Raw genomic sequence first — 99,271 nt, forward strand, 5'->3', positions numbered from 1 at the left:
TTCGACAACCCGCAGCATGAACGCACCAAGCTGTTCCTGAGCCAGATCCTGCACTAATCATTTGGTTGGTCGAAATATAAAACACCCGCCAGAGCGATCCGGCGGGTGCTTTTCTTTGCAGCGGTTTCAGTGAAGACTGAATCGTTGGAATCGCTGTAACTGTTTGGTTTTACGCCTTATTCGACACATCGCAGCAGGAAAAGAAATCAGTCTGGCGACTGATTTTCCTACGGAGGCACTTCGCAGGCTTGCTGGAAATGCTATTCGTCATTCGGCCCCTGGCAGAACTGAATGCGATTGCCGAATGGATCAATCACCGCCATGACGCGGCCCCATGGTGCGTCCTCGATGCCGGGCCGCATATAGCGATAGCCACGCGCATTAACTTCCCTGTGGAATTCTTCGACACCCTGCATACGGACGAAAATATTTGCGCCCGGACTGCCATCACCGTGATGTTCGCTCAGATGCAAGGTCAGACCAGCACGGGAAACCTGCATATAAAGCGGCATTCCGTCGGCAAAGCGATGTTCCCAATCAAGTGTGAAACCCAGAAAACCGATATAAAAATCTTTGGCTTTCTCTATATCGAAAATTCGGAAGATTGGGCAGGTCTGTTCAAACTGGATTGTCATTCTGGCTTGCCTTTGCGACTGGTGTATTGTTCACCATTAGAGCGCATTCCGAAAAGTGTGAAACGGTTTTCGGACCAAGATTCGCGTCAAAACAAATATTTTGGGCGCCGATCCAATTCAATCAAATCCAAACGCGCTCTAAAACCATTCCGAATCCTGCGATCGGCGACTTTGATCAGTCTTCGACGAAACGACGCAAGCGCTGCAGTGCATCATCCCATTGTGCAGAGACAGTGCTGAGATAGGCCCTCGCATCAACAAGCGGGGTCGGGCAAAGCCTGAAACGGCTTTCACGCCCAACCTTATCGCGCTCAACCAATCCCGCTTGCTCAAGCACAGAAAGATGCTTGGTCATTCCCTGCCTGCTAATGCTGCCATTTTGTGAAAGCGTGACAATTGAGCGGCTTTCACCGTCGCTCAATGTTTCGATCAGGGCCAGCCGGGTTGGGTCGGCCAGTGCTGCAAAAATGGCAGACATGTTTGCTGATTGCGTGAGCGAGGCTTCGGTCATTTGCTTTCGAGGTATTCCTTGATATTTCGCATCTGCTCTTCCCAACCACCCGTGTTCATTCGAAGGGCGATTGGTTGACGCTCCGCAGGCAGGGCATCAAAGCCTGTTTCGATAACCGTGAGTTTTGTGCCCGACTCGATTTCTTCAAGTTTGAATTCTACCAGTGTCTGCGGCTCTTTCGCATAATCTCTTTCAGCTTCAACAGCATAAGGATGCCAGGTGAAGGAAAAATAGTGCGGCGCTTTCATATCCTTGATGAAGGACGTCCATTTGGTGTCGCCACATCCATCAAATGTAAAGCGGCCAGTCGATGCGCTGCCGACAATAAATGGTCCATCAATTTTGACCCGGAACCATTCGCCGAATTCCTCATGATCCGTGAGTGCGCGCCATACCCGATCAATGCCAGCGCGAAGGTTCACGGTTTTCTCAATGCGATCAGTCGATGATGTCGTTGTCATGATATGCATTCTCCTTGATTGGCAACTGTATGGTTGCCAATCTACACGAGTTTTACATATGCGCAACCATATGGTTGCTTAATTCATTTTTTTAGTGGTGCTTTTGCAGGAAGTGGAAACAGTGTGATGAATTTTTCTGCCAGAGCCTGGTCCCCATTCATTGTGAGCAGGTTTGCCTCTTCAAGGGCGATTAAGGGCTGTCCTCCATAGATTGTTGCAGCCATCATGCGGGGAGAACTTTCAAAAGCGATATCATATTGCTCCGCTTTACCGCGCCTTATTTCCAATCCGCCGTTGTGCAGGTGCGCGGTGAAATCTTCATCATCGAGTTTAAGCCCAATCACAGCATTTATGTCTTGCGAGCGTTCCGGACTGATCATCGTTCGTAGTGATAGCAGGAACGACGTGGTCGAAATCGGCAAATTGGGGGCATGGCTCGGCGAACGTGCAGCCCAGCGACCAAGTGTTTGCAGGATCGGTTCTGCTTCATAGCCCCATTCAGTCAATTCATAGACCTGCACGGATGCGGGGGGCGGCAATTTCGACTTCCGTAAAATGCCCGCTTCTTCCAGTCCTTCAAGCCGCTGTGTGAGAACATTGGCGCTTATTCCTGGCAAGTCTGATCGTAAATCGCTGAAACGCTTCGGTCCGAACATCAGTTCGCGAATGACAAGCAAGGCCCAGCGTTCCCCAATCAAATCAAGGGCATGTGCCGCCGCGCAAGCATCGTCATAGCTGCGTCTTGCTGTTGGCGTTTCGCGATTGGTTATTTTTTCTAACTTCATAGTTGCTAATTATAACTTATCTGTCATTATGTTCAAGCAATCTTATGATAGTCGGTTTCAAACAACACATAAAATGCCGACTTTATCGCCCGGGGGATCGGGCAGGCGATAGAAAAGCTGCCGTAAAGACAAGCCAAATGAAAATGGGCAGTTCATGCCCGCAATTGGAGGAATTGCCATGCCTAAAATGATTTTCGTAAACCTTCCTGTAAAAGACGTCGCTCGCTCAACCAGTTTCTATGAAGCAATCGGAGCAACGAAGAACCCGATGTTTTCGGACGAAACGGCGTCCTGCATGGTCTTTTCCGACACGATCCATGCGATGATTCTCAGCCATGAGAAATTCAGCCAGTTCACGCCTAAAAAGATTTCCGACGCCAATGCCACAAGTGAAGTTTTGATCTGTCTTTCGGCGGACAGCAAAGCGGATGTGGATGCAACGGTTGAAAATGCAGCTAAGGCTGGTGGTCGCGCTGATCCTGCTCCCAAGCAGGATTACGGTTTCATGTATGGTCGCAGCTTTGAAGATCTCGACGGTCACATCTGGGAGTTGATGTGGATGGATATGGAAGCAGCCGCAAAAGCGATGGGCTAAATCCAAGCATATCCCGAAAAATATGAAACGGTTTTCGGGCGAGAAACGTTTGAAACTAATAGATCGAGCATTTCCAGCCATACAACCAAACTGGAAATGCTCAACAAGTCGGGGGCTGAGACATATGGGAGGAACAATCCATGTCTGGCTTAACAGTATGCCTCTGGTTCGATAACAAGGCTGAAGAGGCGGCCAATTATTACGTATCGCTCTTCAAAGAATTGGGAAAACCAGCCTCTCTGGATGGCTTCATTCGCTTCCAGCACGGTCATCAATCCGGCGGCACCGATGTCGTCACTGCAAACTTTACACTGGACGGACAGGCGATGACTGCCTTGAACGGTGGTCCACAATTCAAGTTCAACCCGGCAACATCGCTTATTCTGAAATGCAAGGATCAGGCAGAGCTTGATGCGTTCTGGAACCGGTTGCTGGAAGGCGGTTCTGCGATGGAATGCAGCTGGCTGACCGACAAATATGGGTTTGCTTGGCAGATCGTGCCGGAGTTCCTGCTCGATATTCTACAGAACGGCGAGCCAGAGGTCAGGCAGCGCGTGGCAAATGCCATGATGACGATGGTCAAGATTGATATTGCCGCTCTGGAAGCTGCGCGCGACGCGCGTTAAATTTGTACCGTCGCAACGGCATCATAGCCATAAAGCCAGTCCAGATCTTTCAGGAAAGTATCTGGGCTGCGCATGGCAAAGAGCATGTTGCGTCCAAGCGCAAACACACCTGTCGCGTGATAGGCAAAGCGGTTCAGCTGGCCGCGTTTGGCAACTGCTGCAATCCGTTCTTTGCGAACAGAATCAAATCGCTTCAGCGCTGATTGTGGCTCTTGGTTATCCAATGCTTCGGCAAGTGCTGCCGCATCTTCAATTGCCATGGCGGCACCCTGCGCTGCAAAGGGTGTGACCGCGTGAGAGGCGTCACCGAGAAATACCGTTCTGTCCGGGCCAACAAACTGAGCATCAGCCATTTCAAAAAGCGGCCAGTAGGTCCACTCGCTCGCTAGGGTCAGCACTTCACGTACCGGGTCGCTCCAACCAGCATAGATTGATTGCAGCCGCGCATTGTCACCCGTCTTAGACCAGACCTCACCGGGGTTGTCGCCCGTCGTAATGGCGACGAAATTGAAGAAGTCGCCACCCTTTACCGGATAGGCGATAAAATGCGCCTTCTTGCCAAGCCATGCAGAAACGGATTTCTGTTCTGGGATTGCTGCCTTGAAGCTTGCGGGCAGGGCATCCGCTGCAAGTGTCGTACGCCACGCGATATGGCCGCTGAAACGCGCCTTTTCATATCCCGCCTTGGTGCGTTGTGCAGACCAGACGCCATCGCAGGCAATGAGATAGCTGGCAGCAATATCTTGATCTGCTCCGCCACGTCTAACCGTTGCGGTGATGCCGTTTTGATCTGCCTTATGGCCAATAATCTCAGCACTGAGATTAATCTCGATATTTGGATTGTCGTGGCAGGCATCTAACAGTGCTGTTTGCAAATCAGCGCGATGGCAAACGACATAGGGATCGTGCCAACGTTTGAATGCCTTGTCGCCAAGTTGCATGGCGAGCAGGGGGCGAGCCTTGCGCCCATCCATGAGATAAAGCGCTTCTGGCGTAACGGCTTGTGAGGAAAGGCGGTCGGCCACGCCAAGGCGCTGGAGATGGCGCATCGCATTGGGAGCCAGCTGCAAGCCCGCGCCGACTTCCGACAGGGCTTGCGCTTTTTCAAACAGCTGGACAGTCCATCCGCGTGCCGCACATTCAAGTGCTGCACTGAGACCGGCAACACCGGCCCCTGCAATCAATATGCGTCCCTTGACCAAGCTGCTCATAATATCAGCGGCACGAATACCGCCATTTATGTTCAGGCAGCTTTGTCAGCAGGTGCTTCGTAAACGCAGCCTGCCGGAACAGTCTCGTCAGCGTGAAGCTGTGGATTGTAACGATAGAGCGTCGAGCAATATGGGCAAACCACTTCGCTTTCGTCACCCATGTCGAGGAAGACATGTGGATGATCGAAAGGCGGGTTTGCGCCGACGCACATGAATTCCTTCACGCCGATTTCAATGGAATTGTGTCCAGCGTCATTCTGGAAGTGTGGGATGATGTGATCGGACATAATAGGCTCCGGAGCTTTTGGATCGCGGCATTCAAATTGGGATGGCTATTTTTCAAGCGTTTACCGCGAACGGCTTGTTTCTGGAAGCGTTTTCATCAATTCTGGGGACATTTCAAGCGGTTTGCTATCAAACTGTCATATGACAGCCATAGGCTTATCGTCGCGCCGGGATTTGCCGGTAGTAACCGGGACAGGAAAAATGAACGAAAACAGCGTTGTGGCAACCCAGGCCGCCGATTTGACCGCACATGTGGCAGATCAGGCGGCAAATGACCATTCTGCAACCCAGAATGCCAGCAAAGTTCAAAACGCTCACGAAGCTTTGAACACTGACAAGACAGCAGAGCTGATGCAAAGCCCTGAACGCTTCGTCAATCGCGAGTTTTCCTGGCTTCAGTTTAACCGTCGTGTTCTCGAAGAAGCAGGCAATACGCGTCAGCCACTGCTGGAGCGTCTGCGCTTCCTGTCGATTTCGGCAGCCAACCTCGATGAATTTTTCATGGTGCGTATTGCAGGGCTTGCTGCACAGGTGCGTGCAGGTGTTGCCATGCGCAGCGCCGATGGTCGCACGCCGCAGGAGCAGCTTGATTTCGTTCTGGAAGAAGTGGGCCGCCTGCAGGAAGGCCAGCAGGAACGTCTGCGTACGCTGCGTGAAGAGCTTGAAAAAGAGAACATCGAGATCGTGCGCGCATCGGCCTTGTCGAAGACCGAAAAAGATTGGCTGGAAGGTCACTTCCTGGAAACAATTTTCCCGGTTCTGACGCCGCTTTCCATCGATCCTGCGCACCCGTTCCCGTTCATTCCAAATCTGGGCTTCTCGATTGCATTGCAGCTTGCGCGTCGTCTTGATGGCCATCCGATGACGGCGCTGTTGCGCATTCCGGTTGCCCTGAAGCGCTTCATCCAGTTGCCGACCGAGCAGCAGAACGCGTTCCGTTTTATCACCATTGAAGATGCAGTCAGCCTGTTTATCGGTCGTCTGTTCCCGGGCTATGAGGTGCGCGGTGCCGGTACATTCCGCATCATTCGCGACAGCGATATCGAAGTCGAAGAAGAAGCGGAAGATCTGGTCCGCCTTTTTGAAACAGCTCTGAAGCGACGTCGCCGCGGTCAGGTGATCCGCATCGAATTCGATGCTGAAATCCCGGAAGCGCTGCGTGTATTCGTTGCCACCGAACTGGGTGTCTCGGAAAACCGCATAAGCGTTCTGGAAGGTCTTCTGGCGCTAAACATGATTTCGGAAGTCGTTTCGATCCCGCGCGATGACCTGAAATTTGTGTCTTACAATCCGCGTTTCCCTGAGCGCATTCGCGAGCACGGCGGCGATTGTTTCGCCGCGATTCGTGAAAAGGACATTGTGGTTCACCATCCATATGAATCATTTGACGTGGTGGTGCAGTTTCTGCGTCAGGCCGCAGCTGATCCTGATGTGTTGGCAATCAAGCAGACGCTTTACCGTACCTCCAATGACAGCCCGATCGTGCGTGCGCTGGTCGATGCGGCAGAAGCTGGCAAGTCGGTCACAGCCCTTGTTGAGCTGAAGGCTCGCTTCGATGAAGAAGCCAATATTCGCTGGGCCCGCGATCTGGAGCGCGCAGGCGTTCAGGTGGTCTTCGGCTTTATCGAATTGAAGACGCACGCAAAGATGTCGCTGGTTGTTCGCCGTGAAGACCAGAAGCTGCGTTCCTATGTTCACCTTGGAACGGGCAACTACCACCCGATCACCGCGCGTATTTACACCGACCTTTCATTCTTCACTTCCGATGCCGATATCGCACGCGATGTGGCGCACATCTTCAACTTCATCACCGGCTATGCGCAGCCTGCCGAAGAAATGAAGATCGGGATTTCACCACTTACCTTGCGCACGCGAATCTTGAAGCATATCGATGACGAGATCACCAATGCGAAGGCTCATAAGCCTGCAGCCATCTGGATGAAGATGAACTCGCTCGTTGATCCACAGATTATTGACGCGCTCTACAAGGCCAGTCAGGCGGGCGTGCATGTGGACCTCGTCGTGCGTGGCATCTGCTGTCTGAGACCGGGTGTTCCTGGCCTCTCAGACAACATTCGCGCAAAGTCTATTGTCGGGCGTTTTCTCGAGCATAGCCGCATTTTCTGCTTCGGAAACGGGCATGATCTGCCTTCAGACAAGGCAATCGTCTATATCGGTTCAGCCGATATGATGCCGCGCAATCTCGACCGTCGCGTAGAGACACTGGTGCCCATTACCAATGCCACCGTGCATCAGCAAATCCTGTCGCAAATCATGTTTGCCAACATAATTGATAACCAGCAGAGCTATCAGCTACTTGCGGACGGCACCTCTCGCCGGATAGAAAAAGAAGATGGAGAGGAAGCTTTCAACGCGCAGGAATATTTCATGACAAATCCAAGCTTGTCGGGTCGCGGAAAGTCGCTGAAGTCATCTGCCCCCCGTCTGATTGCGCATCGTAAACGTGCGCAGGCGGAAAGAAATACGACTTCATGAGTCCAGCAGTAGCACAAGGCCGGTTGAAAGGCCTCAAGCCCGTCGCGGTAATCGATATTGGTTCCAACTCGATCCGTGTCGTTGTTTACGAAGGCATTGTCCGGTCTCCGACAGTGCTTTTCAATGAAAAGCTTCTCTGCGGTCTTGGCAAAGGATTGGCCAAGACCGGAAAGCTCAATGAGAAATCCGTCGATATCGCCCTGCGCGCATTGAAGCGTTTTCGCGTTCTGGCCGAACAGGCGGGTGCGATTTCCATTCATGCGCTGGCAACAGCCGCAGCTCGCGAGGCGAAAAACGGTCCTGATTTCATTTCTCAGGCCGAGGCTATTCTTGGACGGCACATTGAAGTGTTGTCGGGCAAGGAAGAAGCCTATTACTCCGCTTTGGGTATCATTTCCGGTTTCTACAAACCGCAGGGCGTAACTGGCGACCTTGGCGGCGGCAGTTTGGAGCTGGTTGGCGTCAATGACCATGAGGTCGGTGAGGGGATTACCCTCCCGCTCGGTGGCCTGCGTTTGCAGGACATGTCGAACGAACAACTGCCTGAAGCCGCCAAAATCACCCGCACCGAGCTTGCACGCGCGACTCTTCTTGAAGAGCATCAGGGAGAAGTCTTCTACGCTGTGGGCGGTACGTGGCGAAATCTCGCCAAGCTGCATATGACGGCCAAGCATTATCCGCTGCACGTCATGCATGGCTATGAGATGGACCCGGTGGAAGCAAAAAGCTTCCTCACGCGGGTTGCCAGAGGCAATATCGACACGATGCGCGGCATCGAAGCAGTATCCAAAAATCGTCGCCAGCTTCTTGCTTATGGCGCGACAGTTCTGCTCGAAACCATTCGGCGCATGAAACCCTCCAAGATCGTATTCTCGGCGCTGGGAGTTCGTGAAGGTTACTTGTATTCGCTGCTGCCCAAGAACGAACAGCGGCTTGATCCGCTTTTGTCTTCGGCAGAAGAGCTGGCAATTCTGCGTTCGCGTTCGCCGCGTCATGCACGCGAACTCGCAACATGGACGACGCTTTCACTTCCCGTTCTCGGTTTCGATGAAACTGAAGATGAGAGCCGCTATCGTCAGGCGGCGTGTCTGGTGGCTGATATCAGCTGGCGCGCGCATCCCGACTATCGGGGCTCGCAGGCGTTGAACATCATTGCGCATGGTTCGTTCGGCGGCATCGATCATCCTGGCCGTTCTTTCATGGCTCTTGCGAATTACTACCGCCATGAAGGATTGGTCGAAGACGAGATTGCGCCGGAAATCCTGCAGCTTGCCTCACCGCGCCTGCGTGAGCGGGCAAAGCTTCTGGGTGCGCTGCTTCGCGTCATCTATCTGCTATCGGCATCTATGCCGGGCGTAATCCCGCGTCTTTACTGGCGTGAGGAAGACAACGGCATTGCACTGGTCGTACCGGGAGATATCGCCGATCTGATTTCTGACCGCCCTGAAGGGCGTTTACAGCAGCTTTCAAAGCTGACGGGAAAGAACCTCTTCTTTGCCATCGGCGACAGTGCGATTGACGCGAACGAGCATCATTGAAAAGAGTATGACTGATAAATCGAAAGGCCGGCGAGAGTTTTCTCCGCCGGCCTTTTTACTTAGTTTACAGCGGTTCCAGTTAAGAATGAATCGTTGGAACCGCTGTAACTGTTTGTTTTTACGCATTATCCGACGCAAAACTGCTTCGCACTTTTGCTGGAAATGCTATAATTCGACAGCTTGAATACGCCGGTTCTCAAATTTAATGCCGATTTTGCCTTCAATGAGATCGAGTGCTTTCTGGCCGAACACTTCGCGACGCCAGCCCTGAAGTGCGGGCACATTGGCATTCTCGCCTTCGGCTGCAATCTTGTCGATATCATCGGAGCTTGCGACGATCTTGGCTGCAACGCCGTGTTCTTCGGTCACAAGCTTGAGCAGCACTTTAAGAATATCTGCAGCTGCAGCACTGCCTTCTGGCGAATGAGACTGCTTTGGCAACTTTGGCAGATCTTCTTTTGGAATAGCCAGTGCCGCCTGAATGGCATTCACCAAGCCTGCCGCCTGAGCCGAACGTTCCCAGCCCTTCGGGATCGAACGAAGACGTCCGAGCGCTTCCGCATCTTTTGGCTGCTGCTGGGCGATTTCAGCGATCGTGTCATCCTTGATGACGCGGCCACGCGGAACATTACGTTCGCGCGCTTCACGTTCGCGCCATGCCGCAACGGACTGAACGATAGCAAGCTCGATTGGCTTGCGCATACGCGTCTTCACACGCTTCCAGGCATCATCTGGATGAAGGTCATAGGTCTCACGCGCGCTGAGAACAGCCATTTCCTCGTTGACCCACTCGCTACGGCCTTCTTTCTGAAGCTCATCTTTCAGATAAAGGTAGATGTCGCGCAGATAGGTGACATCGGCCAGCGCATAATCGAGCTGCTTTTCAGACAGCGGGCGGCGGCGCCAGTCGGTGAAGCGCGATGACTTGTCGATATGTTTTCCAGTGACCTTCTGAACCAGAGCGTCATAGGAAATGGCATCGCCAAAACCGCAGACCATGGCAGCAACCTGGCTGTCAAAAATCGGGGCAGGGATCAGGTTGCCCAAGTGGAAAACGATTTCAATGTCTTGACGTGCGGCGTGGAACACCTTGACCACTTTTTCATCGGCCATCAGGCGGAAGAAAGGCGCAAGATCGAGACCGGGCGCCAGTGCATCGACCAGAGCGGTATGATCGGGCGAAGCCATCTGAATAAGACAGAGTTCCGGCCAGAAGGTCGTTTCCCGAATGAATTCGGTATCGACCGTTACGAAGTCGGATTTAGCTAGGGCGGATACGGCCTCTTCAAGGGCCTCTGTGGTCGTGATGAGCTGCATATTTTTCTTTTAGAGCGCATCCCGAAAACTGTGAAGCGATTTTCGGACAAGATGCACGTTTAACAGAGGATTAGCTCGCGCTTCGATATGATTCAGTCAGATTGAAACGAGCACTGGACAATGGTGGGCTGCTTTGGGCTGCGTGCCGCGCCACAAGAAGCATATAGCGATGGAATAACACGTAAATAGTGATTTTTGTCGACATAATCCGTCAAGCTGGTTTAACAAGGCCGGATACGTGCCCGGATACAGGCAGTATCGGCTTGACAAAGCGTGATCAAAATGCGCTTTTCCGCCGGAATTGCAGCGCTTTGCCTGCACAAGATTTATAAAGTTCCAAAAGGCAGAAATCATGCACCGTTATCGCAGCCATACCTGCGCAGCCCTTCGCAAATCGGATGTTGGTTCAAAAGTTCGTCTGTCTGGCTGGGTTCATCGCGTCCGTGACCATGGTGGCATCCTCTTCATCGACATTCGCGATCATTATGGCCTCACTCAGGTTGTTGCAGATCCTGATTCGCCAGCGTTCAAGATTGCCGAAACCGTTCGTGGCGAATGGGTCATCCGTGTTGACGGTGAAGTGAAGGCCCGCGCAGATGAAGCTGTGAATGCCAATTTGCCGACCGGCGATGTTGAAATCTTCGCAACCGAGATCGAAGTTCTGGCTGCCGCCAAGGAACTGCCGCTGCCAGTGTTTGGCGAGCCGGACTATCCGGAAGACATTCGCCTTAAGTACCGCTTCCTCGATCTGCGCCGCGAAACGCTGCACAAGAACATCATGAGCCGCACGAAGATCATTGCAGCGATGCGTCGCCGCATGACCGAAATCGGCTTCAATGAGTTTTCGACGCCAATCCTGACAGCTTCCTCGCCGGAAGGCGCGCGCGACTTCCTCGTTCCAAGCCGTATTCATGAAGGCAAGTTCTACGCGCTGCCGCAGGCTCCGCAGCAGTATAAGCAGCTTCTGATGGTTGCCGGTTTCGACCGCTACTTCCAGATTGCACCTTGCTTCCGCGATGAAGATCCGCGTGCAGACCGTCTGCCGGGCGAATTCTATCAGCTCGATCTCGAAATGAGCTTCGTAACCCAGGAAGAAATCTGGGAAACGATGGAACCAGTCATGCGCGGCATCTTTGAAGAGTTTGCCGAAGGCAAGCCTGTAACGCAGCAGTTCCGCCGCATCGCTTATGACGACGCGATCCGCACCTATGGTTCGGACAAGCCAGATCTGCGCAACCCGATTGAAATGCAGGCTGTGACTGAGCATTTCGCAGGTTCCGGTTTCAAGGTCTTCGCGAACATGATCGCCAACGATCCAAAGGTCGAAGTCTGGGCAATCCCGGCAAAGACCGGCGGTAGCCGCGCATTCTGTGATCGCATGAACTCGTGGGCACAGGGCGAAGGCCAGCCGGGTCTCGGCTACATCTTCTGGCGCAAGGAAGGCGATAAGCTTGAAGGCGCTGGCCCGATTGCCAAGAACATTGGTGAAGAACGCACAGAAGCGCTCCGCAACCAGCTGGGCCTCGGCGACGGCGATGCCTGCTTCTTCGTAGCCGGTCAGCCATCGAAGTTCTACAAATTCGCAGGCGATGCCCGTACGCGCGCTGGTGAAGAACTGAACCTCGTTGACCGTGATCGCTTTGAACTGGCCTGGATCATCGACTTCCCGTTCTATGAATGGGACGAAGACAACAAGAAGCTCGACTTCGCGCACAACCCGTTCTCGATGCCGCAGGGTGGCATGGAAGCACTGGAAACGCAGGACCCGCTGACGCTCAAGGCTTACCAGTACGATCTGGTCTGCAACGGCTTTGAAATCGCTTCCGGTTCGATCCGTAACCAGCTGCCGGATGTCATGGTCAAGGCGTTTGAAAAGGTCGGTCTCAGCCAGCAGGACGTGGAAGAGCGCTTCGGCGGCCTTTATCGTGCATTCCAGTATGGCGCGCCTCCACATGGCGGCATGGCGGCCGGTGTTGATCGCGTTATCATGCTGCTCGTTGGTGCAAAGAACCTGCGCGAAATCTCGCTGTTCCCGATGAACCAGCAGGCGCTCGATCTTCTGATGAATGCACCTTCGGAAGTGTCGCCAGCGCAGCTGCGCGATCTTCATATTCGCTTAGCGCCAACCCAGAAGAGCTGATCTTCTCCGGTTTGAAAATCAAAAGCCCGGTCTCGCGACCGGGCTTTTTCTTTGACCTTATCAGTACGGCAAAACAAAACCCGGTGAGCAGAACTCACCGGGTTTTGTTTGATGAACCTAAGTTCGATCAGTTGTTGGCTTCAACGCCAACTTTCAGAAGCTGGATCAGCTTTGTCGGGTCGAGCGAAGCGGTCGCAACGATGGATGCGAAGCTTACCGACTGGTCAGGCGAAGCCGAAACGGTCAGCGACTTTGGATCGTCGAAGTACTTTTCAGCTGCGGCCTTGAGCTGCTGGGCAAATTCAGGGTTCTTGAGCTGTGTTGCCATCAGCGGAACCATCATCTTCAGCTGTTCGCCGAGCTGCTTGCCATCGGCACCCTGCTGCTTGCCATAATATTCGAGCAGCTTCTGTGTGAGTTCTTCGTTGTCAAAGCGGATAGACAGGTTCTTGAGGCTCAGCTGTTCAGCAAGACCGAGAAGAGCGAGGCCAGCTGCATCTTTTTCGGCATCAGCCTTGGCCATGTTTTCCTGTGTCTTCTGCAGAGCTTCTACGAAAGACAGATCATAGCCGTCGATAGCAGCGGTCAGATTGATCTTGCCGAGTTCTTCAGCATTGATTTCAAACTGATCCAGCGTCGCATTGCCCGAAGTCGGCAGCCATGTACCCTTCGAGTTGATCGAACCCTTAAGAGCGCTCATATCGAGTGGAGCGAGCGGGTTCTTGCCGTTCTTGTCGAAAGTCGCATCAATATCGGCAATGGTGAGATTGTAGTCGATTTTTTCGGCTTTGTTGGCCGAATTCAGAGTCACTTCCATGCCCTTGATCAGAGCGCCATCTTTGCCTGGAGTGCCAACCGAGAATTCGTCGATCTTCATCTTGTCGTAGAAGACCATCTTGGCGAGCGGGCCTTCGGCTTTCTCGGATGGGAGAATAACGTTCTCCATCGAGATGCCTTTGATTGTGGCTTTATCGTTCTTGTCCGCACCTTCAGGAGCGAAGTCCAAATCTGCAACCGAAACTTTTTCGATGCTATAACCGCCTTCTGGCGTGTCCTGCACGTTTTCGAGCGTTATATCACCGACAGGCGTCGCGCGGTCAGAAATGGTAGGCAGCTTGATTGTTGTGCCTTTGAGCAAAATGTTGTCGCCGTCAGCCTTAACTTCGGCGAAGTTCAGTTCTCCGCCCTGCTTTGTATAGAGGGCTTTAACGCGCTCTGCGACTGCATTTGCATCTGCAGCCATTGCCGCACTGCCAAGAACAAGCGAGAGCGCGGTGCTTGCTGCGAAGACGCGCACGGCCTGCTTGCTAACAACGAAAACCTTCATTTATTGGCTCCTGATCATTTGGTAAATTTTAGATAGCCTTCATAAGCCTTTACGCAAGGAAAAACAGCCTGTTTCATTCGTTACGTATAAGTTGTGGAGAAAACCTCTACAATTCCCGTATAGAAGCTAAATGACGGCAACATTGCGACGAATGTACTGGATTGGTTCTCATCCCCACTTGCTGACGAATCGCGCAATTGGTACTGAGAACTATGGGTAAAAGTCTGATTCCGCCGGACGACGGCGACGAACACATCGAACGGGTTGATCTTAAATCGGCCCTCGAGGAACGCTACCTCGCTTATGCGCTGTCCACGATCATGCATCGTGCGCTGCCGGATGTGCGCGACGGTTTGAAGCCGGTTCATCGCCGCATCATGCATGCAATGCGCCTGTTGCGACTCAATCCCGATCAGGCCTATGCAAAATGCGCGCGTATCGTCGGTGACGTTATGGGTAAATTCCACCCACACGGCGACGCCTCGATTTACGACGCGCTTGTGCGTCTGGCGCAGGATTTTGCCGTGCGTTATCCGCTCGTGGACGGGCAGGGCAACTTCGGCAACATCGACGGCGATAATGCGGCTGCGATGCGTTATACCGAAGCGCGTATGACCGAGGTCGCGACGCTGCTTCTTGAAGGCATTACCGAAAACGCCATCGACTTCCGCCCGACCTATAATGAAGAGGACGAGGAACCCATCGTCCTTCCGGGTGCATTCCCGAATCTGCTTGCCAATGGCTCGGCTGGCATCGCGGTCGGCATGGCCACCAATATTCCGCCGCATAATGTGGCGGAGCTGTGCTCGTCGGCGCTCTATCTCATCAATCATCCCGAAGCGACTGTTGAAGAACTCGTCACTTCGCCGGAAAAATGGGAAGAGCTGAAGAAGGAAGCGGAAACCGATCCGGCAGCACTATTGAAGTGCAAGGTGCGTGGTCCCGATTTCCCGACCGGCGGCATTCTGGTGGAAGAGCATGCCAACATTCTCGAAGCCTATCGCACCGGGCGTGGTTCTTTCCGCGCACGCGCGCGCTGGGAAAAGGAAGAGGGCAATCGCGGAACCTGGGTGATTGTTGTCACCGAGATCCCATATCAGGTTCAGAAGTCGCGCCTGATCGAGAAGATTGCAGAGCTGCTTCTGGCCAAGAAGCTGCCACTGCTCGACGATATTCGCGACGAGTCTGCTGAAGACATCCGCATCGTTCTGGAGCCGAAGAACCGCACGGTCGATCCTGAACTGCTGATGGAATCGCTTTTCAAGCTGACCGAGCTTGAGAACCGCGTTTCGCTCAACATGAACGTGCTCTCGCACGGTAAAGTGCCGAATGTTCTGTCACTGGGCGGCGTGCTCAAAGAATGGCTTGAACATCGCAAGGAAGTGCTCGTTCGCCGTTCCGAATACCGTCTGGCAGAAATCGAAAAGCGGCTGGAAATCCTTGGCGGTTTCCTCAAGGCATATCTCAATCTTGATGAAGTCATCCGCATTATTCGTGAAGAGGATGAACCGAAACAGGAGCTGATGCGGTTCTTTGATCTGACGGATAATCAGGCCGAAGCAATCCTCAACATGCGCTTGCGTTCCTTGCGCAAGCTTGAAGAATTTGAAATTCGCAAAGAATTCGATGGTCTGACTGCTGAAAAGACCGATCTGGAAGGCTTGCTTGCTTCGGGCACGCGCCAGTGGAAGAAGATCAGCACGGAAATCAAAGCTGTCCGTGAGAAGTTTGGCCCTGAAACCAAACTTGGCAAGCGCCGCAGCACCTTTGCCGATGCGCCAAGCCATGATCTCGAAGACATTCATCAGGCGATGATCGAGCGTGAACCGGTTACGATTGTTGTGTCTGAAAAGGGCTGGCTGCGCGCGATGAAGGGCCATATGGCTGACTTCTCGACGCTGGCATTCAAGGAAGGCGATAAGCTCAAGCTGGCTTTCCATGCTGAGACGACTGACAAGCTGCTGTTCTTCACGACGGGTGGCAAGTTCTTCACCATTGGTGCGAACACGCTTCCGGGCGGGCGCGGCCATGGCGAACCGATCCGTATCCTCGTTGATATGGAGAATGATCAGGATATCCTGACGGCCTTCGTTCACGATCCACAGGCCAAGCTTCTGCTTGTATCGCATGAAGGCAATGGCTTCATAGTGTCCGAGAATGAAGCGGTCGCCAATACCCGCAAGGGTAAGCAGGTGATGAATGTGAAGGCGCCAGATGAGGCCAAGCTTTGCCAGCGCATTTCGGGCGATCACATTGCGGTCGTGGGCGAGAACCGGAAGATGGTCGTCTTCCCGCTTTCGGACATTCCTGAAATGACACGCGGCAAGGGCGTTCGCTTGCAGAAGTATAAGGACGGCGGCGTGTCCGATGTTCGTACTTTCGCGATCAGCGACGGCCTGTCGTGGCAGGATTCAGCAGATCGTACCTTCAATCGCAGCAAAGAAGAACTTGTCGAGTGGATTGCGGCCCGTGCCTCTGCTGGGCGTCTGGTACCCAAGGGGTTTCCGCGTTCGGGTAAATTCTAAATAGCTATATTCTGTAATCGATTTCCGCTGATATGGAGCTTGGCCTAAGGCAAGAAGAGCAATTTACTTTCTTCATGCCTTAGGAGATTACATTGAAAATCAGGCAAGCCACACCAAAAGACTCTTTCGCGGTTTGTGAGGTTTTGCGTCGCTCGATAACAGAGCTTTGCGTGGGTGATCACGGTGGGCGCAATGATATTCTCTCACCTTGGCTGGCCAATAAGACTCCCGAAAACGTTCTTCAATGGATTACTGCACCGAGCCAGCTGACGGTTATTGCAGAGGCCGATCATGATATTGCGGGTGTCGGTCAGGCTTCGTTAGAGGGCAAGATATTGCTGAACTATGTCTCGCCTGAATTCAGGTTTCGTGGCGTAAGCAAGTCTATAATGCTCGCTCTCGAAGAGGGCATACGGAGCAATGGATGTGCAGTTGTCGAGCTGGTCAGCACGGGCACGGCACTCAGCTTCTATGAGGCGCTCGGATATATTGCTATAGGCTCACCGCAGGTGGCGTGTAGCGGGCGTTTATCGTACCCGATGGAAAAGCGCCTCGGAGCTTGATCCTAGCCCTCAAATTTCTGCCAGCCGCGTGGGCCGAGATGCTCCTGCGGCCTGAAGCGCGTCTTATATTGCATCTTGCGCGACCCCTCGACCCAATAGCCGAGATAGACATGGGGAAGGCCGGCAGCGCGCGCGCGCTGGATATGATCGAGGATCATGAAAGTTCCGAGCGAACGCTCGTGCATATGCGGCGTGAAGAATGAATAGACCATAGACAGGCCGTCTGCCATCACGTCGGTAAGGGCTACTGCGATTAGCTCTCCATCGCCTTTCGCGCTGATAAAACTGTCCGGGCCGCGTCTGCGATATTCGATAATCTGCGTGTTGACGTGGGTATCTTCGACCATCATCGCATAATCGAGCACTGTCATATCGGACATGCCACCCGAATGGTGACGGGCATCCAGATAATCGCGGAAAAGGGCATATTGTTCGGTGCTTGGCTGTGCTTTGTGCTGGCGGCCGATCAGATCGCGATTATGGTTCCATACCCGGCGCATACTCCGGTTCATCTCAAATTCGCCGGTCAGGATACGCACAGAAACGCAGGCGCGACAAAGCTCGCAAGCCGGACGATAAGCAATATTCTGAGAACGACGAAAACCGCCCTGCGTAAGCAGGTCATTGATTTCGCTGGCCTTGTCACCCACAAGATGAGTGAAGACCTTCCGTTCCATCTGCCCGTCAAGATACGGGCAGGGCGACGGAGCCGTTAAGAAAAACTGCGGAGACTGTTGCGGTTGATGGGTCATTCAATATCCACGAAACGGCAATACCGAACCATCTCTTTATGCCCTAAAGATTGAGCCGGCTGCACAAAACGTCAATAGACATTTTGTGCAGCCGGCCCTGAATTTTTTTGATGCTTGCTTTAGCGGTCTGAACGAATGACTGCTGTACCAAGCAAGAGGTCGTGCACGGTACGCTTACGGTCTATCACCAGAGTCGCCAAAAGGATGAACGGTGTAAGCACCACATTCAGGCCCCAGAACAGGACAGTGTGGACCAGTGCCAGCATCGGATCGACTGTGCCGCCTTCAAGGCGCACCAGCTTGATGTTCATCATCTGCATACCCTTTGTGGCCTGTTGAGGCCCGCCAAGAGTGCGAGATATGTAAAACAATGCGACTACCGGGAACATGATGGCGTAGAGCGCCCATCCCAGCGAAAGCGTGAGAATTCCAAGGATGAAAATTACGATTGCTGCCGGGATGCAAAGAAAGAAGACAATCATATAGTCGATAAGAAAAGCCATAATACGGCGTGTGCGCACGCCTTCAAAAAATGCGCGGCTTTCAAAACGCGGGCCCATGACTTCGCCGTGCAGAATATGGTCGGACATTTTTCCTTCCAGTCCTTCAAAAGAAGCGTCCGGGAACAACCGTCCGCTGTCCCGCACTGCGCGGAACAGTCTCAAGGTGGTGTATGAAACTGGCTATTTCAAGGAAACAGCGTCTCGGAATTTAGCCCTGGCTTTTCAGCTTCTCAGCAACGTCGAGCGCAAAATAGGTCAGGATGCCGTCACAGCCTGCGCGTTTGAAAGCCAGCAGGCTTTCCATCATGACTTTTTCTTCGTCGATCCAGCCATTCATGCCTGCAGCTTTGATCATCGAATATTCGCCCGATACCTGATAGGCATAAGTCGGCAGGCGGAATGTGTTTTTCAGGCGATGGATGATGTCGAGATAAGGCATACCAGGCTTAACCATCAGCATGTCAGCGCCTTCAGCCACGTCCTGTTCGGCCTCGCGCACCGCTTCGTCCGGGTTTGCTGGATCAATGTAATAAGTCTTCTTGTCGCCCTTCAGCAGACCAGCTGTACCGATTGCATCGCGATAGGGGCCATAGAAGGCGGATGCGAATTTGGTCGCATAGGACATGATCGGTACATGGTTGAAGCCATGCGCATCCAGTGCCTGACGAATAGCGCCGATACGGCCATCCATCATGTCGGACGGTGCGATAACGTCTGCACCAGCTTCAGCCTGTGCGAGCGCACCGCGCACGACCATCGCAACCGATTCGTCGTTGATGATTTCGCCATTGCGCAAAATGCCGTCATGACCATGCGTTGTGAACGGATCGAGTGCTGCATCGGTAATGATACCGATTTCCGGCACTTCCTTCTTGATCGCACGCACGGCGCGGTTGATCAGATTGTCCGGGCTTGCAACGAAAGCGCCGTCCTCTGTCTTTACTTCTGCCTTTTCGCGCGGGAAAGGCGCAATCGCAGGGATACCAAGCTTCGCGGCTTTTTCTGCCATGCGCACAGCCATATCGACCGAATAGCGCTCAACGCCCGGCATTGCGTCCACAGGCTCGCTGACATTGGTTCCGTAAGTCAGGAAGAATGGCAGGATCAGATCGTCCACCGTGAGATGTGTTTCCTGAACCAGTCTGCGTGACCAGTCGGCCTTGCGCATTCGGCGCAGACGACGTCCACCGGTCACGTCATCGACGTGCCCTGAAATGTTGGCAGAAGAAATGTTGGACAAACGATCAGTCATATCAATGTTCCCGAGAGAAGAAAGCTTGGGAATCTAACGGTTCGGAAGCTTGTTATCAGATGAGCACGGTTTATCACGGGAAAAGTGGCTAATCCAAGCACAATGGCCTGCGCAGGATTGACGCGGGGCGTTTCACTTTCTACGCATTGAAAGCATTTCCAGCAAAAGTGCAAAGCGGTTTTGCGTAGGACAATGCGTAGATTAAAAGGGCATTTCCAGCAAAAGTGCGAAGCGGTTTTGCGTGGGATAATGCGCAAGAGGGAATGATTATAGTGGTTCCAACGTTCAGTCTTATCTGGAGCCGCTTTAATCGCACGGGAGAGACATGATGCAGATCGATTTCGGTGGTGGCGGTGAAATCAGCTTTGAACGCAAGGGAAAAGCGGGCCTCGTGAAGCTGACGCGCTCATCGGCGCTCAATGCTTTGACGCATAAAATGATTCTCGCTCTCGACCGTGCTCTGCAGGCCTGGGAAACCGATCCGGATGTCGCCTGTGTTATTCTGGAAGGCGAAGGCCGGGCGTTCTGCGCCGGTGGCGACGTGGTTGCTGCCTATAAGGCCGGACGCGAAGGCACACCCGCTTTTGATTTTTTCCGCGATGAATATCGACTGAATGCCCGCATCGGGAGATTCCCAAAGCCATATATCTCGCTGCTTAACGGCATTGTCATGGGTGGCGGCGCTGGCATTTCCGTACATGGTTCGCACCGGATCGTGACCGAAAACACGCTTTTTGCGATGCCCGAAACCGGCATCGGCTTCTTCCCAGATGTCGGTGGAAGCGCCTTCCTGCCGCATCTCCATGATAATTTCGGCTATTATCTTGCGCTCACCGGCAACCGAATTCGCTGGGGCGATTGCCTGCAGAGCGGCATCGCGACCCATGCAGTGGCGGCCAGCGATCTCGACGACCTTCGCGATGACCTCGTTGCAAAAGCTGACCTTGATGGTGCTTTGGCCAGTGCTCAGTATCCCGATTTTGAGACGGCCCCCGAAACCCGCAAAGTCATTGCGGAAAGTTTCGCACATGCGACGCTTGCCGAATGCCTCGACGCTTTGGAAAAAGCAGCAGCCACGGGCAATAAACCGGCAACGGATATTCTGAATGTTATCGCCACGCGTTCGCCAACCAGTGTCGCTGTCACATTCCGCCAGATTGCCGATGGTCGCGCACTGGATCTCGACGATTGTATGCGGATGGAATATCGCATCGCGTCGCGTATGCTTGCTGGGCATGATTTCTATGAAGGCGTACGCGCGGTTTTGATTGACAAGGATGGAGCACCTGTCTGGAAGCCAGCTTCGACTGATGAAGTGAAGCCGGAAATGGTCAATGCGTATTTTGCTAATCTTGGCGAGAGGGAACTGAGTTTTTGATGCGTCAGGATGAACTGCACCAGCATATACAACCCAGCGGCACTGAATGGTCCTTTGTCTGGTTTATACGGCTGATCGCTTTAGCTGCTCTTGCGAGCGGCGTTTATTACTGGATTAAGCTGATCGGCGTTTATCCAGGCTTGCTGTGGCGTTTCGACCTCATGCCGTGGCAATGGCAGACGGCCTGCGTGGCCCTTGCTCTGCTTATGCCGGTTGCGGCAACCGGGCTGTGGATGCGTGCGCAATGGGGACCGGTGTTGTGGTTCGTGGCGGCTGTCGGTGAGATTGCCATCTATTCTGTCTTTGCGCGCCACTTTGAATACAGGCCCCTTATCGTGGGGTTTAACGCCGTTTGTCTCCTCATTTATGTTGTGTTCCGCGTCCTGCTTTACCTCGAGAAAAGACGACTTTCTCGCGTTCGTATAACGGCCTGAAATCGCGCACCGGTAACAAAACATTAAGTCTGAATCTGCATTTCGCTTGGTAAACTACTGTTAAGGCTGACTTTTAAGTCGAATTTTATGGATCGCGTCTAAAGTCCTCTCAAGACACGGTGAGAAAATACACCGGACCAACAGGAAAGAGAGTGGCCTCATGTAAGGCTGCTCCGACAGAGAGGCAAAAGAAATGATCAATGCACAGCACAGAATGGATGCATCTGCTCCGCTTTTGAATCCCGAAGCAGCTCTCCGCACACTTTATCTCGAAGCATTGCAGCTGGTTGAACGCCTGCATCGTCGCCTCCTTGATGTCATCAAGGACGAATTCGACCGCGCCGGCCGTAGCGATATCAACGCGACGCAGGCACTGCTTCTGTTCAACATTGGCAATTCAGAATTGACCGCTGGTGAGCTGCGCTCGCGCGGTTATTATCTCGGCTCGAATGTTTCCTATAATCTCAAGAAGCTGGTCGAGATGGGTTTTATCCATCACGAACGCTCGAATACGGACCGTCGTTCGGTTCGCGTCAGCCTGACAGACAAGGGCAACGAGATTGCTGATCAGGTACAGGCACTTTACCAGCGCCATATTGCTTCTATCGAGCAGGTTGGTGGTATTCAGGTTGAAGAATTCACCGCGATGAACAAGTCGCTGCAGCGTCTGGACCGCTTCTGGAACGACAGCATTGCTTACAGGCTTTGATATTGCGGATGCCGAAAGGCAGCCGACAACTTAGAAGTTTGTTGCAGAACGGTCACAATTGACCCGGTTTGTATGTTAAAGTTCATTATTGCGAGCTAATTCAGCGAGGCCTGGCTTGAAATCCGGGCTTTGCGACATGAATAAGCCATAAAAACCGACATAAGCGGTTTAATACAGCGCATAAATTAGAGCTATCTGCAGATGCGACGCATCTGGGCGAAACCGGTTAGCCTTTGGGACCAAAACTATGACCAAAACCGACAAGAATGCCGAAGCTTTCAATGTAGGCCGTCGCAGCTTCCTGCGTGGCGCAGCAACGGCCGGTTTGGCTGCTGCTGCAACTGCTATCGCTCCTGCGGCTTTTGCCCAGCAACAGGCTTTGAATGATATTCTTTCGGCGCCACGCCGCGGCAACTGGGATGACCAGTTCGATGCCCGCGCGACCGGCGGTCAGAAAGTGGCAACCAATCAGCCAGTGCTCAGCCAACAGACTGTGGGCAATCTTCAGTCCGCTATCGCACAATACGCCGATCTGGCAGGTCGCGGCGGCTGGCCACAGGTTCCGGGCAATGCGAAGCTGCAGCTTGGCGTTAATGATCCTTCGGTACAGGCTCTGCGCCAGCGTTTGATCGTTTCGGGCGATCTTCCGCGTGAAGCCGGTGTGTCCGGTGCGTTCGATACCTATGTCGATGCAGCGGTCAAGCGCTTCCAGTCGCGTCATGGCCTTCCGGCTGATGGTGTGATGGGCCAGTTTACCTATGCGGCAATGAATGTGGATGCCAATACGCGTCTTGGCCAGCTGCAGACCAACCTCCAGCGCCTGTCCGGCATGACATCTGCAACACAGTCTGAACAGCGCTTTGTGATGGTCAACATCCCGGCTGCTCGTATTGAAGCAGTGGAAGGCGGCAGCGTTTCGCAGCGCCATACAGCTGTTGTTGGCAAGATCGACCGCCAGACGCCGATCCTTGACTCCAAGATTCACGAAGTCATTCTTAATCCTTACTGGACCGCGCCAAAGTCGATCATCCAGAAGGATATTATTCCGCTGATGCGGAAGAACCCGCAATATCTCGCGAATAACAAGATCCGTCTCTACAACGCTCAGGGACAGGAAGTTCCGCCGGAAAGCGTAGACTGGAATACCGACGATGCTGTGAAGCTGATGTTCCGTCAGGATCCGGGCAAGATCAACGCCATGTCCTCGACAAAGATCAACTTCCACAATCAACATGCCGTTTACATGCACGATACGCCGCAGAAGAGCTATTTCAATAAGCTCATGCGCTTCGATTCGTCGGGCTGTGTCCGCGTGCAGAATGTCCGCGATCTTGATGTCTGGCTTTTGAAGAATACCGCTGGCTGGGATCGCCAAAACATTGAAGGCACAATTGCATCGGGTGTGAATACACCTATTCAGGTTTCCGATCCTGTGCCGCTGCATTTCGTTTACATCACCGCCTGGTCAACAGGCGATGGCGTGGTGCAGTTCCGCGACGATATCTACAAGATGGATGGTGCAACTGCTTTGGCGCTCGGCACCGATACTTGATCCCAATTGACTTACAAAAAAGCCGTCCGAACTCGTTTCGGACGGCTTTTTTGTTTTGGGTGCTGATCCAAGCTACGTCATGCCGCATTTTGGAACATGCTTTTCGCTTAGCGGCCATTGGCCTTGCTAATCGAAGTGTGATACTGCGCCTCATACCATATAGCTATCACCGGCTAACCGGAGGGTGTGAAACATGTCGCAAGCCAATAACGCTTTTTTCAACGCAACTCTTGAAGAAATCGATGCCGATATTTTCGGTGCGATCCGTAATGAACTCGGTCGTCAGCGTCATGAAATCGAGCTGATCGCCTCGGAAAACATCGTTTCTCGTGCGGTTCTTGAAGCTCAGGGTTCCATCCTCACCAACAAATATGCCGAAGGTTATCCGGGCAAGCGCTACTACGGCGGCTGCCAGTATGTTGACGTTGTTGAAGAATTGGCAATTGAACGCGCCAAGAAGCTGTTTGGCGCAGAGTTCGCAAACGTACAGCCAAACTCCGGCAGCCAGATGAATCAGGCCGTGTTTCTTGCGCTTCTGCAGCCAGGCGACACCTTCATGGGCCTCGACCTCAATTCCGGTGGCCACCTGACACACGGTTCACCAGTCAATATGTCGGGCAAGTGGTTCAACGTTGTTTCCTATGGCGTTCGTGAAGACGATCACCTTCTGGATATGGAAGAAATTGCTCGCCTCGCACGCGAACACAAGCCAAAGCTGATTCTCGCTGGCGGTACCGCTTATTCCCGCATCTGGGATTGGAAGCGCTTCCGTGAGATCGCTGACGAAGTTGGCGCATATCTGATGGTCGATATGGCTCACATTGCTGGTCTGGTCGCCGGTGGCGTACACCCATCGCCAGTTCCACACGCCCATGTCTGCACCACGACGACTCACAAGTCGCTGCGCGGTCCACGCGGCGGTATGATCCTCACCAACGATCCTGATCTGGCGAAGAAGTTCAATTCGGCTGTCTTCCCTGGCCTGCAGGGCGGCCCGCTGATGCATGTGATTGCTGGTAAGGCAGTTGCTTTCGCGGAAGCTCTGAAGCCAGAATTCAAGGTCTATGCTCAGAACGTCGTCGACAATGCGCGTGCGCTTTCGGACGAACTGAAGTCGCAGGGTCTCGATATCGTTTCCGGCGGCACAGACAACCACCTGATGCTGGTCGATCTGCGTCCGAAGAATGCAACAGGCAAGCGCGCTGAAGCAGCTCTCGGTCGTGCGAACGTGACCTGTAACAAGAACGGCATTCCTTTTGACCCAGAAAAGCCATTCGTAACTTCTGGTGTTCGCCTTGGAACGCCTGCTGGCACGACCCGTGGTTTCGGCAAGGCTGAATTCAAGGAAATCGGCTCGCTGATCGCAGAAGTGCTCGATGGTCTCAAGGTTGCAAATTCCGATGAAGGCAATGCATCGGTTGAAGCAGCGGTTAAGGCAAAGGTCATTGCACTGACCGACCGCTTCCCAATGTACGGCTATCAGGGCTAAAATTGCTCACAATTTGATGAAGCCCCGCTCAACCCTGTTGAGCGGGGCTTTTTCAATTATGCCCTAATTATGCATCAACTTAACGATGGGGTATGATTGTCAGGAATCAGTCAATCTAAGGCGTGCCTTTCAAATCGGCGCGCTTGGAAACAAAGAGTGAAGTGCGTCGCGTAAGCTATATGCAGATGCGCTTTCGTAAGTGAAAGAGTGCCATGCGTTGTCCCTATTGCCAGTCTGAAGATACGCAAGTTAAGGATTCCCGCCCGGCGGAGGATGGTGCCGTTATTCGCAGGCGCCGTGTTTGCTCGGTCTGTGGCGGACGTTTTACCACTTTTGAACGCGTACAGCTTCGCGACCTCATGGTCGTCAAGAAGAGCGGTCGCCGTGTACCTTTCGATCGCGAAAAGCTTGCCCGCTCCATCGATGTGGCATTGCGCAAGCGCGACGTGGACGAGGAGCGCGTAGAGCGTGCAATCTCCGGCATCGTGCGCCAGCTCGAGAGTTCGGGTGAGGCGGAAGTCACATCAGACGAAATTGGTCGTCTCGCCATGGATGCTCTCAAGGGCGTCGATGATATTGCCTATATCCGTTTTGCTTCCGTTTACCGCAATTTCAGCAAGGCCGTTGATTTCCACAACGTCATTGATGAACTGACGGTAACTGAAACTGATCGTGATCCGGACGCATAAAATGAGCCGAATGGAATTCCCGCACGCAAATGTGACGTCGGATGACGTTCGCTTCATGGAAGCGACCATTCGGCTTGCCCGTCGTAACAAAGGCCTCACAGGCACAAACCCGTCAGTTGGTACTATTCTCGTTAAGGACGGTATCATCGTCGGACGTGGCGTCACCGCAATCGGTGGGCGCCCTCATGCGGAGCCTCAAGCGCTCGCAGATGCAGGTGAAGCGGCCCGCGGCGCTACGGCCTATGTCTCGCTGGAGCCCTGCGCTCATCATGGTCGCACCCCGCCATGTGCCGAAGCGCTGGTGCGGGCTGGTGTCGCGCGGGTGGTGGTTGCCGCAACCGATCCGGATGACCGGGTGAGCGGAAAAGGCTTCGCCATATTGCGGGACGCGGGCATTGAAGTGGTGCCGGGTGTTCTGTCGGACAAGGCGGCTGATGACCTTGCAGGCTATCTGAATCGATCTTCTAAAAAACGTCCGGAAGTGATTCTGAAACTTGCACTTTCTGCCGATGGCTATATCGGGAAAAAGGGCGAGGGACAGGTTCCTATTACCGGTCCGATTGCGCGCGCCCAGTCGCATATTCTGCGCTCGCAGACTGATGTGATCCTCATCGGAGTTGATACTGCAATCGCCGATGATCCTATCCTGAATTGCCGTCTTCCGGGGTTGGAACAACGTTCGCCAATTCGCCTCATATTGGACAGCGGATTGAAATTACCGCTCGATTCAAGGCTTATTCGCACTTCGGAAGCCCTTCCTTTGTGGCTTTCCTGTTGTGAAAATGTGGCGCCGGAGAGGCGATACGAGATGCAGGCTGCAGGATGCCGCATCATTGCAGCGGAAAGCGATGAGGGCCGTATCGCTTTGCCGGAGCTGATGGATGATCTTGCAGCACAGGGTATTTCGTCTGTTCTGGTCGAAGGTGGAGCCAGTGTTGCCACAAACTTCCTGAAAGAAAAGCTGGTTGACCGGCTTGTTCTGTTCCGTTCGCCTGTTGAAATCGGCGCGACGAATGGGGTTGCCGTCACAGATCTGCAATCCCATATCGATAATGAATTTACAATTTTGCGCAATGCGCAGTACGGCGACGATGCCTGTATCGAGTATGTAAGGAAAGCGTGATGTTTACTGGGATTGTCACCGATATCGGTAAAGTGGATCGTATCAAGCCTTTGAATGAAGGCGTTTTGCTGCGTATTGAAACAACCTATGATCCTGAAACGATTGAGCTTGGTGCTTCGATTGCCTGTTCCGGTGTATGCCTGACAGTCGTGGCGCTGCCGGAAAAAGGCACAAATGCCCGCTGGTTTGAAGTTGAAGCCTGGGAAGAAGCACTGCGTCTGACCACGATTTCAAAATGGGAAAACGGCACCCGCATCAATCTTGAGCGCTCGCTCAAGCTTGGCGATGAAATGGGTGGTCATCTCGTTTCCGGTCACATTGACGGGCAAGCTGAAATCGTCGGGCGCAAGGAAGAGGGCGACGCTGTACGCTTTACCCTGCGCGCACCGGAAGAACTTGCACCCTTTATTGCGCAGAAGGGTTCCGTTGCGCTTGATGGCACTTCGCTGACGGTCAATGGCGTTAATGGCAACGAATTTGACGTTCTGCTCATTCGTCATTCGCTGGAAGTGACAACCTGGGGCGATCGCAAGGCTGGTGACAGGATCAATATTGAGATCGATCAGCTCGCGCGGTATGCAGCAAGGCTTGCGCAATATCAGAAATAAGCTTAGAGCCTACACTCTAAAGCTATAACAGCATTTTCCGAATTTAGCGTTGACCGCAGGTTTTGCGGTCCGCGATTTCTGCCATGGAGTCTCTCATGTCGAAGCACGAGGCGCACGCGCCGCATTTGCTCATTGTTGAAGCGCGTTTCTATGAAGAACTGTCCGACGCGCTTCTTGACGGCGCGAAGGCTGCTCTCGATGCCGCTGGCGCAACATATGATGTTGTGACGGTACCCGGCGCGCTTGAAGTGCCAGCGACGATTTCTTTCGCACTGGATGGCGCGGAAAATGGTGGCACTTATTACGATGGTTATGTTGCCCTCGGCACAGTTATTCGCGGCGAAACCTATCATTTCGATATCGTTGCCAATGAATCCTGCCGTGCGCTGACTGATCTTTCGGTTGAAGAAGGTCTTGCTATCGGCAACGGCATTCTGACAGTTGAGAATGACGAGCAGGCCTGGGTCCGTGCGCGTCGTGAAGACAAGGACAAGGGCGGCTTCGCTGCCCGCGCTGCGCTCACCATGATTGATCTGCGTAAGAAATTCGGAGCCTGATACGATGACTTCTTCTTCTGAAGGCCGTTCTGCACCGAACGCGCCACGATCTGCAAACAAGCGTGGCGTTGCACGTCTTGCAGCCGTACAGGCGCTCTACCAGATGGATGTCGCCGGTACGGGCGTCATGGAAGTCGTGGCTGAATATGAGGCCCATCGTCTTGGCAAGGAAGTCGATGGCACACAGTATCTTGACGCCGATCCGCAGTGGTTCCGCGCCATTGTCGCGGGCGTTGTCGATAGCCAGCTCAAGCTCGACCCGATGATTCATCAGGCGCTCACAGAAGACTGGCCGCTGTCGCGTCTCGACTCGACGCTGCGTGCCATCCTGCGTGCGGGTGCCTGGGAATTGCAGACCCGCAAGGACGTGCCTACAGCTGTCATCGTTTCGGAATATGTGGATATCGCAAAGGCGTTCTACACTGAAGATGAGCCAAAGCTTGTTAACGCCGTGCTCGATCGTCTGGCTTTTGAACTACGCGGCGAAAGCCGTGGTGCAAAGCCGCGTGGCCGATAAACCTTAGCCACTCTGTAAATACTCAAAAAGGCTGCGAAAAATCGCGGCCTTTTTTGCATTCTGGCACAATAAACTACGGCTTGACCTTTGCAGATAGCTTCCGCATGTTGGACATGCGGCATTGAGAATGCTGAAATGCAGAAACATCAGCCAATTATTTGATTTCTGGTCGATGTTTTCAGAATAACAACAAGCCGAAGAAGCCCGGTGAATGGTCGGTTTCAGGCACTTCCATGCCGCTATTCTTAGGCCCGGGGAGGGGTTTTCGGGCCTTTCATGCGCTGATGTGTGCAGGCAATCGCCACCCTTGTGAGCGGTCTGCTTGTGACTGGCGCGAGCTCATGGGAGTTGGCCTAAATGGGAATTGGAGTTCTTCTTCTCGTCATTGCCTGTGGTGTGCTTTCCGTTCTTTTTGCCGTATGGGCGATCCGCTCTGTACTTGCGGCCGATCAGGGCACACCGCGTATGCAGGAAATCGCTGGTGCCATCCGTGAAGGTGCTGCAGCCTATCTCACCCGACAATATACGACCATTGCCATCGTTGGCGTCGTGGTCTTTCTGGCAGTCTGGTATCTGCTGTCTATTTCTGCCGCCGTGGGCTTCCTCATCGGGGCTGTGCTTTCCGGGCTGACCGGCTTCATCGGTATGCATGTTTCCGTTCGTGCAAATGTGCGAACCGCACAGGCGGCATCCTTGAGCCTCGCGGGTGGTTTGGAAATTGCTTTCAAGTCCGGCGCTATCACCGGTATGTTGGTGGCGGGTCTCGCTCTGCTGGGCGTCTCAGTCTATTATTTTATCCTGACTTTCTGGCTGGGTTATTCACCTTCCGACCGCACGGTCATCGATGCCCTTGTGGCACTTGGCTTCGGCGCTTCGCTCATTTCAATCTTTGCGCGCCTTGGTGGCGGCATCTTCACAAAAGGTGCTGATGTCGGTGGCGATCTGGTGGGTAAGGTTGAAGCAGGTATTCCGGAGGATGATCCTCGCAATCCTGCAACCATTGCCGATAATGTTGGCGACAATGTCGGTGACTGCGCAGGCATGGCGGCGGACTTGTTCGAAACCTACGCAGTGACGGTCGTTGCAACCATGGTTCTGGGCGCGATTTTCTTCACTGGCTCAGATGTTCTCTCAAGCGTGATGCTCTATCCGCTGGCGATTTGCGGCACTTGTGTCATCACTTCGATTGCTGGCACGTTCTTTGTCAAACTCGGCGTCAATGGCTCGATCATGGGCGCGCTTTACAAAGGCTTGATCGCAACCGGACTTTTGTCCGTGGTGGGTTTGGCGATTGCCAACACGCTCACCATTGGCTGGGGTGAAATCGGCACTGTCGCAGGCATGTCGATCACCGGCACCAATCTCTTCATCTGCGGGCTGATTGGTCTCGTCGTCACCGGTCTGATCGTGGTGATTACCGAATACTACACCGGAACTAACAAGCGTCCGGTCAATTCGATTGCCCAGGCTTCGGTCACTGGCCATGGCACCAATGTCATTCAAGGCTTGGCTGTTTCGCTTGAATCGACGGCTTTGCCGGCAATTGTCATTGTTGGCGGTATCATCGGCACATATCAGCTCGCGGGCCTCTTTGGCACAGCAATTGCCGTTACTGCCATGCTTGGCATTGCCGGTATGATCGTGGCCCTCGACGCTTTTGGCCCGGTTACGGATAATGCTGGCGGTATTGCTGAAATGGCCGGCCTTGATCCGGAAGTGCGCAAATCGACCGATGCTCTCGATGCCGTCGGTAACACGACCAAGGCCGTCACCAAGGGCTATGCAATCGGGTCGGCAGGTTTGGGTGCGCTTGTGCTCTTCGCAGCCTATTCAAACGATCTGGCTTATTTTGCCGCCAACGGGCAAACCTATCCATATTTCGCGGATATGGGGCCGGTGTCGTTCGAGCTCTCCAATCCCTATGTGGTTGCCGGTCTGATCTTTGGTGGCCTCATCCCCTATCTCTTTGGTGGTATGGCGATGACGGCTGTCGGTCGTGCGGGCAGTGCGGTGGTGCAGGAAGTGCGTCGTCAGTTCCGTGAGAAGCCGGGCATCATGACGGGCAAGGATCGTCCGGATTATGCGCGAGCTGTCGATCTTCTGACGAGAGCCGCCATTCGGGAGATGATTATCCCGTCGCTTCTGCCGGTTCTGGCGCCGCTTGTCGTCTATTTCGGCGTGTTGCTTATCTCAGGCTCCAAAGCCGCCGCTTTTGCAGCACTCGGTGCCTCGCTGCTGGGCGTCATCATCAACGGTTTGTTCGTGGCTATATCCATGACATCCGGCGGTGGCGCCTGGGATAATGCCAAGAAGAGCTTCGAAGATGGCTTTACGGATGCTGACGGTGTGAAACATCTCAAGGGATCGGAAGCGCATAAGGCTTCCGTGACTGGCGATACCGTCGGCGATCCTTACAAGGATACGGCAGGTCCAGCCGTTAATCCTGCCATCAAGATCACCAACATCGTGGCACTCTTGCTGCTTGCGGTGCTGGCTCACATGGCTTGATGAAGCACCAACAAAAAAGCCCCTCCAAAAGAGGGGCTTTTTTTAATTCTTTGTATTGGATCAGTTGTTCGCGCCGCCAGCAGCACCCGGCAATGATGTCGGAGCTTTGGAAACACCCTGAATAATCTGACCAATGAAGGTCTGGTCCTTGCCGCCAGTTGGCGTGGTGCGCGATACGAAATCGAACAGCTTGCCGTCCTGAAGGCCGTAATTGGCAATATTGCTGACCTTGCCGTCCTTGTCGAAGTAAACGGCAAGGATATGACGGTCGATAATTTTGGGCTTCATGAACTGAGCCGCACGATAACGCTTCTGCGAAATGTAATAAAACACTTCGTTATCGAAGGTCGCCGTAGTGGATGGCGTACCGAGTGCGAGAAGCACCTGTTCACGGCTGGAGCCAACCGGAACCGAATCAAGTGCCTCCTGATCGAGCACGTAACCCTCTGTAAGTGTTTCCGACGGGTTTAGCGTGGACGCAGTGTTGCATCCGGCGAGAGCCGCCGAAAAGAGAATTGCTGTGCCTGCGAGAAGGGCACGCTGTTTGCGTGCGCTTAGGAAAATTCGCTGCAACAAAGACCTCTCCATACATTCTATATCAGCGCGGCACTTTCGCCGTCGGGAGAACTTCGGTAAACCACCTTGCTTCTGGATGCAACAAGTACGGTCGTACGGGAATGATTCTTCGACTTTTTCGCCGCAAATCTAAAGCAAATGAGACAGTTGTGCTTCGCGTTTACGAGACGATCGTGGCAGCGGCGCGGCAAAAGCGTTTTTATGCACAATTTCAAGTGCCTGATACGCCTCTCGGTCGCTATGAAATGCTCTCAGTTCATATTTTTCTCGCTCTTCATCGCATGAAAGGCGAAAAATCTGCATTATTGCCGCTTGCGCAGGACATTGCAGACGAATTTTTCAAGGATGTCGATCATTCCTTGCGGGAATTGGGAATCGGTGATCAGGGCGTTCCCAAGCGCATGAAAAAGCTTGCACGCATGTTTTATGGTCGTGTCAGCTCTTATGGGACTGCATTGGATGCCGGTGATCGCGACATGCTGGCAACAGCTTTGACACGCAATATCCGCCCGGACCTCGAATTATGGCCGCATTCTCACTATTTGAGTGAATATCTGTTTGCTTGCCGTGATCGGCTGGCAAAAATTGAGGACAGTGCTTTGGCGGCAGGCGACATATCCTTTATGGATGCTGACGAGATGGCGTTTGCGCCAATATAGCATTTCCAGCAAAGGTGCGAAGCGCCTCCGCAGGGAAATCAGTTCGCTGGACTGATTTCTTTTCCTGCTGCGATGCGTCGGATAATGTGTAAAAACAAACAGTTACAGCGGTTAAAACTTAACTGGAACCGCTGCAAATAACGAAACAAAGGCTAAAGAGAATGACTGATAAACCGGCGCTGACCTATCCCGTTCCGGTTCTGCATCTGCCCCCCAAGGGCATAACGGTGAAGATTGGGACCACTGACAAGGAAAGAGCTGCTTTGGCTGCCCAGCATGGCTTAGAGGCCGTGAATTCCTTTGCTGCAGAGTTTTTGCTGACGCCTTGGAAAAAGAGCGGCATTCGTTTGCGCGGAACCGTCAATGCGGAAATCGTGCAGTCATGCGTGGTTACACTTGAACCGCTTAATGCGACGATTGCGGAAGAAGTCGATACGATCTTCGTGCCAGAAAATTCACGCCTTGCGAAAATTCAGCTCGATGAGAGCGGAGAATTGCTGCTGGACGCCGATGGCGCGGATATTCCCGAGACTTTTCCTGGCGACAAAATTGATATTGGCGCTGTGGCTGAAGAGTTTTTCGAACTGGCGCTCGATCCATACCCTCGCAAACCCGGCCTGCCTGACGATGCCGAGCCAGCCGTATTTGGCGATGTTGAAGAGGAAGAGAAGCCTGATTCGCCTTTTGCCAAGCTCTCGGAATGGTCCAAGAAGCCCTGATTTAACCGATGCTTGAGAGAATCTGGTTGTGCGCGACCGGAAAAACACTATTTTCGCGGAAAACCCCTATGTTTATAAAGAAGCAAATGGGGCAGGGATCGCACAGGAATAATCAATAGTGATAAAAATTTCGATTGACGCCATGGGCGGTGATTTTGGCCCTGAAGTGGTCATCCCTGGTGCTGCGAAGGCGCTTGAGCGTCATCCTGATATCCGGTTTATTTTCTTCGGTCTGGCTGGTCAGGTCGAGCCCATACTTGCGCGTTATCCAAAACTACAAGCTGCTTCCGAGTTCCGCGCCAGTCAGGTTGCGATCAAGATGGATGACAAACCAAGTCAGGCGCTGCGCGCTGGTCGGGGCAAGTCTTCCATGTGGCAGGCGATTGAAGCGGTAAAGACCGGCGACGCTGATGTCTGCGTTTCTGCTGGTAATACCGGCGCACTGATGGCCATGTCCAAATTCTGCCTGCGTATGCTGTCTGATGTCGAGCGTCCGGCAATTGCCGGTATCTGGCCTACACTGCGTGGCGAGAGCATCGTTCTCGACGTTGGCGCAACGATTGGTGCCGATGCACGTCAGCTTGTCGATTACGCGGTTATGGGCGCGGGTATGGCGCGGGCGCTTTTTGAGGTGCGCAAGCCGACGGTCGGTCTCCTCAATGTCGGTACGGAAGAAGTCAAAGGTCTCGACGAGATTAAGGAAGCTGCCCAGATTCTGCGCGATACACCGCTGGAGGGTTTGCAATATACCGGCTTCGTCGAAGGAAATGATATTGGCAAAGGCACGGTCGATGTCGTCGTCACAGAAGGCTTTACGGGCAATATCGCTCTGAAAGCCGCCGAAGGCACTGCTCGTCAGATGGCAACGCTTCTGCGCCAAGCCATGAGCCGTACCTTGCTTGCCAAGATCGGTTATATTTTTGCCAAGGGTGCATTTGATCGTATTCGCGAGAAGATGGACCCGAACAAGGTGAATGGCGGCGTTCTTCTTGGATTGAGCGGTATTGTTATCAAGAGCCATGGCGGCGCAACGGCAGAAGGTTTCTGCTCGGCGGTCGAAGTCGGCTATGACATGGTGCGTAATAAGCTTCTTCAGAAGATTGAAGCGGATCTGGCGCATTTCCACCACAGTCATCCGCATTCTGCGTCTAATGACGGCAACGAAACAGCCAAATGATAATTAACCCATAACAGGGTATGAATTTTGACCGGCAGGCGTGGGTCTGCGATGGTCAGGCTAGGACAGGAAAACAAGATGATAAGATCTGTCGTAAGAGGTATTGGTTCGGCTCTGCCTAAGCGGATCATGAAGAATTCCGATTTTGAGGGCGTGGTTGAAACCTCTGACGAATGGATTGTCCAGCGTACAGGTATTCGTCAGCGTCACATTGCTGGCGAAGGCGAAACGACAGTATCGTTGGGTGCGGCTGCTGCGCGCGCTGCATTGGAAAATGCTGGCCTGCAGGCTTCTGATATCGATCTCGTTCTGGTCGCAACCTCGACGCCAAACCATACGTTTCCTGCAAGTGCAGTCGAAATTCAGCGCGAACTCGGCATCACGACGGGCTTTGCATTCGATCTGCAGGCGGTTTGCAGTGGCTTCATCTATGCCGTTACGACTGCTGACCTCTATATCCGTGGCGGACTCGCACGTCGTGTTCTGGTTATCGGCGCAGAAACCTTCTCGCGCATTCTCGACTGGAATGATCGCACCACCTGCGTTCTGTTTGGCGACGGTGCCGGTGCGCTGGTTCTCGAAGCCGGCGAAGGCAAGGGCCTAACCTCTGATCGTGGTATTTTAGCTGCCAACCTTCGTTCCGACGGCAATCACAAGGAAAAACTCTTTGTGGATGGCGGCCCGTCGACGACACAGACGGTCGGTCATCTGCGCATGGAAGGCCGTGAAGTCTTCAAACATGCCGTGGGCATGATCACAGATGTGATCGAAGCATCCTTTGCTGAAACGGGCCTTAGCGCCGACGATATCGACTGGTTTGTGCCGCACCAGGCCAACAAGCGCATTATCGATGCTTCGGCCAAGAAGCTGAATATAGCTGAGGAAAAGGTCGTTATAACCGTTGATAGACACGGCAACACCTCTGCTGCGTCGGTTCCGTTGGCTCTTGCTACGGCTGTCGCTGACGGTCGTATCAAGAAGGGCGACCTCGTTCTTCTGGAAGCTATGGGCGGTGGATTTACCTGGGGCGCAGTTTTATTGCGCTGGTAATAAAAAAATTGATGGGCCGCGAGGAAACTCGCGGCTTGACCACACCGCTTTTATTTGTGTAACCTCCTGTCACTTAAGGATATTATCTGTTCAAACACTAACCAGGTAGGTTCGGTTATGGGAGGTAAGACGGTCACACGCGCTGATCTGGCAGAGGCTGTTTACCGAAAGGTAGGCCTGTCCAGAACAGAATCGGCGGCTCTGGTCGAGATGATACTCGATGAAGTCTGTGACGCCATCGTCAACGGTGAAACTGTGAAGCTGTCGTCTTTCGCGACATTTCAAGTCCGTGACAAGAATGAGCGCATCGGCCGTAATCCGAAGACTGGCGAGGAAGTTCCTATTCTCCCACGCCGCGTCATGACGTTCAAAGCTTCTAACGTTCTCAAGCAGCGTATTCTGCAGGAACACCAGAAGCGTAGCGCAAAAGGCGCCAAGTAATCACCTCATATAGATAAAGAGAGATTTGTCTCTTTATCTCTTCGTCCTCACTGGACGAAGTATTTCCGCTTGCTTATTTATCCAGTGACATCTGTAAATCCGAAAACTGTGCCTCTTCCTGTAATATATGAAGGGGTGCTTATAAAGTTCTGATATTATATAATCGACGGATAAAGCGAGTCGTTTCGCTAATATAACAGACCGGAAAGTAGGGGCTTTTCATCCCAACTTTTTGTGTTAAACGCCGTTAGATTATTATGATATTATGGCTGGCGCTGATTGATGTGCCGATTGCCATTTGAACTATCTGGACTGGCAGGTTCGCCCAAAAGACGACCACACCACTGGAAAGGGCAAGCAGATGGACAAAAGCCCTGATGCATTCAGGACTATTAGCGAAGTTGCCGAGGATCTCGATCTCCCTCAGCATGTACTGCGTTTCTGGGAAACGCGTTTCACCCAGATAAAGCCTATGAAGCGGGGCGGTGGTCGCCGCTATTATCGTCCGCTTGATGTTGAGCTTCTCAAGGGTATTCGTCATCTGCTTTATGATCAGGGTTACACCATCAAGGGTGTGCAGCGTCTGCTTCGCGAGAACAACGCACAGTTCATCATTGCCTTGGGTAATGGCGATGTGCAGGCTATTGAAGCGATCACGCGCCAGAAACAGGCTGCGGCTGAAAAGCAGGCAATGGAAAATGCCGCTGATCATGAAATGGCTTTGCCGAACGGCATCAAGGCACCACAACCTGCACGCAAGCTGTTCGGATTGCTGAAGGGTGAAGAAGACGGCCCGATCGGTGCCGATGGCAAGCGGCCATCGAAAGACAATCGGTCGCTGTTGCAGGAAGCGCTTTTTGATCTGCTTGAATGTAAGCGACTATTGGATCAGGTTCGCTAGAGCATTTTGCATTTAAGCTGAATCATTCGAAACGCTCTATCTTTTTGTTTTTACGCATGTCTTTGCCCGAAAACTGGTGTCCGGTTTTGAGAGACGTGCTCAAAGAACGTAATTGAATAGAGATAATAAAAAGGGAGGCTTTTGCCTCCCTTTCTTTTTCGGTTATGTCGATGAGAGTTTGAGCCCGACGATGCCCGCGAGAATGAGCGAGACGCTTAAAATCCGGAAGAACGTCGCAGCTTCGCCCAGAATGACAATCCCCACCACGAATGCACCCAAGGCACCGATTCCGGTCCAGATTGCATAGGCTGTGCCCAAAGGCAGGCTACGCATGGCAATTGACAGCAGTGCAAAGCTGCCGATCATCGTTACGATGGTGATGATTGTCGGCGTCAGAAGAGAGAATCCTTCTGACTTTTTCATAAAATAGGCCCAGACGATTTCAAGGCCGCCCGCAAGTACGAGATAAATCCATGCCATTATAGTGCTCCTTGGGTATGGGCCGTCCCATATTTGAAGGAACGAAAGGTCGTCCTTTCGCTCTGGTATTGGGTTTCGAGCGCATCCCGAAAAGTGTGAAACGGTTTTCGGACCAAGATGCGCGTTAAAACAGATGAATAGAGCGGCGCTCTAGTGAGAAGGATGCAGGGCGTCGTTTAGATACATGCAGCTTAGCATGGTGAAAACATATGCCTGAATGATAGCCATAAGCAATTCGAGTGCGGTAAGTGCGACAGTCATGGCAAGTGGTAGAACTGCCGACAACAAGCCCATCGTGCCCAAACTGCCCAAGCCCACGACAAAGCCCGCAAAGACTTTAAGCGTGATGTGCCCCGCCAGCATGACGGCAAACAAGCGCACCGAATGGCTGATTGGCCGTGAAATATAGGACATCACCTCGATAGGTACGATAATCGGCGCGAGTATCATGGGGACACCTGCCGGCATAAACAGCTTGAAGAATTTAAAGCCGTGGCGGACCAGCCCATAAATAGTCACGGTGAGAAATACCAGCATCGCCAGCGCGAATGTCACAATGATGTGGCTTGTAACCGTAAAGGCATACGGAAACATCCCAATGAGATTTGCAACGAGGATGAACATGAAAAGCGAGAAAACCAGCGGGAAGAACTTCATCCCGTGTTCGCCTGCATTCTCGCGAATCGTTTTGGAAACAAACTCGTAGAGCATTTCGACTGACGACTGCCAGCGGCCAGGCACAACCCGATTCCGGCGTGAGGCTAAAAACAGAAAGCCAGCAGCAACTGTTACAGTCAGCAGCATGTAAAGCGCAGAATTTGTGAAGACAATCTGTTGGCCACCAAGTGTACCAAGCTCGACGATAGGTCGAATCGCAAATTGCTCAATAGGTCCAGCCACGGAACACCCCTCTTATGGGGCCGTCCCCTATGCGAACACAGACGCGGGTCGTCCCGCGCAACTTTCAGATAGAGACATTTTTTGCGGGCCGCAAGTCTCACTTAATTCAGAACCTACGAAAACTTGAATGGGCAGCTCTGGATCGAGACCGTTTTTGCGCTATTTTTAAAGTAACGCAACTCACTCTGGAGACTGATTGATGGCCATCTCACGGCGAAATTTCATTGTTGCTGCTTCTGCTGCGGGGGGCGGGGCAGCTCTGTCGCCATTCGATAGCTCTCAGGCTCAGGCACAAGGTCAGGCTTCGGTGTCAAAGGTCGAGAATCCAGGTTTTCATCGCTTTCAGTTTGGCGATTTTGAAATCACGACGCTTTCCGATGGGCGCAGAGCCGGCGAAGCGCCTGAAAAAACCTATGCAATCAATCAAGACCCGAAGGACGTTGCGGCACTTCTGGAGGAAAATCTCCTGCCGACTGATCGCTTTGTGAATAGTTTTACACCAGTTCTGATCAATACGGGCAAAGAGTTGGTGCTGTTTGATACCGGAATGGGCGCAGGGGCGCGCGAAGCCGGGCAGGGCAAATTAATCAGCGCTCTTGAGGCTTCGGGCTATAAGGCGGACGACGTATCACTCGTTGTGCTCAGCCATTTTCACCCCGATCATATTGGCGGCTTGATGGAAGATGGTAAGCCGGCTTTCGCGAATGCGCGTTACGCTGCCGGTCAGAAGGAATTTGACTTCTGGACAGATCCGGAGCGTCTTGAGACACCGGCTAAAACCGTTGCGCAAATGGTGGAAAAGAACGTGAAGCCATTCGCCGAAAAAACGACTTTCGTCGATGATGGCAAGGAGGTCGTCTCGGGCATTCACGCGGTGGGTGCTTATGGCCATACGCCAGGTCATCTGGCGTTCCGAGTGGAATCGGGCGGAAAGTCGCTGATGCTGATTTCCGATACGGCCAATCACTCTGTCATCACCTTACAGCGCCCCGACTGGCATGTTTCTTTTGATATCGACAAGGAAATGGCGGTTGAAACCAGAAAGCGTATCTTCGATATGCTTGCGACGGAACGTCTGCCGTTCATTGGCTACCATATGCCTTTCCCATCCCTTGCTTATCTTCAACGCGCAGGTGAGGGCTATCGTTACGTCCCGGAAACTTACCAGATCCGCGCAAGTTAAGTCCGCTTATCTACGGTGCAGGGCTGTTCATTTCTGCAATTGCAGAAATTAGACCTTGCGCCGTAACAGGTTATATTCTACGGCTTTTTCATGGTCCGGAGCGTAGCGCAGCCCGGTAGCGCACTTGACTGGGGGAAAAAGCTCCAGTGACCTATTCCCCCTTAGTTTTCAATGCCTTGATATCTTCTGCTGTGTAGTCCGTGGCTTTTTCCGTGGCGCTCATTGCATCCATGGCTGAACGCACATCTTCCATCAACGCATGAGCGTATTTCGTGGTGGTTTTGATGTCAGTGTGACCGAGTAGCTTCTGTGCAACTCTCAGGTTACTGGCGCGCAAAATACGGGTCGCTGCGGTGTGCCTGGTATCATGAAAGCGGAAGTTCTCAACGCCTGCATCTGACACAGCTCGGCGCATTGCGCTTTTCAAGCCGCTCTCTGTCAGAGGATATCTTTCCCCGCGAACATATTCCGGCTTTTTCAGTGTTCGTTTAGCTACGAACGTAAAAACCTTGTCCTTATGATGATTTTTCTCATCCCATAGCAGGTCGAATATTGCCTGAGACATCGGGATGGTGCGCACTTTCTGGCCCTTACCAGTGACAGTGAATGTCCGGCCAAAGAAGTCCACGCTTGACCATTTCAAGCCAAGGATCTCCATCCGCCTGCAGCCAGATAGAAAAGCAAATCGCACGGCTACATCGTAACCGCGCTCAAGCTCTCCCATAATCTGATTTTCTTCACCGATAGACGCCTCGCGTACCCGCTCGCCTTTTTCTGCCAGTAGGTGTTGTGACCAGTCGATCTCGTTGACCTTAACTTTCCAAACCTTCCCAGCCCTTAGCATTATCTCACGCAATGGCTGTGTCATCGTTCTGTTGACAGTCGCGGGTGAAACCTTCTGTGGCGGCTTTCGCTTCGGAATAAGTTCATTGCGCCGCTTTGCGACGAGTTCAGCTACCAGGCGGTCTGTAATCTTTATGATCTTGGTTTTGCGCCCAATGGCGGCTTGAAGCCAGTCAAGCACCCAGAGTGTTGTGTCAGAGTTCTTGTGGTGTTGTCCGACCTCGTGCCAGTATTTCATTGAAGCAGTTTCAAACGTCAGATCCTCAGACTTGAAAGCGTCCTGCTCGGACGCCCTCAGTTCAGCCTCTTTGCGCTTTAACTTTTCGAATTGGCGCGCCTCTCGCTCCGTCTTTTTTCCAGTGTTGCCCGAAAATCTATGACCGCGTAGTCGGAACTCATACGAGTAGGTGCCGTCCTTACTGTCTTTTCGGATGTAAACTGGCATTCTGATGTCTTCCGTTGGTTCTTAAAAGCTTCGATATCGGCTGGGTCGTATCTGCGGATTTTTCTCATGCCGCGACCGATATTAATGAACGGCAGTTCACCATCATCTGTCAAATAGATCAGATGACGATGAGAAATGCTGAGTGCTTCGGCTGCCTGTTCAGGTGTCATTAGAGCCGTACTCATTGTCTTATTCCTCTCAATGCCTCCGATACCCGCCCTTGGTTGACGTTGAAAAGTTTGGCTATCTCCGTTTGCGCTGCACCCGGATTGGCCTTGTAGTACTCCCTGATTTCCTGCTTCAGCTCTGGTGTCATCACCCGGCTGACTGGCTGCGCTCTCCGTTTTGATGGACGGCGCTTTAGCTTATTCGCCAGAGCTTCAATCTCCCGGTTGCCGGTCGAGGTGGCGATTTCCAATAGACGATCTCTGATTTCTGGAATTCTCATATCGCTCTCCGACTGTTAGGAAAGATGTGATTTGTTTCTGTTTCGTTCCTGTTGTAATTGCCACCTGACAGGAGAGCGGAATGAGCTACATCAGCACGAACAGAACGATTGGTGAGTGCATCAAGTACGGATACAGGATCACGGCTTACTGTAACGGCTGTCATCACAACGTTGCGCTGGATTTGCCCGCTCTTGCTGAAAAGATTGGTGCAGATCACGGAGCAATGCACGATGATCTTGTTCCAAAGCTTCGTTGTGTTGAATGCAGAGGCAAGAATATCGGTCTTATCTTCACTCATCAGAGCGCCGAGGTTGAAGGAATGGCGAAGTTCCCGAAGTATTAGGACCATCACTTCCCCCTTTCTTGCAGTGCGGTGCGGCGTCTTTGGTGCTGGATAAGCGCGGTATGCCCACCTTTCACCCAGACCGACATTGACCATTCACAACCAGAGGCCAGACCGACACCATTGCACATGCCGATGTGCGTCTCTCGCCCATTGCATCCACAATGACATTTGCGGCGGGATTTGCGCGGCTCCATATATCGGGTCTGCGTTTCCGAATTTCCGTACTGGCCCCATGATTGGGTGCCTTCCGTCATCGCGACCTTCAATGCCTGTGGTGAGAGTTTTGACAGATCAGTCATCACTCACCGCCTTTCAGGGCTTGGCGACCGGACACGTCGATGGCGAATACCTCGACGGGGTTAGGGCCGAAATGTGGATGGGTAATTGTCTTGCGGACGAAGCCAAGCCACGGCAATTCAATGCGGCGCTCTGTATCCTCTCTCTTCGGATATCCCTTAGTCAGAACGATACCGTCAAACGAAAGCTTTGATCCCCACATATTGTGAAGCCGCTTCGTCCAATAGTCAGTGACCAGCCGATATTCCTCGACCTTCGTACCGGCCTTGATCGCGTCGAAGTATTCGCGCTTTAGTGAGAGGTGCAGCTTCATTCGCTCTGCTCCCCTAGTGGGCTGGCGTTGAGAACCTGCTGGTATTCAGCCCACGTTCTGCGGCCCCAATTTGCTGACACGACAAGCTGCATGGCTGGTGTTGGCTCACGCAGAGCGGCGAGGATGGTAGCCAATATCTCATTGGCCAGATCAGTTGACCTCGAAGGGATGACGCGAGCGCGATCCCGCCAGATGATCTGCTCGACTTGAGCGAAAAGTTCCTTACTCGCCATTCGATGCCTCCTTTGCGAGTAAGATGGCGGAACACTTCGGGCATGTCGCAGTCCCGTCATGGTGGAAAGTCCATCCTATTGAGCGCAATTGGTCCTTCGCTTCACCTCGCGTCTGAGCGCCAATAGGCTCGTGAGGAAACTCGTTAAAGTCGTGATCCGGGTTGTCGTATCGGCAATATGCGTGAAACGAATATGAGCCGGGGCAAATCTCAGGCGCGTCCAGCTTGGATAGTCTGTCAATGAGGGTCATGGCTTGGCCTTTGCATAAGGACTACTTGCACGGTCACGCTCTATTAAACGCAGTGCTTTCATGTCGAACTCGGACAACTTCATGGCTTTGATCTCGGCCTTTGTAACGCCAATCTCTCCCAATGCATCGTGCGCTATTGTAGGCTCGTCGTGCTGGTGGACGACATTGCAGCAGGCAAGTACATATCCCGCCTTGAAAGCCTTCTTTTCACGCTCCTCTGCCGCCGCGAGTTTGGTTTCGAGGGTCTCTTTCTCGGCTGATTGACGGGAACTGTCGCGTTCAAGGCGCTCGGAAACCCTTCGCCAACTATCGCGATCCTCTTCCAACCCCTTAACCCGCGCAGTCAGCGCCGCGTTGTCGGTTTCAAGCTTGCTTACTCGCTCAGCCTCAATAGCTGCCTTCTCCATCCATATGCGTGTATCTGCCCGTTCCGCCGCAATGATGGCCTCGGCCTGCAACTGGAGGCATAGTCTGCGTACATGCTCGTTGTCCTTAAGATAAGCTTCATATGCGGGCTTAGGACAGTCAATCCAACATCCATTCAAGAACACTTGATACAACGTTGTCTTCAACCCCTCGACCGGCGCGGCGGGGCGGGTGTTCATACGGTCAACGATTTCCTTGGCCTTATGGGTTTTCATGGTCGCAACCATTACGCCATGATCGTCATAAACCCACGCATAGTTCGCTTCGCCTTCTGGTCCGTACTGAATATCGTACTTCCAAGGCTTCAATTCATTCGCCATGGTTGCTGCCTCCTGTCGGGCGGGTGGCTAAGATGAATGTGGCCTGCTTTTCGGGGCCGCAATGTGCAACCTCTTTCTGGGCTTCCTCGAACGGTAAAACCCAAGCGTCATCTTTCCCCTCGTGTGTGTAGCCTTTACCATTGTTCCGCCAGACACCGTTTTCCGTCTGAATGTGAACCAAGCGACCGGCCCATGACTTTGAGCGTTTGCTGTCAGGCCAACGGCGCAAATACTTCTGTGTGATGATCTCTCTCATTCCGACGCTCCCGGTGAGGCTGGGAGGGAAAGCGGGTGCGGCATATACTGAACTGGATCGACAGGACTTTCGCTTTCAATATCCCACCAATATCCACCCTTGTGATCGGACCATGTAGCCCGATAGATGCGGCCGTCATCATCGCGAACCCAATAATCATCCGAGTTTCGAATGGTCATTTTCTCGCCGTCGCCAAGGTCGAAATCCTGATTGAATGTTATGGACTTATCAGCTTCCGAGATTGGACGCCAAAATCCTTCAAGGGCATGTACTGCTTCATCTGGGATGGTCATGGGCGTGCGCCTCCAACGATTTCACCAGTGCTACGGTCAATGACTTCGCCGGTGATGAGCTTCTTGAAGCGGGAGTTCTTGGAACCGGCCATTGAAGGCTCTTTCCTAATCCCGCGATGCTTTTTCCTGATGCTGTTGACCTTGGCTCGAACCGTTGCTTCTGCTTGCGTTTTACGCTTGTGAGCGTCTGCCAGAACTGCCTGCAGATTGCTTTCTCGGTTCTCGCCTCCAAGCCAGAGCGGGGTCGCATGGTCATATTCGACCTTATCCCCGGTCTGGAACTTTTGGCCGGTGAGGGCGCACTTGTCGCCCTGTCTGTCTCTTATCCGGTCTTTGACCTTGCCTGGAGGCATGGAATTATCGGTCTTGCCGATCCATTCGGGAACTGATCGCATCAGCCACCCAAGAACGACGACATATGGTCAGTCGCTTCCTCTTTGGTCACTTTGCCCTTGATGACGTTGTCGGCTTCCATGAACGCGACACGGACAAACTCAAGGTCGTTCGGCAGCTCGATCTTCCATGCATCTTTCGACGTTTCGAGAATGCCACGGCGCTCGGTCAATGAATTGGCTTCGTTGGTTGCGGCGCCTATGAACTTTTCCCAGCATTCTTTACGAAGCTCGATGTTCGGCTCACTCGGTTCATCGCCTGAATTATCGAGGGTGGAAGCCTGATCAACCATTGGCTCTCCACCCTCTACGCTGCCGGTGGAGGTGAGGTCGGCAGACGTGTCTTGTTCGCTGTTATCCGGGCCACTGGCTGGCGTTTCAGGTTCCGGCGTCACATTGTTTGTCTGTGTGGTTGCTGGCTCTGCTGAGAACGGGTTTTCAATCTTGGCGTGATCGGAAATAGCCTTGACTGTGCCGATGAACATTTCTTCAACAGTCGCTTCGCCATTCTTCAAAGCCGAATACATGCCGCGCAGTGTCGCAATATGATCGACGGTAATGTCTTCCTCACCCTGAACACCAAGAGCTGAGAAAACCTGATCTGGCTTAACGCCGAATGCTGCCAGTGCTTTGAAAGCCTTTTCACGGTTTTCCGATAGCGTGGTGATGTCACCGGTGATGGTTGCCTGCACCATGTCGTAGGCTTTGCGCCACAGAGGTTTAGGAACGCCTGCAAGGATCGCGTTCCGCATGGCGATAGAGCAAGCCGCGTTGCCGGTGACGATGATCATGTCATCCTTGAACACACGGCCATTCTTATCCGTGATGCGGCGGCGGACACGCGCAGTTGATGCGGAGTTGGTTTCCAGATCGTGGAACACGCCTTCTGCTTCGATATAGCCTTCCGTCTTATCAACATGAACAACACGAGCGGCAGCGCGGCAATTACCGTATGACTGTTTCAGGATTTCAGCAAATCGGATGGATGGGCCACGGATAGGCTTGCCGCCACGAGGAAGGGCATAGATGCATTCTTCGGCGCTTTCCTCATCCAGTGTTGCCATACCCAGAATGTTTGACTGTACGCGCTTCAATGAGCGCGGGAATGCATGGGCTGTTGATACGAGCTGGTCAATTTCCGCTTTCTGCAACTGCACGGCCATACTGGTTGAAGCTAGAGCCGTAGTTTCTTCAAAAACTTCGCCGTCCTGGGTGATAATTTCTTGGTTCATTTCAGGCTCCGATAAGCTTCTGCTGGTACCAAACCGGGAATGCGGTTTCGTCAGCCTCTTCAAGTGGTGTGGATGGCACCCATGCCGTGTCTGTTCCGAACTCGCCCATGAATAGGCGATAGTTCGCAATGGCTTGGGCTATGCGTTCTGATGCTCGATCAAACAGCGGGTTTCCCGGCGACAGCATGATACCGTGCGATATGGGCGCGCCCTTTTTCTGCCAGAACACGAATACGAATGCGAAAACCGAGTTGCTCACTACCTTGGACAGCCAGTCTTCTTGACCGCTTGGCAGCCCGAAAACCTTGTCAGACGCGAACAGGCCTTTCATCTGACGGCGACCGTCCGTGTAATGGCCGGCTGATACGATGTAGTCATAGCTCGCCATTGCATCGCGACAGGCCTGCTTGAACTCTTTGTCACTCCGGTTCTCAATGGACTTGAGATCGACAATCGAATTGATCTGCAGATAATCGAACCGCGCCTTGAAGCGGATGCCATTCACGGTCCAGAAGACAGACACTTCTGGATGACCACCTTCGAAAGCCCGTGCCAGCGTCTTGTTCGCCTTGATGAAAGCCGATGCTGCAAGTATCTTCGAATAGTCCCTAAACTTGATTGGCTCGCGTCCAGAGGCCTTGATGCCTGCTATTTCATCCTTACCGGCCTTGATGTTGCCTGGGTTCATGTAAGGCGTGTGAAGTGCCTTAAACCTGTCAGCGCCTTCCAGAACGCAAGTATGCAACTGTCTGCCGAATATCTTGGCTGGCGTGTCGTCGTTCTCGTCTTCCTTCACAGGATTGAATGAACTGCCCCACCAGAAGTCGGGCGCGTTACCGATAAGCTTTTTCAGGCCAGTTGAGCCGAGGGCTGGGTCAGCGTGGTAAACCGCATCTGACATGCCAAAATAAATTCCGTCTTCGTGATGTGTGAAGCCTGCCTTGTCTGCAGCTTCATTCACAATTCCTGTAGCCAGATCGCCTATATGCTGGAAGGTGTCAGTCATGCTGCCACCTGCGCTTCCACAGGTTCTAATCTGCGGCAGTAATTAATGTCCCATGTGTTATACGAGCCGGAAGTGAGCTCAACCCAAGCCAAGCCATCATGAACCGCGTGTACTGTTCCTTTGTTATAAGTTGAGGTTTCTGTGTTGCGAACAAAGTCACCAACTTCAATGGCCTGACGAACCACCTTGACCTGATCTATCTTTACGTAGATGTCAGAGTGATCATCAACAGGTCGAACGCGCATTTCTGTGTCGGTGAACTGGCTTTCGACAACGCACTCGATAGTAACGATGTCCCCTTTGCGGAACTGTCTCACTTCAACTCTCCCGGAAACTCTTGTGCCAGTGCCACTGTGACTGCGAGAACAAAGCTTGCGTCTATCTCGGTCTGTATCTGGCTGGCTGTTGCGATCTGTTCTGGTGTGAACCGTGGGCGCTTATCATCGCCATTGGCTGACTGGCGGCGCACATAGCCGCTTACTTGGAGGAGGGCGGTCATGCGGCCTCGCTCTCTTTCAACTGATCTATGACACGCCGCGCAGCTGCGATTGCGTTGTTGGTTAACTGCCGCTGCCATGCACCTTGGCTTGGTGCCCACTTAAACGCCGCGCCTTTGAGGATTGTCCGTTCTGCTTCGGTTGGCTTGTCTGGGAAAACGAACTGAACGCGGTCAATGTCAAAGTTTTCGATCACTTTGAAACCGTCAAATTCATTGACCTTTTGGCCAGTCTTCGCGCCTTCCGGCTTTGGTGGCGCAACATAGCCAACCATATTGACGGCTTTGATTGCCGCATTTTTAGCTTTCTCCAGCCATTCCAGATATGCACCGATCTTCTTGTGCTCAGCGTCCATAGCTTTACGGTTACGCTCAACAGGGAACCGAGCCGGGCCGGTGATCATTGGGGACGCGGTGCGGCTCTTTGCGGCCCACAGTGTATTCTCCCACTGGATGTAGCGAAGGCGGTATCGCTCAATCTGCGCAACAGCCTCGGCCATCTTCTCCGGCGTTGTTGCATAAGCCTCAAGCATCTCAGCAAAGGCCATCACGTCGCTGATATAACCTGCGATATCATCGTCGGCGCGCTTCTCAGGCGTAAAGCTTGTGAAGCGATATGCGTTAATGCCACTGTCACGGTTGAGGTCAGATGCTACGGGTACGTGAATAAGCTGCATATCGAGCCTCACACTTTCTCAGCCAGAACCCCGGCCCATACTGCAAACGTTGCGATGAAGGTTGAAACGGCAACAAAGCCAGCGATGTCTTCGATAAGGTCACGCATGGGAGCCTCACTCGAAAATCTGCTTGATAACATCACGGTAACGGTAGCTTCCTTCACCGATGTTCTTAGCGGCCTTCTTGACCATTTCCTGAGTGATCATGTCACCGATCTGGCTAGCTGCACTAATGGCTGCTTCGATGATCGGACCTTTTTCAGAAGCAAGAAACTTCTTCACTTCAGGCATAACTTCCTCGGCCATAAATTCGCCTACGACCTTGGAAATCTGATCCGACATTTCCCAACGGTGCTGCTGTAAAAGCCCGTCAATTAGACGCTGCTTAACCTGAGCGTTGATGTCTTCTCGGTTGGCTTCGAGGAATGCTTTTACGTCTTCTTCAGTCATTTCAAATCCCCAGAAACGGCGCGATGAACGCGATTGAAAGGTTGATTGTGATGAGTGTCAGGACTGGATCGGGGAGCGTCATGCCCATGCCTTGTGGCCGTCCCAGCCGCTTTCTATGGCGTTCAGGCCTTCCTCGTGATCTTCGCAAGCGTTGCAAAGGCCGGGGCCATTCACGGGAATGCCGCAATGTCGGCAGTTGCTTGGTGAATGGTAGACAGGCTTAACCTTTACCTTTTTGCCGACTTGTTCCTTGACGCTTGGAGCTTGCGGCCAGACTGTTACGCCAGCCAGCTTCCGCTCATTGAGAGCCTTCTCTGCCCATATGCTTTTCTTCGCGTGGTTTTCGTTCACATCACGAGGCCGCATCCCAACCTTGTAGGCTGCAGAGCAAGACTTATCGCAGCACTTGCCCCATCCTCGCTTGTGATCTGCGATCCGGACATTGAAGAGGGCGCCACAAGCCGCACAGTTCTTTTGGATCATCATCACGCAGCCGCCCCATGACGCTCTTCCTCAGCCCACTCACGGGCTTCTTCGAGCAATCCGTCACGATCATCGTTGGTCTTTTCACGCAGCATCTTGCGCTGGACACGGCTCATGCCTTGCTGGTTGCCCCAGCCGCGTGTTTCATCAATCACGCCGATGCGCAGATCGGTGAAAATCAAATCGATTTCTTTGAGGTAATCTTCGAACTGGAAGAAGCTTTCGGCTTGAGCCTGGTTGTCATAGCAGGCACCCGGCTGAACTCGGCCAGCAAGCGCTTCGAGCTGCGCAGCTGCATTTTTGATGAGCGCTTTGAAATTGGCCTGTGACATTTACTCACCCCATGTTGTGAACCAGATCAGCCCGTTGGCGTCTTCGTGGTCCGTTGGTTGATGAGTAAGATGTACAGTGAAACTATACACAATGCAAGAGGATTAACAGAAAAAAGTTTAGTTTAACTTGACAGAAAATATGGCTGGGGATTATCAATGGCGCATCGAAGCAGCGACGAGGGTGCAATTCCCTTGCTGATGAAGCTGCAAGCGCGGGGGTCGTAAGTCCTACGGTGCTGTCAGAAACAGAGGACGGATTAACCGAGAGGTATCCTGCCAGATCGACCGACCGACATGACGGTACAAGTCTGTGGCATACGATCCCCTTACCTTTGGGAAGGCTTTTGTCTTTCTGGGGGTAGGGGGGTCTTTGCTTTCTCCCTCCCTCTAATCAAATACAAATCTTAAGAAAAACAAGAAGATAGAGATAAGGTAGAAGATAGAGGTGCTAGATGCCAATCAATCCAGAGAAGATGAAGAACTATCCAGGCGGCGGGACACATTCGAAGGAATGGAAAGATTTCCGCGCAAGTCTGCTTGAACGTGCTGGGCATCGATGCGAAGGCACTCCGATGTTTCCTAAGTGCGAAGCTGTGAACGGCCAGCCACATCCATTGACCGGTAGCAAGGTTGTTTTGACAATCGCGCACATGGATCATGATGAAACTCACGCAGATCCAGAGCGGTGCAGAGCTCTTTGCCAGAAGTGTCATTTGTCCTGGGATGCAAAGCACCACGCCAAGAATGCCGCCCTAACACGGCGCCGGAAAGCACCACAGATCGATATCGAAGATTTTATGATCGGCAGATAGCCAAACAAAAACCCCGCCGAAGCGGGGCTATGGTTTCTCATCCAGTGCCATCTGGCAACATTCAGTATTATTTGCTATGTTTTGGTATGCAAAAAATGAACTCTGATGCAATAGTAGAACTTGTGACACCAGCTATGATCGAAGCTGGTGAACAGGCCTTTGATTATCCATCAGACTACCTCAGCCCGACAATTCTCAAAGAGAACCTTCCGGCTGTGTTTGCTGCCATGGTTTTGGCTTGCCTGGAAAGTAAGCATCTCGAAGTCGGTGCACCACTGCAAAGCATGAAATAATTTTTGCAGCCAGAACTTTGAGCTCATCATTCGAGAAATCTCGAGCATCTAAGTACGTTGGTTTGTTGGTCTTTCTGTCTACCGAAGGTTTGAACCTTATAGATTGTTTCTGTTCTGGCTCATTAATCCATAGGTCGTGAGCTAGTCTATTCCTTTCTTCCCTGAGATTTCCGTGGATGTACTTCTTGAGTTCGTGGAGATGTTTCGTCCAGCGTGGATCAGGTGATGTCAAGGAAGTGATAGATGAAATGGCATCAATTTTTTGATAGATACTCAACTGTCCTACGGTCGCTAGAAAGTGATCCAGACGAATATTCATCAGCTCCATCAAGAATGTTTGAAGTGCGTTCTCAAGCTGGCTCCAAGATATAATTACTCTACCTAACGACATTGAAAGTTCTTTGCCGCCGAAGTCGTCAAATTGATTGATGAAGTTGTCTACCGTCTCAGGAGTTATGTTCTCCCAAGGTTGATAATCATTCGCCATTCCCCATCCCCTTATGCGTCTGTGGTTCAAAATTGTGTTCAGTCCAATAGCGTACACACAAGATGTAGCTGCCGAAAAAATAACTTCTCGTTAACCATTAATTCGACTCGACTCTTCCGACGTAACCTGCTTTGAAATGAGAACAGAAGTAGAACAAATGGAGAGGAATATGTTGAAGAGTGCTCCCATTAATCACCCGGACGCCAACCGCTTAATCGTGGAATTGTCGAGTGTTTACGTGGCTTGTGATGATTGCGGCCATTCAAGAGTTCTCTATCGTTCCAATCTAAAGATCGCTGCTGGTCTTGGTGTTCACAACTACGCGCAACTCTGCCGTAAGATCAGATGCAGCATTTGCCCTCGTCAGCCTCTTTCTTCTCGCAATCTCTCCATTCGCCCAACTTGGATTTGTGAAGAAGTTCAATCAGGTGTTGGCTTTGAATACGATCTTGTGAACTGAAAAAACCGTATCTGCATCAAACTCAAGATCGTGTTCTTCGCCTTCATCCGGGTTGTACTGGTAGAGGCGGAGAACCTTGCTTGACTGAGATGTAAAGCGTTTGATGTAGCTATCAGCTGGCAAGCCTTCTTCATCTCCGACGAATTGAGCAATTACATCATCGCCGGATCTGACGGGCAGGTGAGGATTGACCCATACGGTCTCGCCAGCGAAATAGCGCGGTTCCATTGATGTTCCGAAGACCATCACGGCATAAGCCCCTTCGACACCTTCAAGCATCGGAGGGCAGAATACACGCCCAACCTCTGTTCCGTTCAAAACGAAGCGACCGTTAGGACCGCCTGCCGACTGGCCTAGGAGCGGGATAGACTGCCCCTGTGGGAACTCCTGGTATTTTGGCGGGAAGCTGGCGTTAGGCTTTGGTTTTGGTGCGCCTTCCGCTGCCTCAATCCCGCTCTCGATCCAAGCAATATCCCTTTGTGTTGCTTCAGCTATTGCAACCAGAACGTTGTGGCGAGGGCGCGTTTTCCCACTTTCCCATTGAGCTACTGCCCCACGGGTTTTCCCGGTCGCGTCAGCTAGTTCTTGCTGTGTCAGGCCAGCAGCTTCGCGAGCGACTAAAATTCGATCTTTTAATTCCATGTACGCAACATAACTTTGCATCTTTAAAAAATCGCCGTTAGTCTCGCTTGACATAAGTTTAGTTAAACTGTACATGTTGGATACCGATAACAAATGAGCGGCGAAAACAGATGCAGAAGACGGGAATGGAAGCAGTCAGGGAGGTTATCTCCTTTGCTGATCTGGCTCGGAAGATTGGGGTTACTCGCGGCGCAATCTCGCAATGGGATCGTGTCCCGGCGGAGCGTATCGCGGAAGTAGCGAACATAACTGGCCTTCCAATGAGTTCCATCCGTCCTGACCTGTTCAAGCAAGCAGGAGATGCAGCGTGAAAAGTCTTTCGAGTAAAGTCTATTTCATTAAGCCAGTGGGCATGGATGGTCCGATTAAGATCGGTAGCTCAACATGCCCAGAAAAGAGACTGGAAAGTCTTGCTGTGTGGTCTCCGTTCCCGTTGGAAATCATCATTTCTGTTGATGGTGATCTGTCAGATGAGCAGTTCATTCATTCGTGCTTCGCAGACGTTCACAGCCATAAAGAGTGGTTCAAGTCCTCAAAGCTTCTTCTTGACACGATAGATCGCATTGCAAAGTCCAGATCGCTAGATTGGGTCAGAGATGAACTTAAGCCGATCGGTCGAATTCGGAACATCGGCAAAGGCTCGCGACCTTGTCCAGAATATCGTGTTGGACTTCGCTCCTACAGTGCCCGGATACGTGCTGCTGAAAACAGGCTTCGCAATGCCGGCATTAGACAAGACCACAATTCCGAGGCGTCCGAAATAATGCACCGTTGGTACGGTAACTCGTATCGCCGCATTGCTGGTGTCCGTCCATCGCCGTCAGAGTTTGTGAAGTTGGAAGAATACATTTCCAGCCTCAATGCGAAGCATTCGGAAATCAATCACAAACAAGATTTTCCAAACGCCGCCTAATTCCCATTGCCTGCCGGGGATACCTCCCCACCGCCTGTTACTCGGTAGGCGATAAGCCCGGAGTTCTGGTTCCCCTGTCGGGGCTCCGGGCAACCCATTCACCCAAAAGGACAAAGCCATGAATATCATCGGAAAGGATCGAGAGGGTCACGTGCCGCCAAGCTGCTTCCCTTCGGCTTTCGTGGTGAGACTTCAGGCCAAGTCCATAAGACGAGTTGGACGCCCGTATCAGTTTTCCAGGCTTTGCGAGCTGTCCGTTTCATCTTCATCACATCAGTTCCTTTGTAACCGGTAGCGGCTTCATCGCCGCTCCACCGAACAATCTCAACGTATCGAAGGGATTGTCGGAAATGTCCGAAAAGTTGTCGGAGAAATCAGAAATGTCTGAGTTGGCCTTTGCTTCTGAAATTTTGAAAAGCCATGTCGCGCCGCCTTCATTGGCGAGCAGCGTTGGCGCTCGAATTCTTGCTGCCTCTCGGAAACTCAAGTGGTCGTTCAACCGCACTCGTGACGTTTGGTACGCGGATCAGCGTGTTTCAATCAAGCCGAAGGAGCTGCGCAAACTAGAGGAGGTGTCCGGTGTCGAATTCGGACAGCAAGAACTCGGTGAAGTCGACAGGCTCATCAGCAATGCGACGAAGCTCTTGGGTCACAAGGACCCGCATATCAGTGGCTCGGTCATTGCTGCGCTCCGCTCGTTGCTTGGCGCTGCTGATCGCCCCAGAGCTTAAGGAGGAAGGCCGATGACGGTTTACTTCATTACGCGAAAAGACCGTCAGGATATGGTCAAGATCGGTTACTCCGACAATCTGACCGTGCGTCTGTGGGCCTTGGCAGCAAGTTTTCCAGAAGGCATTGAACTGCTTGCTACTGCTGAAGGTGGACGGGAAGTCGAGAAGGTCTTCCATAAGCTTTTCGACATTTGCCGTGTTGAAGGTGAATGGTTCAAGCGAACAAGAGAATTAGACAAGGCTATAGCGGGCCTCGGTATTTCCCCAGAATTCCCTCAGAAAGACTTCGTTCCGAAGACCATAACTGAAGGGAACGGGACCGAGAATGATCAGGAAATCGCCCGCAATCTGCTGATCACGATCATGCAGTCCACGCCGTCAATCTCGGTCGGAAAGTCTCTGTATGACGCATACGAGTATTTGAGCGCCGTCAACCCACAATGGTCGCAGCGCCGCGTTCGGGCGATCTTCCATCGCGAAGCCAACTCCATCCAGCATTTCGAAGTCAGGAACCTGAAAGAGGTTCTTGGAAACATCCAACTAGCCGCCATGAAGGCCGCTTGAGCATCGGGAGAACGGAAATGAACGCAGGACATAATTCGCAGCTTTCCGAAACTGACAAGAAGGCATTGTTCTTTCACCATCTGCGTATCCGGATGGGCCATGACGCCAAGGTGAGGGAAGCCAATGCTGAAAAGAAGGCCGCAGGTAAGCTTGCACAGGCTGATAACGTCGTTCTGGGCGATCTGGACTATGCAATCAAGGCAATTGGCGCAGATGACAAGGGAACCGTAACAGACCGCTTTCTGGCGCATGGCGAGGTTCTGTCATGGTTGAACGTCATTCCCGGTTTCCAGTCCGATCTACTGCGCGACCGCGCTCCGGCAATTGAGCGCATCGAAGGCGAGGGCGAGCTTGCTGGTCTGGCCGGTAAGGATGCCGACAGCGAATATGACAAAGGCTCCGACGAAGATACCGCTTGGCTCAGGGGCTGGGACAAGGGCCAGAAGTTCATGCGGGACAACCTGCAGGCCGCAATGGAAAAGAAGAACGCCGTCCAGCAGCCAGACCACGGCGAGCCTGACTTCCCAAGCGAGGAGGCAGCGTGATGGCCACATGGAATTTCGACGTATCAGAAGCCCCACTCGGAGGATACGTTTCCAATACCCGTACAGTTAAGGGCAAGGAAGTCACCAGTCGGGATTACCGATACGTCAAGATATTCGTAGCGACCAAGTGCGGGAAGGTGATGCCTTCCCATTGGCAACCAAAGAACGGTCAAGACGGTGGACGGTGGTACGGGCTGGCAACGGGCGAAGTACCGATTGCATGGATGCATTTCCCCAAACACCCGAACGGGCTGGAGGCTCATTAGTGACCTCCACCACACCCCGCCAGAAACAGGCATACGACTTCATACGGTCGTTCATCGATAAGGAGGGCTACGGCCCTTCATATCAGGAAATTGGCGAAGCCTTGGGCATCACATCCCGTTCCAGCATTCACCGGCTTGTTCACGGTCTCAAGGAACGCGGTCTGATTGAACTAATCCCAAACCGAGCCCGCTGCATCGCCCTGAAACCAGACTTTGATGCTGCATATCACCTTCGCCGGGTACTGAGCGCAATAGATGGCTCCCCGGTTTCCGACAATGAAGCTGTCCAAGAAGCAGCGAGATATTTAGCCGAGGCCGCGTAATGGATGCGCAGAAAAAGAATTACAATCACAAGACAGACCGTGAAGCCTACACGGCGAAGGCCAAAGAGCTTGTTCGCCAAGGATTTACGAAGACCCGCATCGCCAGTGAATTAGGCGTTTCGCGCCACACGATTGCTATGCTGCTCGATGATGCTGCTTACAAGCGTCATCTTGAACGCGGCAGAAACTATGACCAGTACGATCGTGTGCGGGTAAAGGGTGAAACGAACGCCGACAGATATCCAACAGATCGATTGGACAAAGATCACGTCAAGTCACTCATTGACGCCATACCGAGCGATACACGGTCAAAGACCGGCGTTCTTATGGGTGATCCTCTTCCGGGGCGCAGTTCGCTTGATAAGCGCCATCAGTGCGAAGTCATTCCTCTGCGGAGGGCTTCATAATGATCTACGCACGTTCAAACACAGTCGAGAGTAATCCTCGATATCAGGCAGCAGTTGCAGAACAGCGCCGCCGCGAACAGGCGAAAGCCGAAGCCCGTAAGAGGGCAGAGATTGCCAAGCCGGTTCATAAGCCAGTCGTATTCAAATCAGCCGAGCAGATAGCAGAACAGCGCCGTGAGCGTGACAGGCGAATGTTTGAGAAGGCTGCCGAGAAGTTTCCGATCACGATCCCTGATGAACAGAATTCAGCACGTTCGATCATAGCTCGGGTAGCCGAGGAGCATGGTCTGACCTTGGAAGACATCCTCAGCGTTACCCGCAAGCGAAAGATCATGCTTGCACGTCGAGAAGCCATTTACCGGGTTTGGATTGAAAAAAGCCCCATTGGCCTTGCTGAGATCGGTCGAAGGTTCGGGCTCGATCACACCACAGTTCTCCATGCTCTACGCGTGAGTGGCGTCACAGACACCCGCCAGCGCACAGCCAAGCCAACGGAGGCCCAACATGAATGAACGGCTTTCCAGATCACTTATCGGCTTCGGCTGGGCCTGCTTGGCTCTAGCCGTAATTCTCGCCCCGGTGGCGTACTTCTTGGGGAGGTTTTAATGCACAAGCTCACAATCGACCCATCCACGAAGGCAGGCTTCTGCCTTCTGCTTGATGACAGTGAAAAGCCAAAGGAACAGCAGCGATCTGTTGGCGAACGTCTTTCATATGGAACATGGGATCTGACCCGTGACATGGAAGGCAACAAATGCACCCGGCGCGGTCAGTATTATCTCAATCTGTGGGACAACATCAGCCAGCTGCGCAGGCATCACGGTATTGAGGAAGATAACCTTGAGATCGTGATTGAGGCAGAAGCTTACTCAGCGGCTCGTACAGAAGCATCAGCACAGTTGGCCGGTGGTTGGCTGGCAACGCTCGAAATGATGTGTGAGCGGCGCTCTCTGGTCTATCCACGCACGGTTACAACGTCATCTTGGCGCAAGTCATTCATCGGAGTTGTCAGAGCGCCGAAGGAAATCACAAACGCGGATGAACGGCGCAAATGGATCAAGGACAAGGTTCTGGAAGAGTGCGCACGGCGCGGATTGAAGCCGAAGGACGATAACTGCTCCGACGCCATTGGAATAATGTTCTGGCTCGTATCAGGCGGCAAGGTCCACCAGGAAGCCACACGAGCAGCGAAGAAGGCCAAGACACAGGCCAAGCGCCAGCAAACCAAGATGAACCTTAAGGTGGCAGCATGAGCGCCCTTCGCAAATACGAGCAAGACCAATACCAGCCTGAAATCTGCAATGTTGATGGTGAAGGCGCGATTATCGGAACGATCCTTGTTAACAACGATGCTTTCCAACTTGTCGCCGGTATGCTGCAGCCAGCTCACTTCTCACAGGGCGTTCTTGGTGATGTTTATCAGGTCATGGGAGATCTGATTAAGCAGGGGAAAGTTGCGGCTCCGATCACGATCAAGCCGTTTCTGCCTTGGGATAAGAATATCGACAATGAAACGACAGTCGGAAAGCTTGTCGCTCGTGCATGTGCGCAGCATTCCCTTCCGCCTTCAATGCTGCCTCAGATCGCACAGATGCTGGTTGATTTGTACAAGCGCAGGCAGATCGTCGCGGTTGCCGAAGACATGATCCGGACGGCCCAGAACGTCGAAACAGACAGTGACCCTGCAAAGATTGGCGAGAAGGCAATCACTGAAATCAGTCAGGCTCTCTCAGATGGTGACGATATCTATGGTGCCGTGTCATTTGGCTCTGCTCTGGATGACGCTCTTGACGACACAGACAGGGCATACAAGGGCAAGAAGGGGACCGGGATAAGTTACCGTTTCCGACCAGTCGAAGAGCTTATAGGCCCGATGTGTGGCGGACAGCTCATAATTCTTGGCGGTGCTACAAAGCAGGGTAAGTCAGCATTGGCCGGTCAGCTGGCAATGGGTGCGGCTTCTGAGGGTAATGCAGTCTGGTTCTATTCCGGTGAAATGTCGGCAAAAGAGCTGGCAATGCGTGAAAGCAGCCGTGAAACCAATGTCACAGTGAACCGGCAGAAGCGCGGCAAGGTCACCGAGAACGACTTTGAACGCCTGATGAGCTTCCGGAATGCCAACAAGGACAAGCAAATCTATATCCAGCAGAAGCGTTTGACGCTGGATCAGATCGAAGAGCGGGTTCGGTATTTCGTTTCCAAGAAGGGGAAAGGGCTTGTCGTTATCGACCATATGGGCCTGATCGACCGGGACAAGAACGAAAAGAAACTGGCAGATTGGGAATTTGGGCAGATCGTCACGGCAAGGCTTAAGCAGATCGCTCGTGACCTGGATATCCCGATTGTTGGCTGTGCGCAGCTCAAGAAGAACGTGTTCGCTGATTACAAGCCGACGATCAATGAGAAGTTCTTCCACGGTCTGCTTGCCAAGAAGCCTCGGTATTCGGATCTGATCGGCGCAATCGAGCGAGACGCAGACCATGTGTTGATCCCGTTTCGTCCAGTTGTGTTCCTGAAAGAGCATGAGCCATCAAAGATGAGCGATTTGCATCAGTTCTGGTCTGATCTGGTCGAGCAGAACGAGGACAAGGCCAAGATATTCCTTGCCCTGTCCAGAGAAAGCCAGTGGCCGCGTGACGTTGAATGTGGCTGGCATGGCAGCACAACGAGCTTTGTCGATCAGGGTGGCATGAATGAGCCCGAACTGATCAAGCGTGAAATCATCGACAATCCAATGGGTCTGCTATGAACAGATACGCCGGGTATATCAAGCAAGTTCCTCAAGGCTGGTGGGTGATGCTGCGTTTCTCACGAGACAGCCACCCGAAGCCACTCCTGAATGAAGGTGGAGCACCTCAAGTCTTCACATGTGAGCTGGAAGCCACAAGGACGGTCAACAGGCACCTTCTCGCATATTTCAACGGCAAGTATCTGCGCGAAGGTGAAATCGCTTCCATGGAGCCCACAGAGCGGGAACAGGTATTCGGTTCAGATGGTGCGATCTACCGGAAGGGCAGGAAAATAGAAGTCGAGCGGAAGAGGGCGGCGGCATGATGAGCAAGGCAACCTTTGAAAAAGAAACTGACCTTTGCGCGGCCTTCATCTCAAAGCTGCCAGAAGAATGGACTGCGTACCCGGAAACAGGAGGCTTTGACATTCTTCTGGTGCGAAAAGAGGACGGCTTCCAGATCGGAGTTGAGGCGAAACTTCGGCTAAATGCTAAAGTCATCAACCAAGTGGCCGAAGGCGTCAGCACTTATTCTGTGACAGCATCTGGGCCTGATTGCCGGGCTGTTCTGATCCCATATGGCGTCACAACTGATCTTGCAGGAATTTGTAAGCTCCTGAACATCACGGTGATTACGGTTCGAAAGCAAGAATGGGATGGAGAGTTTCAGTTCTATCCTTATCTGCCACGAACGGACAGTGACTGGTCACATCGCGATTGGCGCGAACTGTGCCCACATAGCCGAATTGATCTGCCCGATTGGGTTCCTGATGTAATAGCAGGTGATAAAGCGCCGGTTGCGCTAACTGCGTGGAAGGTCGCCGCGATCAAGATCGCAATCACCTTAACGAAGCGCGGGTTTGTGACCAGAAAAGACTTCGGACACTTCGACATTTCGATGTCGCGATGGACGCAATCCGGCTGGATCGTGTCGGGGAATAAAGGTGAATGGGTTGCGGGCTCTATGCCAGACTTCCGCTCACAGCACCCGGTAAACTACCCACAGATCGAGGCCGATTACGAGAAATGGAAATCACCGGACCAAGAGCGGTTGCCAGTGCAAGAAACGATGGAGTTGAGGGCGGCCAATGGCTAGACACCCTTGCGATATCTACCGCGTAGCCCGCCAGTGTGGCGTCATCCTACGGGCGAGCTGTGACCATTCACCTACAAGCCGGAAGGCAAGGGAATGCTTCTGTAAGCCAACACTGAGGGAAATCGGACGAGAGCACGGCGAGGATCATCTTCGCCTTGTTCTGCAATTGATGGTCGGGACAGTGCAGAACTCAATGTTCATCTATTCCGATATGGTGAAAGCAATTTCGTCAGTTCTGATCCTCTGCCCTAATCTGATCCACAGTCGCACACTGGTTTCCGATTTTGACAGAATTGACCTGGGAATACTCAGGCTTAAGGCCAAAGCAATGAATTGCGGAATACCCACTACACACGTTCTCAGGGTGCTTCTAATGATGATGCTGAATAAGCCAGCACAAAGCGATTTCTTCGATGAGAGGGGGGCAGCATGAGCTTTCAAGATTGGACATCCGAAGCAGTTAAAAGCCGGGTCATTGAAATGGCTGCAACCCTGCGGAAGCTGCCAGCACATAAAGGGCCGAAGTCTTTCGCCAATAACATGCCAGACGTGGTCAGGCGCTATGACGAGGCATATGGTTTCGAAACGGCCAAGGTGAAAATCCGGGCAACCGGTGGCGAAATTGCCCGAATGGAAGAGTGTTTCGGATGGGTTAACTCGTTCTTAGACGAAGCAGACCGCAAGTTGGTTTACGATTATGGCTTCATAAAAAGCCGGAAAGGCGTTTCACTTGAGGCATATCTCAGAAAAAACGACACGGTGCGCCGAACTTTTCAGCGTCAAATTAACCGTTGTTGTCAACAAATTGCAGAAAGTTTGAACCGATTGTATGCCGTTCGGTTAACAGTGACGCTAGACAACGTGTCCGATTTTGACGATAACTCACATCAACAAACGGTATCGTCCGAGAGTTGCGTTCGTGGGGCAAATCACTTCATGACGCCGGACGCTAAGCCCAGAAACATCCCTTCTCTCCGAGAGAAAATGAAACCCGCTGCTTAAGCGGATGGGCAATAATACGAGGCAACGCCTCAACGGAATGCGAGGGAGCTTAACCGAAAGGGGACGCTAAACCGTAGTTTTCAAGGTGAGTGATATCTAAACCTTGATGGCGAAGGCCCTCGCAAATATGACATGGCCGCCGCCACTGCTTTGCACCCTGATAGCGCAAGGTACGCGGCGGTTCTCAATTCGAGTGGATAAACAGGCTCGCATAGCTCAGCTGGATAGAGCGTTGGACTTCGGTTCACAGGTCGTAGGTTCAAATCCTGCTGCGAGCCTGCCACTCGGACAGAATGTGAAATGCCGGAACTGAACTTGGTAATGGGTATCCGCCAAAGAACCTTTCAGGAGGGCGCGGACTAAGCAGCACGTAGCGGCCAGCATTTCGCATAACAATCAGAACGGCGGCGCTGAAAGCAGAAGCGCAACGGGTAGCGCACCCCAGATAAGCCATGTAAAGCGTGGCCGAAACAGGCGATAGCCGGGGTAGCGTCCGGCCCGTTCTGATAAATTCAGGCCCAATCTGCTTAGAAACGTATGGGCCTAGACCGGGAATACAGCGATACTTGCAGAGAAATACCGGCAACCAATCCAGCCCCGCCTAGTGCGGGGTTTTTCTTTATCAAACATCGGAGAACGATATGCGCTTTGGCTTCAGTGTCATGGCAGCAGCATTGCTGTCGTCTGTTCGTGGCTTTTTCTCGGGCTCAGCCTCACTCGTATTCAGTGATCCTGTTCCGCATCATCGCAAGCGTGGTGCCAGCAAGCGCATTCGCATTGGCGGACGCCGCTATACTCCGAACGGTGCTCGTGAAGTTGCACGGCGTCAGCGACAGATAGCAGAAGGTCGCCTGACAGCCAGTAACGGCGTTGTCTTTTCTATGTAGGGAGCGGGTATCTCCAACCGAGACAGCCGGTCGCTTGGAACAAGGCCACATTCGAGGCTGTAGAAGCCGTCCGTCCGCTCCGGGGTCCTATTTCCCCTCATAATGCGGATCAAGTGGGCAAGACCGGTATTCACTTTTGCCAAACGTAAACGCTAGCGTTAAAATTAGCTTTGCAATCTGGACAAACTAGATTTGAGTAGCCACCACCACGAACTTGGGTGAGGCGATAGAAACGACCTAAGTTTTGCTCGCATCTAGGGCAAAAGGGCTCTCCCTTCGGGCCTCCATCCTCAAAGGTTTCGTACTTGAAGCCTTTATGTTCGACTAGTGTTCCGCGAAACTCGAACGCTTGTTTTAGACGATTAGTTTCTTTCTTCTCGGCATCAATGGCATCGCTTGCTTCGATTAATCCCATCTTAGCATCGGCTAACTGAGACATAACATCGGCGAGTCGTGCTTTAAGTTCCGCCTTATCAAACTGAGCATCAATCGCTCGTAATTCGTTTACGACCTTCAGTGCGCCAGTAACTGCGGCAAGAGCATCGGCAATAGTCATCTTGATCTCCCTCCATCACCCATCGGGAATACAACCGTGAGTCTCACCGCGAAACAAGAGCGATTTGTCGCTGAGTACCTGATTGACCTGAATGCCACACAGGCAGCGATACGGGCGGGGTATGCAGTCAAGACGGCCAATCGGGAAGGCTCGCGTCTGCTGTCAAATGTAGACATTGCAGAAGCCATCGCAGCAAAGGCCGGGAAGACCGCTGAAAAGCTCGATTTAAGCGCAGAGAGAGTGCTTCGTGGGTTGTTTGAAGAAGCTACCCGTCAAGGTGAAGGAAGCTCTCACGGGGCGCGTGTGAGCGCGTGGGGCCTATTGGGTAAATATCATAAATTGTTCGTGGATCGCGTCGAGGCTGATGTGACAGGTGATTTGACGGTGACAGATGCAAGAACCAAGCTTCAATCTCTCATCTCTCGCCAAAATGTCGGAAGCCCAAAGAACAGCAATTCTGGCGGCGCTAACTGACGAAGAATGTAAAGCCCTCCTGCATGACTGGCGCTTTCTTGCCCGACCTGCACAGGTTGCCCCGGATGGTGACTGGCTGACATGGATGATCCTTGCAGGCCGTGGGTTTGGGAAGACCAGAACCGGAGCTGAATGGACCAGAGAACAGGTTAGAGCCGGTGCCATGCGTATCGGCCTTATCGCTCCCACAGCATCAGACGCCAGAGACGTTATGGTTGAAGGTGAGAGCGGATTGCTCGCTGTATGTTGGGCAGGGGATCGGACGGCTAAAGGTGAAGTCCTTGGCAAGCCGATGTATGAGCCGTCTAAGCGCCGTGTGACGTGGGCTAATGGTGCAGTGGCTACATTGTTCTCCGCCGAAGAGCCCGAGCGCCTTCGCGGTCCACAGCATGAGGCCATGTGGTGCGATGAGCTGGCAGCGTGGAAGTATCTGCGTGAGACATGGGACATGGCGATGTTCGGTCTTCGCCTGGGTGATAATCCAAGGGTTTGCATCACGACAACGCCGAAGCCGGTTCCATTGCTGAAAGAGATCATTGCCGATCCTAAGACGGTGGTTACACGCGGATCGACATTCGACAACGTAGGCAATCTGGCGCCGACCTTTCTCAAGGCAATCAAGGACAAGTACGAAGGTACACGTCTAGGCCGTCAGGAACTTGAAGCCGAAATTATTGACGATCTGCCCGGCGCACTGTGGACGCGCTCGGAATTGGACAAAGGCCGGATTAGAACTGTGCCTGAGTTTGTCCGTGTTGTCGTGGCGGTCGATCCTTCCGGCACCAAGGGAAGCAGCGACGAGGGCGACGATATCGGCATAATCGTGGCCGGTAAGGGGGTAGACGGCAGGGCTTATGTTCTGGCTGACAGATCCTGCAAGCTCTCTCCTGCAGGCTGGGGCAGACGTACTGTCGAGGCATATCACGAATTTGAGGCTGATCGGGTCGTCGCTGAACGTAACTTCGGTGGCGCAATGGTCGAGCACGTCATCAAGACAACAGACAAGAACGTCTCATACAAAGAGGTCACAGCCAGCCGGGGCAAGGTCGCACGAGCTGAGCCTGTCGCGGCACTATACGAGCAGGGCAAGGTTTCGCATGTCGGCGGGCTGCCAGAGCTGGAAGACCAGATGTGCCTTATGGCTCCTGATGGCTTTGCCGGTGAGGGATCGCCCGACAAGGTGGACGCTCTTGTATGGGCCATCACTGAATTAATGCTGGGTGACACTAAGCAGGTCGCCATGCTCCTGACAAAGAGGCACAGATGAACCCTATTCGAGCCTTGGCTAATGCTGCGGCGCGTCGGCTCGACGTTATGTTTCCGGGCTTCTTCGCGACGGCAAAGCACAATCACTATGCTGACTTTGGCTATCCCGAGTTCATCAGCTTCGACATGCTGTACGGGATGTATTGCCGGAATGGTGTCGGGGCGGCTGGTGTAGACAAGACAATCCTCAAGACATGGCAGGATGCGCCATTTCTGCAGGAGAAGCAGCGTGACGGGTCAGAGGGTAATGCAACCAAAGAGACGCCCCTAGAGAAGGACATCCGGGAGCGCTTCACCGATCTTCGGGTATGGTCGCGCATTGCAGAGGCTGATAGGCGCTCACTGGTCGGCAGATACGGCGGTTTGATCCTCCGTCTGGCCGATAGCAAGACATTCTCTGAGCCGGTCGATACGGTGCCGGGTGGCATTCTGGGCCTTGTTGAAGTCATCCCAGCATGGGAAGGGCAGTTGCAGGTCTCTCAGTGGGATACGGATGAGAAGAGCCAGACATACGGTCAGCCGCTCATGTATCAGTTCAATGAGGCAACCGTAGGCGACAACACCGGTACGCAGCCACGGCAGTTCCAGCTCCACCCTGACCGGGTGGTGATCTGGTCACGCGATGGCACGATGGACTGCAAGTCGCTGCTTGAGCCTGGCTATAACGATCTGTTGACACTAGAAAAGATCAGCGGTGCAGGCGGTGAAGGCTTCTGGAAGAACGCCAAATCAGCTCCAGTCCTTGAAGTCGATCCAGAAGCCAAGATCGAGGAAATGGCTAAGGCCATGGGGATACCGGTCGAGGAACTGGCCGACAAGATGAATGAACAGGTTGAGGATTGGCAGAAGGGCTTCGATAAGCTCCTGATGATCCAAGGCATGCAGGCCAAAAGCCTGAGCGTCACCCTGCCAAGCCCTGAGCACTTCTTCGCCATCGCCCTACAGTCCTTTGCTGCGTCCATCTCTATGCCTGTGAAGATCCTTGTCGGCTCACAGACAGGCGAGCGGGCAAGTACCGAAGACGCCAACGAATGGGCTCAGACAAACATGTCTCGGCGGAACAACACCGTTCGCCCAAACATCATGGACTTCGTGAACCGTCTGGAGCGCTTCAAGATCCTGCCTGAGAAGGATTGGTATCTCGACTGGTCTGATCTGACTGAGGCTTCAATGACTGAGAAGATCGACCGCGTGACCAAGATGGCTGATGCCAATCAGAAGATGGGCAATACTGAGTGGATATTCACTCCGGAAGAAATGCGCGAAGTCGTGGGCAAAGAGCCACTGACAGATGATCAGCGATACCGGGATGAAGACGACGACAATGTCGATCAAGACACCGGGCTGCCCGCAAATCCTGAAATCGAGGACTGATCAATGAAAACAGTTCGGGTGAATATCCGATCACTGGCTAACGCCGGTGCGATTAGACACGAGAAGAGGAATGGCCGTGACGTTGTGATCGTGCCATCTGCAACACTGCCTGACAACGTTGTGATGAACAGCATCATGTATCCGGCAGACGAGATCGAGAAGAGCTTCTCCGGTCTGGAACGCACCCCGGCACCACTCGGCCACCCGACCATTAATGGCAAGTTCGTATCTGCCAGAGACCCGGAAGGGATCAATCTAGGGTGGATCGGCGCATGGAATGAGAATGTGCGTCGCGAGAATGGCCGTGTGTTTCTCGACAAGGTGATCGACGTTGAAACCGCTAACCGCTCAGAAGGCGGTAAACGGGTGCTGGAAGCGATTGAGAAGGGTGGACCTATCCACACATCAACCGGCTTGCTCGCGATGCTGGACGCCGCAAATGGCGACGTTGATTACAAACATATCGCCCGGTCCCTTGAGTTCGATCACGACGCCATCCTGCTGGATGAGCTAGGCGCCGCTACACCTGATCAGGGTGTCGGGATGCTTGTGAATGCCAAGGGTGAGCAGGAAGAGGTCGAGGTTATCAACTCGATCATCGAAGATGCTGACCGGGATATGGATTGGGCGGTTGAACATCTCGCCCGAGCCTTGGAACGACGTGAGAAAGCGTCGGTACTTGAGCGATTTAAGACCGCGATATTGGAGGCCATCGGCATTTCCGAGCGGGAACCATCTGAAAACAGAAAGGAAGAACAGATGACTGTTTCGAAAGAACAGTTCGACGCACTTTCCGCGAAGGTTGATACCCTCTCGGAAGGCTTCTCGAATATCGGAGCAACTATCGGTGATGCGGTCGCTAATGCGGTCAAACCATTGGTGGATGCACAGGCCGCACTGGTTGCCAATCAGCAGGCACAGGAACAGGCAGAAAAGGCCGGTCTGGTTGAGAAGGTGGTTAAAGCCAACCTCCTGACCGAAGCCGTTGCAAACAGCCTGTCACTGGATGCTCTGAAGGAACTCGCCCCAAAGGCAGAGCCTGGCAAGGCCGCTCCGCTCAACAGCCAGTTCAAGCCATCCGCTGATAAGCCTGGCTTCAAGGTTCCGGAAGGAGAATAAACCCATGGCCCGTTACAACAAGATTTTCGCTGGCCCTTTCACTGAGGCCACGCCACAGGTTCAGGAGGGTATTGCAGCCGCTGCAACGCTTCCTGGCCTCGCTGTCGTGTTCAATGGTACGGGCGGCTTTGCCATTGCAGGCGCTTCGACCAATGAAAAGGTTCTGATCGCTCAGGACAACTATCTCACGCTCAAGGGCGTAGATGATGCTTGGCCAGCAGGTGATCGCATGATCGGTATGGAAATGCTCGATGAGCAGTTCTTCAACGTTCGTGTGCCGACTGGTCAGAATATCGCCAAGGGCGCCAAGCTCACCACGAACGCCACAGGGCGCTTTATCGTGGCCGCCGCTGACAGCCGCATCATCGCGATTGCGGAAGAAGCATTCAACAACACCTCTGGCTCTGATCAGCTCGTACGTGTCCGTGCGGCTAAGGGCCATCTGGCAGCAGCGTAAGGGAGCAACATCACATGCGCTATTTTTCCTCTCAGCTCCTCAACACGTCGCGCATTCACGCCGGCTGGTGGGACGAGGTATCGTCAGACCGTGAATGGTTCCACAATGCCGAAGACCAGCTCGCAGCTGTTCGCAATCAGGCCGCTGTTCTTCCCCGTGAAGCGTGGCTCGAACTCGACGGCATCACACGCCGCGTAATGCGCAACGACGAAGGTCAGGTCTATATGGCCGATCTGATGCCGTTGGCTAAGCCGGTGAACATCGGCAAGCTTGTCCACCTCAACCGTGTGTCGTCTGATGCGGGTACGGTCGTGCGCTCGCTCTCTGGTCAGGTTCCTGTACCGCTCGACAAGGTAGTTTATGACTATCGCGGTTCGCCTGTGCCAATCTTCTCGACCGCTTATGGCCGTGAATGGCGTGAGTGGAATACCCTGCAGTCTGAAAACTTCGACGCTCTGTCGGACGATCAGGAAGCACACACCGCGAAAATCCGTCGCGATATGGCGCTCTATGCGCTCGACGGCGATGCTTCGATCACGGTGCAGGGTTATTCGGGTTACGGCATCCGTACTTCGCCATACTCCAAGGCCATCAACCTTGGATCGGCTGCTGGCGGTGCGAATATCGATCTGACCACGGCTGGCAGTGATGACATTGACGATTTCATCACCCAGACACTCGGCGCGATGCTGGATGCCAATCTGATCACCGGCAAGGTCAATCTGTACGTATCGCCGGAAATCGGTCGCAACCTGGACAAGTCTTATTCGGGCTCGACAGGCTTCAAGGGCGGAACACTGCTTTCCTACCTGCTCACGAACCGCCGTATCAATAAGATCGCGGTCACGTATGAACTGACTGGCAACCAGTTCTTCGGCTTCGTGCCTAACGCTGACTATATCCGTCCGCTGATCGGCATGGCTGTGAATACCACAGCAAAGGTTCGTCTCAACCCGACCGACAACTATCAGTTCTTGGTCATGGGCGCGATGGGCCTTGAAATCCGTGCGGACTTCAACGGCAAGTCCGGCGTGTTCTACAGCACTGTTGTCAACTGATGAAGTTGCCCCGCCATCGTGCGGGGCGCTCTCATCCGGAAAGGATCAAATCATGCGTGTGAAAATCACGAAACCCGGCATCTATGGTGTTAAGGGCGAAATTGCTGTTGGCACCGAACTGACGCTCAAGTCTGAGCCGAAGGGCTGGGAAGGCCGCTATGAAGTCATCGAAGGTGATGGCGCTGGCAAGACCGAAATCACCAACCGTGAAGAACTGAAGAAACAGGCTGATGAGCTTGGCATCGAGTATGCCCGGAACGCCAGCAATGAAAAGCTTCAGGAACTGATCGACGCTAAACTGGCGGAATAAGCACATGGCGGGATACGGAACGGACGAACAGTTCACACAATGGCTGCTCGATAATGGCTATGCTCTGCCAGATGGCGCGCCGTCTCCCGCCGTCCTTCGTCAGCGTGGAAGCCAGTATATCGATGCGGTGTATGGGGATCGGTTTATTGGGCGCATAGCCACATTCGATCAGGAACGGTCGTGGCCGCGCATTGGTGCGTCATTGCGGGGTACAGCTATCCCGACCGATGTAGTACCGCAGGCGGTCATCTATGCGTCTTTCATAGCAGCGTATGAGGATGCAACAAATCCCGGAAGCCTAAGTGTCGTCGGGTCCGTCTCGGGCGCGGTAACTCGTGAGAAGGTTGGCGAACTTGAAGTTCAGTATGCAGGTCCGCAGTCCGATGGCGCTGTATCGCTCACACCACTGATTTCAACGGTGGATGGGATGCTGGCACCTTACCTGCGTGATCTGAACGCGTCATGCGTCTTCATCAGATCGGTTGGATGACATGGCAGGCTTCAATTACACGAAATCAGCCCAGACCGCTCTAAGGCTCATTGACAAGTTCGGAGCGGAAGCAACGCTTATCCGTGCGATGCCGGGTCAAGGCGGGACACCTTGGGAACCGGCACCGCCGTTTGAAGCCAAGTATTCAGTCCGGTTTGCGCGCCTGCCTGCATCTTCATCGAAGACAGACAACTTCGGTATTCAGATCGATGAAAACCTCATTATGCAGAAAATGCGCTTCGGCTACATGTCTGTGCAGATGACGCGGATCAGTGATGACGGTCCCGATAGCATCATTCCAGGGCCTACAGACGTTCTTGAGTTCGCCGGGGAGGTATTCACCCTCCTTGGATCGAACACACTCAGTCCGGCAGGTGTGCCGGTCTATCACGCGGTAGCTGGGAAGGTTTAGCCATGGCACGTCGTCCGTCACGATCACTGACCCGCAAGTTTCATGATCTGACGGAAACATACGAGCCAAAGCTTCGCGATGCGTTCCGTCAGGCAATGGATAACGTGACCGATGGCGCCGATTATCAGGCGGTTGTGCGGGCATTGATTGCCAATGATATCGATGCTGCCATGCGAGCGCTGAACATCAGTGCTGCTGCATTTCGTCCGTTCGATGTATCGGTCACGGAAGCATTCGAAGCGGCTGGACGTTCTGCAGTATCGGATATGCCGATCATTAGAGGCCCATCTGGGGCAAAGATCACATTCCGCTTTGATGTTCGTCATCCGGTCGTTGAGCGCCGTCTACAGAGCCAGATAACCGGTCGCATTCAGGGAATGACCTCTGAAATGGAGGGCGTGGCCCGCGGTGTGCTTACTCAAGGGCTGGCAGAGGGCCGCAATCCTCGCCGGACAGCCTCTCGATTGATGGGTGTGATCAACCCAGCCACAGGCAAGCGGGAAGGTGGCTTACTCACTCTCGCAAGCAATCAGGTTGACTGGGTAGATCGAGCCAGAGCGGAACTGGAGAGTGGAGACGCTGCAGCACTACGTCGCTTTCTCACAAGGACGCGAAGGGACAGGCGTTTCGACCGCGCTGTAGAGAAAGCCATAAGCGGGCAGCAATCGCTCTCACAGGAGCAAATCGAGAAGATACTGAACCGATATTCGGACAGGCTGCTACGCTCTCGCGCTGAGATGGTCGCCCGAACCGAAACAACGGAAGCTTTGAACAGCGGGAAGCGGTCTTCATATGCCCAAATGGCTGATGAAACCGGCATGGACCCGAACGAAGCGACTAAGAAATGGATTGCCACACGGGACAACCGTACCCGAGATCAACATGCCGCAATGAATGGCATGGAGATTACAGGCTTGGATACGCCTTTCACCATGCCAGACGGCTCACAGATGATGCACCCATGCGACAGCTCACTTGGGGCGGGCGCAAGTCAGACGGCGGGCTGCCGATGCACGTTCTCGGTTCGGCTTAACTATATGGCGAGGGCAGCATGAGCTTTTCATCTGAACTGCTCGCATGGGTGGAGCGAACCAAGCGCCGACAGCAAGTTGTGTTTCAGACAGCAGTTCATTTCTTAGCCGAAGACATCCTTGAGAGAACGCCGGTTGATACTGGATACCTCAGAGGATCGTTCTCAGCGTCTGTATCTGGCCCGATCAGCGTAGGCGATACCGGTGTTGGGCTTGGCGCTATCGATGCGGCTAAGGCTACCGACACCATTTATCTGGGCTTTGGCGCTGTCTACGCGATGCGCATTGAATACGGCTTCGACGGTGAGGACAGTCTGGGCCGGTATTACTATCAGGATGGAGCTGGAATGGTTCGCCTTGCTTGGCAGAACTGGCCTCAACACGTATCTAAAGCGGCCGCACAGGTTCGTAGTAGTTGGAAAGGCCAGACGGCCAGCGAAAAAGCACAAAAGGCAAACGCAGCATGACAACCCCAGATATTGACGCAAATGTCCTGAGGGCTCTTTACACCCATCTAAGCCAGTGGACGCCGCCGGGTGGACAGACAATCGTCTACCCACTTCAGAAGTTCGAACCGGGGCAGTCGCCTTATATCCGGATCACGTTGCTTCGGAATACGCCAGCGCGGCTGACGATCAACAATGGCGGCATCCATCAGCTTCAAGGCATCCTGCAGGCTAACTTCGTCTATCCAGTGAATGCGAAGACTGTGGCAGAGCCTGTTATGATGGCTCACGCGGGAAGCCTAATCGAATATTTCAAATCCGGCACGACAATCCCTGTCAGTGGGAAGCGGATTGAAATCCCGCGAAGGCCGGAAATCGGAGCTATCTCCATCACGGCTGACAGGGTGCAAGTGCCAGTTTCCATAGGCTGGCGGATTTTTGACTAACAGAAAACGAGGCTAACCATGGCACTCTTTGCAGTTGCAGATAGTAAGATTTTCATTGGTCCGCAGAAGGATGATCAGGCGACTGACTTCGTTCCAGCGGACTTCGCATCAATCGACCCAGAAGACTGGGTTGAAATCGACGGCTGGGAAACCTGCGGTCAGATCGGTGACAATGCCGCTGTTATCACCACGGCGCTCATCAACCGTGGTCGCGACGTGAAGCAGAAGGGAACCAAGAATGCTGGTTCCATGCAGAACAACTTTGCCGTTATCCCCGGCGATGCTGGTCAGACGGCTTTCATCGCTGCCGCAGCAACGAACCAGAACTATGCGTTCAAGATCGAATGGTCTTCAGGCGTGAAGCAAGCATTCGTTGGCCTTGCAATGACCAATCAGCGTCAGGGCGGTCAGGCAAACACTGTTGACCTCAGTCAGATGACCATCGAAGTCAATTCGAACGTCGTCACTCTCCCGTAAAGCCGGGATCAGAAACCAAATCAGCAGCGGGGCTTCGGCTCCGCTTTTCTTTTATGGGAAAGGCTATCATGTTCGATCTATCGGAGATCAAGATCAATCTGGATGCAATGGAATGTGAAATCCGTCATCCAGCGACCGGAGAAGTACTTAAGGGTAAAGATGGCCCGTTTGTCATCCTTCTGCACGGTCAGGACAGCGAGATTTACAAAAAGCATGCTCGCAAGCTTCTCAATGCGCGGATGAACGCTGGCAAGAAGAAGATGCGTGTCGAAGACATCGAGCGTGAAGCACTTGACCAGCTGGTTTCCCTGACTGTTGGTTGGCGTCACCTGATCTGGGCAGGTAAGCCCCTCGAATACACGCCTGACGAAGCCCGCAGGCTCTATTCGAATGGTGAATACAGCTGGCTACGCGAGCAGGTTGAAACCTTCATCGCGGATCGTTCCAATTTTTTGCCGAAATCGCCGGAGAGCTGATCGAATTCGCGGAAGCTGCATTCACAAGGCCGGGCGCCGATATCGAAGACCTGCCTGAACTGCCTTCCGCGTTTCAGTATCTCTGGCGTTGGTATATGGACCTGTCAGACGGAAGACACGCATCAGGCTTCGCAGTATCCCCGATTTCATGGTCAGACATGAAGCACTATTCCGACATGATGGGTCTGTCGATCTATCCTTGGGAATATCGGGTGCTGCGAGACATTGATAAGGCTGTAATCATTGCAGTGCGCGAGAAAGCTGAACGGCAAAAGGCTGGAGAGCCTGAACCGCAGCCGGTCGTTGAAGGCCACGTCATGACCCCGGAGATATTCGGGGCCATGTTTGGGAAGTAATCAGAATTTGTAAGCAATCCCTAATGTTGCAGTCTGCTGCTTAAGGTCGGTATCCCACGTGTTCGTCTCGAATTGACCGAAATCAAAATATCGATACTCGGCTCGTAAAAGGATATGCTCTGTTGCTAACCAGTCGATGCCGCCGCCTATATTCCAGCCCTCGCGTTTCCGTTTAAAGCTGAAAGTGTCCGCCACATAACCGTTATCGAATGACTGGTTTGTTGAATACGAGGCTCGAGAGTACCCGCCTGTCACATAGGGCAGAAAACTCTCGAAGGCGTACCCAGCACGAGCATTAAATGAGATAACGGCACGTGAGCGCTCCGTGGCGACCATTGTCGTACCGTAATAGGCCTTGTCACTCAAAGGATTAAATATCGCGCTTACTTCAGGCCCGAAAATGAACTGTCCATACCGAAAGTTATATCCGGCAAAAGCGCCAACGGCAAAGCCATTAGCCGACGTGCTGGATGTGTCCGTAAGAAGCCATGCCGGCGTCTCAACGTCATTCTTGGTCCACCGCCCGCCGATTTGTGCGCCGATGTAGCCACCCGACCAGTCAACCGTTTGCGCGCCAGCCACGGTTGAACACGCGCCCATAAACAGGGCGCAAATAAGCAAATGCTTCATAGAAATCTCCCCAAGTATGCCCGGGGAGAAATAAGCAAACGGGAAACGAAAAGTCGAGGCTTGCAGCAGATTTAATTTTAACTGAGGCTGAACGTGTATTTGTTGAAGGCTTCAACATCTTTCGGGCCGCCTTTTATGAGGGCTTTTCGACCGTCTTTGAAGCGAACCGCCATAACTCGATCCTTCTTGTTACCACCGCCCAACACGCCCGCAAGAAGGCCGAGAGGGCCAAGTACGATAGCGCCAGCTGCACCCCAGCCGACTTTTCCTAATATGGACGCTTTGTTTTCTTCTGTGACCATGTCGAAATTAGCTATCTCAGAGAGTGGCACCCGTTCATTTCTGAATACGCCCTTCTGAAAAACTACCCCGTTGGGCCCAACTAGAACGTTGATCCCTTCTTTCCAGTCACCTGCGAGCACTTTCATTTCACCCTCCGCACATCACAACGCGGTGGGACGATAGCTCACGTCCACACGAAAGGCAAAGTCATGGATGATCTGGCCGCTCTTGGCATCAAGATCGACGTTGCCCAAATCCGTGAGGCTATATCGCTTCTGGATCAGCTGGCAGAACGCGGCCCCAAGGTTGAGAACGCTGTTGATAAGATCGGAAAGGCTTCCCGCTCTGCTGCAACCGAGATGGGTCTGCTGAAAACCGCCGCAGCCTCTCTGTTCGGAGCGTTCTCTGCGAAGCTCATCGCTGACGTTAGCTCAGAGTTTTCTGATCTGCGCGGGCGGGTGAATGATGCTGCGGGCGCCATCGACAAGGGCGCGGCAGTCATGGATCGTCTCGCAGAGATTGCGAGAATGACTTATTCCGGGCTCGGCCAGACAGCTGAAGGGTACTTGGCGAACGCATCAGCTATGCGCGAGCTTGGCTATTCTACCAGGCAGGTGCTTGATTATACGTCAGCACTGAACAACGCTATGGTGATTTCAGGCGCAAAAGCGGAGCGGGCAACACAAGTTCAGAACGCACTTTCGAAGGCTATGGCTCTCGGAAAACTGAATGGTGAAAACCTCAACACCGTTATTCAGAGTGGAGGCGAGGTTGCAAGCCTTCTTGCAAAGCGCTTTGAGACCACTACTGGCGGGCTTCTAAACCTTGGGAAAAAGGGCAAGATCACCGGCGACATTCTCGCGAATGTTCTGATCAAGAACATGGAACAGCTTGAAAAGCGTTCAGGCGCAATGTCTGCGACGATCAATGACGGTTTTACTCAGATCGGCAACTCGATCATGCTTCTGATCGGCAAGTTCGATGACGCAACCGGAGCTGGCGAAACGCTTGGTAATCTCTTCGTCTGGGTTGCTGATAACATGCAGACGTTTGCCACCGTTGGAGCAACCGCAGCAGCTCTTTACGGCGGATATTACGTCACATCACTTGTCGCCGCTCAGATGGCTACTCTGGGGCTTTCCGGGGCGTTGGCGCTACTTAGGACTGCATTGCTTGCAACCGGCATCGGTGCGCTTGTTGTAGGGCTTGGTCTGGCCGTTGATTGGTTCATCCGCCTCACAGAAAAGGTCGGCGGCTTTAGCAAGGCCATGGGCCTTCTGGGCGATGTTTCGAGAGAAGTATGGGAACGTATTGTTCTCTCTGGTCAGCAAGCCGGTGCGGGCCTTGGTGCGATCTGGGCGCAGATCCAGCAGGGCTTTTTGCAGATGCTCGCGGCAATGACGGAGAAGTGGGCGGACTTTCTCCATAACCTTGCATCGTCAATGACAAATATCCCAGGCATGGGAGGAGCGAGCGATAGCGTTCGTGGGCTGGCGATTGATGCCGGTAGTTCATTCTATGCACTTACAGCCGCAGCGGAAGAGGCTGGCAATCAGGTCACGGCGCTCAAAGGACAGTACAACGAGTTCGGAACGGCAATAAGCGCTCCACTGCAAAGTGTTCAGGCTCTGCGTGATGCAATGAACGCCAACGGGGAAGAAGCCGTAAGCCTTGATGACAAGTTGAAGCGCCTGAACGTCGCATCGAACGATAATGATAAGGCTGCCAAACGTCTTAAAAAGGCTTGGGACGATCTTCTACGCAGTGCAAAAGACCGTGTTGCCCAGATGGAGCTTGAGGCTCAGCTGGTCGGCAAAAACGCGATTGAAGCAGATGTCCTGAGGATGAAGCTTGAGGCCTTACAAGAGGCTGAAAAGAAGGGACTAAAACTTAAGCCCGAACAGATTGCCCAGCTCGATGCCTTGGCAGAAAAGTACGGCGAACTGGCACGGAAGGTTGCTGAATATCAGCTGATGGAAGATGCTGCTTTTGAGCGGCAGCAGATGTTCCGTTCTCCTATTGATCAGCGCATTGCATCGGACCTGAAGCAAGCCGGTATCGAGATGGATAGCGCAGGCGGTCAGGCCTACGCGACTTTCGTTAGAACCACTGAACAGATCGGCATTGCCAAAGATGCTGTTCGGGATTTCGCAGGAACATTTGTATCTGATCTGTTGGCTGGTAAATCGGCCATGGACGCGCTTATCAATGCTCTGGGTAAGTTGGGTGACAAGCTCATTCAAATGGCTCTCGACGAAGCAATTAACGGCCTTTTCAAGAACCTTCTCGGTGTTGTCGGAGGTGGCTTCAGCGGCATGTTCGGCGGCGGTGGTGGGTGGAACTCATCACTTACCAGCCAAGTCAATTCAGGCTCAATCGGTCTATTCGCTGACGGCGGTATCAGCCATAAGCCAGCAATCTTTGGTGAAGCTGGGCCAGAGGCTGCGGTTCCACTGCCTGACGGTCGCACGATCCCCGTCACGCTCTCAGGCAATACCGGCGTATCAGGTGGGTACACCGATCAACGTCAGTACAATTTCACAGGCACAGGCGAGGAGGTCGCAAAGTTCCGGCAAGAAATTGCCCGGATGGATCGGGAAATGGATGCCCGCGCAGTCAGTGCCGTAAGGCAGGCTGAACAAGAAAATTACAAGTTCGGGACGTGATCAGATGGCGGTACTTACACCCCTGGCGGGGCTTCTCGACAATGTAAAAATCGCGGATCAGATGTTTGTTCAGAAGCGCCGTGATCAGTATTCTCGTTCGGCTGGCGGTTCCATCTACGGCGCAAATCTGGGCGGCCCTGTGTGGCAAGCAACCTACACAACCGCTCCGATGCCTCATGATGAAGCCATAAACCTTGAAGTCGGGATAGACGAACTCGACGGGGTCATGCGTCATTTCTATGCGTATGACTTCCGTAGGATCGAACCTATCGCGATGCGTGGTCTGATCTTCCCAGATGGCGGACTGATCACAGGTACAAGTGACGGGCGGTTTATCAGTGCTGCAGGTGTGGCGAGCAATCTGGTCTTAAGACGAGGTGACTACATCGCCTTTGATTATGGTGAGAAGCCATATCGATACCTTGGCCGTGTTGTCACTCCGCAGCGACAAGCTACGGCGGGCGGCGTCATTCAGGACATTGAAGTCAGGCCGTATCTGCCTCCTATCTCTGTGATCGGTTCAACACTGATCTTCAAAAAATCATCGGCTTTGTTCTCACTCGACGGGCCGGATGCTGTCAGCCAGCAATCAACAAACGGTGCTTTCACGGTCTTAACGATTAGCGCTGTGCAGGCGTTCTAAGGGAAAATCTATCGATGTGGCATGTGACGCCGGAGATACAGGCTCTGCTTGAAAGCGGGCGGCTGATCATTCGTGACTACGCTTGGTTTGTCGCTCGCAGCCGGGAAACAGGCGGACCAGTGACAGAAGGCATCTGGTCAGGCGTTGAGAACGTTTCAGCACCGATACTGGACGTCGATACCGGAACAACGATCTATCGTGACTTCTACGGCGTCGGGACATTGGTGAGCATCTCGCCCCTAGCGATGGTCGCCAACCTGACAGCTCAGTCATGTACGATCAAGGCATCGCAGATCCATACGGAAGTCGAGCGAATTGTCCGTGATTACGACCTTCAACAGGCCCGAGTTGAACTGTTCCGAGGTTTGTTTGATCCGGCAACACATCAACTCGCCACCGCTGCCGTTCCGATCTTCGTTGGGTTTGTGGATAAGGTGGAAACCTTAATCCCGAAAGAGGGTGAGGAGGGTGCTGTCTCGATATCCTGCAAATCGCACATGCAGGAAATCACCCGAGCCAGCGCTGAAACACGCTCTGACGCTTACCAGAGGCTTAGAAACGCCAATGACGCATTCTTTGTGGATGCCGACACCGTAAGCGACTGGGAACATTTCTGGGGAAGCGAGCGAGGGAAAGTCGATACCCAGAAGAAGCGAAAGAAGTTCCTCGGGATTTTCTAATGATCCGTACATCTGAGTATGCCGATAAGGCTGCTGTGATCGAGCTTTTGCGAGAAAGCCATACAGCGGCCCGGTTCCCCTTTGCCTTCTGTCCGGATAGTGCATCGGCGCTGTTCGAGTATCACCATAAGCTTAAGAACGCAGTAATTCTGCTCAAAGAAGCCCAAGGGACGCCGGTTGGCATTCTAATGGCTGTTGTTAGCCCGCACCCCTTCGGTGCTGGTCTGTGGGCGCGTGAGACAGTTTGGTTTGTGAGTGAACAAGCCAGAGGCACCGGAGCGATCAAGATGCTTCGGTCTTATGAAGAATGGGCTGCTTCACTGGGCTGTAACGCCGTCTCGATGGCAACCCTCACCAGCAATGACGTTTCACCGATCTATGAACGCCTCGGATACGCGGAGGCCGAAACGCATTTCGTGAAATACCTGAAATAAGGTGGCTTGAATGGCTCTGTTCTCTGCAATCGGCGCTGCGATCTTCGGCGCCGGAACGTTCCTTGCTGCCGCAACCGCTACGCTTCTGAAGCTGGCTGTTGGCGTCACTCTGAACCTTATCGCAGCTTCGCGGGCCGGAAAGCAGTCTCAACCGTCATTCGCAGTGAATGGGCAGCTTCAGGGCGGTGGCGACGTTCCACGATCAATTCCATTCGGCTTTCACGCAACTGCAGGCTCTCTTGTCTGGGCCAATACATGGGGCAAGGATGGCGATACAAAGAACGCCCACCTAACTCAGGTTATTTGCCTTGCTGATCTGCCAATTAAAGGCCTTGCTGGCTTCTGGGTGAACAAACAGAAAGTCACCATTGACTATAGCCGTCCTCACGCCGATGGGAGGGGCTTTCCGGTCACTGAATACAGATCTGATGGCACAGATACGCTCTGGATCAAGTTCTACGACGGGACACAGACCGCGACCGACAGCTTTCTTGCAACGACCGCATCTAATGCGAACCGCAACTATGGCGGCAACCGTGTAGGTTATGGCTGTGCTTATGCAGTTGTAACTGCACTTGTATCGAAGAATATGTTTTCCGGGTTCCCGAGCTTCGTATTCGAGATCGATGGCGCTCGTTGGTATGACGTTTCTCGTGACAGCACAGCAGGCGGCGATGGACCTCAGCGATGGACCGATCCATCAACGTGGGGAGGGGATGGCGACAATCTGCCGGCCGTTCAGCTCTACAATCTGTTCCGAGGCATCCGATACAACGGCGCGTGGCTTTACGGCTTCCAAGGTGTGACAGGCTTTCGTCTTCCCGCTGCTAACTGGGTTCAGCAGATCAATAAATGCCGGGTGATGGACACAAACGGTATTCAGCGGTACCGGTCTGGCGCGGAATGCCCTGTCGAAGCTCAGATGACCTCAGCGATTGAGGCGATGCTGACGGCATGTCAGGGTTCCATTTCTGAGAACGGCGGTTCGTATGAAATATTCTTGGGTGAGCCGGATGATCCAGAGTATGGAATAAACGACGAAGCGATCATCACCACAGAAACCCAGCAGTTTACACCGTTTTTCGGTCTGGCTGACATGGTTACTGGGATGAGCGGCACTTATCCGAGCCCTGGCGATGGTTGGTCAACAAAGACCGCTCCGCCAGTGATCCGACCTGATCTGGATCAGAAGGCGGGCGGGCGCAGATTAATGGCAAATGTGCCTTTCGATTTTGTCCCTTATCCGGAACAGGTTCAGCGGCTGTTGAAGTCTGGCCTATTGGATGGGTTGAGACAGCGCAGGCACACCTTCACCTTGCCTCCGGGGTATCTGTCGAGAAGCAAGCCAGGGAGAACGTTCGTTTGGACATCGCCTCGCAACGGATATGTAAACAAGCTCTTCAAGGTCGATGGCGTTCAAATCCTTGAGAACTGTAATGTTCTAATCGATTGCACCGAATGCGATCCTGACGATTACGACTGGCAGAGCAGTGATTACCGGCCACAGATCGACGGAACACTTGGCCCGATGCGGCCCTTGCCAACGCCGATGTACGATTTTGGTGCTGAACCGTCAGCGATATTTGACGAACAAGGCACTCCAAGAAGGCCAGCTATCCTTCTGAAATGGAAAGGTAACGTCCCTGGAGTTGATTATGTCGAATATCAGCTGGAACTTGCGGCGGATCTGTCTCTAGTCGATAACGGATACTTTCTCAACGTCGCCTTGAACGAAGATAAGATTGCACCGTTCTCGATGCTCCCGGCAACTCCTTATCGGGTTCGTGCGCGGTATGGATCATATGAAGGTAGCGTCCCGTTCCAATGGTCAGAATGGTTCGCTGTCCTCACGCCTGACATTCGGATAGGCGGGAAAGACCTTTACCCGTTCAACGTCGGGGACTTCAACGAAAGCCTTCAGCAAATCTGGAGAGAAGAAGCCGAGAACTCACGTTATATCCGTGATGAGGTCACAAGGGTCTCGACAATCCTTGCCGACAGCATGGCGGATACGTCTGTTCAGATGCAGGGCATCAGAGAAGCTGTTTCGGTTCAGTTTGGCGAGAGCAGAGCCGATTATCAGAGACTGGTTCTGGTTGAAGCCTCTGAACGTAAAGCGCAGGTGACTTCGATTGAGCAACTTACCGCGCAGTTGGCGAATAATGTTGCAGATGTCACAACACTTGCACAGGCTACGGCAACTGATGTTTCGGCTCTCTCGCAGTCTGTTACTCAGGTTTCGGCGAGAGTTAACGGTGTGTCGGCTGACGGTTACTTCCGAGTGTTCACTGAAGCAAACCAAGGCGGATCACTGGCGCGTATTGCCTTGTCGGTTTCAGCGACTGCCGGCGGCGATCCGGTACAAGCTGCAATCTTCATTGAAGCGATTGGCGGAGGTAAGTCTCGGGTTATTGTTGATGCCAACGAGTTCTACGTGTCGAGTGCTGGCAACAGAAATACGCCACTCGCCTATATCAACGGCGAACTGACCCTTGCGGTTATCAATGTCGGGACGGCCTATTTCGACGTGCTTCAAGCGCGAAACGGAGCCTTGGTGCTGCGAGGTTATGGCAATTTCGCAGACATTCGCCTCTTCACATTGAACTCTTAGGGTTATTCGATGAGCCATCTTGCAATTGGTCATAAGCCGGGCTTCGGCCCGGTGGTTGCCGTGGTTCGTGACGACAGTGCTGAATGGACCACGATACCCGCGACAGATTACTCACGGTTCTTCCTGACGACGGAAGGCCAGAACCTGTCGTATATGTTCGGAAAGTTTCATTTTACGAACGGCTTCACTGAAAGCATCTATCCAGCGGGGTCCGATGTCTTTCAAGGTGCCGCGTATGTCGTCACAGGTGGCAGCGCATCAACTGCAACTCGTGGCCTTACCGTCATGAAGAATACGGGCGGTACGGCTACATACTGGGGCTATTGCGAGATTTTTCCACGATTTGCGGAACTCGGCGGTATCATCCCAGTGTTTGAAGTGAAGCTGATCGATAGTAACGACCGGGTTAAGCTTTTCGACTTCAATGGAGCACAGGGCAATCAGCAACTGTTCTCAATCGGAACGCTTTACAATTCGGTCATTGCGAATGTTTCACCATCGAGCGAACAGGTTGTTTCGATTGGTAACAATTACAACAAGCTCCATACCGCCTTCGCTTATTCGGGATGGTGTGGACGTGGAACGAATTATACCGGCCCTCAGCAGGCATATATCCAGAACATCGGAGGGAACACGTATCGCTTGTTATCCTGCCAGTGGGATTTGCCAGCCAACAACGTTGCACTGCCTTTCCCAAATGCCTCACCGACGCCGGGGCAAGAGGTTGTAAGGATATCAGGATCAGAGGTTAAAGTTGCGCGACGAGGCTTGACCGTCGATACCACGAACCCGCGTGGGTTGATGATCAACTCGAATAAGGCGCCCATGATGTGCATCATGATGGATGAAACGCCGATTATTCCGGCGGGTGGCACTCTTTACCGCCCGAACCGGTCACTGGTCAGCCTTCATCCGACGATGTTTCTAGACGCTATCCTCCGCTATGATGGGCGTCAGTATTCAATCCCTCCTGTTGATCCTGATGTCAGCAGATCGGGGCGTGAGTGTCGCTTCTTCTATAAGATCGATCCGAACGGGATCACCTTTTACAATGAGGGTGATTACGCTGTCGGCTGCAAATACATGATTTATGCGACCAGCACTGAAGGGGATACGTCAGGCGGCAATCAGGTACTGCGCCGTGTCTTCAATGACGTTCAGATTAAAAGACCCGGTTCAAACGATGCCAGCCCGAGCAGCAATGAGATACTGCTCGATACGCGGTTCCCATCTGTCAGGGTCCTAAGCGAAGGCTGGATACCTATTGGCAACTTCTCAACTGGGAACAGTCAGGACGCATTGTTCGGTACACATGCGGCAATTGTGAATTTCCCGAACCCTTCGGGAATGTTCATCTTCCCCAAGGTTATCGGGAATTGGCCCGATCTGATGGCTCAAGGCTACTACCGCTCATTGAGGCCGGGAAATGTCGTGTCTTGGCGAACATCGAATTACTGTATGACAACCGTTGTTGAGCCTACACGCATGATAATCCACCTATCTCCGGGTGCTCCTACTGACGTTCTAGCGAATACAGGCTGGCAGTACACGATGCCAGATCCAATCGGCGTCAGATACTACGTCTTCGGCGCTACACAGATCTAATCAATCAGGAAAATCAAGATGACTGAAACGACGGATACCCAACCGGCGCAGCCTCAGCGCGTTCAAGTCGATCCGCTGGCCATGCTCAATGAGGCTCGGGCTCTCAATGACTTCCTGACAAATAGGTCAATTCAGCATGTGAACGAAATACTCATCCTCACTCGTGAGAAAGAGGCGCTCGTTAAGCAGTTGGAAGATCAAGGCAAAGAGTTCGCGCTGGAGAAAACCCGGCTTGAACAAGAGCGCGACCAAATGGTGCAGCGTCTGGAAGCCGCGAACGACAAAATCATCGAAATTCAAAGCGTACAGACTGTAAACTTGAGCGCTAAAACTAAGGTGAAGGCCAATGGCTGATAACTTCGATAAGTTCCGACCTGATTGGACTGTTGGAACACTGACGTTAACAGAAGGTTCGACTTCCTTCACAGCTACGGATGCTGAACTTGTGCTTGCAGCAGTTCGTGAAGGTGATGTCATTATCACTCCAACCGGCCTTTTCCTGCCAATAGAGACGCTCGCAGACGACGGACTAACCGGCACACTTGCTAATCCAGCTCCAGCCTCTGAAACTTTCGACACTCGGATTAGATATCAGTCCGATAACTCTCGATTTACAGGAGCAATCCTTGCTCTGACGCGCCAACTAACAGGCGGAAATCTGCAATCATTCGGAAATATTGAAGGATTACAAGATTTGATGCCGATTTTTGTTGGCCCTGGTTCACTGGGGCTTGTCAACAAATCCGAGGTAGGCATCCAAGACCCGAACGGCCTCCTTTCAGACGTTGCGACCTCCGAGGCATCAGCACCTTATGTTCTCGGATATGACGCAACGGGAAAACTGACGCCTATTTTCGCCCGCCAAAGGTTCGCATCCAATACAACTGTTTATGTCTCACCGAGTGGGAATGACACGACAGGCACAGGTGCATCCGGCGCTCCATTCAAGACAATCGCGAAGGCAATAAGCTACGTTTACACGAGCGTGGATTTGAATGGGTCGAATGTCACTATCCAGCTCGCAGACGGCACCTACCCAGAGAACATCACTATCAATGGAACGCCTGTAGGCTCTGGGAAAAGCGCCAGCACATATCCGATCACGATTAACGGAAACCTGACCACACCTGCCAATGTGAAAATTGGGGCTGGGACTGGCACAACGTTGCAGGCGTTGAATGGCGGTGTTGTGGCAATCGGCGGCGTTCGATATGTGGCGAGTGGCTACGCGAACAACTCCAACGGAACAGGTTCGCGCATCTACGTCATAGGTGCTGTGGAGCTTGAAACCCAAACCGGCGATCATTTCGCCACTGGCGGGTTTGGCGCTATCTACCTTTTTGCCGATTATAAAATCCTCGGCGGCGCAATGAACCACATTCATGCAAGTGAAGGCGGTGGCATTTATTATGGTGGAACCCGTGTTGTAACGCTGACCGGGACGCCTAACTTTACGGGCCAGTTTGCAGGCTGTGCGTTCGGTTCGTTGTTTGTTATGAACACGACATTCACCGGATCAGCAACTGGTCGCCGGTTTCTATGCCACTATAACGGCCAGATAAGAACCGAAACAAACAATCGCTTTCTGTTTCCGGGTGATGTTGCTGGTATTGTTCAGTCAGGCGGTATGTATGATTACCCTCCATACGCCTATCTTGGGACAACAACTGCGACAAGCCTATCCAACGGCGTTGCGGCATTTGTTAACTGGAACTCTGTTGCGGCTAATCAAAATGACATGTGGAATACCAGTGGATGGTTCCAGCCACTAGGCGGAGCGTTTAGTTTACATGTAAATATTGCGTTTCAAAATATAACAGTAGGAACGTATATATACATCATAATCAGAAAAAACTCGACTGATTATAAATTCGTTTCAAAGGTCGCCAGCGGGACGCAGGAAACGCTGTCAATAAATCTTCCACATGAAACGAGTAATGGATCTGACGTTTACCAAGTTTTTGTTAGAAACGACGGAAGCGGCGCAAATATTCTTACTAACAGCGGGTTCACTTGGGCATCTGCACGACAATTGTAAGCTTCCATAGCTCAACGTCTGGTGAAGCGATCTGACCGACAGCACCGCCCTTGAGGCGGTTTTTTCATGCCGAAAGGAAATCACCTTGAATATGCACCTTGGCGATACCCGCCTCTTGATTGAGGCTGGTCGTGAGCGCGGACTATTGCGCAATCAAATGGCGTATGTGCTGGCGACGGCATATCACGAGACTGCGCACACGATGAAGCCGGTTCGGGAAATGGGCGGGGAAAAGTATCTTCGATCAAAGAAATACTACCCGCATGTCGGCATGGGCTATGTGCAGATCACATGGGATTATAATTATGCGAAGGCCAGCCGCGAACTCGGTGTTGATTTCGTCAGCAATCCCAAACTGCTTCTTGAGCCCAAATATGCGGCACCAATCATCATTGCAGGTATGGTCGAGGGTTGGTTCACTGGCAAGAAGTTGTCGGATTACATCACCCTGCAGAAGTCCGATTTCAAGAACGCTCGCCGGATCGTCAATGGCACGGACAAGGCGGAATTGATCGCTGGGTATGCCAAGGAATACGACAAGGCGTTGCTCGCTGAAGGCTATGGCGTTGACCAGGTAGTCACTGCTCCGGCTGCCGAGGTAGTCCCTGAGCCTGTCGTTGAAAAGCCTATCTCCAAATCATCGCGGTTCTGGTCATGGATCGGCAGCGGCGGGGCAGGTGCGGCAATCCCGTTTGTCGATTGGCGCGTCCAGATGGTGCTCGTCGTGTTCGTTCTCGCACTCACCGCATATGCAATCTTCACCATGCCTCAGGCCAAGGCCAAGCTTGAAAAGCTGGTGGACGCGTTATGAACGTCATATGGGCCTTAATCCCGAAGTGGATGAAATACTTGTTGGCTGCCTTCGTGGCGGCTTTTTTGTTGCTAGCTTCGGGATACGTGGCTGGGAAACGTGATGGCCGGTCCAGCATCGAAGCCAAAATCGAAAGACAGAACAATGAAGCGACTGATAAAGCCCTTGGCGCTGTGCTCGATTATGATCAGTGCGTCGATGCTGGCGGGGTGTGGACATTCAGGACCGGCAAATGTGAGCGGCGTCCGTAGTATTCTCGGTACAGACCTGCTCGGAGCTCGTGGCGCAACAGATGCGGATCAGCGGAAAATCGACCGGACAATTGTTCGCGGCTGTGCAGGAGGCGTCTGGTCAAAAGATGAATGCTCAAAGCATGACGAGAAGTGAAGGGGCAGCCGGTGACAACTGAAGCGGGACAGGACCGAGCCATTGGCCGCGTTGAGGGTAAGCTCGACCAGATCATCAAAGATATGGACCGTGCGCGGGATGATCGGAAACAGCAGTACGAGAAACAGGAAAAGACCGATCGAACCTTAGACGAGGTGATGCGCAAGCTTCAGAGTGTCGACAATCGGCTTGAAAAGGTCGAGGAGCCGGTAGCAGATTTCAACCGCTGGAGGGAGCGTGGCGTTGGCGCAATCATGCTCGTTTCATTCGTCGCGGCATCACTCGGTGGTTTGCTGGTGACGTTCGGTAAAAAGATTTGGGCGGCAATCGTCGGATAGATCGATTTTGCAAACATTTGCAAAGCATATGAAAAACCCCGCCGAAGCGGGGTCAAAGGTCATCCGTACTTGCGTAGCCGTACAGTATGATCTGAATACATTTCTGCCTTGTGAGCCTGCTCTTGGGTAGGACGAGCGAATACGCCTCGCACAACCGGATTATCCATCCATTTAGACATGCGCTCGTCATTACGCTTTGCAGCGTTCTTCATGAGTTCAATCTGGATATCGCGATTTATAGGTGCTTCACTCATAACTCTTACCTCCGACGGCTACTGGACTACAGGCGTTCCATCATCCAGATTTGTAAACCGTGCCATGGGTCCCCGCGACCCGAACGATAATCATACTTACTGAAAACTAAGGCGATACGATGATATTTCAATAGCGCTTTTTCAGGCAAGTCTGGTTCTCGCGTCACCATGCTTACTACAGTTGGCTTCACAGCGTCAATCAGTCCAGCTGTACAGGTGCAAATTATGTTCATCACTATTTCACGAGCATGACCATCGAGAAAACGTGTCTGTAATCCGTCTGTATAATCAATGAACTCACCGTCAGAGAGGTGCTCTAACACATGGAACACTATTTCATAGTGCCCCAAATCCCCACTGCCAGGCTGTGGCGATAACGCAACTACAACGCTAAATACGCTATCAGTTTCATCGCAGAAGCCAATTGCACAACGATGTATATGTTCCCCGTTGCCCTTTAACACCTCAATCTCGATTGAGTCTTCACCGTTGATTGTCAATACAAATGCCAACACAACCCCGCAGCTGCTTCCGCCATTGCAGGTTGATATATCGAAGCTAAATCAGTTAATCAAATATGAATTCAATCATAGCAACCGAGTTCCAAAGAGAGCGCATCACTCGTCCGGGTCCGTTCCCCGTTCGCCGGTGTGAATAGCGATAGCGGCTTCAACAACAGCTTTGGCCGCTTCCAGCCTATCCCATCCTGCCGCTTCGGCTTCGTCTATAGCTTCGACCAGTTTACCGGCTACGGCTTCCTGACAGTCTAGCCCACGATCTGGGTAATTTCCTTCGCGCTTTGGTCCGTTCATAGCATCCTCCTTTTTGAAAGGAGGTAGGGCGGTTGACATGTTCGTCTATATCGCCCAAAAAAAGCTGCAGAACGGATTAAGAACACCCGTGGCGTTTCTCGTGGCGTTTTTGGTTCTGACGCTCGCCACGGTCTGCATCTGTGTGCTTTTCGTTCTTTTTTCATATTTTAAGGGCTTGCGGTTTAAGCCTTTATATTCTACGGCTTTTTCATGGTCCGGAGCGTAGCGCAGCCCGGTAGCGCACTTGACTGGGGGTCAAGGGGTCGTGGGTTCGAATCCCGCCGCTCCGACCATTAAATCAAGCCTAACAATAGAAGTTTTTATGGTGCTTTTGCTGACGCTTTTCACAAGCTTCGGCTGAGGATTTCCATCATTTTTGAAAATTGTTTTGTAGCCGAAGTGAAGCGCTCAGTGCCGTCTGCAGTCTGCACAAGCACAAAAAAGCCCCTGTATAGAACAGGGGCAATTTTGTTAACCTAATGCAATTTTGGATAAGAATACGTACGGGGGTAATACGATAAACTGATCCATAATGAAGTTAGTAAAAGAAGTTACGAAAATCTATTTCCACGTTAAATGAAAAAATGCCTGGTAATAGTATATCTTGATTAGATCGCAATTTTAGTTATTGAACAACCGCACTTGTTCGCTCACAATTATGAAGTGGGATTGTCTTATATGATGCAAGTTTGGTTGATTGATATTTTCCAAACGAAAAGAAATTTTACCATTTGGTTTAAAATATTTATTTGTATAATGCGGCGCTTCACGAATGTTATATTTAAGAGGAATCGTTCTTTCATTGCTGAAATTATTGCTGTTATCTGATCTCAAGCGGTATTTATTCGTCTTTTTCAGGTTGATGCTTGATGTGCGAGGCATGTAGTGATGAGTTTGATCATTGATTTCGTCAAATACGTTTCAATCGTCGTGATTGGTCTTTTGCCTATTATGAATCCCTTGACGACAATTCCCTTATATATGTCGCTGACCAAGCGCATGAGTGCTGAAAACAAACGTGTTCAGGCGCGAAAAGCATGTATTTATGCATTTTCGATTCTCACAGCATTTCTATTGCTCGGAAACGGGATCATCTCGCTTTTCAGCATATCCATGCCAGGTATTCGCGTCGCTGGCGGGCTGATCATCATGATCTTGGCGTTGCGGATGATTTTCTCAGGGGAGGATTCGTCATCAGAAGTAGATGCAGAGCCCGCCGATATCAAAAAAGCTGATCTGGATTATTCTTTCTCACCACTCGCAATGCCGAGCCTTGCTGGGCCGGGCTCTATTGCGGTTATTATGAGCTTTGGATCGCAGATTCCGTTTGAGCACACAATCATCGGCCATGGGATTGTCATTGTTGGTATCGCCATCACGATCTGCGTTGCTTATCTCGCACTCTCGTCTGCCTCACTGATTGAAAAGGTGCTCGGGGAACACGGTATGCAGGCTGTGACAAAGATCATGGGCTTTCTGCTGACCTGTGTGGCCGTGCAGTTTCTGGCGTCCGGTATCCGCGATTTCTACATCGAGTTCAGCAAAATCAGCTGATCCAATCAGGATCGTGGGACGAAGAGGATGATGCAGGTACCGACAAAGGCCGTTGCGGCACCAATGATATCCCAACGGTCTGGACGCATTCCTTCTGCAGCCCAAATCCAAACAATCGAAGCGATGATGTAAATACCGCCATAAGCGGCGTAAGCACGGCCAGCAGCGTCACTTTCAATCAGTGTAAGCAGGTAAGCAAAGAGCCCAAGGCAAACCAGCCCGGGAATGAGCCAGAGCTGCGACTTATCGAGTTTGAGCCACGCCCAGAATGTAAAACAGCCTGCGATTTCAAACAAAGCTGCGGCGACATAGATAAGAAGCTGCAAAGCGATTTTCCTAGAGACGGTTAGTTGCACATGGCTGAGGTTCAGCAGCTTTGCGCTGGTATTTATACTCCAGCCCCGCGCACCCCCAAATAATGCCGAACAGCAAATAGAAATGACGCCAGTGATCGGTATCAATGACATTGCCGATCAGCACATGCCCTAGATAGGCAGCATAGGCGCACATCAGAAATGGCTGCCACGGGCGGTTTCGAAACATCAGTTTGAAACCAATGCCGAGCGTTAGAAAAGTCAACGTCATAAAGCTTATGAAACCGATCCATCCATAGTCGAGTACCGCTTTTAGCCAGGTATTATGCGTGTCCTCACCAAACATAGGCCCAAACTCAAGCGGTCCAATGCCCAAGGGATGTTCGGTGGCTAACCACATGCCCAGCCAATGACGTGCAAAGCGGCCCAGCCGCGCGCTATCGTAGCTTTGTTCCAGCTGTGCGCGCTCGAGAAAGAAGGAGCGAACATCTGGGATCTGCAGCAACAGCAGCACAGTGAGAACAATCACGACAACAGAGAGGAGGCCAATCGTTATAAGCCGCAGCCGGAACTTGTTGCTTTCACTTTGCAAAAACAGAACTGCGAAAATGCAAATGAAGGAGAGGGGAACCATCCCCCATGCGGCGCGTGAGAACGATACCAATATGCCCAGCACAAGCACGCAACACAGCGGCATGTAAATCAGGAGATCGCGCATATTTCCGCGCATGATACGGTAAAGGCACCATGTAAAAGGCAGAACCAGAAACGGAGCGTAGACGTTAGAATCCTGAAATGCCCCTTTAGCACGATCATAACGCGTGAAGATTTCCGCACCGGGGAAAAGATTGAGATAGCCAGCAATTCCCAATAGCGAAGATACAAGACCGATGAGCAGATAGGCATTGAAGATCGTTTTCAGGCGCCGATAGTCGGCTTCGATGATTGCTGCATAGAAAACCGCTGTGAAGGCCAGGAAGAGCGACACAGCGATGTAAAGCGGCGCATCCTTGGTATCCGCCATCTGCATGACGGAAATCATGCCGCCGAAATTGAACATGGTGAAGATTGCAAGCAGCACCATACTGGTCCGCGTCAACCGCATCCCGAAAAGCAGCGCTACACTAATGAGCGCGACCATATAGAGTTCATACGGCGCGGGCTCGCTCATGACGAACCCAAGCAGAAATACACCGAACCCTATAGCGAAATTACTGATCAGCCTGTTCAGTGCGCGCTTGCCCGCAACATCGGCAGCAGGCAGGCTACGCCGATTTTGAGCCGCATCGTTGACGCTATGGGAAATCGCGCTCAATAAGCATTTTCCGTATTGAGAAGTCGGATCGGCGTGAGAAACAGGATCTTCAGGTCAAACCAAAGCGACCAGTTTTCAATATAAAACAGATCATATTCGGTGCGCATTCTGATCTTGTCGTCATTGTCGATTTCGCCGCGCCAGCCATTGATCTGAGCCCAGCCTGTTACGCCCGGTTTTACGCGGTGGCGGGCGAAATAGCCGTCAACCACTTCGTTGTAGAGCACATTGTGTGAGTGAGCAGCTACTGCATGGGGGCGAGGTCCGACGAGGGACAGCGATCCGGTTAGCGAGTTGAAGAACTGTGGCAGCTCATCGATAGACGTTTTGCGGATAAAGCGGCCAACTCGAGTTACACGCGGATCATTTTTAGTGACGGCATTGCGCGCTGTCGGGTCGCTAAGCTCGGTGTACATCGAGCGGAACTTCCAGACATTGATCACTTCGTTGTTAAAGCCATGGCGCTTCTGCTTGAAGATTACAGGTCCCTTGCTGTCGAGCTTGATGGCAATGGCTGTGGCCAGCATGATCGGCGAAAGGAAAATGATGCCAAGCAGACTGAAGGTAATGTCGAAAATACGTTTCGCGACAGAATCCCAATCGTTGATTGGTTTGTCGAAAATATCCAGCATCGGCACGGTGCCGATGTAGGAATAAGCACGGGGACGGAAGCGAAGATGATTGTTGAGGGCCGAAAGACGAATATCGACCGGCAGGACCCAAAGCTTGTTCAAGATCATTAGAATACGCTCTTCAGCACTGATCGGCAGAGAGACGATCAGCATGTCGATATAGGCGATACGTGCAAATTCTATGAGTTCTTTGATGTTTCCAAGCTTGGGATAGCCAGCGACGATAGGTGGAGAGCGTTTATCATCGCGATCATCGAAAATGCCGCAAATGCGAATATCATTATCCGGCTGTTGCTCGAGCGAGCGGATCAGCGCTTCAGCGTTAGGGCCACCACCGACGATTACGGCGCGACGCTCCATGATACCGTTTCGTGCCCAGCGGCGGATGCGCCATGAAACGAACAGACGGCAAATAATGAGAACAATCAGACCGCTCAAGGCCCAGATAAGAAACCAGGCACGCGAAAAGTCGGACGAAACTTTAAACAGAAAGCCAGCGACGGCGACTGTACCAAGAACCGTCGCCCAGCTGATGATGACGCGTTTCAAATGGCGGCTGGGGCTACGCAGAATATTGATCTGATAGCCGTTGTTTATTTCCATCGAAAGCACATACAGGCCACCGCCTGCGGCCATGATCAGGAAATAATAAAGCAAATGAGGAGTGTTGAAGCTTACGTAATAAGCGAAACTGAATACGCCCGTCAGAAAAACAATGCCGAACTCAACGAGCCTGATGACCCCGCTCACCATGGTTGGTGACAATGTGTCACGAGCATATTGCTCGGCCATCTGGCGCGCCATCGGGTTCAGTTCTACCCGTTCGTTCTGCTTGGAATCCTTCGCACCGCTGGCATTGCTTGCCTCAAGGCTGTTTGGAGAAGGCGTATTATTATCCCGCACAGTTTTACCCCTACTAATCAAAGTGCCGGGCTATCTTTAAAGGCAAATCCTAAGGAATTGCTGATTAAACGGCCTCCATCACGATAAGATCGTTAGGATCGTGCCTCACGGTAAACCAATTCTATAGAATGTGCCATTGTCTGGAGGCTGAAGCGCTCATGCAAGCGCGAGGTGTCGGGCATGGAAGCCTTAAAGCTGTCTTCGTCGTTCATGATGACAAGCAGCTTAGCTGCCAATTTCTCCACGTCGGGTTCGACGAGAGAAGGAGAGCTGGGGCCGAAGATTTCTGGGATGCCACCGACATTGCTCGCGAGCACAGCCTTTCCAGCAGCCAAAGCTTCCAGAACGATATAGGGAAAAGCTTCTGCACGCGATGGCACGACCATGACTTTCCCGAGCGCAAAAGCTTCGCGTGCTGCCATTCCAGACATAAAACGGATTTGGTCCGCCATTCCCAGCTCATCTGAGAGCGCCAGAAATTCCGGCTTCTCGGCGCCGTCGCCTATGATTGTCGTGGTGAAGCGTTGGTTGTGTTTGTCGCGAAGGTCGGCGAGGGCGCGGATCAACAGATCAGGGCCCTTCAAGGCACGCATGGTTCCGACAAATAGAAAATCGGTGGCGTCTGGTACGGTTGCCGCATGAACAAACTCTTCATCGGACAAACCATTATAGATGACCGCATGAAGATCATATGGTCGACCGACTTTCTCTTCGTATGTTCGCTTCTCAAAATTTGAAACAAACAGAACAGCGTCGGTCAGCGGCGCCAGCAGTTTTTCGATGAGAAAGACAGCGCCACCGCGGCGTGTCTTTCTGTCGAAATGCAGGCTACCGCCATGCGGTGAATAGATACGGGCTACGCGAGACTTAAAAACCCGTAGGACTGAACCGAACAGACGTGCATAAACGCCACCTTTGGCGCCATGACCGTGCAGGATGTCCGGCTGCAATTTCTTGATGATACGATACGCTTTGAATGCCGCTTTGATATCGCCAGTGCCGATATGTCGTTGCATGGCGATACGGTGGATACCAAGCGTAAGGTACGGCTGTAACTCTTCGAGCAACGCTTCTTCACGCGGACCGCCGGTCGTAGCATCGCAGACGATGCCGACCTGATGTCCATTTTGAGCTTGCGTCGCGACGAGATCACGCACATGGCGGAACAGCCCGCCGGTTGGCTCACGGAAACAATGGACGATCCGAAGTGGGGAAACGCTTTTTTCATCAGACATTTATCGCCATCAGAACAGACGTTCGCGGACATAGACTGTGTCACCCGGCAGGATCGGATCAGAGATCAGAACCCGGCCTGTCACCACTTCGCCGTTAACGGTGCGCGTGATGTCTACATTCTCCTGATTGGCGCGAGGGCTGAAACCGCCAGCCGCAGCAATGGCTTTCTGAACAGTCATGCCCGGCACATATGAATACTGACCGGAGCCACCGACTTCACCCATGATGAAGATGGGTCGATAGCGATCAACCTCGACACTTACATCTGGATCGCGAAGGTAGCCGCCGCGCAGTTTGGACGCGATAACGCCTTCAAGCTGCTTTACGGTTTTGCCGCTCGCAGGAACGCTGCCAATAAGCGGGAAAGCGATGTAGCCCGATTGATCGACGCTATAATTATTGGTGAGGCTTGCCTGCTCAAATACGGTAACGCGCACGCGGTCGCCAGAATTGAGCATATAAGGCTCATTCAGTGCTGCATGAAAAGCCGGAGGAGCAGGGCGATAGCTTGAACATGCGGAAAGCGTCATCGCCGCGAGGCCGAGCGCGATGAGGACCACGTGGCCCGAGCGCTTTTTATGAGTTTTCTGCATTGTCATTGTTGCCTCGGTCTCTTCCGAAAAGCCTGCCGCATTTAGAGATTCGGATCACGAATATCCGAATGCTTATGAGTGATGTTATCGTTTGATTAAGGTTAATGGCTGGTAAAGAACCGCCATTCGGATGAAAAATCTTTATACTTGGGCAGCTTATACAGGGCGTATTGAATAAAACCCGTTTGTCCTCTGCTAATTCGTGCGGCGATCCTTGCTGCGTCAGCAATTTGAGCCTTGGTATTAACATTGCGATGCGTGTGTTTAACGGTCTGGTTACCTTGTTCGTTTACGTTTCCTTACAAAATTGGCTGTTTGCCTTTGTATGGGTGAGGGCGGTTGCTCGAGAACCGTTGTCTCGCGGAGTGTCGGAATGACTGAAGTCGATAGCCTGTCGAAAGACGCAGATATTGATATCGGTGCGCTCTTTGCGAGCCTACGCCGCAATTGGCTTTTGATTATCAGTGGTGCAGCCATCATGGCTGTGCTGGCGTGGATTATTTGTCTGCTTATCACCCCGGACTATCGTGCAGAAACGCGCATTCTGATTGAATCGCGCGAGTCCGTTTTTACGCGCCCCAATGGTGAAGCTACGACTGAACGTCCGGTCATGGACCCCGAAGGCGTTAAAAGTCAGGTCGAGGTTCTAACCTCTGGCGATCTTTTGAAGCAGGTCGCAGACAGGCTCAAGCTTACCCAAAACGAGGCATTTACCTCAACGAATATAAGGCCTTGGACGCGTGTCTTGATTCTTCTTGGGATGCGTAACAACCCAGAAAATCTGACGCCCGAAGAGCGCGTGTTGCAGATTCTGCGTCAGAACCTGCAAGTCTTTAATGTCGCTGGTTCACGCGTGATCGTGGTTCAATATACGTCTGCCAGTGCGCAGGAAGCAGCTGATATCGCAAATGCGGTTGCAGACGCATATATCGCGCTTCAAGGTGCTGCAAAACTTCAATCCAATGACGATGCTACCGGCTGGCTTGCGCCTGAAATCGAGGATCTGCGCGGTAAGGTTCGCGATTCAGAAAAGAAAGTCGCTGATTATCGTGCGGCCCAAGGACTTCTGACCGGACAGACGAACACCACCATCGCCGCCCAGCAGCTCACAGAAGTTACAACCGAACTTACGCGTCTGCGCGCCAATCGTGCCGCTTCGGAAGCTCGTGCCGAGAGCGTCCGTCAGGCACTCGCTTCGGGTGTGCCGGTTGATACGCTGCCCGATGTGGTTGCGTCAGGCATGATGCAGCGCCTTGCTGAACGTCGCATTGAACTCAACGCGCAAATTGCTGATCTATCGGTGACGCTACTTGAAGGTCATCCGCGTATTAAGGCTTTGCGTTCGCAGCTTGCCGATCTGGATCGTCAGATTAATGCGGAAGGTCGCAAATTGCTTGCGAGCCTCAATAATGAGGTGAACGCCGCGAAACTTCGCGAAGATGAGCTTAACCGCGAGCTTAATCGTGTCAAAGCACAGGCCGCACAGGCTGGCGCGCAGGAAGTAGAGTTGCGGGCTCTTGAGCGTGAAGCCGCGGCTCAGCGTCAGCTTCTGGAAACTTATCTGACGCGTTATCGCGAAGCTGCATCGCGAACGGATCGCAATTATGTTCCTGCCGATGCGCGCATCTTCTCGCGTGCCGATGCACCTGCGGTTCCTTATTATCCGAAGATCTTGCCTATCGTCAGCGCAACCTTTGTTGCCGGGCTTCTCATTCTTTCAATCTTCGTATTGCTACGTGAGCTGTTCAGCGGTCGGGCATTTGTAACTGCGGATGGAAGGCGCATTGTTTCGGTCGAAGAAATTGAAATGCCGGTCATTGAGGCTGCGACCGATATGGCTTTTGTTCCGCCTTCGGAAAATGAACTAGAAGGCTCTCACAGGCCGGTCCGGCATTGGACATCGCCATTCATGACGGAAGCTTTGGTCGAAATCGACCAGAATGCTCCAGCCGTTCCGGAAAACCCGAATGGTGTGAAAGCGGTTGCAGATAGGCTCGTGGCGAACAAATTGAAGCGCGTTATCGCGGTTTCGCCAGAAGGCGATGCGGCTTCCGCGGGCACTGTTCGGTTGCTGCGCGAGCTGGCGGATCGTGGCAAGCGTGCCATTCTGATCGATATGACTGCCTATGGTACGTTGGGGCGGACAATGCTGGATGGCGGCAACCGTGCTGGCATTACAGAGCTTCTCGCCGGAGAACGCCGCTTCAATGACGTCATTCACACCGACCATTATTCTCAGGCGCATGTAATGCCGCTTGGTAAAGTTGAGCCGGAAAGCGCAATGCGTTCGGCTGATCGCCTGCCGTATATTCTTGACGCGCTGGAAACGGTTTATGATTTCGTCGTTGTCGAATGTGGTCCTTCGACCTCACGTCAGATACGCCGTATCGCAGATGGTCCGGCATTGGTTATCATGAATATTGTCGATCCTGACGACAACAGTGTCGTTATGGCAGCCCTTGATATGGATCAGGGTGGCTATGAAGACGTCATCATTCTGATGGATAATCCGGCCCATGCTGCGGCTGCTTCCAGTTCTGAAATGCCACGGCCGACAGCCTGATTTCGATTCCCGATCAATGAGATAGCGCTTTCAACTGAATCAGATCGGGAAGCGCTTATCTTGAAATCTCAGCGTCGGGCCAATTTGCTCCGCATAGTCTTGGCTAATTGCCATAGGCGCGGATTGCCCTTGATTGCAGCAACCATCTTGCTTCTTACTGATTGCAATACAGTGAATGCTTTGCCTTTTGCAGTCAGCGGAATGATGGTGTCGTATATGCTGGATTGGATATCGCACCATTCCCGCTTATAGGGTTCATCGCCGATACCGAAACTATAGATGTCTCGTCCGCTCTCGCAGTTTTTCTTGATATCTTCATAGAACAAAAACTCGCCGGGGCTGGCGGTCATCAACTCATCATCGGCAATGGCGCTGAACTCGACGGTTGGCCCGGATTTCGAGATGCTCTTGCCAATAAGCGAACGGATTTTGCCGTTCACCTCCAGAACCTGAAGTTCGAAATTTGGAGATTGCTGTTCTGCAGCATGGCTATAAAGCTGTTTGAAGAAGGCCTGAATGTCTGCTGCTGCAAAAGGGTCGCTTATTCCCATTTGTTTAAAACGGTGGGCTTTGAGTGCAAAGAATGCGTCGAGCGCCTGCTCAGATTGCAGACGAGATTCAGGCCTATAAATCCGCCATCCGCCAGCTTCTTCATAACGCCGACCATGCTGACGATGTTTTTTAAGTTTACGCTTGGCGTTGCTGCGCTCCAGCACGCTTTCAAAGCCGCAAGCGATAGATGCCGCAAGAACCGGATTAGGGTTCTCTGCGCTCTTAGTCTGTAGCAACGGATTATCGCGCCCGGATAAGGACGGTAGCTGCCGCGTCAGTGAAAGCACATCCACGTCTGGGCGCGCTTTGCGTATAGCTGTCACAAGATTTTCGATTGATTTGTAATCAACCTGACCGTCAAGCCATGGGAAATTGCAATTCGCGTGGCTTCCACCGGGATAGCGCAGAACACGTGCGCCATTCATTCTTAGGGCTTCCAATGGCAATAGCATGATGGGCTCGTTGCCAGCAAAAAGACCCGCTACAAAGCTATCCGCATTAACTTGCCTGCGCCAGCAGTCGATCCAGTCAAAACTTTGAGCATTCCCGTGGACGGCATCCTGTTTTGACCAGATATCGCGCAACTGCTCATAATCGGTGATGAGCCGCGGTGTCAGGCTAACTGTTGCCTTGTCAGTCACGTTCGACCCGCCCCCGCAAAATAATCAGTGACGTTTTTGGCGCGGAGGTTGTGCCATCCACCAGATAATACCCATGGCTGGTAAAACCCATAAAAGACCTGTGAGAAGGAAGTAGAGCAGATGTACCCACGCCGGTGAATTGGCGAGCTGGGCTACAGCGATGATCGTTGCAAAAACTGCATAGATAATCACAAGGGCTACCAGCAGAAACGTGCCAATGAGTTTTTTCAGCCGAACGGGCATGTCTTTCTCCTCTGTCCTGTCTTCACTAGCTCGTGAGCACGCGCAAAGGAAGCGAAAACGCGTCGGCATGTCGCGTGAACCTGTCTTGTAACCGCTTCGCCTATGCGGCATGTATCCCTGACTAAATATTGAAGGAAGAGATGGCATGGCGGCAGTTTCCGTTCGACATGAAGGGCAGGGTGCAACAAGATCCCGCGATGATACAAATCGTCGGTTGATCCGGTATTGGCTCTATGCGGTTTTTGTCGTTCTGATCGCCATTGTCATGGTCGGCGGCGCCACCCGCATGACAGGCTCAGGACTGTCGATTACCGAGTGGAAGCCAATCCATGGCGTTATTCCGCCACTCAATCATGCAGAATGGCTGGAAGAATTCGATAAATACCGCCAGATTCCGCAATATCAGCAGATTAACAAGGGCATGGCCCTCGAAGAGTTTCAGTTCATCTTCTGGTGGGAATGGGCGCATCGTATGCTGGCCCGCTTCGTGGGCTTTCTGGTAGCCGTGCCGCTTGCGTTCTTTTGGCTTACGGGCCGTCTTAATACAACACTGAAATATCGTATGCTCGGTCTGCTTGCATTGGGCGGTTTTCAGGGCGCAATCGGCTGGTGGATGGTTGCGTCTGGCCTGAGCGAGCGCACAAGCGTCAGCCAGTATCGCCTGGCGATCCATCTGACCACAGCCTGCGTCATCATAACGGCAGTGTTCTACATCGCCCGCGGTTTGGTGAAATATACCGAACGCCCGGCGGAACGGTCTATCCAGCGTTTCGCTGGCTGGCTGGTATTTGCGGTGCTGATACAGATTTATCTTGGCGGTCTGGTTGCCGGTCTTCATGCCGGTCTGACTTATAACACCTGGCCATTGATGGACGGCGCGATCATTCCGTCAGATCTGTTCATACAATCGCCTTGGTGGCGTAACCTGTTTGAAAATCCAAAGACTGTGCAGTTCGTTCACCGGATGTTTGCCTATACGGTGCTGGTTCTGGCTGTGCTTCATGCCGTGCAGGTCTGGAAAGACGCAGCTGCAACAACCCATGCGCGCCGGACCATCGTTCTGCTGGGCCTGATACTGGTACAGGCAGCCATCGGCATTGCAACACTTCTGATGAGCGTTCCTCTTGATCTCGGTCTCACACACCAGTTTGTTGCGCTGATGGTGCTGGCCTTTGCTGTGGCGCATTGGCGCGCAACGAAGGGCGCTTACGAGGGATAGGCTTCGGGCCTATTATGAAGGGGTCCCGAGCCTAAGCCGTCAGGCGCAGGCTTCGTAGCGCGGAGGCTATTTTCAGCTCCCGCGCTTCATCGGCATCATTGCCGTCTTCACGGTGCCACGCCGCCGAAAGGCAGCCATAAGCAAAAGCATAATCCAGAACATAGGCTGGATCGCGTTTGAGAATTGGCGCGAAATGCTCGGCCATGTGCCTTGCGCGTTGAAGATCAAGGCACAGATCATCGCGATCAAGCGGATTGTAGAAGATATTGGCGGCATCGAATGCTGCATCACCTATCAGTCCATGGGGATCGATCACCAGCCAGCCACGCGGCCCCCAAATGACGTTCTCGTGGTGAATGTCACCATGCAGCGGAATGGCGCTATGTGGCGATGACAGAAGGCGTTGGGCTAGGGATGCGGCTTCCGCATAGACCGGGCTTTCATTGGCGACTGCAAACAGACCTGCGAAATGCTTATCCAAAGGCTGCAGATCAGTGGGAACGGCAGCGGGAGAAGGCTGATGCAGTGCAGCCAGAACCTCACCGAAAACTGTCAGGCACTCGCCGTCTTTACCGTTCTTCAGGTGCTGATCAAGATGATAGCTGCCCGCATATTCGAGCAGCATCGACGTGCCCTTGAGGTCGTAAAGCTTTGCAGCGCCTTGACCGTCACGCCATGAAAGATAATGCGCGCCACGCAATTCCTCCATTCCTGCAGGCTTCAGCTGCTTGATAACAAAAACCTCGTCTGGATAGTCGTTGCGTTCGACTTTCCAGACGAGGCTTGAATGTGTATCAGCCAGTGGCTCAAAAGAGCCGATATTCCATTCGGCAGGGAATATCGGCCTTTCCGTCATTAAGCTTTTCCAAGCATCAGGTTCATGTTCTGAACAGCGGCACCCGAAGCACCCTTGCCGAGATTGTCGAGCAGCGCCACGAGATTGACCTGATTGTCACCTTCCGTGCCAAACACGAACAGCTTCATGCCATCCTTGCCTGCAAGCTCCTCAGCATCGACGCGCGCAAGCTTGCTGCTTTCATCAAGCGAAACCACTTCCACAATATCCTGACCGGCGTAATGTGCAGTCAGAGCGGCATGAATATCCTTGAGCGATGGAGTGCCTTCTAGCTCGGTAACAAACAGCGGAACCTGAACGATCATACCCTGCGGGAAACGGCCCACGCTTGGGCTGAAAATCGGACGACGATCCAGACGGCCATGCAACTGAAGTTCCGGCACATGCTTGTGGTGCAACGACAAGCCGTAAAGGAAGTTATTGGCTGCGAGATGCTCTGGATGGTTCTTGTCTTCCATTTGCGCGATCATCTGCTTGCCGCCGCCCGTATAGCCGGAAACCGCGTTGACGCTGATCGGATAATCCGCAGCCAGCAGGCCAGCGTCGCGCAATGGGCGCACCAGTGCGATTGCACCCGTCGGATAGCAGCCGGGATTGGCAACGAGCCGTGCCTCAGAGATCCGCTCACGCTGTCCTTTTGCAAGCTCTGCAAAACCATAGGCCCAGTCGGCATGTACCCGATGTGCGGTCGAGGTATCGATGATGCGGGTCGAGTTGTGACCTTCCAGCAGCGTGACAGCTTCCTTGGAAGCATCGTCCGGCAGGCAGAGGATCGCGATATCGGCAGCGCGCAGATAGTCGGCGCGCAAATCCTTGTTGCGTCGCTCGGCTTCCGGGATGGAAA

Annotated in this window: 119 protein-coding genes, 2 tRNA genes and 1 pseudogene; 71 read left to right on the forward strand and 51 right to left on the reverse strand. The window is 52.7% G+C overall.

All coding sequences use genetic code 11. The annotated features are described in order from the left end of the window. Positions 1-260: 260 nt before the first annotated feature. From RT142_RS17750 to RT142_RS17765, 4 genes are all read right to left on the reverse strand, one after another. On the reverse strand, positions 261-635 hold the full coding sequence (locus RT142_RS17750) for a glyoxalase superfamily protein (RefSeq protein ID WP_007874404.1): 375 nt from the start codon (positions 633-635) through the stop codon (positions 261-263). Positions 636-810: 175 nt separating this feature from the next. Further along, positions 811-1,146: an ArsR/SmtB family transcription factor gene (locus tag RT142_RS17755; RefSeq protein ID WP_007874409.1), complete on the reverse strand. Its 336-nt coding sequence runs from the start codon at positions 1,144-1,146 to the stop codon at positions 811-813. Beyond that, positions 1,143-1,607, reverse strand: a complete 465-nt coding sequence (locus RT142_RS17760) for an SRPBCC family protein (protein WP_313030344.1) — start codon at positions 1,605-1,607, stop codon at positions 1,143-1,145. The genes RT142_RS17755 and RT142_RS17760 overlap by 4 nt, the downstream gene beginning before the upstream one ends. Positions 1,608-1,690: 83 nt before the next feature. Beyond that, entirely contained in the window at positions 1,691-2,392 is a 702-nt protein-coding gene (locus RT142_RS17765) for a helix-turn-helix domain-containing protein (protein WP_313030346.1), read from the reverse strand. Between the two features lie 178 nt (positions 2,393-2,570). On the opposite strand from RT142_RS17765, the gene RT142_RS17770 reads away from it, so the two are divergent. Next, positions 2,571-2,987: a VOC family protein gene (locus RT142_RS17770; RefSeq protein WP_007874416.1), complete on the forward strand. Its 417-nt coding sequence runs from the start codon at positions 2,571-2,573 to the stop codon at positions 2,985-2,987. Positions 2,988-3,127: 140 nt separating this feature from the next. Then, positions 3,128-3,613 carry a VOC family protein gene (locus RT142_RS17775; protein WP_064320428.1) on the forward strand — a complete coding sequence of 162 codons (486 nt, stop codon included), beginning with the start codon at positions 3,128-3,130 and terminating at the stop codon, positions 3,611-3,613. Here the strand turns inward: RT142_RS17775 and RT142_RS17780 are convergent. Both RT142_RS17780 and RT142_RS17785 read right to left on the reverse strand, forming a co-directional pair. Beyond that, the gene (locus RT142_RS17780) at positions 3,610-4,824 is read right to left on the reverse strand and encodes an FAD-binding protein (protein WP_409558590.1); all 1,215 of its coding nucleotides are present in this window, start codon (positions 4,822-4,824) and stop codon (positions 3,610-3,612) included. The genes RT142_RS17775 and RT142_RS17780 overlap by 4 nt on opposite strands. Before the next feature lie 32 nt (positions 4,825-4,856). Continuing rightward, on the reverse strand, positions 4,857-5,111 hold the full coding sequence (locus RT142_RS17785; RefSeq protein WP_007874421.1) for a zinc-finger domain-containing protein: 255 nt from the start codon (positions 5,109-5,111) through the stop codon (positions 4,857-4,859). A 250-nt stretch (positions 5,112-5,361) separates the two neighbouring features. On the opposite strand from RT142_RS17785, the gene RT142_RS17790 reads away from it, so the two are divergent. Together RT142_RS17790 and ppx are read left to right on the forward strand one after the other, a co-directional pair. Further along, complete coding sequence (locus tag RT142_RS17790; RefSeq protein ID WP_409558591.1) at positions 5,362-7,605, forward strand: RNA degradosome polyphosphate kinase; 2,244 nt, start codon at positions 5,362-5,364, stop codon at positions 7,603-7,605. Next, positions 7,602-9,143 (forward strand): exopolyphosphatase, encoded by a 1,542-nt coding sequence (gene ppx, locus RT142_RS17795; RefSeq protein ID WP_007874427.1) that lies wholly within the window; start codon positions 7,602-7,604, stop codon positions 9,141-9,143. Before RT142_RS17790 ends, ppx begins: the two co-directional genes overlap by 4 nt. A gap of 165 nt (positions 9,144-9,308) precedes the next feature. Here the strand turns inward: ppx and rnd are convergent, their stop codons facing one another. Continuing rightward, on the reverse strand, positions 9,309-10,460 hold the full coding sequence (gene rnd, locus RT142_RS17800; RefSeq protein ID WP_007874429.1) for a ribonuclease D: 1,152 nt from the start codon (positions 10,458-10,460) through the stop codon (positions 9,309-9,311). A gap of 352 nt (positions 10,461-10,812) precedes the next feature. Between rnd and aspS the strand changes: the two genes are divergently transcribed. After that, a complete protein-coding gene (gene aspS / locus RT142_RS17805) occupies positions 10,813-12,600 on the forward strand; it encodes an aspartate--tRNA ligase (protein ID WP_064320430.1) in 1,788 nt (595 codons plus the stop codon). Positions 12,601-12,727: 127 nt separating this feature from the next. Here aspS and RT142_RS17810 read toward each other — a convergent pair whose 3' ends face one another. Next, complete coding sequence (locus RT142_RS17810) at positions 12,728-13,927, reverse strand: hypothetical protein (protein ID WP_007874434.1); 1,200 nt, start codon at positions 13,925-13,927, stop codon at positions 12,728-12,730. Positions 13,928-14,139: 212 nt separating this feature from the next. Here RT142_RS17810 and RT142_RS17815 point away from each other — a divergent pair, with 212 nt between their 5' ends. Together RT142_RS17815 and RT142_RS17820 are read left to right on the forward strand one after the other, a co-directional pair. Beyond that, the gene (locus tag RT142_RS17815; RefSeq protein ID WP_112804984.1) at positions 14,140-16,452 is read left to right on the forward strand and encodes a DNA topoisomerase IV subunit A; all 2,313 of its coding nucleotides are present in this window, start codon (positions 14,140-14,142) and stop codon (positions 16,450-16,452) included. 92 nt (positions 16,453-16,544) lie between these two features. Next, the gene (locus RT142_RS17820) at positions 16,545-17,015 is read left to right on the forward strand and encodes a GNAT family N-acetyltransferase (protein ID WP_162699524.1); all 471 of its coding nucleotides are present in this window, start codon (positions 16,545-16,547) and stop codon (positions 17,013-17,015) included. Positions 17,016-17,017: 2 nt separating this feature from the next. Here the strand turns inward: RT142_RS17820 and RT142_RS17825 are convergent, their stop codons facing one another. The 3 genes from RT142_RS17825 to hemB form a co-directional block, all read right to left on the reverse strand. Beyond that, a complete protein-coding gene (locus RT142_RS17825; protein WP_064320432.1) occupies positions 17,018-17,767 on the reverse strand; it encodes an arginyltransferase in 750 nt (249 codons plus the stop codon). Between the two features lie 119 nt (positions 17,768-17,886). Beyond that, positions 17,887-18,357: an RDD family protein gene (locus RT142_RS17830; RefSeq protein WP_007874442.1), complete on the reverse strand. Its 471-nt coding sequence runs from the start codon at positions 18,355-18,357 to the stop codon at positions 17,887-17,889. Positions 18,358-18,478: 121 nt separating this feature from the next. Then, positions 18,479-19,522, reverse strand: coding sequence for a porphobilinogen synthase (hemB, locus tag RT142_RS17835; RefSeq protein ID WP_007874444.1), 1,044 nt, complete (start codon positions 19,520-19,522; stop codon positions 18,479-18,481). A 328-nt stretch (positions 19,523-19,850) separates the two neighbouring features. On the opposite strand from hemB, the gene RT142_RS17840 reads away from it, so the two are divergent. The 11 genes from RT142_RS17840 (at position 19,851) to RT142_RS17890 (ending at position 31,086) form a co-directional block, all read left to right on the forward strand. Further along, a complete protein-coding gene (locus RT142_RS17840) occupies positions 19,851-20,900 on the forward strand; it encodes an enoyl-CoA hydratase/isomerase family protein (protein WP_007874446.1) in 1,050 nt (349 codons plus the stop codon). After that, on the forward strand, positions 20,900-21,334 hold the full coding sequence (locus tag RT142_RS17845) for a DUF6163 family protein (RefSeq protein ID WP_112804978.1): 435 nt from the start codon (positions 20,900-20,902) through the stop codon (positions 21,332-21,334). Before RT142_RS17840 ends, RT142_RS17845 begins: the two co-directional genes overlap by 1 nt. A gap of 193 nt (positions 21,335-21,527) precedes the next feature. Further along, entirely contained in the window at positions 21,528-22,043 is a 516-nt protein-coding gene (gene ldtR, locus RT142_RS17850) for a transcriptional regulator LdtR (protein ID WP_007874450.1), read from the forward strand. 247 nt (positions 22,044-22,290) lie between these two features. Further along, on the forward strand, positions 22,291-23,595 hold the full coding sequence (locus RT142_RS17855) for a murein L,D-transpeptidase (protein ID WP_007874451.1): 1,305 nt from the start codon (positions 22,291-22,293) through the stop codon (positions 23,593-23,595). A gap of 193 nt (positions 23,596-23,788) precedes the next feature. Further along, positions 23,789-25,084 (forward strand): serine hydroxymethyltransferase, encoded by a 1,296-nt coding sequence (glyA, locus tag RT142_RS17860; RefSeq protein WP_007874454.1) that lies wholly within the window; start codon positions 23,789-23,791, stop codon positions 25,082-25,084. A gap of 212 nt (positions 25,085-25,296) precedes the next feature. After that, positions 25,297-25,773, forward strand: a complete 477-nt coding sequence (gene nrdR / locus RT142_RS17865) for a transcriptional regulator NrdR (RefSeq protein ID WP_007874456.1) — start codon at positions 25,297-25,299, stop codon at positions 25,771-25,773. 1 nt (position 25,774) lies between these two features. Then, positions 25,775-26,896: a bifunctional diaminohydroxyphosphoribosylaminopyrimidine deaminase/5-amino-6-(5-phosphoribosylamino)uracil reductase RibD gene (ribD, locus tag RT142_RS17870; protein WP_313030359.1), complete on the forward strand. Its 1,122-nt coding sequence runs from the start codon at positions 25,775-25,777 to the stop codon at positions 26,894-26,896. Beyond that, positions 26,896-27,504: a riboflavin synthase gene (locus RT142_RS17875; protein WP_313030366.1), complete on the forward strand. Its 609-nt coding sequence runs from the start codon at positions 26,896-26,898 to the stop codon at positions 27,502-27,504. The genes ribD and RT142_RS17875 overlap by 1 nt, the downstream gene beginning before the upstream one ends. Before the next feature lie 95 nt (positions 27,505-27,599). Beyond that, the gene (locus RT142_RS17880; protein ID WP_007874460.1) at positions 27,600-28,061 is read left to right on the forward strand and encodes a 6,7-dimethyl-8-ribityllumazine synthase; all 462 of its coding nucleotides are present in this window, start codon (positions 27,600-27,602) and stop codon (positions 28,059-28,061) included. 4 nt (positions 28,062-28,065) lie between these two features. Next, positions 28,066-28,578 carry a transcription antitermination factor NusB gene (gene nusB, locus RT142_RS17885; protein ID WP_007874461.1) on the forward strand — a complete coding sequence of 171 codons (513 nt, stop codon included), beginning with the start codon at positions 28,066-28,068 and terminating at the stop codon, positions 28,576-28,578. A 357-nt stretch (positions 28,579-28,935) separates the two neighbouring features. Then, complete coding sequence (locus RT142_RS17890; RefSeq protein ID WP_105518373.1) at positions 28,936-31,086, forward strand: sodium-translocating pyrophosphatase; 2,151 nt, start codon at positions 28,936-28,938, stop codon at positions 31,084-31,086. Positions 31,087-31,146: 60 nt separating this feature from the next. Here RT142_RS17890 and RT142_RS17895 read toward each other — a convergent pair whose 3' ends face one another. After that, positions 31,147-31,662, reverse strand: coding sequence for an outer membrane protein assembly factor BamE (locus RT142_RS17895; protein ID WP_039859655.1), 516 nt, complete (start codon positions 31,660-31,662; stop codon positions 31,147-31,149). A gap of 101 nt (positions 31,663-31,763) precedes the next feature. Between RT142_RS17895 and RT142_RS17900 the strand changes: the two genes are divergently transcribed. The 6 genes from RT142_RS17900 to RT142_RS17925 all read left to right on the forward strand — a co-directional run bounded on the left by RT142_RS17900 (position 31,764) and on the right by RT142_RS17925 (position 36,609). Further along, the gene (locus RT142_RS17900) at positions 31,764-32,321 is read left to right on the forward strand and encodes a ubiquinol-cytochrome C chaperone family protein (protein ID WP_113158484.1); all 558 of its coding nucleotides are present in this window, start codon (positions 31,764-31,766) and stop codon (positions 32,319-32,321) included. Positions 32,322-32,482: 161 nt separating this feature from the next. Next, the gene (locus RT142_RS17905) at positions 32,483-33,040 is read left to right on the forward strand and encodes a DUF177 domain-containing protein (RefSeq protein WP_312467765.1); all 558 of its coding nucleotides are present in this window, start codon (positions 32,483-32,485) and stop codon (positions 33,038-33,040) included. A 118-nt stretch (positions 33,041-33,158) separates the two neighbouring features. Then, positions 33,159-34,217 carry a phosphate acyltransferase PlsX gene (gene plsX, locus RT142_RS17910; RefSeq protein WP_007874476.1) on the forward strand — a complete coding sequence of 353 codons (1,059 nt, stop codon included), beginning with the start codon at positions 33,159-33,161 and terminating at the stop codon, positions 34,215-34,217. Positions 34,218-34,295: 78 nt separating this feature from the next. Beyond that, complete coding sequence (locus RT142_RS17915) at positions 34,296-35,267, forward strand: beta-ketoacyl-ACP synthase III (RefSeq protein WP_064320443.1); 972 nt, start codon at positions 34,296-34,298, stop codon at positions 35,265-35,267. Positions 35,268-35,384: 117 nt separating this feature from the next. Beyond that, entirely contained in the window at positions 35,385-35,708 is a 324-nt protein-coding gene (locus RT142_RS17920; RefSeq protein ID WP_007874478.1) for an integration host factor subunit alpha, read from the forward strand. Between the two features lie 361 nt (positions 35,709-36,069). After that, on the forward strand, positions 36,070-36,609 hold the full coding sequence (locus tag RT142_RS17925; protein ID WP_007874479.1) for a MerR family transcriptional regulator: 540 nt from the start codon (positions 36,070-36,072) through the stop codon (positions 36,607-36,609). 162 nt (positions 36,610-36,771) lie between these two features. Here RT142_RS17925 and sugE read toward each other — a convergent pair whose 3' ends face one another. Continuing rightward, the gene (sugE, locus tag RT142_RS17930) at positions 36,772-37,089 is read right to left on the reverse strand and encodes a quaternary ammonium compound efflux SMR transporter SugE (RefSeq protein WP_007874480.1); all 318 of its coding nucleotides are present in this window, start codon (positions 37,087-37,089) and stop codon (positions 36,772-36,774) included. A gap of 150 nt (positions 37,090-37,239) precedes the next feature. Further along, a complete protein-coding gene (locus RT142_RS17935) occupies positions 37,240-37,989 on the reverse strand; it encodes a F0F1 ATP synthase subunit A (RefSeq protein ID WP_007874481.1) in 750 nt (249 codons plus the stop codon). A gap of 199 nt (positions 37,990-38,188) precedes the next feature. Here RT142_RS17935 and RT142_RS17940 point away from each other — a divergent pair, with 199 nt between their 5' ends. Continuing rightward, the gene (locus RT142_RS17940) at positions 38,189-39,172 is read left to right on the forward strand and encodes an MBL fold metallo-hydrolase (protein WP_112804974.1); all 984 of its coding nucleotides are present in this window, start codon (positions 38,189-38,191) and stop codon (positions 39,170-39,172) included. Positions 39,173-39,323: 151 nt separating this feature from the next. On the opposite strand, the gene RT142_RS17945 is transcribed toward RT142_RS17940, so the two are convergent. The 21 genes and pseudogenes from RT142_RS17945 to RT142_RS18040 form a co-directional block, all read right to left on the reverse strand. After that, positions 39,324-40,460, reverse strand: a complete 1,137-nt coding sequence (locus tag RT142_RS17945) for a site-specific integrase (protein ID WP_313030375.1) — start codon at positions 40,458-40,460, stop codon at positions 39,324-39,326. Between the two features lie 23 nt (positions 40,461-40,483). Continuing rightward, a pseudogene (locus RT142_RS24430) lies at positions 40,484-40,645 on the reverse strand (helix-turn-helix domain-containing protein); the annotation flags it as partial. After that, entirely contained in the window at positions 40,642-40,908 is a 267-nt protein-coding gene (locus RT142_RS17950; RefSeq protein WP_313030377.1) for a hypothetical protein, read from the reverse strand. The pseudogene RT142_RS24430 and the gene RT142_RS17950, both read right to left, overlap by 4 nt. Next, positions 40,905-41,258: a hypothetical protein gene (locus RT142_RS17955; RefSeq protein ID WP_313030379.1), complete on the reverse strand. Its 354-nt coding sequence runs from the start codon at positions 41,256-41,258 to the stop codon at positions 40,905-40,907. The genes RT142_RS17950 and RT142_RS17955 overlap by 4 nt, the downstream gene beginning before the upstream one ends. Beyond that, a complete protein-coding gene (locus tag RT142_RS17960) occupies positions 41,258-41,554 on the reverse strand; it encodes a hypothetical protein (RefSeq protein WP_313030382.1) in 297 nt (98 codons plus the stop codon). Before RT142_RS17960 ends, RT142_RS17955 begins: the two co-directional genes overlap by 1 nt. Continuing rightward, positions 41,554-41,865 (reverse strand): ASCH domain-containing protein, encoded by a 312-nt coding sequence (locus tag RT142_RS17965; protein WP_313030384.1) that lies wholly within the window; start codon positions 41,863-41,865, stop codon positions 41,554-41,556. Before RT142_RS17965 ends, RT142_RS17960 begins: the two co-directional genes overlap by 1 nt. Then, positions 41,862-42,098, reverse strand: a complete 237-nt coding sequence (locus RT142_RS17970; RefSeq protein WP_313030387.1) for a hypothetical protein — start codon at positions 42,096-42,098, stop codon at positions 41,862-41,864. The genes RT142_RS17965 and RT142_RS17970 overlap by 4 nt, the downstream gene beginning before the upstream one ends. A gap of 246 nt (positions 42,099-42,344) precedes the next feature. Continuing rightward, entirely contained in the window at positions 42,345-43,094 is a 750-nt protein-coding gene (locus tag RT142_RS17975; protein WP_313030389.1) for a hypothetical protein, read from the reverse strand. Beyond that, positions 43,084-43,350, reverse strand: a complete 267-nt coding sequence (locus RT142_RS17980) for a hypothetical protein (protein WP_313030391.1) — start codon at positions 43,348-43,350, stop codon at positions 43,084-43,086. The genes RT142_RS17975 and RT142_RS17980 overlap by 11 nt, the downstream gene beginning before the upstream one ends. Then, positions 43,347-43,643 (reverse strand): hypothetical protein, encoded by a 297-nt coding sequence (locus tag RT142_RS17985; protein ID WP_313030393.1) that lies wholly within the window; start codon positions 43,641-43,643, stop codon positions 43,347-43,349. The genes RT142_RS17980 and RT142_RS17985 overlap by 4 nt, the downstream gene beginning before the upstream one ends. Beyond that, complete coding sequence (locus RT142_RS17990) at positions 43,640-44,038, reverse strand: HNH endonuclease (protein ID WP_313030396.1); 399 nt, start codon at positions 44,036-44,038, stop codon at positions 43,640-43,642. Before RT142_RS17990 ends, RT142_RS17985 begins: the two co-directional genes overlap by 4 nt. Then, on the reverse strand, positions 44,038-45,267 hold the full coding sequence (locus RT142_RS17995; protein WP_313030398.1) for a hypothetical protein: 1,230 nt from the start codon (positions 45,265-45,267) through the stop codon (positions 44,038-44,040). Before RT142_RS17995 ends, RT142_RS17990 begins: the two co-directional genes overlap by 1 nt. Before the next feature lies 1 nt (position 45,268). Further along, entirely contained in the window at positions 45,269-46,273 is a 1,005-nt protein-coding gene (locus tag RT142_RS18000; RefSeq protein ID WP_313030401.1) for a PD-(D/E)XK nuclease-like domain-containing protein, read from the reverse strand. Next, positions 46,270-46,590 (reverse strand): hypothetical protein, encoded by a 321-nt coding sequence (locus RT142_RS18005; RefSeq protein WP_313030404.1) that lies wholly within the window; start codon positions 46,588-46,590, stop codon positions 46,270-46,272. The genes RT142_RS18000 and RT142_RS18005 overlap by 4 nt, the downstream gene beginning before the upstream one ends. Continuing rightward, positions 46,587-46,772 carry a hypothetical protein gene (locus tag RT142_RS18010; protein WP_313030406.1) on the reverse strand — a complete coding sequence of 62 codons (186 nt, stop codon included), beginning with the start codon at positions 46,770-46,772 and terminating at the stop codon, positions 46,587-46,589. Before RT142_RS18010 ends, RT142_RS18005 begins: the two co-directional genes overlap by 4 nt. Continuing rightward, entirely contained in the window at positions 46,769-47,446 is a 678-nt protein-coding gene (locus tag RT142_RS18015; protein ID WP_313030409.1) for a hypothetical protein, read from the reverse strand. Before RT142_RS18015 ends, RT142_RS18010 begins: the two co-directional genes overlap by 4 nt. 114 nt (positions 47,447-47,560) lie before the next feature. Next, positions 47,561-47,896, reverse strand: coding sequence for a hypothetical protein (locus RT142_RS18020; protein WP_313030412.1), 336 nt, complete (start codon positions 47,894-47,896; stop codon positions 47,561-47,563). Positions 47,897-47,974: 78 nt separating this feature from the next. After that, complete coding sequence (locus RT142_RS18025; RefSeq protein ID WP_313030414.1) at positions 47,975-48,382, reverse strand: hypothetical protein; 408 nt, start codon at positions 48,380-48,382, stop codon at positions 47,975-47,977. Further along, positions 48,382-48,711 (reverse strand): hypothetical protein, encoded by a 330-nt coding sequence (locus RT142_RS18030; protein ID WP_313030417.1) that lies wholly within the window; start codon positions 48,709-48,711, stop codon positions 48,382-48,384. The genes RT142_RS18025 and RT142_RS18030 overlap by 1 nt, the downstream gene beginning before the upstream one ends. 1,007 nt (positions 48,712-49,718) lie before the next feature. After that, positions 49,719-50,303 carry a hypothetical protein gene (locus tag RT142_RS18035; protein ID WP_313030419.1) on the reverse strand — a complete coding sequence of 195 codons (585 nt, stop codon included), beginning with the start codon at positions 50,301-50,303 and terminating at the stop codon, positions 49,719-49,721. A 424-nt stretch (positions 50,304-50,727) separates the two neighbouring features. Further along, on the reverse strand, positions 50,728-51,480 hold the full coding sequence (locus tag RT142_RS18040) for a helix-turn-helix transcriptional regulator (RefSeq protein WP_313030422.1): 753 nt from the start codon (positions 51,478-51,480) through the stop codon (positions 50,728-50,730). 35 nt (positions 51,481-51,515) lie between these two features. On the opposite strand from RT142_RS18040, the gene RT142_RS18045 reads away from it, so the two are divergent. The 5 genes from RT142_RS18045 (at position 51,516) to RT142_RS18065 (ending at position 54,158) form a co-directional block, all read left to right on the forward strand. Continuing rightward, positions 51,516-51,716: a YdaS family helix-turn-helix protein gene (locus tag RT142_RS18045; RefSeq protein ID WP_313030424.1), complete on the forward strand. Its 201-nt coding sequence runs from the start codon at positions 51,516-51,518 to the stop codon at positions 51,714-51,716. Further along, positions 51,713-52,318 carry a GIY-YIG nuclease family protein gene (locus RT142_RS18050; RefSeq protein WP_313030426.1) on the forward strand — a complete coding sequence of 202 codons (606 nt, stop codon included), beginning with the start codon at positions 51,713-51,715 and terminating at the stop codon, positions 52,316-52,318. Before RT142_RS18045 ends, RT142_RS18050 begins: the two co-directional genes overlap by 4 nt. Before the next feature lie 380 nt (positions 52,319-52,698). Then, a complete protein-coding gene (locus RT142_RS18055; protein ID WP_313030428.1) occupies positions 52,699-53,049 on the forward strand; it encodes a hypothetical protein in 351 nt (116 codons plus the stop codon). Between the two features lie 12 nt (positions 53,050-53,061). Further along, positions 53,062-53,613, forward strand: a complete 552-nt coding sequence (locus tag RT142_RS18060; RefSeq protein ID WP_313030430.1) for a GIY-YIG nuclease family protein — start codon at positions 53,062-53,064, stop codon at positions 53,611-53,613. A gap of 17 nt (positions 53,614-53,630) precedes the next feature. Next, positions 53,631-54,158, forward strand: coding sequence for a hypothetical protein (locus RT142_RS18065; protein ID WP_313030432.1), 528 nt, complete (start codon positions 53,631-53,633; stop codon positions 54,156-54,158). A gap of 23 nt (positions 54,159-54,181) precedes the next feature. On the opposite strand, the gene RT142_RS18070 is transcribed toward RT142_RS18065, so the two are convergent. Beyond that, positions 54,182-54,421, reverse strand: coding sequence for a hypothetical protein (locus RT142_RS18070; protein ID WP_313030433.1), 240 nt, complete (start codon positions 54,419-54,421; stop codon positions 54,182-54,184). Positions 54,422-54,423: 2 nt separating this feature from the next. On the opposite strand from RT142_RS18070, the gene RT142_RS18075 reads away from it, so the two are divergent. From RT142_RS18075 to RT142_RS18120, 10 genes are all read left to right on the forward strand, one after another. Beyond that, entirely contained in the window at positions 54,424-54,747 is a 324-nt protein-coding gene (locus tag RT142_RS18075) for a MarR family transcriptional regulator (RefSeq protein ID WP_313030436.1), read from the forward strand. Further along, the gene (locus RT142_RS18080; RefSeq protein ID WP_313030439.1) at positions 54,747-55,154 is read left to right on the forward strand and encodes a hypothetical protein; all 408 of its coding nucleotides are present in this window, start codon (positions 54,747-54,749) and stop codon (positions 55,152-55,154) included. Before RT142_RS18075 ends, RT142_RS18080 begins: the two co-directional genes overlap by 1 nt. Further along, the gene (locus RT142_RS18085) at positions 55,154-55,666 is read left to right on the forward strand and encodes a helix-turn-helix domain-containing protein (RefSeq protein WP_313030441.1); all 513 of its coding nucleotides are present in this window, start codon (positions 55,154-55,156) and stop codon (positions 55,664-55,666) included. Before RT142_RS18080 ends, RT142_RS18085 begins: the two co-directional genes overlap by 1 nt. 93 nt (positions 55,667-55,759) lie before the next feature. Further along, on the forward strand, positions 55,760-56,407 hold the full coding sequence (locus tag RT142_RS18090; protein ID WP_313030444.1) for a hypothetical protein: 648 nt from the start codon (positions 55,760-55,762) through the stop codon (positions 56,405-56,407). Then, positions 56,404-57,903: a DnaB-like helicase C-terminal domain-containing protein gene (locus tag RT142_RS18095; protein ID WP_313030446.1), complete on the forward strand. Its 1,500-nt coding sequence runs from the start codon at positions 56,404-56,406 to the stop codon at positions 57,901-57,903. Before RT142_RS18090 ends, RT142_RS18095 begins: the two co-directional genes overlap by 4 nt. Continuing rightward, the gene (locus tag RT142_RS18100) at positions 57,900-58,208 is read left to right on the forward strand and encodes a hypothetical protein (protein ID WP_171379870.1); all 309 of its coding nucleotides are present in this window, start codon (positions 57,900-57,902) and stop codon (positions 58,206-58,208) included. The genes RT142_RS18095 and RT142_RS18100 overlap by 4 nt, the downstream gene beginning before the upstream one ends. After that, positions 58,205-58,978 (forward strand): hypothetical protein, encoded by a 774-nt coding sequence (locus tag RT142_RS18105; protein WP_313030452.1) that lies wholly within the window; start codon positions 58,205-58,207, stop codon positions 58,976-58,978. The genes RT142_RS18100 and RT142_RS18105 overlap by 4 nt, the downstream gene beginning before the upstream one ends. A 429-nt stretch (positions 58,979-59,407) precedes the next feature. Beyond that, positions 59,408-59,980, forward strand: coding sequence for a DUF6362 family protein (locus RT142_RS18110; protein WP_313030455.1), 573 nt, complete (start codon positions 59,408-59,410; stop codon positions 59,978-59,980). 205 nt (positions 59,981-60,185) lie between these two features. Further along, positions 60,186-60,258, forward strand: a tRNA-Arg gene (locus RT142_RS18115). A gap of 363 nt (positions 60,259-60,621) precedes the next feature. After that, positions 60,622-60,867 carry a hypothetical protein gene (locus tag RT142_RS18120; RefSeq protein WP_313030457.1) on the forward strand — a complete coding sequence of 82 codons (246 nt, stop codon included), beginning with the start codon at positions 60,622-60,624 and terminating at the stop codon, positions 60,865-60,867. A 130-nt stretch (positions 60,868-60,997) separates the two neighbouring features. On the opposite strand, the gene RT142_RS18125 is transcribed toward RT142_RS18120, so the two are convergent. Next, entirely contained in the window at positions 60,998-61,423 is a 426-nt protein-coding gene (locus tag RT142_RS18125) for a hypothetical protein (RefSeq protein ID WP_313030460.1), read from the reverse strand. Between the two features lie 36 nt (positions 61,424-61,459). Here RT142_RS18125 and RT142_RS18130 point away from each other — a divergent pair, with 36 nt between their 5' ends. From RT142_RS18130 to RT142_RS18200, 15 genes are all read left to right on the forward strand, one after another. Then, positions 61,460-61,897 (forward strand): terminase small subunit, encoded by a 438-nt coding sequence (locus RT142_RS18130; RefSeq protein WP_313030462.1) that lies wholly within the window; start codon positions 61,460-61,462, stop codon positions 61,895-61,897. Further along, positions 61,815-63,164, forward strand: a complete 1,350-nt coding sequence (locus RT142_RS18135; protein WP_313030464.1) for a DNA-packaging protein — start codon at positions 61,815-61,817, stop codon at positions 63,162-63,164. Before RT142_RS18130 ends, RT142_RS18135 begins: the two co-directional genes overlap by 83 nt. Further along, on the forward strand, positions 63,161-64,537 hold the full coding sequence (locus tag RT142_RS18140; RefSeq protein ID WP_313030467.1) for an anti-CBASS protein Acb1 family protein: 1,377 nt from the start codon (positions 63,161-63,163) through the stop codon (positions 64,535-64,537). Before RT142_RS18135 ends, RT142_RS18140 begins: the two co-directional genes overlap by 4 nt. 3 nt (positions 64,538-64,540) lie before the next feature. Further along, positions 64,541-65,656 carry a hypothetical protein gene (locus tag RT142_RS18145; protein WP_313030469.1) on the forward strand — a complete coding sequence of 372 codons (1,116 nt, stop codon included), beginning with the start codon at positions 64,541-64,543 and terminating at the stop codon, positions 65,654-65,656. A 4-nt stretch (positions 65,657-65,660) separates the two neighbouring features. Continuing rightward, positions 65,661-66,113, forward strand: coding sequence for a hypothetical protein (locus tag RT142_RS18150; RefSeq protein WP_313030472.1), 453 nt, complete (start codon positions 65,661-65,663; stop codon positions 66,111-66,113). Positions 66,114-66,127: 14 nt separating this feature from the next. Then, on the forward strand, positions 66,128-67,171 hold the full coding sequence (locus RT142_RS18155; protein ID WP_313030475.1) for a major capsid protein: 1,044 nt from the start codon (positions 66,128-66,130) through the stop codon (positions 67,169-67,171). Between the two features lie 52 nt (positions 67,172-67,223). Then, the gene (locus RT142_RS18160; RefSeq protein WP_313030477.1) at positions 67,224-67,481 is read left to right on the forward strand and encodes a hypothetical protein; all 258 of its coding nucleotides are present in this window, start codon (positions 67,224-67,226) and stop codon (positions 67,479-67,481) included. A 4-nt stretch (positions 67,482-67,485) separates the two neighbouring features. Continuing rightward, a complete protein-coding gene (locus RT142_RS18165; protein ID WP_313030478.1) occupies positions 67,486-67,971 on the forward strand; it encodes a DnaT-like ssDNA-binding protein in 486 nt (161 codons plus the stop codon). A 1-nt stretch (position 67,972) separates the two neighbouring features. Continuing rightward, positions 67,973-68,383 carry a hypothetical protein gene (locus RT142_RS18170; RefSeq protein ID WP_313030480.1) on the forward strand — a complete coding sequence of 137 codons (411 nt, stop codon included), beginning with the start codon at positions 67,973-67,975 and terminating at the stop codon, positions 68,381-68,383. A 2-nt stretch (positions 68,384-68,385) separates the two neighbouring features. Then, positions 68,386-69,438, forward strand: coding sequence for a phage minor head protein (locus RT142_RS18175; protein WP_313030482.1), 1,053 nt, complete (start codon positions 68,386-68,388; stop codon positions 69,436-69,438). Further along, positions 69,435-69,881 carry a hypothetical protein gene (locus tag RT142_RS18180; protein ID WP_313030484.1) on the forward strand — a complete coding sequence of 149 codons (447 nt, stop codon included), beginning with the start codon at positions 69,435-69,437 and terminating at the stop codon, positions 69,879-69,881. Before RT142_RS18175 ends, RT142_RS18180 begins: the two co-directional genes overlap by 4 nt. Further along, positions 69,878-70,306, forward strand: coding sequence for a phage tail terminator-like protein (locus RT142_RS18185; RefSeq protein WP_113486769.1), 429 nt, complete (start codon positions 69,878-69,880; stop codon positions 70,304-70,306). Before RT142_RS18180 ends, RT142_RS18185 begins: the two co-directional genes overlap by 4 nt. 18 nt (positions 70,307-70,324) lie before the next feature. Next, complete coding sequence (locus RT142_RS18190) at positions 70,325-70,783, forward strand: hypothetical protein (RefSeq protein WP_313030485.1); 459 nt, start codon at positions 70,325-70,327, stop codon at positions 70,781-70,783. 68 nt (positions 70,784-70,851) lie between these two features. Next, positions 70,852-71,259, forward strand: a complete 408-nt coding sequence (locus tag RT142_RS18195) for a hypothetical protein (protein WP_171379849.1) — start codon at positions 70,852-70,854, stop codon at positions 71,257-71,259. 95 nt (positions 71,260-71,354) lie between these two features. Then, positions 71,355-71,615, forward strand: coding sequence for a hypothetical protein (locus RT142_RS18200; RefSeq protein ID WP_313030488.1), 261 nt, complete (start codon positions 71,355-71,357; stop codon positions 71,613-71,615). On the opposite strand, the gene RT142_RS18205 is transcribed toward RT142_RS18200, so the two are convergent. Both RT142_RS18205 and RT142_RS18210 read right to left on the reverse strand, forming a co-directional pair. After that, positions 71,616-72,245: a porin family protein gene (locus RT142_RS18205; protein WP_313030490.1), complete on the reverse strand. Its 630-nt coding sequence runs from the start codon at positions 72,243-72,245 to the stop codon at positions 71,616-71,618. A 77-nt stretch (positions 72,246-72,322) separates the two neighbouring features. Further along, the gene (locus tag RT142_RS18210; RefSeq protein WP_313030492.1) at positions 72,323-72,673 is read right to left on the reverse strand and encodes a hypothetical protein; all 351 of its coding nucleotides are present in this window, start codon (positions 72,671-72,673) and stop codon (positions 72,323-72,325) included. 63 nt (positions 72,674-72,736) lie between these two features. Here RT142_RS18210 and RT142_RS18215 point away from each other — a divergent pair, with 63 nt between their 5' ends. The 12 genes from RT142_RS18215 (at position 72,737) to RT142_RS18270 (ending at position 84,740) form a co-directional block, all read left to right on the forward strand. Continuing rightward, positions 72,737-75,193 (forward strand): tape measure protein, encoded by a 2,457-nt coding sequence (locus RT142_RS18215; RefSeq protein WP_313030495.1) that lies wholly within the window; start codon positions 72,737-72,739, stop codon positions 75,191-75,193. A 4-nt stretch (positions 75,194-75,197) separates the two neighbouring features. Then, positions 75,198-75,836, forward strand: a complete 639-nt coding sequence (locus RT142_RS18220; protein ID WP_313030498.1) for a hypothetical protein — start codon at positions 75,198-75,200, stop codon at positions 75,834-75,836. A gap of 14 nt (positions 75,837-75,850) precedes the next feature. Then, positions 75,851-76,516 (forward strand): hypothetical protein, encoded by a 666-nt coding sequence (locus RT142_RS18225; RefSeq protein ID WP_313030501.1) that lies wholly within the window; start codon positions 75,851-75,853, stop codon positions 76,514-76,516. Beyond that, on the forward strand, positions 76,516-76,950 hold the full coding sequence (locus RT142_RS18230) for a GNAT family N-acetyltransferase (protein ID WP_313030504.1): 435 nt from the start codon (positions 76,516-76,518) through the stop codon (positions 76,948-76,950). The genes RT142_RS18225 and RT142_RS18230 overlap by 1 nt, the downstream gene beginning before the upstream one ends. 10 nt (positions 76,951-76,960) lie before the next feature. After that, entirely contained in the window at positions 76,961-79,561 is a 2,601-nt protein-coding gene (locus tag RT142_RS18235) for a phage tail protein (RefSeq protein ID WP_313030506.1), read from the forward strand. A gap of 9 nt (positions 79,562-79,570) precedes the next feature. Next, on the forward strand, positions 79,571-81,166 hold the full coding sequence (locus RT142_RS18240; RefSeq protein WP_313030508.1) for a hypothetical protein: 1,596 nt from the start codon (positions 79,571-79,573) through the stop codon (positions 81,164-81,166). An 18-nt stretch (positions 81,167-81,184) separates the two neighbouring features. Next, complete coding sequence (locus RT142_RS18245; protein WP_313030511.1) at positions 81,185-81,520, forward strand: hypothetical protein; 336 nt, start codon at positions 81,185-81,187, stop codon at positions 81,518-81,520. Continuing rightward, on the forward strand, positions 81,513-83,204 hold the full coding sequence (locus RT142_RS18250; protein WP_313030514.1) for a hypothetical protein: 1,692 nt from the start codon (positions 81,513-81,515) through the stop codon (positions 83,202-83,204). The genes RT142_RS18245 and RT142_RS18250 overlap by 8 nt, the downstream gene beginning before the upstream one ends. 91 nt (positions 83,205-83,295) lie before the next feature. Then, positions 83,296-84,015, forward strand: a complete 720-nt coding sequence (locus tag RT142_RS18255) for a hypothetical protein (protein WP_313030546.1) — start codon at positions 83,296-83,298, stop codon at positions 84,013-84,015. Next, positions 84,012-84,266, forward strand: a complete 255-nt coding sequence (locus tag RT142_RS18260; protein ID WP_313030516.1) for a hypothetical protein — start codon at positions 84,012-84,014, stop codon at positions 84,264-84,266. The genes RT142_RS18255 and RT142_RS18260 overlap by 4 nt, the downstream gene beginning before the upstream one ends. Beyond that, entirely contained in the window at positions 84,160-84,402 is a 243-nt protein-coding gene (locus tag RT142_RS18265) for a hypothetical protein (RefSeq protein ID WP_313030548.1), read from the forward strand. The genes RT142_RS18260 and RT142_RS18265 overlap by 107 nt, the downstream gene beginning before the upstream one ends. A gap of 11 nt (positions 84,403-84,413) precedes the next feature. Then, positions 84,414-84,740 carry a hypothetical protein gene (locus RT142_RS18270; RefSeq protein ID WP_134153306.1) on the forward strand — a complete coding sequence of 109 codons (327 nt, stop codon included), beginning with the start codon at positions 84,414-84,416 and terminating at the stop codon, positions 84,738-84,740. Positions 84,741-84,799: 59 nt separating this feature from the next. Here RT142_RS18270 and RT142_RS18275 read toward each other — a convergent pair whose 3' ends face one another. The 3 genes from RT142_RS18275 to RT142_RS18285 form a co-directional block, all read right to left on the reverse strand. Beyond that, the gene (locus tag RT142_RS18275) at positions 84,800-84,994 is read right to left on the reverse strand and encodes a hypothetical protein (RefSeq protein WP_313030523.1); all 195 of its coding nucleotides are present in this window, start codon (positions 84,992-84,994) and stop codon (positions 84,800-84,802) included. A 26-nt stretch (positions 84,995-85,020) separates the two neighbouring features. Beyond that, positions 85,021-85,506, reverse strand: a complete 486-nt coding sequence (locus tag RT142_RS18280; RefSeq protein WP_313030525.1) for a hypothetical protein — start codon at positions 85,504-85,506, stop codon at positions 85,021-85,023. Between the two features lie 105 nt (positions 85,507-85,611). Continuing rightward, positions 85,612-85,806: a hypothetical protein gene (locus RT142_RS18285; protein ID WP_313030527.1), complete on the reverse strand. Its 195-nt coding sequence runs from the start codon at positions 85,804-85,806 to the stop codon at positions 85,612-85,614. Between the two features lie 216 nt (positions 85,807-86,022). Here RT142_RS18285 and RT142_RS18290 point away from each other — a divergent pair. Together RT142_RS18290 and RT142_RS18295 are read left to right on the forward strand one after the other, a co-directional pair. Further along, positions 86,023-86,099: transfer RNA gene (locus RT142_RS18290), tRNA-Pro, on the forward strand. Positions 86,100-86,694: 595 nt separating this feature from the next. After that, a complete protein-coding gene (locus RT142_RS18295; protein ID WP_112804972.1) occupies positions 86,695-87,360 on the forward strand; it encodes a MarC family NAAT transporter in 666 nt (221 codons plus the stop codon). Positions 87,361-87,365: 5 nt separating this feature from the next. Here the strand turns inward: RT142_RS18295 and RT142_RS18300 are convergent, their stop codons facing one another. The 5 genes from RT142_RS18300 to RT142_RS18320 form a co-directional block, all read right to left on the reverse strand. Then, positions 87,366-87,686, reverse strand: coding sequence for a YnfA family protein (locus RT142_RS18300; RefSeq protein WP_112804970.1), 321 nt, complete (start codon positions 87,684-87,686; stop codon positions 87,366-87,368). Between the two features lie 10 nt (positions 87,687-87,696). After that, positions 87,697-88,989, reverse strand: coding sequence for an O-antigen ligase family protein (locus RT142_RS18305; RefSeq protein ID WP_113158487.1), 1,293 nt, complete (start codon positions 88,987-88,989; stop codon positions 87,697-87,699). Next, on the reverse strand, positions 88,986-90,524 hold the full coding sequence (locus tag RT142_RS18310) for an undecaprenyl-phosphate glucose phosphotransferase (protein WP_007874491.1): 1,539 nt from the start codon (positions 90,522-90,524) through the stop codon (positions 88,986-88,988). The genes RT142_RS18305 and RT142_RS18310 overlap by 4 nt, the downstream gene beginning before the upstream one ends. A 92-nt stretch (positions 90,525-90,616) precedes the next feature. Next, positions 90,617-91,759 carry a glycosyltransferase gene (locus RT142_RS18315; RefSeq protein WP_313030531.1) on the reverse strand — a complete coding sequence of 381 codons (1,143 nt, stop codon included), beginning with the start codon at positions 91,757-91,759 and terminating at the stop codon, positions 90,617-90,619. A 9-nt stretch (positions 91,760-91,768) separates the two neighbouring features. After that, complete coding sequence (locus tag RT142_RS18320; protein ID WP_112805176.1) at positions 91,769-92,353, reverse strand: polysaccharide biosynthesis/export family protein; 585 nt, start codon at positions 92,351-92,353, stop codon at positions 91,769-91,771. Between the two features lie 373 nt (positions 92,354-92,726). Between RT142_RS18320 and RT142_RS18325 the strand changes: the two genes are divergently transcribed. Then, positions 92,727-94,916 carry an exopolysaccharide transport family protein gene (locus tag RT142_RS18325; RefSeq protein ID WP_313030533.1) on the forward strand — a complete coding sequence of 730 codons (2,190 nt, stop codon included), beginning with the start codon at positions 92,727-92,729 and terminating at the stop codon, positions 94,914-94,916. 68 nt (positions 94,917-94,984) lie between these two features. Here RT142_RS18325 and RT142_RS18330 read toward each other — a convergent pair whose 3' ends face one another. Both RT142_RS18330 and RT142_RS18335 read right to left on the reverse strand, forming a co-directional pair. Continuing rightward, positions 94,985-96,109, reverse strand: coding sequence for a GNAT family N-acetyltransferase (locus tag RT142_RS18330; RefSeq protein ID WP_313030535.1), 1,125 nt, complete (start codon positions 96,107-96,109; stop codon positions 94,985-94,987). 24 nt (positions 96,110-96,133) lie between these two features. Next, positions 96,134-96,352: a DUF2842 domain-containing protein gene (locus RT142_RS18335; protein ID WP_007874498.1), complete on the reverse strand. Its 219-nt coding sequence runs from the start codon at positions 96,350-96,352 to the stop codon at positions 96,134-96,136. A 145-nt stretch (positions 96,353-96,497) separates the two neighbouring features. Between RT142_RS18335 and RT142_RS18340 the strand changes: the two genes are divergently transcribed. Beyond that, complete coding sequence (locus RT142_RS18340) at positions 96,498-97,571, forward strand: COX15/CtaA family protein (protein WP_112804960.1); 1,074 nt, start codon at positions 96,498-96,500, stop codon at positions 97,569-97,571. Positions 97,572-97,602: 31 nt separating this feature from the next. Here RT142_RS18340 and RT142_RS18345 read toward each other — a convergent pair whose 3' ends face one another. Both RT142_RS18345 and argC read right to left on the reverse strand, forming a co-directional pair. Then, positions 97,603-98,427 (reverse strand): aminoglycoside phosphotransferase family protein, encoded by an 825-nt coding sequence (locus RT142_RS18345; protein WP_112804958.1) that lies wholly within the window; start codon positions 98,425-98,427, stop codon positions 97,603-97,605. Beyond that, positions 98,427-99,271 (reverse strand): N-acetyl-gamma-glutamyl-phosphate reductase (gene argC, locus RT142_RS18350; protein WP_313030541.1); only part of this gene is annotated, 845 nt, incomplete at its 5' end. The genes RT142_RS18345 and argC, both read right to left, overlap by 1 nt.

The sequence above is a fragment of the Brucella sp. genome (assembly GCF_032066345.1).
Taxonomy (GTDB): Bacteria; Pseudomonadota; Alphaproteobacteria; order Rhizobiales; family Rhizobiaceae; genus Brucella; species Brucella pseudogrignonensis.

Bases quoted from the DNA above. Each gene is read 5' to 3' on its own strand.
- RT142_RS17750 (WP_007874404.1), bottom strand. From the start codon at position 635: ATGACAATCCAGTTTGAACAGACCTGCCCAATCTTCCGAATTTTCGAT.
- RT142_RS17755 (WP_007874409.1), bottom strand. From the start codon at position 1,146: ATGACCGAAGCCTCGCTCACGCAATCAGCAAACATGTCTGCCATTTTT.
- RT142_RS17760 (WP_313030344.1), bottom strand. From the start codon at position 1,607: ATGACAACGACATCATCGACTGATCGCATTGAGAAAACCGTGAACCTT.
- RT142_RS17765 (WP_313030346.1), bottom strand. From the start codon at position 2,392: ATGAAGTTAGAAAAAATAACCAATCGCGAAACGCCAACAGCAAGACGC.
- RT142_RS17770 (WP_007874416.1), top strand. From the start codon at position 2,571: ATGCCTAAAATGATTTTCGTAAACCTTCCTGTAAAAGACGTCGCTCGC.
- RT142_RS17775 (WP_064320428.1), top strand. From the start codon at position 3,128: ATGTCTGGCTTAACAGTATGCCTCTGGTTCGATAACAAGGCTGAAGAG.
- RT142_RS17780 (WP_409558590.1), bottom strand. From the start codon at position 4,824: ATGAGCAGCTTGGTCAAGGGACGCATATTGATTGCAGGGGCCGGTGTT.
- RT142_RS17785 (WP_007874421.1), bottom strand. From the start codon at position 5,111: ATGTCCGATCACATCATCCCACACTTCCAGAATGACGCTGGACACAAT.
- ppx (WP_007874427.1), top strand. From the start codon at position 7,602: ATGAGTCCAGCAGTAGCACAAGGCCGGTTGAAAGGCCTCAAGCCCGTC.
- rnd (WP_007874429.1), bottom strand. From the start codon at position 10,460: ATGCAGCTCATCACGACCACAGAGGCCCTTGAAGAGGCCGTATCCGCC.
- aspS (WP_064320430.1), top strand. From the start codon at position 10,813: ATGCACCGTTATCGCAGCCATACCTGCGCAGCCCTTCGCAAATCGGAT.
- RT142_RS17810 (WP_007874434.1), bottom strand. From the start codon at position 13,927: ATGAAGGTTTTCGTTGTTAGCAAGCAGGCCGTGCGCGTCTTCGCAGCA.
- RT142_RS17815 (WP_112804984.1), top strand. From the start codon at position 14,140: ATGGGTAAAAGTCTGATTCCGCCGGACGACGGCGACGAACACATCGAA.
- RT142_RS17825 (WP_064320432.1), bottom strand. From the start codon at position 17,767: ATGACCCATCAACCGCAACAGTCTCCGCAGTTTTTCTTAACGGCTCCG.
- RT142_RS17830 (WP_007874442.1), bottom strand. From the start codon at position 18,357: ATGTCCGACCATATTCTGCACGGCGAAGTCATGGGCCCGCGTTTTGAA.
- hemB (WP_007874444.1), bottom strand. From the start codon at position 19,522: ATGACTGATCGTTTGTCCAACATTTCTTCTGCCAACATTTCAGGGCAC.
- RT142_RS17840 (WP_007874446.1), top strand. From the start codon at position 19,851: ATGCAGATCGATTTCGGTGGTGGCGGTGAAATCAGCTTTGAACGCAAG.
- RT142_RS17845 (WP_112804978.1), top strand. From the start codon at position 20,900: ATGCGTCAGGATGAACTGCACCAGCATATACAACCCAGCGGCACTGAA.
- ldtR (WP_007874450.1), top strand. From the start codon at position 21,528: ATGATCAATGCACAGCACAGAATGGATGCATCTGCTCCGCTTTTGAAT.
- RT142_RS17855 (WP_007874451.1), top strand. From the start codon at position 22,291: ATGACCAAAACCGACAAGAATGCCGAAGCTTTCAATGTAGGCCGTCGC.
- glyA (WP_007874454.1), top strand. From the start codon at position 23,789: ATGTCGCAAGCCAATAACGCTTTTTTCAACGCAACTCTTGAAGAAATC.
- nrdR (WP_007874456.1), top strand. From the start codon at position 25,297: ATGCGTTGTCCCTATTGCCAGTCTGAAGATACGCAAGTTAAGGATTCC.
- ribD (WP_313030359.1), top strand. From the start codon at position 25,775: ATGAGCCGAATGGAATTCCCGCACGCAAATGTGACGTCGGATGACGTT.
- RT142_RS17875 (WP_313030366.1), top strand. From the start codon at position 26,896: ATGTTTACTGGGATTGTCACCGATATCGGTAAAGTGGATCGTATCAAG.
- RT142_RS17880 (WP_007874460.1), top strand. From the start codon at position 27,600: ATGTCGAAGCACGAGGCGCACGCGCCGCATTTGCTCATTGTTGAAGCG.
- nusB (WP_007874461.1), top strand. From the start codon at position 28,066: ATGACTTCTTCTTCTGAAGGCCGTTCTGCACCGAACGCGCCACGATCT.
- RT142_RS17890 (WP_105518373.1), top strand. From the start codon at position 28,936: ATGGGAATTGGAGTTCTTCTTCTCGTCATTGCCTGTGGTGTGCTTTCC.
- RT142_RS17900 (WP_113158484.1), top strand. From the start codon at position 31,764: ATGATTCTTCGACTTTTTCGCCGCAAATCTAAAGCAAATGAGACAGTT.
- RT142_RS17905 (WP_312467765.1), top strand. From the start codon at position 32,483: ATGACTGATAAACCGGCGCTGACCTATCCCGTTCCGGTTCTGCATCTG.
- RT142_RS17915 (WP_064320443.1), top strand. From the start codon at position 34,296: ATGATAAGATCTGTCGTAAGAGGTATTGGTTCGGCTCTGCCTAAGCGG.
- RT142_RS17920 (WP_007874478.1), top strand. From the start codon at position 35,385: ATGGGAGGTAAGACGGTCACACGCGCTGATCTGGCAGAGGCTGTTTAC.
- RT142_RS17925 (WP_007874479.1), top strand. From the start codon at position 36,070: ATGGACAAAAGCCCTGATGCATTCAGGACTATTAGCGAAGTTGCCGAG.
- sugE (WP_007874480.1), bottom strand. From the start codon at position 37,089: ATGGCATGGATTTATCTCGTACTTGCGGGCGGCCTTGAAATCGTCTGG.
- RT142_RS17940 (WP_112804974.1), top strand. From the start codon at position 38,189: ATGGCCATCTCACGGCGAAATTTCATTGTTGCTGCTTCTGCTGCGGGG.
- RT142_RS17945 (WP_313030375.1), bottom strand. From the start codon at position 40,460: ATGCCAGTTTACATCCGAAAAGACAGTAAGGACGGCACCTACTCGTAT.
- RT142_RS17950 (WP_313030377.1), bottom strand. From the start codon at position 40,908: ATGAGAATTCCAGAAATCAGAGATCGTCTATTGGAAATCGCCACCTCG.
- RT142_RS17955 (WP_313030379.1), bottom strand. From the start codon at position 41,258: ATGGTCCTAATACTTCGGGAACTTCGCCATTCCTTCAACCTCGGCGCT.
- RT142_RS17960 (WP_313030382.1), bottom strand. From the start codon at position 41,554: ATGACTGATCTGTCAAAACTCTCACCACAGGCATTGAAGGTCGCGATG.
- RT142_RS17965 (WP_313030384.1), bottom strand. From the start codon at position 41,865: ATGAAGCTGCACCTCTCACTAAAGCGCGAATACTTCGACGCGATCAAG.
- RT142_RS17970 (WP_313030387.1), bottom strand. From the start codon at position 42,098: ATGGCGAGTAAGGAACTTTTCGCTCAAGTCGAGCAGATCATCTGGCGG.
- RT142_RS17975 (WP_313030389.1), bottom strand. From the start codon at position 43,094: ATGGCGAATGAATTGAAGCCTTGGAAGTACGATATTCAGTACGGACCA.
- RT142_RS17980 (WP_313030391.1), bottom strand. From the start codon at position 43,350: ATGAGAGAGATCATCACACAGAAGTATTTGCGCCGTTGGCCTGACAGC.
- RT142_RS17985 (WP_313030393.1), bottom strand. From the start codon at position 43,643: ATGACCATCCCAGATGAAGCAGTACATGCCCTTGAAGGATTTTGGCGT.
- RT142_RS17990 (WP_313030396.1), bottom strand. From the start codon at position 44,038: ATGCGATCAGTTCCCGAATGGATCGGCAAGACCGATAATTCCATGCCT.
- RT142_RS17995 (WP_313030398.1), bottom strand. From the start codon at position 45,267: ATGAACCAAGAAATTATCACCCAGGACGGCGAAGTTTTTGAAGAAACT.
- RT142_RS18000 (WP_313030401.1), bottom strand. From the start codon at position 46,273: ATGACTGACACCTTCCAGCATATAGGCGATCTGGCTACAGGAATTGTG.
- RT142_RS18010 (WP_313030406.1), bottom strand. From the start codon at position 46,772: ATGACCGCCCTCCTCCAAGTAAGCGGCTATGTGCGCCGCCAGTCAGCC.
- RT142_RS18015 (WP_313030409.1), bottom strand. From the start codon at position 47,446: ATGCAGCTTATTCACGTACCCGTAGCATCTGACCTCAACCGTGACAGT.
- RT142_RS18020 (WP_313030412.1), bottom strand. From the start codon at position 47,896: ATGACTGAAGAAGACGTAAAAGCATTCCTCGAAGCCAACCGAGAAGAC.
- RT142_RS18025 (WP_313030414.1), bottom strand. From the start codon at position 48,382: ATGATGATCCAAAAGAACTGTGCGGCTTGTGGCGCCCTCTTCAATGTC.
- RT142_RS18030 (WP_313030417.1), bottom strand. From the start codon at position 48,711: ATGTCACAGGCCAATTTCAAAGCGCTCATCAAAAATGCAGCTGCGCAG.
- RT142_RS18035 (WP_313030419.1), bottom strand. From the start codon at position 50,303: ATGGCGAATGATTATCAACCTTGGGAGAACATAACTCCTGAGACGGTA.
- RT142_RS18040 (WP_313030422.1), bottom strand. From the start codon at position 51,480: ATGTACAGTTTAACTAAACTTATGTCAAGCGAGACTAACGGCGATTTT.
- RT142_RS18045 (WP_313030424.1), top strand. From the start codon at position 51,516: ATGCAGAAGACGGGAATGGAAGCAGTCAGGGAGGTTATCTCCTTTGCT.
- RT142_RS18055 (WP_313030428.1), top strand. From the start codon at position 52,699: ATGTCTGAGTTGGCCTTTGCTTCTGAAATTTTGAAAAGCCATGTCGCG.
- RT142_RS18060 (WP_313030430.1), top strand. From the start codon at position 53,062: ATGACGGTTTACTTCATTACGCGAAAAGACCGTCAGGATATGGTCAAG.
- RT142_RS18065 (WP_313030432.1), top strand. From the start codon at position 53,631: ATGAACGCAGGACATAATTCGCAGCTTTCCGAAACTGACAAGAAGGCA.
- RT142_RS18070 (WP_313030433.1), bottom strand. From the start codon at position 54,421: ATGAGCCTCCAGCCCGTTCGGGTGTTTGGGGAAATGCATCCATGCAAT.
- RT142_RS18080 (WP_313030439.1), top strand. From the start codon at position 54,747: ATGGATGCGCAGAAAAAGAATTACAATCACAAGACAGACCGTGAAGCC.
- RT142_RS18085 (WP_313030441.1), top strand. From the start codon at position 55,154: ATGATCTACGCACGTTCAAACACAGTCGAGAGTAATCCTCGATATCAG.
- RT142_RS18090 (WP_313030444.1), top strand. From the start codon at position 55,760: ATGCACAAGCTCACAATCGACCCATCCACGAAGGCAGGCTTCTGCCTT.
- RT142_RS18095 (WP_313030446.1), top strand. From the start codon at position 56,404: ATGAGCGCCCTTCGCAAATACGAGCAAGACCAATACCAGCCTGAAATC.
- RT142_RS18100 (WP_171379870.1), top strand. From the start codon at position 57,900: ATGAACAGATACGCCGGGTATATCAAGCAAGTTCCTCAAGGCTGGTGG.
- RT142_RS18105 (WP_313030452.1), top strand. From the start codon at position 58,205: ATGATGAGCAAGGCAACCTTTGAAAAAGAAACTGACCTTTGCGCGGCC.
- RT142_RS18110 (WP_313030455.1), top strand. From the start codon at position 59,408: ATGAGCTTTCAAGATTGGACATCCGAAGCAGTTAAAAGCCGGGTCATT.
- RT142_RS18120 (WP_313030457.1), top strand. From the start codon at position 60,622: ATGCGCTTTGGCTTCAGTGTCATGGCAGCAGCATTGCTGTCGTCTGTT.
- RT142_RS18125 (WP_313030460.1), bottom strand. From the start codon at position 61,423: ATGACTATTGCCGATGCTCTTGCCGCAGTTACTGGCGCACTGAAGGTC.
- RT142_RS18135 (WP_313030464.1), top strand. From the start codon at position 61,815: ATGCAAGAACCAAGCTTCAATCTCTCATCTCTCGCCAAAATGTCGGAA.
- RT142_RS18140 (WP_313030467.1), top strand. From the start codon at position 63,161: ATGAACCCTATTCGAGCCTTGGCTAATGCTGCGGCGCGTCGGCTCGAC.
- RT142_RS18145 (WP_313030469.1), top strand. From the start codon at position 64,541: ATGAAAACAGTTCGGGTGAATATCCGATCACTGGCTAACGCCGGTGCG.
- RT142_RS18150 (WP_313030472.1), top strand. From the start codon at position 65,661: ATGGCCCGTTACAACAAGATTTTCGCTGGCCCTTTCACTGAGGCCACG.
- RT142_RS18155 (WP_313030475.1), top strand. From the start codon at position 66,128: ATGCGCTATTTTTCCTCTCAGCTCCTCAACACGTCGCGCATTCACGCC.
- RT142_RS18160 (WP_313030477.1), top strand. From the start codon at position 67,224: ATGCGTGTGAAAATCACGAAACCCGGCATCTATGGTGTTAAGGGCGAA.
- RT142_RS18165 (WP_313030478.1), top strand. From the start codon at position 67,486: ATGGCGGGATACGGAACGGACGAACAGTTCACACAATGGCTGCTCGAT.
- RT142_RS18170 (WP_313030480.1), top strand. From the start codon at position 67,973: ATGGCAGGCTTCAATTACACGAAATCAGCCCAGACCGCTCTAAGGCTC.
- RT142_RS18175 (WP_313030482.1), top strand. From the start codon at position 68,386: ATGGCACGTCGTCCGTCACGATCACTGACCCGCAAGTTTCATGATCTG.
- RT142_RS18180 (WP_313030484.1), top strand. From the start codon at position 69,435: ATGAGCTTTTCATCTGAACTGCTCGCATGGGTGGAGCGAACCAAGCGC.
- RT142_RS18185 (WP_113486769.1), top strand. From the start codon at position 69,878: ATGACAACCCCAGATATTGACGCAAATGTCCTGAGGGCTCTTTACACC.
- RT142_RS18190 (WP_313030485.1), top strand. From the start codon at position 70,325: ATGGCACTCTTTGCAGTTGCAGATAGTAAGATTTTCATTGGTCCGCAG.
- RT142_RS18195 (WP_171379849.1), top strand. From the start codon at position 70,852: ATGTTCGATCTATCGGAGATCAAGATCAATCTGGATGCAATGGAATGT.
- RT142_RS18200 (WP_313030488.1), top strand. From the start codon at position 71,355: ATGGACCTGTCAGACGGAAGACACGCATCAGGCTTCGCAGTATCCCCG.
- RT142_RS18205 (WP_313030490.1), bottom strand. From the start codon at position 72,245: ATGAAGCATTTGCTTATTTGCGCCCTGTTTATGGGCGCGTGTTCAACC.
- RT142_RS18210 (WP_313030492.1), bottom strand. From the start codon at position 72,673: ATGAAAGTGCTCGCAGGTGACTGGAAAGAAGGGATCAACGTTCTAGTT.
- RT142_RS18215 (WP_313030495.1), top strand. From the start codon at position 72,737: ATGGATGATCTGGCCGCTCTTGGCATCAAGATCGACGTTGCCCAAATC.
- RT142_RS18220 (WP_313030498.1), top strand. From the start codon at position 75,198: ATGGCGGTACTTACACCCCTGGCGGGGCTTCTCGACAATGTAAAAATC.
- RT142_RS18225 (WP_313030501.1), top strand. From the start codon at position 75,851: ATGTGGCATGTGACGCCGGAGATACAGGCTCTGCTTGAAAGCGGGCGG.
- RT142_RS18230 (WP_313030504.1), top strand. From the start codon at position 76,516: ATGATCCGTACATCTGAGTATGCCGATAAGGCTGCTGTGATCGAGCTT.
- RT142_RS18235 (WP_313030506.1), top strand. From the start codon at position 76,961: ATGGCTCTGTTCTCTGCAATCGGCGCTGCGATCTTCGGCGCCGGAACG.
- RT142_RS18240 (WP_313030508.1), top strand. From the start codon at position 79,571: ATGAGCCATCTTGCAATTGGTCATAAGCCGGGCTTCGGCCCGGTGGTT.
- RT142_RS18245 (WP_313030511.1), top strand. From the start codon at position 81,185: ATGACTGAAACGACGGATACCCAACCGGCGCAGCCTCAGCGCGTTCAA.
- RT142_RS18250 (WP_313030514.1), top strand. From the start codon at position 81,513: ATGGCTGATAACTTCGATAAGTTCCGACCTGATTGGACTGTTGGAACA.
- RT142_RS18255 (WP_313030546.1), top strand. From the start codon at position 83,296: ATGCACCTTGGCGATACCCGCCTCTTGATTGAGGCTGGTCGTGAGCGC.
- RT142_RS18260 (WP_313030516.1), top strand. From the start codon at position 84,012: ATGAACGTCATATGGGCCTTAATCCCGAAGTGGATGAAATACTTGTTG.
- RT142_RS18265 (WP_313030548.1), top strand. From the start codon at position 84,160: ATGAAGCGACTGATAAAGCCCTTGGCGCTGTGCTCGATTATGATCAGT.
- RT142_RS18275 (WP_313030523.1), bottom strand. From the start codon at position 84,994: ATGAGTGAAGCACCTATAAATCGCGATATCCAGATTGAACTCATGAAG.
- RT142_RS18285 (WP_313030527.1), bottom strand. From the start codon at position 85,806: ATGAACGGACCAAAGCGCGAAGGAAATTACCCAGATCGTGGGCTAGAC.
- RT142_RS18295 (WP_112804972.1), top strand. From the start codon at position 86,695: ATGAGTTTGATCATTGATTTCGTCAAATACGTTTCAATCGTCGTGATT.
- RT142_RS18315 (WP_313030531.1), bottom strand. From the start codon at position 91,759: ATGTCTGATGAAAAAAGCGTTTCCCCACTTCGGATCGTCCATTGTTTC.
- RT142_RS18320 (WP_112805176.1), bottom strand. From the start codon at position 92,353: ATGCAGAAAACTCATAAAAAGCGCTCGGGCCACGTGGTCCTCATCGCG.
- RT142_RS18325 (WP_313030533.1), top strand. From the start codon at position 92,727: ATGACTGAAGTCGATAGCCTGTCGAAAGACGCAGATATTGATATCGGT.
- RT142_RS18335 (WP_007874498.1), bottom strand. From the start codon at position 96,352: ATGCCCGTTCGGCTGAAAAAACTCATTGGCACGTTTCTGCTGGTAGCC.
- RT142_RS18340 (WP_112804960.1), top strand. From the start codon at position 96,498: ATGGCGGCAGTTTCCGTTCGACATGAAGGGCAGGGTGCAACAAGATCC.
- RT142_RS18345 (WP_112804958.1), bottom strand. From the start codon at position 98,427: ATGACGGAAAGGCCGATATTCCCTGCCGAATGGAATATCGGCTCTTTT.